Raw genomic sequence first — 83120 nt, forward strand, 5'->3', positions numbered from 1 at the left:
GAGCGGCGCCCTTACAAGGCGTAGGTCGGGGGTTCGAACCCCTCAGCACCCACCAAGCAAGCGCGCGCCGGCCCGATCGGGCAGCCCGGCCGCTTCGCTAGAATCCAGCCGTGCCGTTCCATGCAGAGGGCTGCATGACGGGCGCCGGCTCCGCGCAAGAAGGCGAACCTCGGTTCGCCTTCGTCGCATCTGGCCGGTGCATTCCGCCACCGAGGTCTCCCGATGTTCGAGTTCGTCCGTTCCCACACCCGGCTCTTCCAGTTCATCCTGGTGCTGCTGATCTTCCCGGCCTTCGTGTTCTTCGGCATCGAGGGCTACAGCACGTTCAACGCCGCCAACGTGTCGGTGGCCAAGGTTGCCGGCCGCTCGATCACGCAGGCCGAGTGGGATGCCGCCCACCGCAAGCAGGTCGAGCAGTTGCGCGCGCAGTCGCCCAACCTCGATCTCAAGCTGGTCGACACCCCGGCGATGAAGCAGCAGACGCTGGAGAGCCTGGTCCGGGAGCGCGTGATGCTGGTCGCGGCCGACAAGCTGCACCTCACGGCGAGCGACGAACGCGCTGCGCGCTGGCTGCTCGACGCACCGCAGTTCGAGTCGCTGCGCAATCCGGACGGCAGCCTCAATCGGGCCCTGATCGACCAGCGCCTCGCGGCGCTCGGCATGAGCGGCGCGCAGTTCGACCAGGACCTGCGCCTGGAGCTGGCGCGGCGGCAGGTCGAGACCGGCATCGGTGGCAGCGCGGTGGCGCCGGTGGGGGTGACGGAAGCGGCGCTCGACGCGCTGCTGCAGCGGCGCGAGGTGCGAGTGGCACGCTTCGAGACGAAGAACTTCGTCGACAAGGTCAAGCCGACCGACGCCGACGTCGAGGCCTACTACAACGCCCCCAAGCGCGCCGGCGAGTTCGACACGCCGGAGCGTGCGTCGATCGAGTACCTCGTGCTCGACATGGAAGCGATCAAGGCCGGCATCAGCGTCAGCGACGAGGATCTGCGCAAGTACTACGCCGAGAACGCCAGCCGCTACACCACGCCGGAAGAGCGGCGCGCCAGTCACATCGTCGTGAAGCTGGCGCCGGGTGCGCCGGCGGCCGAGCGCGAGAAGGCGAAGGCCAAGGCCGAAGGCCTGCTGGCCGAGGCCCGGAAGGACCCGAGCCGCTTCGCCGATCTGGCGAAGAAGAACTCGGACGATCCGAGTGCCGCTCAGGGCGGCGACATCGGCGTGTTCTTCGCCCGTGGCGCCATCGACAAGGCGGTCGAGGACGTGGCCTTCTCGCTGAAGGTCGGCGAGGTCGGCGGTGTCGCGCAGAGCGAGTCGGGCTTCCACGTGATCCAGCTGACGGCGGTGCGAGGCGGCGAGAAGAAGCCCTTCGAGGCCGCCAAGGATGAGATCGCCAACGAGATCAAGCAGCAACTCGCGCAGCGCCAGTTCGCCGAGGCGGCCGAAAGCTTCAGCAACCTCGTCTACGAACAGTCCGACAGCCTGAAGCCCGCAGCGGACAAGCTGAAGCTGAGCATCCGCAGCGCGAAGGCCGTCACGCGCACGCCGGCCCAGGATGCCGCCGGCCCGCTGGCCAACGTCAAGTTCCTGAGTGCGCTGTTCGCGGCCGAAGTGCTGCGCGACAAGCGCAACACCGAGACGGTGGATCTCGGCGGCAACCAGCTGGCGGCCGGCCGCATCGTCGAGTACGCCCCGGCACGCAAGCTGCCGCTGGCCGAGGTGAAGGATCTGGTGCGCCAACGCGTCATCGCCGACCAGGCCGCGGCGCTCGCGCGCAAGGAAGGCGAAGCCAGGCTCGCTGCCTGGCGCGGCGGCGCCGCGCCCGAGGGCCTCGAGCCTGCCATGCCGGTGTCGCGCGGGCTGACGCAGACGCTCCCACCGGAGTTGATCGACGCGGTGATGAAGGCGCCGGCGTCGCCGCTGCCGGGCTGGACCGGCGTGGACTTCGGCGTGCAGGGCTTTGCGGTGGTGCGGATCGACAAGCTGCTGCCGCGCGACCCGGCCCTCGGTGACCTGCCGCGCCTTCAATCCCAGTACGCGCAGGTCTGGGGCGCCGCCGAGGCCGAGGCCTACTACGCCGCACTGAAGGAGCGCTACAAGGTCCAGATCACCGGTGTCGCGAAGGAGTCCGACACGTCCGGTGGCGGCACGTCGCGCTGAGTCGGTCCGCTATACTTGCCGCCTTCGGTGGTGGCTGTAGCTCAGTTGGTAGAGTCCAGGATTGTGATTCCTGTTGTCGTGGGTTCGAGTCCCATCAGCCACCCCAAAACGATGATGCGAAGGGCCCCGTTCGGGGCCCTTTTTCTTTGCCGGTGCGACAGCGAAAGTCAGCGCTGCTTGTACTGCTCGCTGCCGAAGAGCATCTTGCGCGCCTGCTCGTCGACCAGCGGCTTGCGGCGATTGGCCAGCACCTCGACGCCGCGCTGCACGGCCGGACGGCCGCCGATCTCGTCGAACCAGCCCTTGAGGTGAGGGTAGTCGTTCCAGTCGATGCCCTGGTTCTTCCAGGAGCGCAACCACGGAAAGATCGCGATGTCCGCGATGCCGTACTCGTCGCCGGCGATGTACTTGTGGCGGGCGAGCTGCTTGTTCATCACGCCGTACAGGCGCTTCGCCTCGTTGGTGTAGCGGTCGATCGCGTAGCCGATCTTCTCGGGCGCGTAGATGCGGAAGTGGTGCGTCTGCCCCAGCATCGGGCCGACGCCGCCCATCTGGAACATCAACCACTCGAGCACGCGATAGCGGTCGCGCAGCTCGGTGGGCAGGAAGCGTCCGGTCTTGGCGGCGAGGTACAGCAGGATCGCGCCCGACTCGAACATCGAGATCGGCTCGCCGTCCGGCCCGTCGGGGTCGACGATGGCGGGGATCTTGTTGTTGGGGCTGATTGCCAGGAACTCCGGCTTGAACTGGTCGCCGGCGCCGATGTCGACCGCGTGGACGCGGTAAGGCAGACCGCACTCTTCGAGCATGATGTGGACCTTGTGGCCGTTGGGCGTGGCCCAGGAATACACTTCGATCATCGTCGGAGCCTCGGTGGATGGGTCGGTCGTCGAGCGGCCGAGCGGCCGAGCGGCCTGCAGCCACTCTATTCCATCGCACAGACCCATGCTCGAGTCATTCAAACGCTGGATCGGTGGCAAGCGGGGCGGGCCCGACGGCCGTGCCCTGCACGCCTGGGCCCGGCAGCGCGGCTGGATGGCCAAGCGCGTGCGTGACGACGAAGGGGTCGTGATCGAAGGCACCATGCACGGCACGGCGTGGCGCATGGAGTGGGGCACGCCGCAGCGCGCCTACCTGCTCGACCGCGAGTTGCGCCTGCGCATGGACCTGGGACTGCCCCAGAGCCTGCAGATGCTGATCACCTCTCGCGGGCTGGCCGAAGAGCTCGAGCAGGCTGCCTACGCGCTGTTCACGCAGGACATGCAGACGCAGATCGACTCCGGCATGCCCGAAGAGATGCGCTGGCTCGCGATGTTCCCGAAGACGCAGCTGTCGGCGCTCAAGCCGCTGCGCTCGCGCTTCTCGGCGACGGCCAGCTCGGCCGAGAACCTGTCCAACTGGCTCGGCGCCGAACTGATCGCCCAGCTCGATGCAGCCACCCGCAGCTGGCTGGCCCAGGACGAGCCGATGGTGCTGATGACCCTGCGCGGCCGCATCTACCTGCGGCTCGAGGCGCTGTCCCCCGATTCGGCCATGCTCGACGGCGTGCTGGCCTTGTTCGAGGCCGCTGCGCGCAGCGCACTCGCGTCGGCCGACGGCGCCTCGGGCCAGCAGCACTGGCCGACGACCGGCTCGACAGCCTGGCAAAGCCACCTGCCGTCGAGCTACCCCGACGACAGCGTCCGCGGCGACGAGCGCTGAGCCCGCGCTCGTCGCGTCAGGCCGGGGCGTACTTGCCGAGTTCCTGCTTGGCGATCGCGTTGCGGTGCACCTCGTCCGGTCCGTCGGCAAAGCGCAGCGTGCGCGCACCGGCATAGGCGTAGGCCAGCGGGAAGTCTTCGCACATGCCGCCGCCGCCGTGCGCCTGCATGGCCCAGTCGATGACCTGGCAGGCCATGCTGGGGGCGACGACCTTGATCATCGCGATCTCCTGCTTGGCCGCCTTGTTGCCGGCCACGTCCATCATCCAGGCGGCCTTCAGGGTCAGCAGGCGCGCCATGTCGATCCGGCAGCGCGCCTCGGCGATGCGCTCGCGCGTCACGCCCTGGTCGGCCACCGGGCGGCCGAAGGCGACGCGCGACGACGCCCGCTTGCACATCAGCTGCAAGGCACGCTCGGCCAGGCCGATCAGGCGCATGCAGTGATGGATGCGGCCCGGGCCCAGGCGGCCCTGGGCGATCTCGAAGCCGCGGCCCTCGCCGAGCAGGATGTTGCTGGCCGGCACGCGCACGTTGTCGAAGCTGATCTCGCAGTGGCCGTGCGGCGCATCGTCGTAGCCGAAGACCTGGAGCGGCCGGTGAATGGTGATGCCCTGGGCGTCGGCCGGCACCAGGATCATCGATTGCTGGCTGTGGCGCGGTGCGTCCGGGTCGGTCTTGCCCATGAAGATGTAGACCGCGCAGCGCGGGTCGCCGGCGCCCGAGATCCACCACTTGCGGCCGTTGATCACGTAGTCGTCGCCTTGCCGCTCGATGCGCGACGCGATGTTGGTCGCGTCGCTCGAGGCCACGGCTGGCTCGGTCATCGCGAAGGCGCTGCGGATCTCGCCGCGCAGCAGCGGCTCGAGCCAGCGCTTCTTGTGGTCGGCCGTGCCGTAGCGGACGATGGTCTCCATGTTGCCGGTGTCCGGCGCCGAGCAGTTGAAGACCTCGCTGGCCCAGGGCACGGCTCCCATGATCTCGGCCAGCGGCGCGTACTCCTGGTTCGTCAGCCCGGCGCCGTAGTCGCCCGACGTGTTGTGGGTTCCGTCGGCGCTCGCCGGCAGGAACAGGTTCCACAGGCCCTCGGCGCGCGCCTTGGCCTTCAGCTCGTCGATCAGTCGCAGGTGCGTCCAGCGCTTGCCGGCCTTCGTGTTGTCGTCGATCTCTTTCCAGTACGCGGCCTCGTTCGGATAGACATGGCGTTCCATGAACGCCGACACGCGTGCCTGCAGGTCCTTGGTGCGCGGCGAGTAGTCGAAGTCCATGCCGTCTCTCCTGTGTGTGTCGGCGATCGCTCAGCGCATCTTCTGCGCGATCGCCCAGCCCATCTCCGCCAGTGGCCTGGCGCCCGCGCCGGCCTGTCGCGCCTGCTCGCTCGCGGCGGTGCCGTCGACGACCCGCTTCGCGATGCCCTGCAGGATGCCGGCCATGCGGAACAGGTTGTAGGCGAGGTAGAAGTTCCAGTCAGTCACCAGCGCGTCAGCGCCTCCTCGTGAGCCCGCACGGCCGGTCCGGTCGCAATAGCGCTGGATGTAGTCGGCCTCGCTCGGGATGCCCAGCGCGGCGAGATCCAGGCCGCCGATCCCGCGGAAGGCGCCAGGCTGGATGTGCCAGCTCATGCAGTGGTAGCTGAAGTCGGCCAGCGGATGCCCCAGCGTCGACAGCTCCCAGTCCAGCACGGCGAGGATGCGCGGCTCGCTCGGGTGGAAGATGAGGTTGTCGAGGCGGTAGTCGCCATGCACGATGCCGACCTGCGACGCGTCCAGCGCGCTGGCCGGGATGTGCGCCGGCAGCCACTCGATCAGCCGGTCCATGGCGGGGATCGGATCGGTGATCGAGGCCTGGTACTGCCGGGTCCAGCGGCCGATCTGACGCTCGAAGTAGTTGCCCGGCTTGCCATAGGCCTCGAGGCCGCACGCCTTGAAGTCGACCTGGTGCAGGGCGGCGATCACGCGGTTCATCTCGTCGTAGATCGCGCCGCGTTCGGGCGGGGTGAGGTCGGGCAGGGCCTGGCTCCACAGCACGCGGCCCTGGACGAACTCCATCACGTAGAAGGCGCGGCCGATGATGGCCTCGTCCTCGCACAGCACGTGCATCTGCGCCACCGGCACCTCGCTGCCGGCCAGCGCGCGCATCACGGCGAACTCGCGCTCGATCGCATGGGCCGACGGCAGCAGCCTGGCGACCGGGCCGGGCTTGGTCCGCATCACGTAGCTGCGGCCGGGGGTCACGAGCTTGAAGGTCGGATTGGACTGGCCGCCCTTGAACTGTTCGACTTCCAGCGGGCCGGCGAAGCCGTCGAGATGGCGTCCCAGGTAGTCCTGGAGGGCGCCCTTGTCGAAGGCATGCTGGGCGGCGACGGGCTTGGTTCCGGTGTAGGCGTCCATCGGGGGCGGGTCTCTCGTCCTATCGTTCTATCGTTCCGCGATCGCGAGCAGCTTCTGGCGCGACAGCACCACCAGCCGCGTCGGCTCGACCCGCACCGCGCCGTCGCGCTCGAAGCCCTTGAGCTCCTGGTTGACCCGCTGGCGCGACGCGCCGAGCAGTTGCGCCAGATCCTCCTGCGCGAGCTGCAGGCCGATGCGGATCTCCTCGCCCTGCGCGATGCCGTAGCTGCGGGCCAGCAGCAGCAACTGCTTGGCGAGCCGGGCCGCGAGCGGGCGGGTGTTGAGGTCCTCGAACACGTCGAACATCAGGCGCAGCCGCCGGCATTGCAGGCGAAGCAGGGCGTCGTACAGCTCGACGTACTGCGCCAGCAGGTCGCGGAAGTCGCCCTTGCGCACCGCCAGCAGCGTGGTCTCGCCGTGGGCGTTGGCGTCGTGTGTGCGCGGCAGGCCGTCGAACAGCGCGATGTCGCCGAACCAGGTGCCGGGTTCGACATAGGTCAGCGTGATCTGCTTGCCCGACAGCGACACCGAGCTCACGCGCACCGCACCCTTGGCGACGCCGACCCATTCGTCGGCAGGGGCGCCCCGCGAACTCAACAGCGCCCCGTCGGGCAGCCGCCGGATCTGCGAGCGCTCGAGGATCGCTGCCCTCAGGGTCGGCGAGAGTTTGCTGAACCAAGGGCCCGAGTCGATGTTCTTCTGTTCGGCGATGGTAAGAGCGGGGGTATTCATCGTTTGTCCCTGACGTGACAGCATGGCGTCCGTCCAGGCGCCTATTGTTGTCCACGCCAAGGAGACCGCCGATGAACGCCCCCGAACCGAAGATTCCGAGCCGCCAGCACGACGTGACGCCCGCCGAATGGCAGGCGCGTGTCGACCTCGCGGCGGCCTACCGGCTGGTCGCGCACTTCCGCTGGGACGACCTGGTCTTCACCCACGTCACGGTGCGCGTGCCGGGGACCGAGGACCAGTTCCTGATCAACCCCTACGGCTTCATGTTCGACGAGATCACGGCGTCCAGCCTGGTCAAGATCGACCTGGCCGGCAACAAGCTGGACGACTCGCCCTACCCGGTCAACCCGGCCGGGTTCACGATCCACAGCGCGATCCATGCGGCCCGCCACGACGCCGCCTGCGTGCTGCACACGCACACGCTCAACGGTGTCGCGGTGTCGGCGCAGAAGGACGGCGTGCTGCCGATCTCGCAGCAGTCGATCTTCGTGCTGGGAAGCCTGGCCTATCACGACTACGAAGGCGTGGCCCTGCGCGACGACGAGAAGCCGCGCCTGGTGGCCGACCTCGGCGACAGGAACTACCTGATGCTGCGCAACCACGGCCTGCTGACCCTGGGCGCGACGGTCGCCGACGCGGTGGTGGCGATGTACCTCTTCGAGGCGGTCTGCACGATCCAGGTCCGGGCCCAGTCCGGTGGCGGACCGCTGACGACGATCGCCCCGGAGATCGTCTCGACCTCGGCGCGCCAGGCGATGCAGGTGACGCGCGGGCAGGGGGCCGGGGCGCTGGCCTGGCCCGGCCTGCTGCGGCGCCTGGACCGGATCGACCCGAGCTACCGCAGCTGAAGCGGCCCGCTCAGGCCGGCTGGCGCAGGTACTGCGCCAGCAGCTTCTCCATCGTCGTGTAGCGCTCGCGCTCGTGCAGCCACTGCGTGGGCGCGAGATTGACGGCGCGCACCACGGCCTCGTCGCCGGCGCCGACGTCGAGCACGTTGATGCAGGCCGGCTGCTGCTCGAGCCGACCGAAGAAGGCGCGCTCGCCGGTCAGTGCGGTGGACAGCAGCGCGCGGTTCACGCCGCCGTGCAGCACCATCAGCAGGCACTGCCAGTCGTCGCGCGCGCGCCAGGCGGCGAAGGCCGGCAGGGCGCGGTCGAGCAGCTCGCCGATCGACTCGCCGCCGAGAAAGCGCTGGGCCTCGATGCCGGAGCCGCCGCGGAAGGCGCCCAGGAAGGCCTGTTCGATCTCGTCGGGCGGGATGTCGGCGAGCCGGCCGCCACGGATCTCCTGCAGCGCCGGCTCGACCAGCGGTTCGAGGGCCTGTTCGGCCGCTGCCAGCACGCGCTGGGCGGTCTGCACGGTGCGCGGCAGGCCGCTGACCACGACACGATCGAAGCGCACGCCGCACTGCGCGAACAGCCGGCCGGCCGCATCGGCCTGGCGCTCGCCTTCGGCGTTGAGCGGCACGCGCTCGGGATGTACCGGGCTGCCGTCCGGCAGGAAGTAGTCGACCGAGCCGTGGCGCATCAGGTAGATGCGCCGGCGCGCTGCCGGCTTCATCGGCACGCCCCGCTACCGGAAGCGCGGCGAGCGCTTGTCGAAGAAGGCCTGCAGGCCTTCGGCACCGTTGTCATGGAAGAGGTTGTCCAGAAAGTGATCGCGTTCGGCATCCAGCTGCTGATCCAGCGAGTTCGAGCCGGCCTCGTTCAGCAGCTCCTTCGCGCTGGCCACCGCATTGGGCGCGCACGCGCCGAGCTGTTGCGCGACGCGCAGAGCTTCGGTCAGCGCCTGGCCGCTGTCTGTCACGCGATTGACAAGGCCACGCGACTGCAGCTCGCGCGCCGTCAGCGCTTCGCCGAGCCACAGCAACTCGAGGGCAAGCGCCCGCGGCAGTGCGCGCGCCAGGTGCCAGCTGCCGCCGCCATCGGGCGACAGGCCGACGCGTCCGTAGGCGAGCGAGAAGCGGGCGTCCTCGGCCGCCACGATCAGGTCGCAGGCCAGGGCCAGTGAAAAGCCGCCGCCGGCGGCTGCTCCTTCGACCGCGGCGATGACCGGCTTCGGGAAGCTGCGCAGCGCGCCGATGAACTGGTGGAACATCCCGATCGCGCGCTGCTGGGCCTCGCGACCTTGCTGCCGGTTGGCGGACAGGCGGCCGAGGTGTCCGCCGGCGCAGAAGTGGGCGCCGTCGCCGCGCAGCACTACCGCGCGAACCGCCGCATCGGCTTCGGCGACGTTGAGCGCTTCGACGCCGGCGGCATAGACCTGCGGCGACAGCGCATTGCGCGCGGAAGGATCGCTGATGGTCAGCAGCAGCGTGGCGTCGCGTCGCTCGGTGCGCAGTTCGGCGGTCATCGTCGGCGGCAGGCCCGGATTCGTCGAGGCGAGAATTGTGTCACGCAGGTTCGCGCCGGGCGTCGCGCGAGCGCCGCATGCCTCCCGCGATCGAGGGCCCGCGAGGCCCGGTGGGAGGCCGGTCGCCGCATGGCAGCATGCTAGAGTCAGTCGCGACAGTCACAACAAGAGACATGCAGCTCGGCGGGCGTCAACTACTGGTAGGTCTGGGTCTTGGGGCGATCGCGCAGGCTGCGCTGGCGGTTGGCTTCGGCCGCCTGCCCTCGACGGCCACGCTGGGTCAACCACTGCAACTCAGCATCCCGCTGCGGCTCGAGCCCGACGAGGAACTGCGGCCCGAATGCCTGTCCGGTTCGGTCTCCTTCGCCGACAACCTGCAGCAACCCGGAACGACCTCGCTGCGCCTGGATCCGGCGCCGCCCGGTGTCACCGATCGCAACCTGCGCCTGGCCACCACGACGCGGGTCGACGAGCCGGTCGTCAACGTCGAGATCAGCATCGGCTGCGGCGCCCGCGTGGTGAGGCGCTTCACCCTGTTTGCCGATCCTCCCCTGGTGCTGGCGACCGAGGCGCCATCGGTCGTCGCCGCGGGCAGCACCGGTGCGTCGGTCGAACCCTCTCCCGCCGCTGCGCCGGTCAACCCGGCCGCGCAGGCCTTGCCGCCGACGTCCGGCGCCATGGCCCAGGCCGTTGCGGCCGAGCCGACGGCCCGTTTGCGTGCGGTGGCGCCGCCGGCGCGCCAGCGCGCGGCGACGGCCTCGGGCGCGACGGCCACGGCGAAGCCACGCGCCGCTGCGCCCCGCCGGCCGGCCGACAACACGGCGCGCCTGCGGCTCACGCCGATCGAGCCGAGCGCCGTGATCGCGGCTGCTGCGACCAGCGCGGCGGCCAGCGCTGCCGAAGCGGCCGCCACGGCAGCATCGGCCGCCGCTGCCGAGGAAGCGGCCAGCGCGGCCAGCGCCGCAGCGGCCGCGCGTCGGCGTGTCGAGGAACTCGAAGCCTCGATGAAGCGACTGCAGGCCGAGACCGCCAGCACCAATCAGCAGCTCGGTACGCTGCAGTCGCGACTGCAGCGCGCCGAGGGTGATCGCTACAACAACCCGCTGGTCTACGCGCTCGTCGCGCTGATCGCCCTGCTGCTCGGCCTGGTGCTGTGGCTGTGGCGGCAGCGTCAGCAGGAAGCCGAGGCCCACGCCTGGCTGGTGCAGGCGGCAGCAGAGCCCAAGCCGCGCGGCCCGGCGACACGGGTCGACTCCGACGACGCCGCCACGGCGGAGGCCATCGCCTTCGCGCCGGTGCCGACGCTCAAGGCCTGGGTCAGCAAGCCGAACGAGATCGACGGTTTCGACGACACGCTGGCAGCGACGCGGGCCGGCCCGGCCTCGATGTCCGGCGCCCTGACGGCGCTGGCGCCGCTGGCGACGCCGCAGAAGCGCGAGGTCTCGGTCGAGGAACTGATCGACCTCGAGCAGCAGGCCGAATTCTTCGTCGTGCTGGGCCAGGACACCGCGGCGGTGGACTTGCTGCTGGGCCATCTGCGCAGCACCGCCGGCAACAGCCCGCTGCCCTACCTGAAGTTGCTCGAGATCTACAAGCGCCGCGGCGACCGCAACGACTACGAGAAGCTGCGCGAGCGCTTCAACAGCCGCTTCAACGCCTACGCCCCGGCCTGGGAGACCGACCTGCAGGGGGGGCGCTCGCTCGACGAGTACCCGACGGTGATCGATCGGCTGCAGAACCTGTGGTCCGAACCCCAGCGCGCGATGGACGTGCTGCAAGCCTCGCTGCTGCGCGCCGAAGGCGGCGAGACCAGCACCGGGAGTGCGAGCGCCGGCAGCTTCGACCTGCCCGCCTACCGCGAGCTGATGCTGCTCTACTCGGTGGCGCGCGACCGGTCGGAAGTCGAGAACGGTGGCGCCGTCGACCTGCTGTTGCCGATCGGCGACGCCGAGCCTGGCGAGATCCACAGCGGCGTGTTCGAGCGCCTGCTCGCGACGACCACGCTGCCGGCCCAGCCCGACGCGCAGAAGCCGCTCGAGATCGACCTGACGCTCGAGGACCTGGAGCCCAAGCCGCCCGAGTCCGGCGGCGAGCGTCACTGACCGCGGGTCGTCCCGGCTAGAGCCGGCTCGCGAGGCGCCGCAGCGCCTCGTCCAGCGTGCCGTCCTGCTTGGCGAAGCAGAAACGCACGACGCGCTGCTCGAAACCTCCGTCATAGAAGGCCGACAGCGGAATGGCCGCGACGCCGGCCTGCATCGTGAGCCAGCGGCAGAAGTCGAGCTCGCTGCGCTCGCGGTGCGCGGGCAGTGCGGAGTAGTCGACGCACTGGAAGTAGCTGCCTTCGCTGGCCAGCAGCGCCAGCCCGCTGTCCGCCAGGCCGGCGCGGAAGCGGTCGCGCTTGGCGGCATAGAACGCGGGCAGGTCCAGGTAGGGCCGGGGATCGGCAAGGTAAGCCGCCAGCGCATGCTGCACCGGCGTGTTGACGGTGAAGACGTTGAACTGGTGCACCTTGCGGAACTCGGCCATCAGCGCGGCCGGTGCGGCCGCGTAGCCGACCTTCCAGCCAGTGACGTGGAAGGTCTTGCCGAAGCTCGAGACCACGACGGCGCGCGCCGCCAGGTCCGGGAAGCGCGACACGCTCTGGTGCGGTGCGCCGTCGAACACCATGTGCTCGTAGACCTCGTCGGCGATCAGCAGCACGTCGGTCGGCTGCAGCAACGCGGCGAGCCGACGCATGTCGGCCGCACTCCAGACGGTCGCGCTGGGGTTGTGCGGCGTGTTGACGATCAGCGCCCGCGTGCGGGGCGTCAGCGCCGCGGCCAGCCGGTCGAAGTCCGGGCGGAAGCTGCCGGGCGTCAACGGGACGCGCACCACGCGCCCGCCGGCCAGCTCGATGTTGGGCGCGTAGCTGTCGTAGCAGGGTTCCAGCACGATCACCTCGTCGCCCGGATGGACGAGTGCCAGGATCGCGGTCAGGATCGCCTGGGTCGCGCCGGCGGTGATGGTGATCTCGCTGCCGGCGTCGTAGCGGTGACCGTACAAGGCCTCGATCTTGGCGGCCACCGCCTCCCGCAGCGCGACCACGCCGGGCATCGGCGGGTACTGGTTGTGTCCGGCCCGCATCGCCTGCGCCACCGCATCGACCAGCCGCGGATCGCAGTCGAAGTCCGGGAAGCCCTGGCCCAGGTTGACGGCGCCGTGCTCCTGGGCCAGCGCCGACATCACGCTGAAGATGGTCGTGCCGACCTGCGGCAAGCGGCTGGCGGGCAAGGGAGTGCGGTGGACGACGGTCATGGACTCAGAGTTCGTAGTTCTCGCCGCCGCCCTGCATCACACGCTGGATCAGCGACCGCGTCAGGCGGTCGGACAGCAGCTCGGCAAAGCTGTAGACGAAGCTGCGCAGGTAGGCGCCGCGCTTGAAGGCGAGGCGAGCGACGTTCTTGCCGAACAGCTGGCCGGCCGGACGCGTGACGAGGTCGCCGCCCGGCGCGCAGGCAGGGTCGTCGCGTACCGCCATCTCGGCCACGATGCCGACGCCCAGGCCCAGCCGCACGTAGGTCTTGATGACGTCGGAATCGATGGCCTCCAGCACCACGTTGGGCTTGAGCCCGCGTGCGGCGAAGGCCTGGTCGATGCGCGTGCGGCCGGTGAACGAGGGGTGGTAGGAGATCAACGGTTCCTGCGCCAGCTGCTCGAGCGTCAGCCGCTCCTGGACCGACAGCGGATGGGTCAGCGGCAGCACGACGACGTGATGCCAGTCGTAGCACGGCAGGGTCACCAGGGCATCGAAGTCGCTGAGCGACTCGGTGGCGAGGCCGACGTCGGCGGTCTCGTCGATCAGCATCTGCGCGACCTGCTCGGGCGTGCCCTGGTGCAGGCTGATCGCGACCTTGGGATGGCGCTTGCGCAAGGCGGCCACCGGCCCCGGCAGCACGTAGCGCGCCTGCGTGTGCGTCGTGGCGATCGACAGCGTCCCGGTGTCCTGCTGGCTGAACTCCTCGCCGATGCGCTTGAGGTTGCCGACCTCGCGCATGATGATCTCGACCGCGGCCAGCACCTGGCGGCCCGGCTCGGTGATGCGCTTCAGGCGCTTGCCATGGCGCGCGAAGATGTCGATGCCGAGCTCGCCCTCGAGCTCGAGGATGGCCTTGGAGATGCCGGGCTGCGAGGTGTGCAGCGCCTTCGCGGTCTCGGTCAGGTTCAGATTGCGGCGCGCGGCTTCCTGGACAAAGCGGAACTGGTGCAGGTTCATCGGCGTGGCGCAGCAGGTGGGCCGCGATTATCGGCGGGGTGGCGTCGGTGCGCCGGCTTGCGCCCAGGCGACGTCGGCCATCGCGCCGATGACATCGGCATGCTCGCCGACGGCCGCCGCGAGCCGCCACTCGACCTGCGGATGAGCGGCGCGCAGCGCATCGACCAGCAGCGGGAGGTCCTTGCGCACGTGTCCGCCGGCCCCGAGGAAGAGCGGCACGATGGTCACGCGCTCGCAGCCTTGAGCGGCCAGCTCGCGGCCGGCATGCGGCAGGTCGGGCGCCATGAACTCCAGGAAGGCCAGGGCCACCGGCGTGGCGGGTGCCTTCTGCCGCAGCCGATCGGCGACGGCCTCGAAGGGCCGGGCCCACAGCGGGTCGCGCGCGCCGTGCGCGAACAGCAGGATGCCGCCGGGCCGAGTCATCGAAAGCGCACCAGCCAGCTGAAGGCGGCCATCGACAGCAGCAGGTAGAACACCCCCGGCGCGGCGGCGGCGATCCAGGGCGTCCAGTCGCGCAGCAGGCCGAGGTGCGTCGAGACGTTGTTCAGCAGCACGAAGCTGATGCCCAGCAGGATGCCGCCGAAGACGCGCACGCTGACACCGCCGGCGCGCGCGTGCAGATAGGCGAAGGGCAGTGCCAGGCCCATCATCACCAGGCAGGCCAGCGGGTAGAAGGCCTTCTTCCAGAACTGGATCTCCTGGCGCTGCGCCGCCTGCTCGTTCTGCGACAGGTGGCTCACGTAGCGGTACAGGTCGATCGTCGACATGCTCTTGAGCGGCGACACCGCGGCGCCGACGACCGACGGCGACAGCTGCGTCGGCCAGCGCATCTCGGCATGCGTCTCCTCGACCGGCAGCCGGCTCCCGTCGCCCTGCCAGCGCGTGATGCGCACGTCCTGCAGCAGCCAGGCGCGGTCCTCCACCTGCGCGCGCGCCGCCGAGACGCGCGCCAGCAGCTGGTTGTCGGCGCTGAACTCGTAGATGCGCACATCGTCCAGCTTGCCGCCCGACCCGACGCGACCGACATTGATGGAGTCGATGCGTTCGCCGGGCGGCGACTCGTCAGCGGTGGCGATGCGGCGGTCACGCAACCACGCGCTCTCGCTGCCTGCCGCGCCGCGCAGACCGGCCCGCAGCGCCTGCGCCTGGGCGTCGAAGTAGGGCGCCACGTAGTCGCCGACGACGAAGGTGACGAGGGCGAAGGCGACACCCAGCTGCGCCAGCAACGACAGCGCCCGGCTCGGGCCCAGGCCGCCGGTGCGCAGGATGGTGAACTCCGAGGACTGCGCCAGCCGCGCCATCGCGTAGATGCCGCCGATCAGCACGGCGATCGGCACCAGTTCGTAGAAGTGCGCCGGCACCTCCAGCAGACAGAAGAGCAGGGCGTGCTGCACACCGTAGGCGCCGCGGGTCACGTCGCCCAGTTCATCGACGAAGTCGATGAAGAAGAACAGCGCCAGGAAAGCGATCGCGACGAAGGCGACGGCGCCCAGCACGTCGGCATACAACAGTCGGCGCACGGTGCGCATGGCGGGCCTCAGGCGACCGCGCGCCGCCGGCGCAGGCTGAACGAGGCGCCGCGCTCGCGCCACCACAGCAGCGTCAGCGCCAGCACGAAGATGCCGCCATGGACCAGGAGCAGCGCGTTGCCCGGCGTGAGCTTGCCGCCAGCCACCCAGGCCTGGCTCAGGTTCAGCAGGTTGTAGTAGACGACGAAGGCGAGCAGCGCGAACAGCAGGTTCCAGCTGCCGGCGCGGCGCGGGTTGCCGGCCGACAGGCCGATCGCCAGCAGCACCAGGTTCACGCCACCGAGCGCCAGGCCGATGCGCCAGATCAGCTCGCCGAGATGTCGATTGCTGGGCTGGGTCAGCAGCTCCCAGGTGCTGCGGGCCTTGGGCGGGAGGCTGTCGTCACCCGAGGCGGCGACGTCGCCGGCCAGCACGCGGTAGGTGTCGAACTGCGCCAACTTGCGCTCGCCGGTGACGAGGTTGATGTCGCTGCGCTGGCCGCGTTCGAGCACGATGAATCGCTGGTCGCCCTCGACCTCGATGCGTCCGCTGCGTGCCGAGGTGACGCTCTCGGAGTCGGCCTTGCGCTCGAGCACGAACACGTTGCGGGCGCCGGCCGCATCGCCGCTCTCGCGCTCGATGAAGAAGACGCGCTGGCCGTCGGCCGAGCGCTGGAACTGCCCCGGCGCGACGCGCGACACGTCGGAGCGGCGTTCGTAGCGGTCCTTCAGCTCGGCGACCTGGCGGTTGCCCCAGGGCCAGACGAAGAGTGCCAGGATCGCCACCAGCAGCAGCAGCGGCCAGGCCAGCCGCAGCACCGGCAGCACGAAGCGCAGCAGGCTCACGCCGCTGGCGAACCAGATGACCATCTCGCTGTCGCGGTACATGCGCGTCAGCGTCGTCACGACCGCGATGAAGAGCGACAGGCTCAGCATCGTCGGCAGGTTCTCCAGCGCGATGTAGCCGAGCAGCAAGGCCACGTCCTGCGCCGCCACCGAGCCGCCGGCCGCCTGGCCGAGCGTGCGGATCAGGAACATCGTGATCACGATCGTCATGATGACGATCAGGGTGGCGCCGAAGCTCCGGCTGAGGTCTCGACGCAGAGTGGAATCGAATAACATCGATTGGTCTTCAAAACGGATCGCATTATGGACTTTCGCTCTCTGATCACGACCACCGACAAGCTCTCGAAGACCGCGGCCGACGCGCTGCTGGTGGTGGTGGCCGGCGATCCGAAGAAGCAGGTCCTCGACGCCCCACTGAAGACGGCCCTGCTGGATGCCATCGCCGCCGGCGACCTGACGCTCAAGCCGGGCCGCACGCTGTACCTGCACCGCCCGGCCGGCATCAAGTCGGCCCGGGTGGTCTTCGCGGCCGCGGCGGACGAGAGCGCCAAGGCCTTCCGGTCGGCGGTCGGCGCCGGGCTGGGCGAGCTCAAGCCCAAGGGCGTCAAGCACGTGGCCGTGATCGCAGCAGGCACCGCCGAGGCAGCGCATGCCGAGGCGCTGGTGGCCGCCGCGACCGACGCGACCTACGTCTACCGGCATACCAAGCCCAGCGCGCCGACGGCCCCGGCCCTGCAGACCGTCACCCTGCTGGCCGGCAAGGCGGCGGGCAAGTCGGTCCAGGCGGGCCTGGCGCGGGGTGAGGCGATCGCCGCCGGCGTGACGCTGGCGCGCGAGTGTGCCAACCGGCCCGGCAACCATTGCACGCCGAGCTTCCTGGCCGCCGAGGCGAAGAAGCTCGCCAGGCTGCCGCGCATCAAGGTCGAGGTGCTGGAGCGCAAGGACTGCGACAAGCTCGGCATGGGCTCCTTCCTGGCCGTGGCGCAGGGCTCGGACGAACCGCCCAAGTTCATCGTGCTGCGCTACGACGGCGACGCCAAGGCCAGCGCGCCGGTCGTGCTGGTCGGCAAGGGCATCACCTTCGACACCGGCGGCATCTCCATCAAGCCGGCCGGCGAGATGGACGAGATGAAGTTCGACATGGGCGGTGCCGCCAGCGTGCTGGGCAGCTTCCAGGCGCTGGCGCGGCTGCAGCCCAGGCTCAACGTCGTCGGCCTGATCCCGACCTGCGAGAACATGCCCAGCGGCCGCGCGGTCAAGCCGGGCGACGTGGTGACGTCGATGTCGGGCCAGACCATCGAGGTGCTCAACACCGACGCCGAGGGCCGGCTGATCCTGTGCGACGCGCTGACCTATGCCGAGCGCTTCAAGCCGTCGGCCGTGGTGGACATCGCCACGCTGACCGGCGCCTGCGTGATCGCGCTGGGCCATCATCGTACCGGCCTGTTCAGTGCCGACGATTCGCTGGCCCAGGGCCTGCTGGCCGCCGGCGACGCCGGGCTGGACCCGGCCTGGCGGATGCCGCTGGACGACGAGTATGAAGAGGCGCTGAAGAGCAACTTCGCCGACATGGGCAACGTCGGCGGCCGTGCGGGGGGTGCCATCACCGCCGCGATGTTCCTGAAGAAGTTCACCGCCAAGTACCGCTGGGCCCATCTCGACATCGCCGGCACCGCCTGGAAGTCGGGTGCCGCCAAGGGATCGACCGGCCGGCCGGTGCCGCTGCTGACGCACTTCCTGCTGTCGCAGGTCCGCTGACGCCCTGTCGGGCGACGCGCCGGGCGCGATGACCGAGGTCAACTTCCATCACGGGGCGGCGGACCCGCTGGGTTACGCCTGCCGCCTGCTGCTGAAGGCCTACCAGCGCGGGGCCCGCGCCGCGGTCACCGGAGCGAGCGGCGTGCTGGCCGAGCTGGACGTGGCGCTCTGGACCTTCGAGCCGCTGGCCTTCGTGCCCCACGTCCGGCTGCGTGCCGGCGAGGCGCCGGCCGCACGCCTGGCCGCCACGCCGGTGTGGCTGCTGGAGCGCGCCGTCGACGCACCGCACCACGAGGTGCTGGTCAACCTGGGGCCGGAGATCGCGCCGGGTTTCGAGAGCTTCGAGCGCCTGTTCGAGATCGTCGGCAGCGACGAGCCGGGTCGCCTGGCGGGACGGCAGCGCTGGCGCCATCTCGAGAGCCGGGGCTACGCGATCCGGCCGCACGAAGTCCGTGGCTGACCGACCGGGCGTGCGGCCGGTCGACCGGCGCGGGGCGTGGTCTGCCCCTTGCTAGCGAGGAAGCCGGGCGGTTGTCGATTCCGTGCGAGGGCGCTGACGGTGTTTTCACTAGGCGCGGCCGGCCGGCCGAAGCCTTGTTTTGGAGTATGGTTTCGGCCGTTGAGAACAACCCGTTTTCCTCAACTCTCTCTTCCAACCCGGAGGTTCTTCATGCAACTCAGACTCAACGCGATCGTCGCTGCGATGACCCTGCTGGCAGCCGCGACGGCGGTCAGCGCTCAAGAGCAGGTGGTCAAGATCGGCCACGTCGGCCCCGTCTCGGGCGCCCAGGCCCACTACGGCAAGGACAACGAGAACGGCGCCCGGATGGCGATCGAGGAGCTGAACTCGCAGGGCATCACGATCGGCGGCAAGAAGATCAAGTTCGAGCTGGTGGCCGAAGACGACGCAGCCGACCCGAAGCAGGGCGCCGCGGCCGCTCAGAAACTGTGCGACGCCAAGGTCAACGGCGTGGTCGGTCACCTGAACTCGGGCACGACCATTCCGGCCTCGAAGATCTACAACGACTGCGGCATCCCGCAGATCACCCCGTCGGCGACCAACCCGAAGTATTCGCAGCAGGGCTACAAGACGGCCTTCCGCCTGCTGGCCAACGACAACGCGCTGGGCGCCGGCCTGGCGCTGCACGCCGCCAACAACCTGAAGCTGAAGAAGGTCGCGATCATCGACGACCGCACCGCCTACGGGCAGGGCGTGGCCGAGGTGTTCAAGAAGACCGCGATGGCGCGTGGCATCCAGATCGTCGACGAGCAGTACACGACCGACAAGGCCACCGACTTCATGGCCATCCTGACCTCGATCAAGTCGAAGGCCCCGGACGGCGTGTTCTACGGTGGCATGGACCCGCAAGCCGGCCCGATGCTGCGCCAGATGGAGCAGCTGGGCCTGGCCAACGCCAAGTTCTTCGGCGGTGACGGCATCTGCACGGCCAAGCTGGCCGAGCTGTCGGCCGGCGCCAAGACGCTGAACAACGTGGTGTGCGCCGAAGGCGGTGCCTCGCTCGACAAGATGCCCGCCGGCAAGGCCTGGAAGGCCAAGTACGACGCCAAGTACCCGGGCCAGTTCCAGGTCTACTCGCCGTACGTCTATGACGCGACGATGGTCCTGGTCGACGCGATGAAGCGCGCCAACTCGGTCGACCCGAAGGTCTACCTGGCCAAGCTGGTCGAGACCAACTACACCGGCGTCACCGCCAAGGTCGGCTTCGAAGCCGACGGCGAGCTGAAGAACCCGGCGATGACCCTCTACGTCTACAAGGACGGCAAGAAGGTCCCGCTGAACTGAGTCGGCATTGCCGATCTGGAGAAGGCGCCCCGCGGGGCGCCTTTTTCATGGCCGGCAGCATGACCCCGAAACGGCGACGCCACCGTTCAGGTGGCGTCTTGATCTGGCGGAGAGAGCGGGATTCGAACCCGCGGAGGGCTGTTAACCCTCACACGCTTTCCAGGCGTGCGACTTAAACCGCTCATCCATCTCTCCGGAGCGCCGCATTGTAGCGACGCACGCTGCCTCAGGCGGCCGGCTTGCCCTTGCCGATCAGCGTCATCGCGGTACCGATCAGCGTCGCGACCTCGCCCATGTGGCCCGGCACGATCATCGTGTTGTTCTTCTGGGCCAGCTGGCCGTAGGCGTCGACGGCGCGCTCGGCGACCTTGAGCTGCACGGCCTGCTCGCCGCCCGGCTCGCGGATCGCCGCGGCGACCTTGCGGATCGCATCGGCCGTCGCTTCGGCGACGGCGACGATCGCCGCCGCTTCGCCCTGGGCGTTGTTGATCTCGGCCTGCTTCTCGCCTTCGGAGCGCGCGATGAAGGCTTCGCGCTCGCCGGTCGCGATGTTGATCTGCTCCTGGCGGCGGCCCTCGGAGGCGGCGATCAGGGCGCGCTTCTCGCGCTCGGCGGTGATCTGCGCCTGCATCGCGTGCAGGATCGCGGCCGGCGGCGTCAGGTCCTTGATCTCGTAGCGCAGCACCTTGACGCCCCAGTTCAGCGCCGCCTCGTCGAGCGCGTTGACGACGGCCGCATTGATGGCGTTGCGCTCCTCGAAGGTCTTGTCGAGTTCCATCTTGCCGATCACGCTGCGCAGCGTGGTCTGCGCCAGCTGCGTGATCGCGACGATGTAGTTCGACGCGCCGTAGCTCGCGCGCATCGGGTCGGTGACCTGGAAGTACAGGATGCCGTCGACGGTGAGCTGGGTGTTGTCCTTGGTGATGCAGACCTGGCTGGGCACGTCGAGCGGGATCTCCTTCAGCGAGTGCCGGTAGGCCAGCCGGTCGACGAAGGGCACCAGGAAGTTGAGCCCCGGCACCAGCGTCGCGTGGTACTTGCCGAGCCGCTCGACCACCCAGGCGCTCTGCTGGGGCACGACCTTGATGGCGCGGGCCACGAAGATGACGGCGATGACGAGGAAGAGGATCGCGACGATTTCCATGGCTCGGGCAGTTGAAGAAGAGAACGGAGGAGGGGCGAGGCTCAGCGGCCGAGCAGCAGCCGGTTGCCGTCGAGGCCGCGGATCACGAACTCGCCGGGCTCGGGCACGCCGTCGCCGGCGAAGCGCGCGGTCCACTGCGCGCCGCGGTAGAGGATGCTGGCCGAGCCATCGGCACGCCACGACTCGACATGGACGCGTTCGCCGATGTCGAGGTTGACGTTGCGGTCGTTGCTCGCGGAGGTCGTCGTCGGATGGCGCTGGCGGCGGAAGTGCCACGCAGCGACGGCGCCGCCCCCCACCAGGGCCGCGGCCATCATCTGGCTGCTGAAGCCCAGGCCGGCGTGCGCGCACAGCGCAGCAGCGGCAGCGCCGAGGGCCAGCATCAACAGGTAGAAGGTGCCGGTGGTCATCTCGGCGGCGATCAGCGCGCCGGTCACGATCCACCACCAGGTGGCGGCAGTCCAGTCCATCGGGTCTCCTCGGCGCCGGTAAGCGCCATCGCGGTAGCGCGGCAGTGTACGCCGCGCCCCTGTCAGCGATCGGTCGTCGAAGCGGCGCGGACGAAGCCCTAAACTGCGCGCTTTCCGGCGCGGCGGCAGCTCGCCGCGCTGTCCAGAAAGGCCCCGAGATGCTGCGTTTCCGCTTCCCCATCGTCATCATCGACGAGGATTTCCGCTCCGAGAACACCTCGGGCCTCGGCATCCGCGCACTGGCCGACGCGATCCAGAAGGAAGGCTTCGAGGTGCTGGGCGTCACCAGCTACGGCGACCTCAGCCAGTTCGCCCAGCAGCAGAGCCGCGCCAGTGCCTTCATCCTGTCGATCGACGACAACGAGTTCACCGGCGGCCCGGAGATCGACCCTGCGGTCGTGAACCTGCGGCTCTTCATCAAGGAGATCCGGCGCAAGAACGCCGAGATCCCGATCTACCTCTACGGCGAGACGCGCACCTCGCAGCACCTGCCCAACGACGTGCTGCGCGAGCTGCACGGCTTCATCCACATGTTCGAGGACACGCCGGAGTTCGTGGCCCGGCACATCATCCGCGAAGCCAAGAGCTATCTCGACGGCCTGGCGCCGCCGTTCTTCAAGGCGCTGATGGGCTATGCGCAGGACGGCTCGTACTCCTGGCACTGTCCGGGCCACTCCGGCGGCGTGGCCTTCCTGAAGAGCCCGGTCGGGCAGATGTTCCACCAGTTCTTCGGCGAGAACATGCTGCGCGCCGACGTCTGCAACTCGGTCGACGAACTCGGCCAGCTGCTCGACCACACCGGGCCGGTGGCCGCCTCGGAGCGCAATGCGGCGCGCATCTTCAACGCCGACCACTGCTACTTCGTCACCAACGGCACCAGCACCAGCAACAAGATGGTGTGGCACCACACCGTCGCGCCCGACGACATCGTCGTGGTCGACCGCAACTGCCACAAGTCCATCCTGCACGCGATCATCATGACCGGCGCGGTGCCGGTGTTCCTGACGCCGACCCGCAACCACCTGGGCATCATCGGCCCGATCCCGCAGAGCGAGTTCGAGCCCGAGGCGATCCGCCGCAAGATCGCCGCGCACCCGCTGCTGCAGGGTGTGGAGTCCGCCAAGGCCAAGCCGCGCATCCTGACGCTGACGCAGAGCACCTACGACGGCGTGCTCTACAACACCGAGACCATCAAGGGCATGCTCGACGGCTGGATCGACAACCTGCACTTCGACGAGGCCTGGTTGCCGCACGCCGCCTTCCATCCGTTCTACGGCGGTTATCACGCGATGGGCAAGTACCGCCCGCGGCCGAAGTCGGCGGTGGTCTATTCGACGCAGTCGACGCACAAGCTGCTGGCGGGCATCAGTCAGGCCTCGCAGGTGCTGGTGCAGGACTCGCAGACGGTCAAGCTCGACCGGCACCTCTTCAACGAGGCCTACCTGATGCACACGTCGACCTCGCCGCAGTACTCGATCATCGCGAGCTGCGACGTGGCCGCCGCGATGATGGAGCCGCCCGGCGGTACCGCGCTGGTCGAAGAGAGCATCCAGGAGGCGCTGGACTTCCGCCGTGCGATGCGCAAGGTCGACAAGGAGTTCGGCAACAAGGACTGGTGGTTCAAGGTCTGGGGCCCGGACAAGCTGTCGGAAGACGGCATCGGCAAGCCCGACGACTGGATGATCAAGGCCGACGCCAAGTGGCACGGCTTCGGCGACCTGGCCCCGGGCTTCAACATGCTCGACCCGATCAAGTGCACGGTGGTGAACCCCGGGCTCGACGTGGCCGGCAAGTTCGCCAGGAGCGGCATCCCCGCGTCCATCGTCACCAAGTTCCTGGCCGAGCACGGCGTGATCGTCGAGAAGACGGGGCTCTACTCGTTCTTCATCATGTTCACGATCGGCATCACCAAGGGCCGCTGGAACACGCTGCTGACCGCGCTGCAGCAGTTCAAGGACGACTACGACAAGAACGCACCGCTGTGGCGCATCCTGCCGGAGTTCTGCGCCCAGCATCCGCGCTATGAACGCATGGGCCTGCGCGACCTGGCACAGAGCATCCACGAGGCCTACGTCAAGGGCGACATCGCCCGGCTGACCACCGAGATGTACCTGTCCGACCTGCAGCCGGCCATGAAGCCGAGCGAGGCCTACGCCTACATCGCGCACCGCAAGACCGAGCGCGTCGAGATCGAGGCGCTGGAAGGGCGCATCACGACCTCGCTGCTGACCCCGTACCCGCCGGGCATCCCGTTGCTGATCCCGGGCGAGCGCTTCAACAAGAAGATCGTCGACTACCTGCGCTTCACGCGGGACTTCAACAAGCGCTTCCCCGGCTTCGACACCGACGTGCACGGCCTGGTCGAGGAAGAGGCCGAAGAGGGCGCCGAGCGCCGCTACTACGTGGACTGCGTGGCGGCCTGAGCCGCCCGGCGTCGCTCAGGCGTCGGCCATGCCGCTGGCCACGCGGCTGAAGCCGCCGTCGACGTAGGTGATCTCGGCCGTCACGCCGGCGGCCAGGTCGCTCAGCAGGAAGGCCGCGACGTTGCCCACATCGTCGACCGTCACGTTGCGGCGCAAGGGGGCGTTGTTCTCGACCACGTCGAGGATCTTGCCGAAGCCCTTGATACCCGAGGCCGCCAGCGTCTTGATCGGCCCGGCCGAGATGCCGTTCACCCGGATGCCCTTGGGGCCCAGGCTGCCGGCCAGGTAGCGCACGCCGGCCTCGAGCGAGGCCTTGGCCAGACCCATGGTGTTGTAGTTGGGCACCACGCGCTCCGAACCCAGGTAGGTCAGCGTCAGCAGCGCCGCCTTCTCGTTGAGGCGCGGCAGCGCCGCCTTGGCCATCGCCGGGAAGCTGTAGGCCGAGATGTCGTGGGCGATCCGGAAGCCCTCGCGCGACAGGCCGTCCAGGAAGTCGCCGGCGATCGCCTCGCGGGGGGCGAAGCCGATCGAGTGCACGAAGCCGTCGAAACGGGGCCAGGTCTGCCCGAGCGCATCGAACATGGCCTGGATCTGGGCGTCGTCGCCGACGTCGCAGTCGAAGATCAGCGTCGAGTCGAACTCCCGGGCGAAGTCGGTGATGCGCTCCTTGAAGCGCTCGCCGACGTAGCTGAAGGCCAGCTCGGCGCCTTCGCGCCGGCAGGCGCGGGCGATGCCATAGGCGATCGAGCGGTTGGACAGCAGCCCGGTGATCAGAAGGCGCTTGCCGGCGAGAAAGCCCATGGTGTCTCCGTCTGCGGGTGGGTTCTGGGGCTGGAAATTCTGGCACGCGGGGCCGCCGCCCCGGGCGCTTGACACCCTGCAGGCTTGCCGGTAAGGGTCAGTCCGGCTACAATGCGCGCTTCGCTAGACCAGAAATTGGGCAGGGGAATCCAGCCCTTTTTTTTTGCTTGAACCTTTCTGCAACCCGGGTCCGGGTCGCACACGGAGCAGCAGGACACCGATCGATGAATTGGCAGGCCGCCGTCGAGAAGACCGTCACCGGTCTCGGCTACGAACTGGTGGAGTGCGAGCGCGGCTCGCAGGGGCTGCTGCGCGTTTTCATCGACCGGCTGCCAGGCAAGACCTACCCGTCCGGCGGCGAGGACTTCGTGACGGTCGAGGATTGCGAGCTCGTCACACGGCAACTGCAGTATGTGCTCGAGGTCGAGGGCTGCGACTACACGCGCCTCGAGGTGTCGTCGCCGGGTCTGGACCGGCCGCTGAAGAAGGACGCCGACTACGGGCGCTTCCAGGGCGAGCGGATCGACCTGGTGCTGAAGCTGCCGTTCCAGGGCCGCAAGAAGTACCAGGGCGTGCTGGCCGGTGCCGGCGAAGGCTGGGAACTGCATTTCCACGATGGCAAGCAGGATCAGGTGCTGGGATTCAAGCTCGATGAGGTCCGCGAGGCTCGGCTGGTGCCCGTGCTGGACTTCAAGGGTCGCAAGGGCAGGGCTCCCGCCCCGGCCGCGCCCCAGGCAATCGGAGGTCAAGAACAATGAACCGTGAACTGTTGATGCTGGTGGATGCGATCGCACGCGAGAAGAGCGTCGAGCGCGAAGTGGTGTTCGAGGCCGTCGAGGCCGCGCTCGCGTCGGCCAGCAAGAAGCTGCACGGCGGCGAGGTCGAGATGCGCGTCTCGATCGATCGCGAGACCGGCAACTACGAGACCTTCCGCCGCTGGCACGTCGTGCCCAACGAGGCCGGCCTGCAACTGCCCGATTCCGAGAAGCTGCTGTTCGAGGCCCAGGAGGAGATCCCGGACATCGAGGTCGACGACTACATCGAAGAGCAGGTCGAGTCGGTGTCTATCGGCCGCATCGGCGCCCAGGCTGCCAAGCAGGTGATCCTGCAGAAGATCCGCGACGCCGAGCGCGAGCAGCTGCTCAACGACTTCCTGTCGCGCGGCGACAAGATCTTCGTCGGTACCGTCAAGCGCCTCGACAAGGGCGACCTGATCGTCGAGAGCGGTCGCGTCGAGGGCCGATTGCGCCGCAGCGAGATGATCGCCAAGGAGAACTTGCGCACCGGCGACCGCGTCCGCGCCTACATCCTGGAGGTCGACACGACCCAGCGCGGTCCGCAGATCATGCTGTCGCGCAGTGCGCCGGGCTTCATGATGGAGCTGTTCCGCCACGAGGTGCCCGAGATCGAGCAAGGCCTGCTCGAGATCAAGAGCTGTGCCCGCGACGCCGGCTCGCGCGCCAAGATCGCCGTGCTGTCCCACGACAAGCGCGTCGACCCGATCGGCACCTGCGTCGGTGTGCGCGGGTCGCGCGTCAACGCGGTCACCAACGAGCTCGCCGGCGAGCGCGTCGACATCGTGCTCTGGTCGGCCGACCCGGCGCAGTTCGTCATCGGCGCCCTCGCGCCGGCCAACGTGCAGTCGATCGTCGTCGACGAGGAGAAGCACGCGATGGACGTCGTGGTCGACGAGGAGAACCTCGCGATCGCGATCGGCCGCGGCGGCCAGAACGTGCGCCTCGCCTCCGAGCTGACCGGCTGGCGCATCAACATCATGAGCGCCGAGGAGTCGCAGGACAAGCAGGCCACCGAGACCGAGTCGATCCGCAAGGTGTTCGTCGAGAAGCTCGACGTCGACGTCGAGGTTGCCGACATCCTGATCGCCGAAGGCTTCACCAGCCTCGAGGAAGTGGCCTACGTGCCGCTGACCGAGATGCTGGAGATCGAGTCCTTCGACGAAGACACCGTCAACGAGCTGCGCACCCGCGCCAAGGACGCGCTGCTGACGATGGAGATCGCCAAGGAAGAGTCGCTCGACGGCGTCTCGCAGAACCTGCGCGACCTCGAAGGGCTGACGCCCGAGCTGATCGCCAAGCTGGCCGAAGGCGGCGTGCAGACCCGCGACGACCTGGCCGACCTGGCCGTCGACGAGCTGACCGAGCTGACCGGCATGGCCGAGGAGCAGGCCAAGGATCTGATCATGAAGGCCCGCGAGCACTGGTTCACCGCCTGAGCCGCCGTTCCTCAGACCCCAGACCGCCCCCTGCCAGGCCCCCGAGACCCACCAAGGACCACCCACAATGGCCGTGACCACCGTCGCACAATTGGCCGCCGAGCTCAACCGGCCGGCCGCGACGCTGCTCGAGCAGCTGCATTCCGCCGGCGTCGCCAAGGCGTCGAGCGACGACGCCCTGACCGAAGGCGACAAGGAGCGCCTGCTCGACTACCTGCGCAGCGCGCACGGCACCAGCGCCGGCGGCGAGCGCAAGAAGATCACGCTCACCAAGAAGTCGACCACCGAGATCAAGCAGGCCGATGCCTCCGGCAAGGCGCGCACGATCCAGGTCGAGGTGCGCAAGAAGCGTGTCTTCGTCAAGCGTGACGACACGCCGGCACCCGAGGAAGCCGCCCCGGCCGCGCCTGTGATCGACGAGGCCGAGCTCCGCAAGCGCGAGGAAGAAGCGAGCCGCCAGGCCGAGCTGCTGCGTCGCCAGGAAGAAGACCTGGCCGAGAAGCGCCGTGCCCGCGAGGCCCAGGAGCAGGCCGAACGCGACGCCGCCGAGCAGCGCCAGCGTGCCGCCGCCGAGCAGGCTGCGGCCGCGCTGGCCGCCGCCGCCGAAGTGCCGACCGGCAAGAAGGACAAGGCGGCCGCCGCGCCGGCTGCAGCCGCGGTGGTTCCGGCCGCTCCGGCAGAGCCGGTCAAGCCGGCGGTGCGCGTCGTCAAGGCCGCTGACATCGAGGCCGAAGAGAAGCTCAAGGCCGCCGAGCTCGCCAAGCGGCGCAAGGCGGCCGAAGACGAGGCCTCGGCGATCCGCGCGATGATGAACGCACCGAAGAAGGTGCTCGTCGCGAAGAAGCCCGAGGAACCGAAGCCGGCCGAAGGCATCAAGGGCACGATCCACAAGCCCACCGCCAAGCCGGGTGCCACGACGGCCCCGGGTGCTGCCAAGCCGGGCGACAAGAAGTCGGTCAAGTCCGAGAAGCTGTCGTCCAGCTGGGCCGATGACGCGGCCAAGAAGCGCGCGGCGCTCAAGGGCCGCCCCGACACCGGCGGCCGTGGCGGCTGGAAGGCGCCGCGCGGCGGTCGCCGCGGCGATCGCGGCGATGGCATGTCGTCCGCGCCGATCCAGGTCGAGGCGCAGGTCCACGAGGTGCACGTGCCCGAGACCATCTCGGTCGCCGACCTCGCGCACAAGATGAGCGTCAAGGCCTCCGAGGTCATCAAGCAGCTGATGAAGCTGGGCCAGATGGTCACGATCAACCAGCAGCTCGACCAGGAGACCGCGATGATCCTGGTCGAGGAGATGGGCCACAAGGCCTTTGCGGCCAAGCTCGACGACCCGGATGCCTTCCTCGAGGAGGAAGCCGCGGTATCCGAGGCCGAGATGCTGCCGCGCGCGCCGGTGGTCACCGTGATGGGCCACGTCGACCACGGCAAGACCTCGCTGCTGGACTACATCCGCACCACGCGCGTGGCGGCGGGCGAGGCCGGCGGAATCACGCAGCACATCGGGGCTTACCACGTGGAAACGCCGCGCGGCATGATCACCTTCCTCGACACGCCGGGCCACGAGGCCTTCACGGCCATGCGTGCCCGCGGCGCCAAGGCGACCGACCTGGTGATCCTGGTCGTGGCCGCCGACGACGGCGTCATGCCGCAGACCAAGGAAGCGATCCACCACGCCAAGGCGGCCGAGGTGCCGCTGGTCGTGGCCATCAACAAGATCGACAAGCCCGGCCACAACATCGAGCGCGTGCGCAGCGAGCTGATCGCCGAGCAGGTCGTGCCCGAGGACTTCGGCGGCGACTCGCCGTTCGTGCAGGTGTCGGCCAAGACCGGCCAGGGCATCGACGACCTGCTGGAGCAGGTCCTGCTGCAGGCCGAGGTGCTGGAGCTCAAGGCGCAGAAGGACGCGCCGGCCAAGGGCCTGGTCATCGAGGCGCAGCTGGACAAGGGCCGCGGCCCGGTGGCCACGGTGCTGGTGCAGAGCGGCACGCTCAAGCGCGGCGACGTGGTGCTGGCCGGCTCGACCTACGGTCGCGTGCGCGCGATGCTCGACGAGAACGGCAAGCCCGCCAACGAGGCCGGGCCTTCCATCCCGGTCGAGATCCAGGGCCTGACCGAGGTGCCGCAGGCCGGCGACGAGTTCATGGTGCTGGCCGACGAGCGGCGTGCGCGTGAGATCGCGACCTTCCGCTCGGGCAAGTACCGCGACGTGAAGCTGTCCAGGCAGCAGGCCGCCAAGCTCGAGAACATGTTCGAGAACATGGGCGAGGGCCAGGCGCAGACGCTGCCGCTCATCATCAAGGCCGACGTGCAGGGCTCGCAGGAGGCGCTGTCGGCGTCGCTGCTCAAGCTCAGCACGGCCGAGGTCAAGGTGCAGGTGGTGCACGCGGCGGTCGGCGGCATCAGCGAGAGCGACGTCAACCTGGCGATCGCGTCCAAGGCCGTCATCATCGGCTTCAACGTGCGTGCCGACGCCGGCGCGCGCAAGCTGGCCGAAGGCAACAGCGTCGACCTGCGCTACTACAACATCATCTACGACGCGGTCGACGAGATCAAGGCGGCGATGAGCGGCATGCTGGCGCCGGAGCAGAAGGAAGAACTGCTCGGCACCGCCGAGATCCGGCTGGTCTTCGTGGCCTCCAAGATCGGCACGGTGGCCGGCTCGATGGTCACCTCGGGCCTGGTGCGTCGCGGTGCGCGCTTCCGCCTGCTGCGCGACAACGTCGTCGTCTACAGCGGCGAGGTCGAGTCGGTGCGGCGCCTCAAGGACGACGTGCGCGAGGTCAAGGAAGGCTTCGAGTGCGGCATCAAGCTGAAGAACTACAACGAGATCAAGGAAGGCGACCAGCTCGAGTTCTTCGAGATCAAGGAAGTCGCCCGAACGCTGTAAGGCGGTCCTTGCTCATCCTCGAACAAGCCCCGCCCTCCGAAAGATGGCGGGGCTTGTCTTTGGAGGCGCCCCACGATGAAACACAAGCGAGTCATTCCCAACCGCAGCTTCCGCGTCGCCGACCAGATCCAGCGCGACGTCGCCGAGCTGATCCGCGAGCTGAAGGATCCGCGCGTCGGCATGGTGACGGTGCAGGCCGTCGAGGTGTCGGCGGACTACGCGCACGCGAAGGTGTTCTTCTCGGTGCTGATGGGCGACCCGGCCGAGTGCGAGACCGCGCTGAACGAGGCCGCCGGCTGGCTGCGCAACAGCCTCTTCAAGCGCCTGCAGATCCACACCGTGCCGACGCTGCATTTCCAGTTCGACCGCACCACCGAGCGGGCGGCCGACCTGAATGCACTCATCCATCAGGCCAACGCGACCCGCGCCAAGGAAGACTGAGCCTGTCATGTCCGCGAGCTCCCGTCCGCCGCGCCAGCCGCGCCGTGCCCTGCACGGCGTGCTGCTGCTCGACAAGCCGCTGGGCTGGTCGAGCAACGATGCGCTGCAGAAGGTCAAGGGAATGCTGCGCGCCGAGAAGGGCGGCCACACCGGGACGCTGGACCCGCTGGCCACCGGCCTGCTGCCGCTGTGCTTCGGCGCGGCGACCAAGTTCTCGCAGGCCAGCCTGGACGCCGACAAGACCTACCGTGCGACGCTGAAGCTCGGCGTCACGCGGGTCGGCGGCGACCTGGAAGGCGAGGTCCTCGAGACCCGGCCGGTCGCCTTCGACGATGCCGCACTGGCCGCTGCCTGCGCCGCGCTGACCGGCAGCATCGAGCAGCTGCCGCCGATGCAGTCGGCGCTCAAGCACGAAGGCCGCGCGCTGTACGAGTACGCCCGCGCCGGCGTCGAGGTCGAGCGCCTGCCGCGCCGCGTCCAGGTTCATCGGCTCGACATCGTCGGCCGGCAGGATGATGAACTGCAGATCGAGGTCTGCGTCAGCAAGGGCACCTACGTGCGCACCCTGGCCGAAGACCTGGGCGCCGCGCTCGGTTGCGGGGCGCACCTGATTGCCTTGCGCCGCACCGCCAGCGGGCCGGTCCGCGTGGACGACGCCATCACGATCGACGCCCTGCAGGCCCTCGAACCCGCCGAACGCGAATCGCGGCTGCTGCCGCCCGACGTGCTGCTGTCCGGCTGGCCTGCGGTCCAGCTGGCGACCGACGAGGCCGCGCGCTTCCTGACGGGCCTGCGCCGCCGCACCGAAGCCCGCGACTGCGCGGCCGTGCGCGTCTACGGCCCCGAGCCGCGCGCCTTCCTGGGCAGCGCCCACGTCAAGGGCGGCGAGCTGATCCCTGGCCGGCTGTTGAGCCCACCCGAGGTGCAGGCGCTGGTCGCCGTTGCACCGCCTCCGAATCCCGCATCCCCGCATCCCGTGAGCACGACATGACCACCGCAGACTCCGCCCGACAGATCCGCAACGTGGCGATCATCGCCCACGTCGACCACGGCAAGACCACCCTCGTCGACCAGCTGCTGCGCCAGAGCGGCACCTTCCGCGAGAACGAGAAGGTCGCCGAGCGCGTGATGGACAGCAACGACATCGAGAAGGAACGCGGCATCACGATCCTCTCGAAGAACTGCGCCGTCGAATGGAAGGGCACCCACGTCAACATCGTCGACACCCCCGGCCACGCCGACTTCGGCGGCGAGGTCGAGCGCGTGCTGTCGATGGTCGACTCGGTGCTGCTGCTGGTCGACGCGGTCGAGGGCCCGATGCCGCAGACGCGCTTCGTCACCAAGAAGGCGCTGGCGCTGGGCCTCAAGCCCATCGTCGTCGTCAACAAGGTCGACCGGCCCGGCGCGCGGCCGGACTACGTCATCAATGCCACCTTCGACCTGTTCGACAAGCTGCACGCGACCGAGCAGCAGCTCGACTTCCCGGTCATTTACGCCTCGGGCCTGAACGGCTGGGCGACGCTGACCCCGGGCGAGGTCGGCACCGACATGTCGCCGCTGTTCGATGCCGTGCTCAAGCACGTGCCGCCGCACGAGGGCGACCCCGAAGGTCCGTTGCAGCTGCAGATCTGCTCGCTCGACTACTCCACCTTCGTCGGGCGCATCGGCATCGGCCGCATCAACCAGGGCACACTCAAGCCGATGCAGGACGTGTCGGTCTTCTCGGGCGAGGACAGCATCCCCTTCAAGGCGCGCGTCAACCAGGTGCTCAAGTTCAACGGCCTCGAGCGCGTGCCGGCCACCGAGGCCGGCCCGGGCGACATCGTGCTGATCAACGGCATCGAGGACATCGGCATCGGCGTCACGCTGACCGACATCGACGATCCGGTGCCGCTGCCGATGCTGGAGGTCGACGAGCCGACGCTGACGATGAACTTCTGCGTCAACACCTCGCCGCTGGCGGGGCGCGAGGGCAAGTTCGTCACCAGCCGCCAGCTCTGGGACCGCCTGCAGAAGGAACTGCAGAGCAACGTCGCGCTGCGCGTGAAGGACACCGACGAGGACGGCATCTTCGAGGTCTCCGGCCGCGGCGAACTGCACCTGACGATCCTCCTGGAGAACATGCGCCGCGAGGGCTACGAGCTGGCCGTGTCGAAGCCGCGCGTGGTGTTCCACGAGGCCGACGGCGAGCGCCAGGAGCCGATGGAACTGGTCACCGCCGACGTCGAGGAAGGCCACCAGGGCGGCGTGATGCAGGCGCTCGGCCTGCGCAAGGCCGAGCTGGTGAACATGGAGCCCGACGGCATGGGCCGCGTGCGCCTCGAGTACCGCATCCCGGCGCGCGGCCTGATCGGCTTCAGCAACGAGTTCATGAACCTGACGCGCGGCACCGGGCTCATCAGCAACATCTTCGACGGCTACGAGGCCTACAAGGGCGAGATCGGCGGCCGCAAGAACGGCGTGCTGATCAGCATGGACGACGGCGAGATCGTGACCTACGCGCTCGGCAAGCTCGACGACCGCGGCCGCATGTTCGTCAAGGCCGGGGACCCGGTCTACGAGGGCATGATCGTCGGCATCCACAGCCGCGACAACGACCTGGTCGTCAACGCGGTGCGCCAGAAGCAGCTGACCAACTTCCGCGTCAGCGGCAAGGAAGACGCCATCAAGATCACGCCGCCGATCGAGCTGTCGCTCGAGTACGCGGTCGAGTTCATCGAGGACGACGAGCTGGTCGAGATCACGCCGAAGTCGATCCGCCTGCGCAAGCGCCACCTGAAGGAACACGACCGCAAGCGGGCGAGCCGCGACGCGGCATGAGCCGGCGCCGGGCCGCTGCATGACGCACGGGCGAGCCGTCGCCTCGATGATCCTGGTGACGCTCCTCTGGAGCATCGCCGGCGTCGTGACGCGGCATCTGGACGCCGCGCGCAGCTTCGAGGTGACGTTCTGGCGCAGTCTCTTCAATGCGCTGGCCCTGGCCGTCGCGCTGACCGCGATGCGCGGGCCGGCGTTGTGGCGCGGCCTGCTGCGGGCGCCGGGGCCGGTGTGGGTCTCGGGCCTGTGCTGGTCGGTGATGTTCACGGCCTTCATGGTCGCCATCACGCTGACGACGGTGGCCAATGTGCTGGTCACGATGGCGATCGGGCCGCTGATCACCGCACTGTTCGCGCGCCTCTTCCTGCACCACCGCCTGCCGGTGCGCACCTGGGTGGCCATCGCGGTCGGTGGCGCCGGCATCGCATGGATGTTCGGTCGCGAGGCCAGCGAAGGCCTGTCGGTCGTCGGCACGCTGGTCGCGCTCGCGGTGCCGCTGGCCGCAGCGACCAACTGGACGCTGCTGCAGCACATCGGCCACGGCTCCGGCGACCCGGACGGCGAGGGCGCCCCGCAGGACATGCTGCCCGCGGTGCTGATCGGTGCCGTGATCTCGGCGGCGACGACCCTGCCGCTGGCCTGGCCCTTCCAGGCCTCGACGCACGACCTGGGCCTGCTGGCGATGCTGGGCGTCGTCCAGCTCGCCATCCCCTGCCTGCTGGTCGTGCGCCTGACGCGCGAGCTGCCGGCGCCCGAGATCGCACTGCTGGGCCTGCTGGAAGTGGTGTTCGGTGTCGCCTGGGCCTGGCTCGGCGCCGGCGAGCATCCGGGCGCCAGCGCGCTGACCGGCGGTGCGCTGGTGCTGGGGGCGCTGGTGGCCAACGAACTGCTGGCGCTGAAGCGCCGACCCGAGGAGAACCTGCGCCCATGAGTCCCCGTCCGCTGCCGCCGCTGGTCGGCGACTCCCAGGTGCTGGCCGAGGTGCGCGGCACGATCGGCCTCGTCACCCTGAACCGCGCGGGTGCGCTGAACGCGCTGTCGCTGGGCATGATCCGCGACCTGACGGCGCTGCTGCGCCACTGGGCCGGCGACGCGGCGGTGCAGGCCGTCGTGGTGCGCGGCGCGGGCCGCGAGGGCAAGGCCCCGGCCTTCTGCGCCGGCGGCGACATCCGCTTCTTCCATCAGGCGGCGCTGGCCGGGGATCCGCGGCTGGAGGACTTCTTCACCGAGGAGTACGCCCTCAACCACCTGATCCACCGCTACCCCAAGCCCTACCTTGCGCTGATGGACGGCATCACGATGGGTGGCGGCATGGGCATCTCGCAGGGCGCGCGGCTGCGCGTCGTGACCGAGCACAGCAAGCTCGCGATGCCCGAGACCCACATCGGCCTCTTCCCCGACGTCGGCGGCGGCTGGTTCCTCGGCCGCTGCCCGGACCATGTGGGCGAGTACCTCGCACTGACCGGTCACGTGCTCGGCGCCGGCGACGCGATCGCGCTCGGTCTGGCCGACGTGATGCTGTCGTCGGGCGGCCTGCCGGCGCTGGTCGAGGCGCTGTGCGACCAGCCGCACGGCAGCGACGAGGCCTTGCTGGCCGCCGTCCGCGCGCGAGCCCAGGCCGCGCCGCCGGCCGCGCTGGACGCACATCGCACGGCCATCGACCGGCACTTCGCGCAGCGTGATGTGGCGGCGATCGCCGCATCGCTCGGGGCCGAAGACAGCGACTGGGCTCGCCACACGCTCGCCGCCCTGCGCCAGCGTTCGCCGCTGATGCTGGCCGTGACGCTGGAGCAGGTCCGCCGTGCGCGCACGATGAGCCTGCCCGAGGACCTGCGCATGGAGCGCGACCTGGTGCGCCACTGCTTTCACCTGCGGCCCGGTGTCGCGAGCGAGACAGTCGAGGGCATCCGTGCGCTGGCCGTCGACAAGGACCACGCGCCGCGCTGGAGTCCGGCGCGCATCGAGGACGTCGGCGCCGATCAGGTCGCGGCCTTCTTCGCGAGTCCCTGGCCGGCCCACGCTCACCCGCTGCGCGACCTGGGCTGACGGTTCCCGCGCGCTAGCGCAAACCCGCTGCATCGCGCCGCGCACCCGCGGCTAGCATGGTCCGGACCCAGGGGCCAGGAGGCGAAGCATGGTGCAGCAACTGAGCGGACTCGACGCGGCATTCCTCTATCTCGAGACGCCACAGATGCCCATGCACGTGGGCGCGCTGCACACCTTCAGCCTGCCGCCGGGCTATGCGGGGGACTTCGTCGCCGACGTGCGCCGTCACCTCCGCGAACGTGCACACCTCGCGCCGCCGCTGGGCCGCAAGCTGCTGCCGCTGCCGATGAACCTGGCGACGCCGGCGTGGACCGACGCCAGCGTCGACTTCGACTGGCACGTGATCGGCCTCAAGCTGCCGCGGCTGGCACGCGGCAGCACCGGCATGGCCGAAGCGCAGGCGCTGGTGTCCAGGCTGCACAGCCACCTGCTCGACCGCGACCGGCCGATGTGGCGATTTCACGTGCTCACCGGCTTCAAGCCGCTGCCCGACGGCTCGCCGGTGTTCGGCCTCTACACGCAGCTGCATCACGCCGCGGTCGACGGCCAGGCGGCGGTGGCGCTGGGGCAGGCCATCCTCGACCTCAGTGCCGACGGCCGCGCGATCAACATGCCGAGCGAGCGGCCGGCCAGCGTCGCCCTCGGCATGGCCGAACGCCTGGGCGGCGCGCTGGCCCACCAGATGAAGCAGATCGCCGACCTGGCGAAGGCGCTGCCGGGGACCGCCACCGCCGTCGGCAAGGCGGCGGGCCAGGTGGCCGCGAGCGGCGCCAAGGACGCGATGCTCGACGCCGCCAGGAAGGCCGCCAGCCGCTGGGTCGAGGTGCAGGACGCGAAGGGCCGCAAGCTGCAGGGCGGCATGCGCAACCTGAAGATCGCGCCGCGCACCGTCTTCAACGTCACCGTCGGCCGGCGCCGCGCGTTCGCCGCGGTCAGCCTGTCGATGGCCGAGCTGAAGGTCCTGCGTACGGCTTTCGAGGCGACGCTCAACGACGTCGTGCTGGCCGTGTGCAGCGGAGCCCTGCGGCGCTACCTGCAGGCGCGCAAGGCGCTGCCTAAGGAGTCGCTGATCGCCGCGGTGCCGATCTCGCTGCGCGCGGCGGGCGACACGTCCGCCAGCAACCAGGCCTCGATGTCGGTCGTGAGCCTGGGCACGCACCTGGCCGCGCCGGCCCGGCGCGTGGCGCACGTCAAGGCCGCGACCGCCGCGATGAAGTCGGCCCTGGTGGACCTGAAGAGCGTGATGCCGACCGACTTTCCGACGCTGGGCGTGCCCTGGCTGCTGACCGGCATGGTCTCGCTGTACGGCCGCACGCGGCTGGCCGACCGCATCCCCCCGATCGCCAACGTGACGATCTCCAACGTGCCGGGGCCGGCCGTGCCGCTCTACCTGGCCGGCGCCAAGATGCTGAGCAACCACCCGACCTCGATCGTCGTGCACGGCGTGGCGCTGAACATCACGGTGCAGAGCTACAACGGCGCGCTCGAGTTCGGCGCGATGGCCTGCGCCAAGGCCATGCCCGACGTCGCGCTGTTCGCGCAGGCACTGCACGAGAGCCATGCCGAGCTGCTGGCGCTGGCGCACAAGACGCTGGCCCGATCGGCGGCGAAGCAGGCCGCCACCAAGGCCACCAAGGCCACCAAGGCACCGGCCGGCAAGGTCGCGAAGAAGGCCGCCGCGAAGACCGTCAGGAAGACGCCAGCGAAGGTCGCTGCCAAGGCGCCGCTGCGCAAGCCGCGCGCCCCGGCAACCGCCTCTAGAACGGCCCGTTAGGATCGGGGCGTTCGTTCCCTTCGACGATTCCATGTCCTTCTTTCCCGGCTCCGACGCCCGTTCCGTCCCGACCGAAGTCAAGGCGCCATCGCCTTTCCTGCTGATGCTCGAGGCGCGTGCGCCCTGGGAGTACGCGGCGCTGTGGCTCAGCAGCCCCTGGCTGCGCGAGCTGCCGCGCGGCGACGGGCATCCGGTGCTGGTGTTCCCGGGCCTCGGCGCCAACGACCTGTCGACCTATCCGCTGCGCAACCTGCTGACGGTGCTGGGCTACACGCCCTATCCCTGGAACTTCGGCTTCAACTTCGGGCCCCGGCCGGGCGTGCTGCGCGGCTGCGCCGAGCTGACGCGCGAGCTCTGCGACAAGCACGGCCAGCCCGTCAGCCTGATCGGCTGGAGCCTGGGTGGCGTCTACGCGCGCGAGGTCGCGAAGCTGGCGCCCGAGGCGACGCGCTGCGTCGTCACGCTGGGCACGCCCTTCGCCGGCCCGCCGAAGGCCAACCACGCATGGCGCGTCTACGAGTTCCTCAGCGGCCAGAAGATCGACGACCCGCACGAGCTGCGCGACCAGATCCACATCGCGCCGCCGGTGCCGACCACGTCGGTCTACTCGCGCAGCGACGGTGTCGTCGCCTGGCCCTGCAGCCTGAACGAGGACGGGCCGCTGACCGAGAACATCGAGGTCTTCGCCAGCCATGTGGGCCTCGGGCTCAACCCGCTGGCGCTGACGGCCGTCGCCGACCGCCTGACGCAGGACCCCAAGCGCTGGCGCAAGTTCGACCGGCCCGGCGCGCTGGCCTGGCTGGTGAAGCACGGCCCGGCACGTCCCGCCTGATGACGACCACCCCCGTTGCGGCTGCGCCGCTCCCCCTCCAGGGGGCGCCGCTAGCGGACCGGCAGAGCCGGATCCACGGCGGCTGCTGGGTTGGCACCGGTGCATGGGTAGTGGTGGGCGTTGGGCGGCAACCGTCTAGCTCAAGATGAAGATCCAGGCCGGCAGCACCACACTCGAAGTCGAAGTCCACGGTCCCGACAGCGGCGAACCGCTGCTGCTGATCATGGGCCTGGGCATGCAGCTGATCGCCTGGCGCGAAGGCCTGGTCGAGCAATTGGTGGCGCGGGGCTTCCGCGTGATCCGCTTCGACAACCGCGACGTCGGCCTGTCGCAGCGCTTCGACCACCTCGGCACGCCCAACCTCATGTGGCAGACGCTGCGCTTCCTGGCGCGGCTGCCGGTGCAGGCGCCGTACACGCTGCGCGAGCTGGCGGCCGACACCGTTGCGCTGCTCGATGCGCTGGGCATCGCGAAGGCGCATGTCTGCGGCGCGTCGATGGGCGGCATGATCGCGCAACGCGTCGCGGCCGATCATCCGTCGCGCGTGAAGAGCCTGACGCTGATGATGACGACATCGGGCGCGCGCCACCTGCCGCAGCCGACGCGCGCCGCGCGTGCCGCCTTGCTGGCGCGCCCGGCATCGCCGACGGCCGACGCCGTGCTGGACCACTACGTGCGCCTGTTCCGCGTGATCGGCAGCCCCGGCTACCCGGCCCCCGAGGAAGAGCTGCGCGCCACGCTGCGCCGCAGCCTGGACCGCGGCGGCCTGAAGAGCGGCCCCGGCGTCGCCCGGCAACTCGTCGCGATCGCTGCCGACGGCGACCGCACGCCGCTGCTGGGCCGCATCGCCGTGCCGACGCAGATCATCCATGGCCAGGCCGACCCGCTGGTGCCGCTGGCCTGCGGCGTGCAGCTCTCGCAGGCGATCAAGGGTGCGCAGTTCGACGCCGTCGAAGGCATGGGCCACGACCTGCCGGCGCCGCTGTGGCCGCTGTTCGCGGACCGCATCGAGCAGGCGGCGCGGCGGGCGTCGCCACCATGAAGCTGTACCTCGCCGTCGCTGCCACCGTCGCGCTGTCCGCCTGTGCGGTCCCGCCGCCGGCCCCGGAGCCGTCGGTGCTGGTCGGTACCTGGCGGGTCGACCTTCGGCCCAGGCCGGACGCTCCGGCGTACTACCAGGAGCTGGTCGTGCGGTCGGTGTCCGGCAAGTCCTTCGAAGGCACGTTCTACGGGGCGCCGGTCAGTCAGGCGCGCATCAATACCGACTGGGGCGCCGTGCGCATCGCCTTCGTCACCGCGGACGTGTCGGGCCCCTACAACCACTCGGCCGTGCTCACCGGCGGCAAGCTCGAAGGCCTGACCAACGCCACCGGTCGCGACTTCCTGTCCTACTGGTCGGCGGTCAAGCAGTAGGCTCACGCCCGCTGCGGCGTCGGATCGTCGCGAACCACTCGGATCGATGAGTCACCACCCGCAAGCCCAGCCCGCACGAATCGCCTCGCCGTGGCGACTCAGCGTCGCGCCGATGATGGACTGGACCGACCGCCATTGCCGCGTCTTCCATCGCCTGCTGACGCGCCGCACGCGCCTGTACACCGAGATGGTGACGACCGGGGCGCTGCTGCACGGCGACGTGCCGCGGCACCTGGACTTCGATGCGCGCGAGCATCCGGTCGCGCTGCAGATCGGCGGCAGCGAGCCCGACGACCTGGCCGCCTGCGCGAAGCTGGGGCAGCGCTGGGGCTACGACGAGATCAACCTCAACTGCGGCTGCCCGAGCGAGCGGGTGCAGCGCGGGGCCTTCGGCGCCTGCCTGATGGCCGAGCCGGCGCTGGTGCGCGACGGCGTGAAGGCCATGCTCGACGCGGTGAGCATTCCCGTGACTGTCAAGCACCGCATCGGCATCGACAAGGGGGAGGACTACGACTTCGTGCGCGACTTCGTCGGCACCGTGGCCGAGGCGGGCTGCAGCGTGTTCATCGTGCACGCACGCAATGCCTGGTTGAAGGGCCTGTCGCCGAAGGAGAACCGCGAGGTCCCGCCGCTGCGCTACGAGACGGTGCACCGGCTCAAGCGGGACTTTCCGGGACTCACGCTCGTGCTCAACGGCGGCGTGAACAGCGATGCGGTGATCACCGACCAGCTGCAGCAGCTCGACGGCGTGATGATCGGCCGGCATGCCTACCACGAGCCCTGGGCGATGGCGGCCTGGGACCGCAGCTTCTTCGGCGAGGAACCGCCATCGACCGCGGCCTCGCGCAGCGCCGCCGAGTCGGCCTGGGTCGACTACCTCGAGACGCTGCACGCCGCCGGCCAGCCGTGGATGAGCGCGATGCGTCACGCGATGGGCCTGTGGAATGGCGTGCCGGGCGCGCGTCGCTGGCGCCAGGTGTGGAGCGACCATCGCCTGCGCGGCGAATCGCCGCGCGCGGTGCAGGCTAGCGCCGCCGAGGCGCTGGCGCAGGTGCTGGCCGAGACCTCGACGGGCTGACTCTGAGGTTCAGGCGCGCGCCGGCCGAGTCGCCAGCACGACCCCGGCCATCGCCAGCGCAAAGGCCGCCGCTTGCGCCAGGCTGAAGCGCTCGCCGAGCAGCAGCACACCGACTGCCGCCGCGCTGACCGGCAGCATCACCGTGAAGACGCCGGCCGACGCGGCAGGCACGTGCTTCAGGCCGGTCATCCACAGCCACACCGCGACCATGCTGGCCGCAAGCGAATAGAAGACCAGCAGTGCCCAGCTGCCCGCGGCGACGCCGCCGAAGTCGAAGCCGAAGGCCTGCCACAGGCCGAAGGGCGTCACCAGCGCGAGGCCCCACAGATTGACCAGCGCGCTTATGCGCTTGGCCGACACCTTGCCGGTCAGGCGCTTGCCGATGACGACGTAGCTCGCCTCGCAGCAGACGGCACCGACCAGCAGCAGGTTGCCGATCAGGCTGCTGTCGGCAGCGCCGGCGGCCGGCTTGCTGGCCGACACCAGCGCGATGCCGGCCACGGCGCAGGCGATGCCGGCGAGCACCGGCGCGGTGATGCGCTCGCGCAGGAAGGCCCAGGACATCAGCGCCACCACGGCCGGCAGCGCGGCCATGATCACGCCGGCTGCCAGCGCCGAGCTGCGGGCGATGCCGAACAGCATGCAGATCGAGAACAGGAAGTTGCCCAGGAAGCTTTCCCAGAACAGCAGCCGGCGGTCGTGCGCGTTCAGCGGGGCCTCGTCGCCGCCGCGCCGCACCCAGTGCGCCATCGCCACCGCCGCGATGCCGAAGCGCAGCCAGGCCAGCAGGAAGATCGGGAACACCAGCACCAGCAGCTTGGACAGGCCGACGTAGCTGCCGACCAGGGCCATGCTGGCGGCCAGGCTGGCGTAGGCCGTCCACGGAGTGCGCAAGCGGGGTCCTCGGGCGATGTGGGGTGATGACGACGGCGGCATCAGGGGTGTGCGGCCACGGTGCATTGTGCCGGCGCATCATGGGCATGCGGCTTGCGTCGCAGCCGTCGTGCCCGGCGTCCGACATCACATCACCGTCAAGGAGGAAGCATGAACCCCATCCGTCGCCATCTGACGATCGCGCTCGCCGCGAGCTTGCTGCTGCCGCTTGCGCTGCAGCCCGCGCAGGCGCAGTCCCCGGCCTCGACCGCGCCCAAGCCCCAGGTCGTGATCCTCGCGACCGGCGGCACCATCGCCGGCGCCGGCGCGTCGGCGACCAACAGCGCGTCCTACCAGGCCGCCAAGGTGCCGGTCGACAAGCTCATCGCCGGCATCCCCGAACTGGCCGACGTGGCCCAGGTGCGCGGCGAGCAGGTGTTCCAGATCGCCTCCGAGAGCTTCACCAACGACAAGCTGGTGCAGCTGGGCAAGCGCGTGTCGCAGCTGCTGCGCGACCCGGCCATCGCCGGCGTCGTCGTGACCCACGGCACCGACACGCTGGAAGAGACCGCCTTCTTCCTGAACCTGGTAATCCGCAGCGACAAGCCGGTGGTCGTCGTCGGTTCGATGCGGCCGGGCACCGCGATGTCGGCCGACGGCATGCTCAACCTCTACAACGCGGTGGTCGTCGCCGCCGATCCCAGGTCGCGCGGGCAGGGCACGCTGGTCGTGATGAGCGACGAGATCCACGCCGGCCGCGACGTCGCCAAGCGCATCAACATCAAGACCAGCGCCTTCGGCAGCCAGTGGGGGCCGCTGGGCATGGCGGTCGAGGGCAGGACCTACTGGTTCCGCGCGCTCGCCAAGCGCCATACGGTGAAGAGCGAGTTCGACATCGACGCGATCGACAAGCTGCCCGAGGTCTTCATCGTCTACGGCTCGGGCAACATGAGCCTCGAGGCCTACGAGGCGGCCAGGCGCTCGGGCGCCAAGGCGGTGGTGCACGCCGGCACCGGCAACGGCTCGGTGGCCAACTACGCGGTCGACGCGCTGCGCAGCCTGCGCACGCAGGGGGCCCAGGTGATCCGCTCCTCGCGCGTGGCCGACGGCTTCGTGATCCGCAACGCCGAGCAGCCGGACGACAAGTACGACTGGGTCGTCGCGCATGACCTCAATCCGCAGAAGGCGAAGATCCTGGCCGCTGTCGCGCTGACGAAGACCAACGACCCGAAGGAACTCCAGAGAATCTTCTGGGAGTACTGAGCGCGCGCTCAGAACGCGGCGCCGTAGCGCGCGTGCTCCCAGTCGCTGACGTGGCGTGCGTACTCGATCCACTCGGCGCGCTTGAGGCGCACGAACTCGAGGTGCAGCGTCTCGCCGAGGGTCGTGCGCATCAGCGCGCTGGCCTCCAGCGCGTCGGCGGCCTCGCCCAGGCTCTGGGGCAGCAGGCCGATGCCGCGGCGGCGGATCTCGGCCAGGCCCAGCTCGAACAGGTCGTCGGTGCAGGCCGGGCCCGGGTCGAGCTGGCGGTCGATGCCGTCCAGGCCGGCGGCGATCAGGCCCGCGGTCGCCAGGTAGGGATTGGCCGAGGCATCGGGCACGCGCCACTCGAAGCGGCCGGGCAGGGTGCGCACCAGTGCGGTCCGGTTGTTGGGACCGTGCGCCACGTAGGCCGGCGCCCAGCTGGTGCCCGACAGCGATTCGCCGACCACCAGGCGCTTGTAGCTGTTGACCGTGGGGGCGGCCAGCGCGCACAGGGCGGCGCTGTGGACCAGCACGCCGCCGATGAAGTGGCGCATCTGCGGCTCGTCGTCGAACAGGCAACGCTCGCCGTTCCACAGCGAGACATGGAAGTGCAGCCCGCTGCCAGGCTGGTTGGCAAAGGGCTTGGGCATCATCGAGAACACCGCACCGTCCTGCTCGGCCAGGTGGTGGGCCGCCAGCTTGAAGAGCATCAGGTGGTCGGCGCTGCGCAGGGCCTCGTCGTGCAGGAAGTTCAGCTCGTACTGGCCGTGCGCGTCTTCGTGGTCGATCTGCAGCACCTGCAGGCCGGCGGCCTCGAGCGCCTCGCGCAGCGCGTGCAGGAAGCCGGCCTGGCGCGGCAGGCTCTTCAGGTCGTAGCTGGGCTTGTCGAGGCGGTCGGCATCGTCGACCGGCAGGTAGCGCGCGCTGTCTCGCTGGCGCTTCATCAGGAAGAACTCGGGCTCGATGCCGGTCTGCAGCGTCCAGCCGCGCTCGGCCAGCCGCGCGACCTGGCGCTTCAAGACCTGCCGCGGGCAGGCGTCGAAGGCCTGGCCCGCCACGAAACCGTCGCCGACGATGCGTGCCACGCCGGGCATCCACGGCAGGGCCTGCAGGGTGCCGGCGTCGCCGCGCGCGTAGTACTCGGCGCGCGGGCCGGTCCGCGGCAGCGCCGTGCCCCAGATCGACGGGCCGGCGAAGCCTGCGCCGTCGCGCAGCACCGCGTCCAGCTGGTCCAGCGGCACGAGCTTGCCCTTGGCCACGCCGTGCACGTCGGTGAACTGCACCAGCAGCGTGTGCACGCCCTGGGCAGCGAGCGACTCGCGCGCCGGGGCGGTGAAGGCGGCAGGTTCGATCTTCACGCGCCGACTCAGGAGTTGATGCGCAGCCAGGTCGTCTTCAATTCGGTGTACTTGTCGAAGGCGTGCAGCGACTTGTCGCGGCCGTTGCCGCTCTGCTTGTAGCCGCCGAAGGGCACGGTGATGTCGTCGTCGTCGTACTGGTTGACGTGCACCGTGCCGGCGCGCAGCGCGCGGGCCACGCGGTGGGCGCGGTCGACGTTGGAGCTCCAGACGCTGGCCTGCAGGCCGTAGGCGGAGTCGTTGGCCAGGCGCACGGCCTCGGCCTCGTCCTTGAAGCGGATGATCGAAAGCACCGGGCCGAAGATCTCCTCCCGCGCGATCCTCATGTCGTTGCGCACGCCGTCGAAGACCGTCGGCTCGACGTAGTAGCCGCCGGTCTCGGCGCGCGCCTGCGCGCCGCCGGCCAGCAGCCGCGCGCCCTCGGTCTGACCGGCGTCGATGTAGCTCATCACGGTGCGCAGCTGCCCGTCGTCGACCAGCGCGCCCATCACGGTCTTGGGATCCAGCGGGTCGGCGGGGCGGTATTTCGGCGCCTCGGCGGCGACGCGCTTCGCGAAGTCGTCGGCGATGGACTCGTGGACCATCAAGCGCGAGGGCGCGTTGCAGCTCTCGCCCTGGTTGAAGAAGATGCTGCCGGCCAGCGTCTTGGCGCAGCGGTCCAGGTCGTCGAAGTCGGGGAAGACGAGGAAGGCGCTCTTGCCGCCCAGCTCGTTGTAGACGCGCTTGAGGTTGCTGCGGCCCGCGTACTCCAGCATCTTGCGGCCCACGCGCGTCGAGCCGGTGAAGCCGATCGCGTCGACATCGGGGTGCAGCGCCAGCGCCTCGCCGGCCTCGTGGCCGTAGCCGGGAACGACGTTGAAGACGCCCGGCGGCAGGCCGGCGGCCAGCGCCAGCTCGGCCAGCTTCAGTGCGGTCAGCGGGCTTTTCTCGCTGGGCTTCAGGACCACAGAATTGCCGGCCGCGAGCGCGGGACCGAGCTTCCAGGCGGCCATGATCATCGGGTAGTTCCAGGGCACGATCACGCCGATCACGCCCATGGCTTCGCGCTGGATCAGCGCCAGCGCGTTGTGACCCGTCGGTGCGATCTCGTCGTAGATCTTGTCGACGGCCTCGGCGTACCAGGCGATCGTGCGCGCCGTGGAGGGCACGTCGACCGACAGCGAGTACTGGATGGGCTTGCCCATGTCCAGCGTCTCGAGCAGCGCGAGTTCCTCCTTGGCGGCGAGGATCCTGTCGGCGAAGACCTGCAGCGTGCGCTTGCGCTGCGCCGGCGAGCGGCGCGCCCAGCGGCCGTCCTCGAAGGCGGCGCGTGCCGCCTTGACCGCGAGGTCGATGTCGGCCGCCTGGCCGCGCACGACGCGGCCCAGCACGCGGCCGTCGATCGGCGAGATGCAGTCGAAGCGTTCGCCACCGACGGCGTCGTGCAGGTCGCCGTCGATGAAGCTGCGGCCGTCGACGACGGTCTTGGCGGCGCGTTCGCGCCAGTCGATCACGGGGTTTGCCATGGCAGGACTCGATGGAGAGCGCGGGAAAGCGATTCGGACTTGTAGCGCAAAAGCGCATGACGCTGCCTGGGCAGCGTCATGCACGGACCAGGGGCACTCCCCGGTCAGAAGCTCACGACCACCGCCGCGCCGAACAGGTGGTTGGTCTTCTTGTAGCTGCCGTCCTTGACGTCGATGAAGACCGCCTGGTTGGCGCGGTCGAGGCGGTACTCGGCCTTGAAGGTCGTGTTGAGGTTGAACAGATAGCTCAGGCCGAAGGAGACCGCCGTGCGCGTCGCGCCCTTCTCGGTGTCGGACTGGATCCAGGAGCCGGTGCCTTCGTCGAACACGTAGCCGGGGCCGATGCCGTTGCGGTAGTCGGCGAAGCCGTAGCCGAGCAGGCCGCCGCCGTTCTTGTCGTTCTTGATGTAGTCGGCCCGGACGATGCCTTCCAGGCGCGGCGTGAACTTGTAGGCCGCCAGGCCCGACAGGCCGTACCAGCGCGCGTCGCGCAGTTCGCCGGTGACCGGGTCGGCGGTGACGGCGGCGTTCTTCTGCTGGCCGTAGCTGACCTGGCCCTGCACCGTCCAGTCGCCGCGGATGAAGTAGGCGTCGAACTCGAACAAGTTGAGTGATGTCTTCCTGGCGTCGTACGGCGAGCCGCTGATTGGGTTCACGTCGTCGCTCCTGAGATTGGCGGACTTCCCATGGACGCCGGCGAAGCCGAAACCCTGGAACTCGCCTCGCGAGTAGTCCACTCGATACACAAGTGCCGCCCCCTTTTCGCCGGCCTCATTCTTCGTCGCGTTGACCTGTGCGAGCATGCTCTTTACGATCCACTTGCCGCGAGTGATCTCCACGCCGGCGCCGGTGTATCCGTAAGGCAGCGTCGTGTCGAACAAGAGGTTGTGCGTGATGAGCTTGGTCAAGGTCGGCTGCACATACTCGTAGCCCGACCAATCAGGCACTTGGCCTGCGATGAAGCGCGTCTGCAAGTCGCCCAGTGGCAGCGACACGGACGCTTCGTGAACGATGCTCTTGCCGTCGATGAACGCGCCGATACCGCGCTGCGGGGTCAACGTCAGACGCCAGCGAGCACCGCTGTCGGTCTCTTTCAGGAAGTCGACGGAGACTGCGCCGAAGTAGGAGTTGTCATAGCTGTAGGGGTCGTCGATCGCCGAGTTCAAGAACTGGAAGCCGCTGCGGCCCTGGTTCTTGTTGTAGATGTAGGTCGGGTCCATGTAGCCGCTGATCTTCAGGCCCTTCAGGCCCGAGGCGTCGCGCGCGTCCTCCAGCGCCTCGGTCTTGACCGCGATGCGGTTGAACTCGGCCGCCTGCTCGGGCGTCATGCCCCACTGCGCAGAACCTGCCGGCACCGCGGGCTTGGCGCCCTGGGCGGCCTTGAGCTTGGCTTCGAGCTCGGCCACGCGGTCCTTCAGCGCCTGCAACTCCTTCAGCACCTCGGCATTGCTCTGGGCCATCGCGGCCGGGAAGGCGCTGGCCAGTGCGAGGGCGAGAGCGGTTTGTTTCCAGGTTCTCATGTCGTGGGCTCCTCTCTTGAAGGTCGTTCGGGTTCGTGGATGCGGTGAGGCGTATCAGCCGCCGGCGCGTTGCGCGGCGGCCATGGCCAGGGCGCGCTGGCGCTCGGCGCGGGCGATCAGGTAGCTGGCGGTCAGCACGCCGATGGCGACGACGGCGATGATCACGGTCGCCATCGCGTTGACGCTCGGGTTCACGCCCAGTCGGGCGCGCGAGAAGATCACCAGCGGCATCGTGGTCGAGCCGGGCCCGGACAGGAAGGCCGACAGCACGACGTCGTCGAGCGAGATCGTGAAGGTCAGCAGCCAGGCCGAGAACAGCGACTGCGCGATCATCGGCAGCGTGACCAGGTAGAACACCTGGTGCGGTCGGGCGCCGAGGTCCATCGCGGCTTCCTCGAGCTGCGGGTTCAGGTCCTGCAGGCGGGCCTGGATCACGACGGTCGCGTAGGCCATGCCCAGCAGCAGGTGGCCGAGCCAGATGGTCAGCATCCCGCGCTCGGGGAAGCCCAGCGCGCGCTGCACCGACACCAGCATCAGCAGCAGCGACAGGCCGACGATGACCTCGGGCATCACGAGCGGCGCGTTGACCATGCCCGAGAACAGCGTGCGCCCGGTGAAGCGCCGGTACTTGACCAGCGCGAAGGCCGCCAGCGTGCCCAGCACCACCGAGCCGCAGGCGGTGAAGAAGGCGATCTTCAGGCTGAGCCACAGGCCGCCGATCATCTCGCGGTCGGCCGGCAGGGCCGCGTACCACTTCAGCGTGAAGCCGGTCCAGACGCTGGGGATCGGCGAGTCGTTGAACGAGTAGATGACGAGCGCGAGGATCGGCAGGTAGAGGAACAGATAGCCCGCGCCGAGCCAGCCGAAGCCGAAGCGGCGCGCGAAGGTTGCGCCGAAGAAGGTGCGGCGCGCCGTCATGGCCGCTTCTCCTGGGCCTGCGCCTGGTAGCGGTTGAACAGCGCCAGCGGCACGATGATCAGCAGCACCATCACGACGGCGACCGTCGATGCCATCGGCCAGTCGTTGTTGCTGAAGAACTCGTCCCACAGCACGCGCCCGATCATCAGGGTCTGCGGCCCGCCGAGCAGCTCGGGGATGACGAACTCGCCGACGCAGGGGATGAAGACCAGCATCGAGCCGGCGATGATCCCGGCCTTGGAGAGCGGTACCGTGATCTTCCAGAACGCGGTCGCTGGCGTCGCGCCCAGGTCCTGCGCCGCCTCGAGCAGCCGCAGGTCCATCTTGGACAGGTTGGCGTACAGCGGCAGGATCATGAACGGCAGGTAGGTGTAGACCATGCCCACGACCAGCGAGAAGGGCGTGTTCATGAACTTGCCCTCGGCGGCGATCAGGCCGGCGGCCAGCAGCACGTGGTCCAGCCTCAGCGCGATCAGCAACTCGGAGACCCAGCCGTTCTCGCCCAGCAGACCCTTCCAGGCATAGACGCGCAGCAGGAAGGAGGTCCAGAACGGCAGCATCACCAGCATCAGGAGGGCCGGCTGCAGCGTGGCCTTGGCTCGCGCCATGAAGTAGGCGAAGGGGTAGCCGATGGCCAGGCACAGCACGGTGGTGATGGCCGCGTACTTGACGCTCGACACGTAAGTCGCGAAGTAGAGGTCGTCCTCGGTGATGAAGACGTAGTTCGACAACTTCAGCGACAGCGCCAGCACGCCGTCCTTCAGCACCAGCAGATCCTTGAAGCGGACGTTCTCCATCTCGGAGACGCTGATCTTCAGGACGATCAGGAAGGGCGCCAGGAAGAAGGCGAGCAGCCACAGGTAGGGCAGCCCGATCACGGCCGTGCGGCCGCGCTTCAGCCAGGTCCACAGGGCGGTCAGGCGGCGCATGCGGGCCTCACTGCGTCAGCACCACTTGCGCGGACGGAGTCCACGAGGCCCAGGCGGCGTCGCCCCAGGTCAGCTCGTTGTCGCGGTGGCGGTCGACGTTGCTCTGGCTGATCTTGAGCGTGCGGCCGCTCTGCAGCTTGAGGTGGTAGACCGTGAAGCTGCCGAAGTAGGACAGGTCCTGGACCGTGCCCTGCACGCGGTTGTGCGGGCCGGCGGGTTCGTCGCGCGCGAGCCGGATCTTCTCGGGCCGCACCGCGACGCTGACCGCCATGCCTTCGGTGCCGGTGATGCCGTGGCCGACGAGGTGGCTGCAGTCCTCGCAGTCGATGACGACGCGGTCCGGGTGGTCCTCGGTCAGCCGGCCGTCCATCAGGTTGACGTTGCCGATGAAGTCGGCGACGAAACGCGTGGCCGGCGTCTCGTAGATCTCGCTCGGCGCGCCGACCTGCAGCACGCGGCCCTCGCTCATCACGGCGATGCGCGAGGCCATGGTCATCGCCTCTTCCTGGTCGTGGGTGACCATCACGCAGGTGACGCCGACCTCCTCGATGATGTTGACCAGTTCGATCTGCGTTTCCTCGCGCAGCTTCTTGTCGAGCGCGCCCAGCGGCTCGTCGAGCAGCAGCAGCTGCGGCCGCTTGGCCAGGCTGCGTGCCAGCGCCACGCGCTGCTGCTGGCCGCCCGACAGCTGGTGCGGCTTGCGCTGCGCGTACTTGCCCAGCTGCACCAGCTTGAGCATGGTCTCGACGCGCTCGACCATCTTGTCCTTGGCCATGCCCTCGCGTCGCAGGCCGAAGGCGATGTTCTCCCACACCGTGAGGTGCGGGAAGAGCGCGTAGCTCTGGAACATCATGTTGATCGGGCACTCGTAGGGCGGCATCTTCGCGAGGTCCTGCCCGTTGAGGAGGATGCGCCCCGAGGTCGGCGTCTCGAAGCCGGCCAGCATGCGCAGCAGCGTCGTCTTGCCGCAGCCGGACGAACCGAGCAGCGCGAAGATCTCGCCCTTGGCGATCTCCAGGCTGACGTGGTTGACCGCGACGGCACCGCCGCCGAAGTCCTTGACCACGTCCTGGATCTGCAGGAAGGCCTGCGGTATGGCGCTCATGCTCCCTCTCCCGGCGCCGAGGGTCAAAGACCGGTCTTGAAGCTCGTGTACAGCCGCGTCATCGTCCGCCGGATGTCGTTGGACAGGGCGTCCGGTGCCTGCATCTTCTTCATCTCGGCGTCCGGCAGGAAGACCGTCGGGTTGCCGGCGACCTCGGGCTTGATGAACTTCTTCGATTCCTTGTTGGGATTGGCGTAGAAGACCTTGTTGGTCAGGCTCGCGCTGACCTCGGGGCGCAGCATGTAGTCGATGAACTTGTGGGCGTTGCCGGGGTGGGGCGCGTCGACCGGGATCACCATCACGTCGAAGAACAGGATGCCGCCGGTCTTGGGCACCAGGGCCTCGATCTTCTGGCCGGTCTTGCCGTCGATGGCGCGCTGCTTGGCGATGTTGATGTCGCCCGACCAGCCGAGGGCCAGGCAGATCGAGCCGTTGGCCATATCGTTGATGTAGCCCGACGAGCTGAACAGCGTCACGTACGGCCGCACGCTCTTGAGCAGCGGCGCCACGCCGGCGTAGTCGGCCTGGCTCTTGGAATAGGCCGGCTTGCCCAGGTAGTGCAGCGCGGCCGGGATGATCTCGGTGGCCGAATCGAGGAAGCTGACGCCGCAGCTCTTGAGCTTGGAGATGTACTCGGGCTTGAACACCAGGTCCCAGACGTTGTCCGGCATCGGCGTGCTGCCGAGCGCGGCCTTGACCTTGTCGACGTTGACGCCGATGGTGGTGAAGCCCCACAGCCAGTTGACCTGGTACTGGTTGCCCGGATCGAGCTTGGCCAGCTGCTCCTGCAGCGCGGGGTCGAGGTTCTTGTAGTTCGGGATCTTGCCCTTGTCGAGCTTGGCGAGCAGGCCGCCGTCGGCCTGGATCTTGGCCCAGTACGAGGACGGCACGACGATGTCGTAGCCGGTCTTGCCGGCCACCAGCTTGGCGTGGACGATCTCGTTGTTGTCGAAATTGTCGTAGCGGACCTTGATGCCGGTTTCCTTCTCGAAGTTCTTGAGCGTGTCCTCGGCGATGTAGTCGGACCAGTTGTAGACGTTGAGGACCTTCTCCTCTTCCTGGGCCCGCGCGCCGGCCGACGCGAGCGCAAGGACGGTGAAGGCAAGAACACTCAAGGCACCGACGGGCAACAGCTTCATGATGGGCAGTCCTCCAGGTTGAAACCGATCAGGGATGTCAGGAAAATCCGTTAACGCAAAGCTTGTCCGAGACGCCGACCGCTGGCCATGCGGTCAGACCCAGCCCCGGGCCTGCGCGTCGGCCCAGGTCAGGTCCAGGCAGCGGCGGATCAGGCTCATCATCTCGTCGATCTGCTCGCGCGTGATCACCAGCGGCGGGGCGATGATCATGCGGTCGCCGACGGCCCGCATGATCAGGCCGTTGCCGAAGCAGTGGCCGCGGCAGACCATGCCGACCTCGAGCTCGCTTGCAAACGGCGTGCCTCGGTCCTTTTCCTTGACCAGCGTGATGGCGCCCATCAGGCCGCAGGTCTCGGCGTTGCCGACCAGCGGGTGCTCGTCCAGCGTGGCGAACTGCTGCGCCAGGTAGGGGCCGGTCTCGGTGCGGACCTTTTCGACCAGGCGCTCGCGCTGGATCAGGCGGATGTTGGCCAGCGCCACCGCGCAGGCCACCGGGTGGCCGCTGTAGGTGTAGCCGTGGTTGAACTCGCCGCCCTGCTCGATCAGCACCTTGGCGACCCGCTCGCCGACCATCACGCCACCCAGCGGGATGTAGCCCGAGGTCACGCCCTTGGCGAAGGTCATCAGGTCGGGCTTCGAGCCCAGGGTCTCGCAGCCCCACCAGTTGCCGGTGCGGCCGAAGCCGCAGATGACCTCGTCGGACACCAGCAGGATGCCGTACTTGTCGCAGATCGCCTGCACGGCGGGCCAGTAGGTCTCGGGCGGGATGATCACGCCGCCGGCGCCCTGGATGGGCTCGCCGATGAAGGCCGCGACGCGCTCGGGGCCGACCTCGAGGATCTTCTTCTCGAGCCATGACGCCGCCAGGCGGCCGAACTCGGCGCGCGACAGGCCCTGCGGGCGGCCGAGTTCGTACCAGTGCGGCTGCTCGATGTGCGTGATGTCGGGGATCGGCAGGCCGCCCTGGGCGTGCATGCCGCTCATGCCGCCCAGCGAGGCGCCGGCCATCGTCGAGCCGTGGTAGGCGTTGTTGCGGCTGATGATGACCTTGCGCTCGGGCTGGCCCAGCACGTCCCAGTAGCGGCGCACCATGCGCACGACGGTGTCGTTGCCCTCCGAGCCCGAGCCCGAGAAGAACACGTGCTGGAACTGCGGCGGCGTGACCTCGGCCAGCAGTTCGGCCAGCTCGATGGCCGGCGGCGTCGCCGTCTGGAAGAAGGCGTTGTAGAAGGGCAGCTGCTTCAGTTGCGCGGTGGCGGCGTCGATCAGCTCGGCCCGGCCATAGCCGACGTTGACGCACCACAGGCCGCTCATCGCGTCGAGGATGCGCTGGCCTTCGCTGTCGCGCAGGTAGATGTTGTCGGCCTGCGTGATGATGCGAGAGCCCTTCTTCGCCAGGGCATGGAAGTCGGTGAAGGGATGCAGGAAGTGGGCGGCGTCGGCGGCCTGCCAGGCCTGGGTGTCGCGCGCCTGGCGCGGGTGGAGGACGGCGTTCATGGCGGATTCCTTGGGTGCGTCGGTCGGCGGGTCAGACGTGCAGCAGCAGGTGCTCGCGCTCCCAGGGCGAGATCACCTTCATGAACTCGGCGTACTCGATCTCCTTGACCTCGGTGTAGACGGTGACGAAGGGAGTGCCCAGCACCTCGGCCAGGTCCTTCTCGGCGCGCAGCAGTTCCAGCGCCTCGCCCAGGCTGCGCGGCAGCTGGAAGTCGCCGAGGTAGGCGTCGCCCTTGCACTCGGGCGTCGGTTCGATGCGGTGCTTGATGCCGAGGTAGCCGCAGGCCAGCGTGGCGGCCAGGGCGGCGTAGGGGTTGGCGTCGGCGCCGATCACGCGGTTCTCGATGCGCCGCGCCATCGCGGTGGCCACCGGCGAGCGGATGCCCACCGTGCGGTTGTCGGTGCCCCACTGGATGTTGATCGGCGCGGCGTTGCTGCGCACCAGCCGTCGGTAGCTGTTGACGTAGGGCGCGAACAGCGCCATCGCCGCCGGCACGTACTTCTGCAGGCCGCCGATGTACCAGTAGAACTCCTGGCTCGGCGAGCCGTCCTCGTTGCTGAACAGGTTGCGGCCGGTCTGCTTGCTGACGATGCTCTGGTGCACGTGCATCGCGCTGCCCGGCTCGCCGGCGATCGGCTTGGCCATGAAGGTGGCGAACATGTCGTGGCGCATCGCCGCCTCGCGCAGCGTGCGCTTGAAGAAGAACACCTCGTCGGCCAGGCCCAGCGGGTGGGCGTGGAAGAAGTTGATCTCCATCTGGCCGGCACCGATCTCGTGGATCAGCGTGTCGACGTTGAGCTCCATCTTCTCGCAGTAGTCGTACACGTCCTCGAACAGCGGGTCGAACTCGTTGACCGCATCGATCGAGTAGGCCTGGCGCGAGGTCTCGGCGCGGCCGCTGCGACCGATCGGTGCCTTCAGCGGCACGTCTGGGTCGGTGTTGCGGGCCACGAGGTAGAACTCCAGCTCGGGCGCGACGACCGGGTCCCAGCCCTCGGCGTCGTAGAGCTCGCAGACGCGGCGCAGCACCGAGCGCGGCGCGAACGGCACCAGCTTGCCGTCGCGGTCGAAGCAGTCGTGGATCACCTGCGCGGTCGGGTCGGTCGCCCAGGGGACGATGCGCACCGTGCTGGGATCGGGACGCAGGTGCATGTCCTGATCGGTCGGGCTGATGACGTCGTAGTACGGCCCTTCCTCGGGGAACTCGCCGGTCACGCCCATGGCGACGACCGCCTCGGGCAGCCGCATGCCGCGGTCCTCGGTGAACTTCTGGCGCGGCAGGATCTTGCCGCGGGCCACGCCGGTGAGGTCGGGCACCAGGCACTCGATCTCGGTCACGCGCCGTTCATTGAGCCACTGCTCGAGTTCGCTGAAAGTGAAATTGTCTCGGACCACCATATGTCACCTGTTCGGTTGCTGCGCGCTGTGCAGGGAAGGGGAGGCGGCGCGCCATCGCATCGCACCCCGGCCGGGCCGGGGCCGCCAGGGACCTAGGGCACGCGGGGACGCTCGCGCACCGACTCTCGGTTCAGCTCCCGGAAACTGCGGCAGGCATCCCCGAAGGCGCGCAGCAGCGTCATCGAGACGGGGTTGTCGCGCGCCTGCCATTCGGGATGCCATTGCACCCCGAGGTTGAAGCCCGGCGCCGACGGGCGCGAGAAGGCCTCGACCACGCCGTCCGGCGCCAGGGCCTCGACGCGCAGGCCGTCGGCCAGGCGCTTGACGCCCTGGCCATGCAGGCTGTTGACCTTGAACTCCGTCTCGCCCAGCAGCGTGGCCAGCAGGCCGCCCGGCTGCACGTGCACGGGATGGGCCGGGCCGTACTGCACCTCGACCGGATCATCGTGACGATCGCGGTGGTCCATCAGCCCCGGCTGCTCCTGCACCGCCTGGTGCAGGCTGCCACCGAGCGCCACGTTGGTCTCCTGGAAGCCGCGGCAGACGGCGAACAGCGGGATGCCGCGTTCCAGCGTCCGCGGGATCAGCGGCAGGGTCCAGTCGTCGCGCGCGGGGTCCAGCGGCAGCGAGGGGTCGTGGACAGCCTCGCCGAAGTGACGCGGATGCACGTTGCTCGGCGAGCCGGTGAGGAAGACGCCATCGGCCAGGTCCAGCAGTTCGTCGATCTCCTGCAACTGCGCCGACGGCACGACCAGCGGCAGGCAGCCGGCCAGCCGCACCGCGTCGACGTACTTCTGGCCGGCGATGTGGAAGGGGTGGTGGCCGATCCGGCGGTTGCAGGCCGGGACCAGCACGACCGGGCGAGCGGAGGAGCCCATGGCCGGGCCTCGTGCAAGCGGCATGCCACGCAGGGCTTCGGGCTTGTTCACAGCGCGTCCTTCAGCCGGTAGTAGGCCATGCCCAGCACCAGCGCGGGCGTGCGCAGCAGGCGCCCGCCGGGAAAGCGACGGTGCTTCAGGCGCGCGAAGGTGTCGAAGCGCGAGGCGTCGCCGGCCATCGCCTCGGCCACCAGCTTGCCAGCCAGGCCGGTGAGGGCCAGGCCGTGGCCCGAGAAGCCCTGCAGGTAGTAGACGTTGGCGGCCTGGCCCGGCAGCCGGCCGAAGTCCGGCGCCCGGTTCATCGAGATGTCGACGAAGCCGCCCCAGGCGTAGTCGACGCGCGTGCCCTGCAGCTGCGGGAAGGTGGTCGCCATGCGCTGCTGCATCCCGTCGGCCAGGTGCATGGGCGTGACGGTGCTGTAGCTGACCCGTCCGCCGTAGAGCAGGCGGTGGTCGGCGGTCGGGCGGAAGTAGTCGAGCACGAAGTTGGTGTCGCAGACGGCCGAACGCGACGGGATCAGCGACGCGCACAGCGCCGGGTCCAGCGGTTCGGAGCAGACGATGTAGGTGCCGACCGGCATGATGCGCGCACCGAGCTGCGGCGCGATCTGCGGTGCCAGCTCCTGCAGGTAGACGTTGCCGGCGAGCAGCACCTGCCGCGCCCGCACGCTGCCCTGCGCCGTGCGCACGAGGTTGGACGTGCCGGGCGCGATCGCCGGCTCGAGCGCCGTCACGGCCGACTGCTCGAAGATCCTCACACCCAGCGATCGCGCCGCATTCGCCAGCCCCAGGCTGTACTTCAGCGGATGCAGGTGGCCGGAGCGCGGGTCGTGAAGGCCGCTGTGGAAACGCGGGCTCGCGATCCACTGCGGCAGTTCGTCGGGGCCGATCCAGCGCAGCGGGTAGTCGTAGACCGAGACGGTGCGCGCATGCCAGCGCTGCAGCTCGGCGGCCTTGCGGGCGCCGACCGCCACACCGAGGTAGCCGTCCTGCCAGTCGCAGTCGATCGCGAAGCGGCGGCAGCGCTCGCGGATCAGGTCCAGCGCCTCGATCGACATCGACCAGACGCGCCGGGCTTCGTCGAGGCCCAGCTGCGACTCGATCTCGTCCTGGTCGCAGGCCAGGCCGTGGATGGCCTGCCCGCCGTTGCGGCCCGACGCGCCCCAGCCGATCTGCCGCGCCTCGAGCAGCGCGACGCTGAAGCCGCGGTCGGCCAGCTCGATGGCGGCCGACAGGCCGGCCAGGCCGCCACCGACGATGGCCACGTCGGCGGTGATGCCGCCTTCGAGCGCCGGAAAGTCCGTCTCGCGCGGCGCGGTGGCCACGTAGTAAGAGTCTCGCGTGAGGTCCTGGTCGGCGCGAAGGAGGCTCATACGGTATGCGCTAGGCAGTGCCCTCGTGTGCGTGTCGTCGTGGCGGCCGGCGGACGCGGGCTCAGGCCGCGCGCTTCAACGCGTCGGCCAGGCTGCCGATCAGCTGGTCGACCTGCTGGCGGTTGATGATCAGCGGCGGCGACATCGCGACCGTGTCGCCGGTGGTACGGATCAGCACGCCCTTCTCCCAGCAGGCGAGGAAGATGTCGAAGGCGCGCTTGCCGGGGCTGCCCTCGATCGGCTGCAGTTCGACGCCGCCCACCAGGCCGATGTTGCGGATGTCGATCACGTGCGGCAGCCCCTTCAACGCATGCAGCGACTCGGCGAAGTAGGCCTCCATCTCGCTGGCGCGCGTCAGCAGGCCCTCGTCGGCGTAGGTGTCCAGCGTGCCGATGGCCGCGGCGCAGGCCAGCGGGTGGCCCGAGTAGGTGTAGCCGTGGAAGAACTCGATGATGTGCTCGGGGCCGTTCATGAAGGTGTCGTGGATGGCCTGCTTGGCAAACACGGCGCCCATCGGCACGCAGCCGTTCGTCAGGCCCTTGGCGACCGTCATCAGGTCCGGCGTCACGCCGAAGCGCTGCGCCGCGAAAGGCGCGCCGGTGCGCCCGAAGCCGGTGATGACCTCGTCGAAGATCAGCAGGATGCCGTGCTTGTCGCAGATCGCACGCAGGCGCTCGAGGTAGCCCTGCGGCGGCAGCAGCACGCCGGTGGAGCCGGCGACCGGCTCGACGATGACGGCCGCGATGGTGCTGGCGTCGTGCAGTGCGACCAGGCGCTCCAGGTCGTCGGCGAGTTCGACGCCGTGCGCCGGCTGGCCGACCGAGAACAGGTTGCGCGCATCGTGCGTATGGCGGATGTGGTCGACGCCGCCCAGCATCGTGCCGAACATCTTGCGGTTGGCGACCATGCCCCCCACCGAGATGCCGCCGAAGTTGACGCCGTGGTAGCCGCGCTCGCGGCCGATCAGCCGGGTGCGCTGGCCCTCGCCGCGGGCGCGGTGGTAGGCGATCGCCATCTTCAGCGCGGTGTCGACCGACTCGGAGCCCGAGTTGGTATAGAAGACCTTGTTCATGCCGGCCGGCGCGATCTGCACCAGACGCTCGGCCAGCTCGAAGGCCTTGGGGTGGGCCATGTTGAAGGGCGGCGCGAAGTCGAGCTCGCCGGCCTGCTTGCGGATCGCCTCGATGATCTTCGGGCGCGCATGGCCGGCATTGACGCACCACAGGCCGGCGATGCCGTCCAGCACCTGGCGGCCTTCGGGCGTCCAGAAGTGCATGCCTTCCGCGCGCGACAGCAGACGCGGCGCCTTCTTGAATTGCCGGTTCGCCGTGAAGGGCATCCAGTAGGCGTCGAGATCGGTCGTCATCGGGTCTTCCTCGTGAAGCAGGTCACGTCACTGCTGCAGGCTGTGACAGTGCATGCAATCCAGTCTAGTCGGGCCCGCACGCAATGTGATTGCGCAATGACCGGGTAGAAGCCCCCGAAGGCGGCATAAGATTGCGCTGTCTAGTCGTCAGCTCGAAACAATATGCCACCCAAGACAGTTCGCGCGCAATCCGATGCGTCCCTGGACGCCATCGATCGAGCCATCCTGGGCGAATTGCAGGTCGACGGGCGCGTCTCCAACCTGGAGCTGGCGCAGCGCGTGCACCTGTCGCCCTCGGCCTGCCTGCGGCGCGTCAAGCAGCTGGAGGAGGGCGGCGTCATCGCCAGCTACGTGGCCCTGGTGAACCCCCGCGCCGTCGGCCAGCCGGGCACGAGCTACACGATCGTCAACCTCGAGCGGCTGACCAGCATCGCGATCGAGGCCTTCGAGGGCGCGGTGCGGGGCGTGCCCGAGATCCTGGACTGCTTCTATGTCGCCGGGACCAACGACTACCTGATCCGCTTCACCTACCGGGACGCCGATGACCTGGAGCGCTTTCACAGCCAGGTGCTGATGCGGTTGCCGGGCGTGCTGCGCTCGAACTCGATGCTGGTGCTGCGGACCATCAAGAAGACCACGGCGCTGCTGGTCTGAGGCGTGCCGTTCCGGGACGCTCCCGGGGAAAGCCCGCAGCTTGTGTCGGGCCGCCGGCTTTGCGATGCTCGACCGACACGGCTTCGACGGTCGTGCAAGGAAACGCATGGATTCGAATGACGGCCTGCTGGCCGACTGGCGCGGCCGGGCACTGGAACTCGAGGCGCTGGCGGGTCGCGCCGTGATCGGGCAGGCGCGCGCACTGCGACTGATCACCACCGCCGTGTTCGCGCGGGGGCATGTGCTGCTGCAGGGCGACGTCGGCGTCGGCAAGACGACCTTGCTGCGCAGCGTGGCACGCCTGATCGGCGGCGCCTTCGGCCGCACCGAGGGCACCGTCGACCTGATGCCGGCCGATCTGGTCTATCACACGCACATCAACACCGACGGGCGGCCGCAGGTGGATCCGGGTCCGCTGACCGAGCACGGCGACGACCTGGCGATCTTCTTCTTCAACGAGATCAACCGTGCCCGGCCGCAGGTGCACGCACTGCTGCTGCGCGTGATGGCCGAACGCAGCCTGACGGCCTTTAACCGCGAGTTCCGCTTTCCGCACCTGCTGGTGTTCGCCGACCGCAACCGGGTCGAGCGCGAGGAGACGTTCGACATCTCGGCCGCGGCGCGCGACCGCTTCATGATGGAGATCGCGATCGACGCGCCGGCGAGCGACGCCGACCGCCGCGCGCTGATGTTCGATCCGCGCTATCACGACACCGATGCGCTGGTCGGCGAGCTGCCCTTCGGCATGCTGCCCTACCGCGAGCTGGGCACGGTGGCGGCGGCGGTGCAGCACGGCATCCAGGCGTCCGACGCGCTGCGCGACTACGCGCTCCACCTGTGGCGCGCCACCGGCGCGCCGGCCGACTACGGCGTGGCGCTGGAGCAGGCCGACACACGCGACCTGATGCTGGCCGGCGCCAGCCCGCGTGGCATGAGCCTGATGCTGCGGGCCGCCCGCACTGCGGCCTGGCTCGACGGCCGCAGCTACGCGACGCCCGAGGACCTGCGTGCCGTCTTCTACGAGACCATCGCGCACCGGCTGTGCCTGCAGCCGGTGTACGAGCTGCGGCGCACCGAGATCATCGACGCGCTGATGGACGGCATCGTGTCGCGCGTCGCCGCGCCCTGAGCCGATGGCCGTCTCCGAGTTCCACTACCGCGTGCGGGGCCGCGCGAGCGGCCACGGGCCGGGGGCACATCGCAGCCGCCGCGGCGAGTCGGGCCTGGAGTTCCGCGGCCATGTGCCGCTGCTGGATGCCGCCGACGTGCGCCGCATCGACGTGCATGCCAGCCTGCGCGACGCCTTCGGGCAGTGGCAGCTCAAGGTGTTCAGCGAACCGATGGCGGTCCCGGTGATCGTCGTCGCCGATCTGTCGGCCTCGATGGCCTATCGCGGCGAACGCGCCAAGCTGGACGTGCTGGCGGACTTCACCGAAGCGGCGGCGCAGTCGGCCTGGCGCCATGGCGATCCCTTCGGCTTCGTGGGCTGCGACGACGCGGTGCGCCGCGACTGGCTGACGCCGCCGACGCGGCGCCGCGGGCAGGGCGGGCTGCTCGCGCAGCGGCTGCGCGCCCTGCAGCCGCACGGCTCGGCGCGCGGTCTCGCACTGGCCGCGCGCGCCCTGCCGCAGCGGCGCAGCCTGGTATTCGTGGTCTCGGACTTCCACCTGCCGGTGCCCGAGCTGGACAGCGTGCTGGCCGCCCTGGCGCATCACGAGGTCGTGCCGGTGCTGCTGTGGGATCGGCACGAGTTCGAGCCGCCCCGCAACGGCATCCTGCAGCTGAGCGACCCCGAGACCGGCCAGCAGCGGCTGGTCTGGATGCGTACGGCCTTGCGCGAGCGCTGGGTCGCCGCGCAGGCCGCGCGTCGCGCGGCCCTGCAGGCGCTGTTCCATCTCCATCGCCTCGACCCGCTGGTGCTGGACGACGGCTACCGCGCCGACGCGGTGAGCGCGCATTTCGTGCGGGCCTGAGATGACGACGTCGCGTTGGCGTGGCCTGCTGCTCGGCCTGGCTTGCGGGCTCGCGGTGGTCGGCGCGCTCGCCGCCGAGCCCGATGCGATCGGCGTGCAGATCACGGAGCCGCGCGCCTTCGGGCACATGGTCGGCGATGTCGTGACGCGCCGCATCGTGCTGGACGTGCCGGCGCGGCTGAAGCTCGTCGAGGGATCGCTGCCGGCGCCCGGCCGCGTCGGCCAGAGCTTCGAACTGCGGCGCGTGCAGCACGAGCGCGACACCACGATCGGCGGCGTGCGGCACCTGCTGCAGCTCGACTACCAGGTGTTCCGCGCACCCGGCGAGCCGCGCGTGCTGGACCTGCCGAGCTTCGTGCTGCGCTTCGAGGGCCAGCCGCGCGGCGAGGAGCTGCGCGTCGACTACGCACCGGTCGGCGTGGTGCCGCTCGCGCCGGCCGAGCCGGTGCTGCGCGCCGGCTTCGGCGCGCTGCGGCCCGATCGCCTGCCGCGGCCCGTCGACACGCGGCCGGAACGCGTGCGGCTGCTGCTGTATGCGGTGCTGGCCCTCGGCCCGCTCGCCTACCTGGCCTATGTCCACGTCGGCTGGCCGTGGTGGCGCCGTCGGCAGCAGCCCTTCGCGGTCGCTCAACGGCAGCTGGCCAGCTTGCCGCTCGACGCGCCGGCCGAGCGCTGGCTCGGCGCCTGGCGGGCGCTGCACGCCGCGCTGGATGCCAGTGCCGGTCGCGTCGTGCAGGCCGACGGGATCGAACGCTTCGTCGGCGAGCGGCCGCGCTTCGCCGCACTGCGCGACGACCTCGGCCGCTTCTTCGATCGATCGCAGGCCTTGTTCTTTCGCGAAAGCGCGCTGATCGATGCCGACCGGCAGTGGCTGCGGGACTTCTGCCGGCGTTGCTTCGATGTCGAGCGGGGGGCAGCATGAGCGTGGCCGGGCTGTGGCTGTCGATCGGCTGGGCGCATCCGGCCTGGCTGCTGCTGCTGCCCCTGCTGCTGCTGCCGCTGTGGCGCGACGGCCGCGCCGAGCGCGCCCATTCCTGGCTCGGACTGCTGCCGGCCGACCGGGCGTCGGACGTGCTGCACTGGCTGCTGCGCGTCGTGGGCGCGCTGGCCGTGGCCGCCCTGGTCATCGGCCTTGCCGGCGTCTACCGCGCGGAGTACGAGGTCGAGCGCGTCGGTCAGGGCGCCGAGATCGTGGTGCTGCTCGACCGCAGCCGCAGCATGGACGAGCGCTTTGTCAGCAGCGCGCCGCGGGGCCGCGCCCCCGCGCCCGGCACGGCGGCCTGGTATGCCTACAACCAGCCCGACGACAGCGAGCGGGTCACCAAGGGCCAGGCGGCCCGGCGCATGCTGTCGGAGTTCGCGGCGGGCCGTACGGAAGACCGTTTCGCCATGGCGATCTTCAGCACGCTGCCGATGCGCGTGCTCGACTTCACCCAGAAGCCCGAGATGGTCCAGGCCGCGATCGCGGCCGGCGAGATCGGCCGCGGCCTGGGCGAGACCGACATCGCGACCGCGCTGCTGCACGGCCTGAGCTTCTTCGACGACCGTCCCTACACCGGCTCGCGCATCGTCCTGCTGGTCTCCGACGGCGGCGACCACATCGACCCCGGCGTGCGCCAGGCCCTCACGGACCGCCTGCGCGAGCAGCGCGTGTCGCTGTACTGGATCTACATCCGCTCGGCCCGCAGCCCGGGCCTCAAGGCCGCGGCCGGGGACACACCGGGCAAGGCCGACACCGTGCCCGAGGTCTTCCTCGACCGCTTCTTCGCGTCGGCCGGCACGCCCTACCGCGCCTACGAGGCCGAGAACCCCGAGGCCCTCCAGCGCGCCATCGCCGACGTGGGCCGGCTCGAGAACCTGCCGATCACCTATCGCGACGTGGTGCCGCGGCGCGACCTCTCGTCGATGGCCTATGCGGTCGCCCTGGCGGCGGTGCTGCTGCTGCTGGCCAGCCGCTGGATGGAGCATCGGGCATGGCGCTGATGACGCCGCGACAACGACTCGCCTCGGCCTGGCTGCTGCTGGGCCTGCTGGCCGCGGCCGCGGCGCTGGACGGCTGGCGCTGGCGCGACAAGGCGGCCGACAACGCGCACATCGCGGCGGGCGTGCCGGCGCGCCCGCCGCTGTCGGCGCGCGAGGAAGTCCGTTTCGCGCACGCCAGCGAACTGGCGACGCGCAAGTCGCACGAGGCGGCCGTCGACGCCTACCGCCTGCTGCAGGGCGACGACGAGTTGGGACAGGCCGCGCGCTACAACGCCGCCAACCAGCTGTTCCTGCAGGCGCTGGTCCTGCGCGAGTCGCCGCTGCCCGGCCAGGCGCTGCCCCTGATCGAGCTGGCGAAGTCCGGCTACCGGGAGGTGCTGCGCGTCGATCCGCAGCACTGGGATGCCCGCTACAACCTCGAGCGCGCGCAGCGTCTCCAGCCCGATCCCGACGACGCGCCGGTCGACGCGGGCGGACCGCCCGAGAACGCGGAGCGCGCCGCGACGACGATGCGCGGCGTGTCGCGCGGACTGCCATGAAGTCGCCGCTGCCCGGCTGGCGGGCGACCGCCACGAGCCTGCGGCGCAGCGGGGCGCGCGGGCTGTTGCTCGTCGCCGCGCTGGCGCTGCTGGCGGCCCTCGGGCGGCCGGCCCTCCACTGGCCGCAGCAGCAACACGATCTGCTCATCGTGCTCGACGTCACGCAGAGCATGGAGGTGGCCGACCTGCTGCGCGACGGTGAACCGGTGACGCGGCTCGAGCAGGCGCGCTGGGCACTGGCGCAATCGCTGCGGCGTCTGCCCTGCGGCAGCCGGGTCGGCTGGGGCTTGTTCACCGAGTACCGGTCCTTCCTGCTGCTCGAGCCGGTCGAGGTCTGCGAGCATCAGCGCGAACTGCTGGCGATGCTGGGCCACATCGACGCCCGCATGGCCTGGACCGGCAACAGCGAGGTCGCCAAGGGCCTGTACAGCGGGCTGAAGATCGCCAAGGCGCTGTCGTCGAAGCCGGCACTGGTGTTCGTCACCGATGGCCACGAGGCGCCGCCGGTCCATCCGCAGTACCGGCCCAGCGACGAGGGCGCGGTGCGGGTCGTGCCGGGTCTCGTCGTCGGCGTCGGTGGCGACCGACCCGCGCCGATCCCGAAGCTCGACCCCGAAGGCCGCACCTATGGCTACTGGGCCGCCGACGAGGTCATGCAGCGCGACCCGCGCAGCTTCGGGCGCGGCGGCAGCGTCGCCGGCGAGCAGATGGTGGACGATGGGCCGGGGGGGGCGCCGGCCCTGGTGGGCGCAACGCCCGGCACCGAGCATCTGTCCTCGCTCAGGGAACCCTATCTGCGCCTGCTGGCCGAGGAGACGGGCCTCGTCTATCACCGGCTGAATGATCCCGAAGCGCTGTACCGCGCGCTCACGGACCGCCGCCTGGCCCATCCGATCGTCTCCCGGATGGATGTCGGCTGGATGCTCGCCCTCGTCGCACTGGCCGCCGTGCTGGCGGTCTACCTGCCGTGGCCGGCGCTGAGGGACCGGATCAGCGCGCTGAGCGCTGGCGGTCGCGAGCGGCACGACCGCTCAGGTAGGTCCACACGAAGTTCGCTGCCGCGTAGCTCGTGAGCTCGGCGTGGTCGTAGGGCGGGGCGACCTCGACGCAATCCATGCCGATGAAATCGAGGTCGGCGAGTTCCTCCAGCAGTGTGAGCACCTGGTTGGTGTTGAGCCCGCCCGGCTCGGGCGTGCCGGTCCCGGGGGCGAATGCCGGGTCCAGGCAGTCGATGTCCAGGCTCAGGTAGACCGGTGGATGGCCGTGCGCGGCGAGGCGCTCGCGCACCGCCTGCAGCGCCGGCGCGAGCTGGGCCGGACTCTCGAGACCGCGGAGGTCGCGCGCCGTGAAGATCTGCCCGCCCTGGTCGCGGACGTACTCGCGTGCCTCGCGTGCCCCGGGCGAGCGGATGCCGATCTGCGTGAAGCAGGGCGCGACCACCAGGCCTTCGCTGATCGCCTCGTAGACCCAGGTGCCGTGGCCGCTCGGCTCGCCGAAGTGATCCTCCCAGGTGTCGCAGTGCGCATCGAAGTGGATGACGGCCACCGGCCGGCCGAGCCATTCGACATAGGCCCGCAGCAGCGGCAGGGTGATCGAGTGGTCGCCGCCGAGCCAGGCGAGATGATGCTCGCGCAGCAGGGGGGCCACCACCGGCAGCATCGCACCACGCATGCGCTCGAGGCTGGTGTTCGGCAGGGGCAGGTCGCCCAGGTCCGTGAGCACGGCTTGGGGACTGACGTCGAAGTGGGGATGCGTGCCGTCGCAGAGCATGTGGCTCGCCTCGCGGATCGATCGGGGCCCGAAGCGCGCCCCCGGGCGATTCGTCACCGATCCGTCCCAGGCGACGCCGGCGACGGCGTAGCGGCGGCTCGGATCGCTCGGCGGCGACTTCAAGAAGGTGGTGTTGGAGAGGTAGGCGAAGCTGCTCATGTCCACATCATGCAATGGCGCCGGGACAGCGTCTGCCCGATCGAACGCGCGATCGCAGCGAAGACGCAGCCATCACATTCTCCGCATTGCGGAATCGCCTTTTCGTATCGAGAAATTTTATGTTGTTGCGTCACCGCAAAATTTTTCATTGCGGTAGATGGGATTTCGCATACGGAAATTCTGTTCCTAAATCATTGTTTTTCAACAAGATAATTTCAACTCTTCTATAAGACATAAGTCTTGCCGTACGGCACACGTGCGCTTAGGCTACAGAGCATCCGCTTCCTCATCACTTTTCATCCAACCGGAGTCCGACATGAGCCAACCGACCCGTGAACAGCAAGCCGCCGCCCTCGAGAAGGATTGGGCCGAGAACCCGCGCTGGAAGGGCATCAAGCGTGGCTACAGCGCCGCCGATGTGGTCCGACTCCGCGGCTCGCTGCCGATCGAGCACACGCTGGCCAAGCGCGGCGCCGAGAAGCTGTGGAACCTGATCAACACCGAGCCCTTCGTCAACTCGCTCGGCGCATTGACCGGCAACCAGGCGATGCAGCAGGTCAAGGCCGGCCTGAAGGCGATCTACCTGTCGGGTTGGCAGGTCGCTGGCGACGCCAACAGCAACGGCGAGATGTATCCCGACCAGTCGCTGTACGCGGTGGACTCGGTGCCCAAGGTCGTCAAGCGCATCAACGCGACCTTCCAGCGCGCCGACCAGATCCAGTGGAGCGAGGGCAAGAACGACACCGATTTCTTCGCGCCCATCGTGGCCGATGCAGAAGCCGGCTTCGGCGGTGTGCTCAACGCCTTCGAGCTGATGAAGTCGATGATCGATGCCGGCGCGGCCGGCGTGCACTTCGAGGACCAGCTGGCCTCGGTCAAGAAGTGCGGTCACATGGGTGGCAAGGTGCTGGTGCCGACGCGCGAAGCTGTCGCCAAGCTCGTTGCGGCCCGCCTGGCCGCCGACGTGATGGGCACGCCCACCATCCTGCTGGCGCGCACCGACGCGGAAGCCGCTGACCTGGTGACCAGCGACGTCGACGAGAACGACAAGCCCTTCCTGACCGGCGAGCGCACCGTCGAGGGCTTCTTCAAGTCGAAGAACGGCCTCGAGCAGTCGATCAGCCGTGGCCTGGCCTACGCGCCCTACGCCGACCTGATCTGGTGCGAGACCGGCAAACCCGACCTGGCCTTCGCCAAGGCCTTCGCCGACGCGATCCACGCCAAGTTCCCGGGCAAGCTGCTGGCCTACAACTGCTCGCCGTCGTTCAACTGGAAGAAGAACCTCGACGACGCGACGATCGCCAAGTTCCAGCGCGAGCTGGGCGCGATGGGCTACAAGTTCCAGTTCATCACGCTGGCCGGCTTCCACAGCCTGAACTACTCGATGTTCGACCTGGCCTACGGCTATGCGCGCAACAACATGAGCGCCTTCGTCGAGCTGCAGGAGAAGGAGTTCGCCGCCGCCGAGCGGGGTTTCACCGCGGTGAAGCACCAGCGCGAGGTCGGCACGGGCTACTTCGATGCTGTCACGACGACGATCGAGGCGCTGTCTTCGACCGCCGCGCTGAAGGGCTCGACCGAGGACGAGCAGTTCTTCGACGGCACGCACCACTGAAGCAGGTGCCGGCGGCTAGAATCAAGCCTCAACGGCAAGAACGGGAAAGGCACGACGGGTTATGACACCGCGAACTACGACGACCTTCGACAGGGTTTGTCCGACCGCGGCCTGAGCACGTCTGTTTTTCTCGTCTCGAAGCGCGGTCTCCACCGCGCTTTTTTGTTTGTCCCAGAGGTTCACGATGGTTTCGATCCAACTCCCAGACGGCTCCCGACGCGAGTTCCCCGGGCCGGTGACGGTCGCCGAAGTCGCCGCATCCATCGGCGCCGGCCTCGCCAAGGCTGCGCTCGGTGGCCGGATCGGGCAGGGTGCCGATGCCCGGCTGGTCGACACGAGTCATCGCATCGACCACGACGCGGTGCTTTCGATCGTGACAGAGAAGGACCCGGACGGGCTCGATCTGATCCGCCACTCGACGGCGCACCTGCTGGCGTACGCCGTGAAGGAGCTGTTCCCGGAAGCCCAGGTCACGATCGGCCCGGTGATCGAGAACGGCTTCTACTACGACTTCTCCTACAAGCGGCCTTTCACGCCCGAGGATCTGGCGTCGATCGAGGCACGCATGGCCGAACTCGCGAAGAAGGACGAGAAGGTCGAGCGCCGTGTGCTGCCGCGCGATGAGGCGGTGGCGCATTTCAAGGCGCAGGGCGAACACTACAAGGCCGAGATCATCGGCAGCATCCCGGCGGGCGAACAGGTTTCGCTGTACCGCGAGGGCGCGTTCGAGGACCTGTGCCGTGGCCCGCACGTGCCCTCCACGGGCAAGCTCAAGCACTTCAAGCTGATGAAGGTGGCGGGAGCCTACTGGCGCGGCGACCATCGCAACGAGATGCTGCAGCGCATCTACGGCACGGCCTGGGCGACGAAGGACGACCTGCAGGCCTACCTGACACGGCTCGAGGAGGCCGAGAAGCGCGACCACCGCAAGCTCGGGCGCGAACTCGACCTGTTCCACCTCGACGAGCACGTGCCAGGCCTGGTGTTCTGGCATCCGAAGGGCTGGACCGTCTGGCAGCAGGTCGAGCAGTACATGCGGCAGGTGTACCGCGACAACGGCTACCTGGAGGTCAAGGGCCCGCAGATCCTGGACAAGGGGCTGTGGGAGAAGACCGGCCACTGGGACAAGTACCGCGAGAACATGTTCGTCACGGAGTCCGAGAAGCGCGACTACGCACTCAAGCCGATGAACTGCCCGGGGCACATCCTCATCTACAAGCAGGGCATCAAGAGCTACCGCGACTTGCCGCTGCGCTACGGCGAGTTCGGTCAGTGCCACCGGAACGAGCCGACGGGTGGCCTGCACGGGATCATGCGGGTGCGCGGGTTCACGCAGGACGACGGCCACATCTTCTGCACGGAAGAGCACATCCTGCCGGAGTGCGTCGCCTACACGGCGCTGCTGCAGAAGGTCTATGCCGACTTCGGCTTCAAGGACATCGTCTACAAGGTCGCGACGCGGCCTGCCGCCCGGATCGGGTCGGACGCGAGCTGGGACAAGGCCGAGGCGGCCCTGATGGAGAGCCTGCGCGCGTCAGGATGCCAGTTCACGATCTCTCCTGGAGACGGAGCCTTCTACGGGCCGAAGATCGAGTACACGCTCAAGGATGCCCTGGGCCGCGAGTGGCAGTGCGGCACGATGCAGGTCGACTTCTCGCTGCCGGAACGTCTGGATGCCGAGTACGTGGCCGAGGACGGCTCGCGCCAGCGGCCGGTCATGCTGCATCGGGCGATCGTCGGCAGCCTCGAGCGCTTCATCGGGATCCTCATCGAGCAGCACGCAGGCGCGCTGCCGGCCTGGCTGGCTCCGACGCAGTTGGCGGTGCTCAACATCACCGACGGACAGGCTTCCTACGCCGCAGAGATTGCGAAAACGCTGCAAAAACAAGGAGTTAGAGTCGCCGTTGATTTGCGCAACGAGAAAATCACGTATAAAATCCGCGAGCATTCCATGCAAAAGCTCCCCTACATCCTTGTCGTCGGCGACAAGGAGAAGGTAGCGGGAGCTGTTGCGGTGCGCGCCCGAGGCAATCAGGACCTCGGCGTGATGCCCCTAGAAGCCTTCTCCCAGAGGATCGCTAGTGACATCACCCGGAAGGTGTGATGCGGCTTGATGTTTGCCGCTCTCCATCGTCCGCGGGTGCGTGTGTGTTGAACGTGAGAGGTCGCAAGACCCGGAAGGATTCGAACCATCGCTAATTTCTTTGATCGTCGAACCCGGAACGACGAACGCAAGCACCGGCTGAACCGGGAGATCATGGCCCCGGAAGTGCGCCTCAACGGCCCCGAGAACGAACCCCTCGGCATCGTGAGCATCCAGGAAGCCCTGCGCATGGCTGGTGAGCTTGACGTCGATCTGGTCGAGATCGCTGCGACGGCCGACCCCCCGGTCTGCCGGCTGATGGACTACGGCAAGTTCAAGTACTCGGAGCAGAAGAAGGCCGCCGAGGCCAAGGCCAAGCAGCATGTCATCGACATCAAGGAAGTGAAGTTCCGGCCCGGCACGGACGAAGGCGACTACGTGATCAAGATGCGCAACCTGCGTCGCTTCCTCGAGGAAGGCGACAAGGGCAAGGTGACCTTGCGGTTCCGGGGCCGCGAGATCACGCACCAGGACATCGGCATGCGGCTGCTGGAGCGGATCCGTGACGAGTTGGCCGACGTCTCGGTGGTCGAGAACATGCCGAAGCTCGAAGGCCGCCAGATGATCATGGTCCTGGGGCCGAAGAGGAAGAAGTGATTCGAGTTTCCGGCGTTGCGGTCTGGTCACCGCAGCGCCGGCAAGTGCCCGGAGGCCTGAGCCAAGTCCGCGATCGGTTCGCGGCGCCTCACGGGAACAACGAAGAAGGAGCAGTCATGCCCAAGATGAAGACCAAGAAGAGCGCGGCCAAGCGGTTCCGCGTGCGTCCGGGTGGCACCGTCAAGCGGGGCCAGGCGTTCAAGCGCCACATCCTCACCAAGAAGAGCACGAAGAACAAGCGCCACCTGCGTGGTGCGACCAACGTGCACGAGACCAACATGGGCCACATGGCCCAGATGCTGCCGTTCGCGGGCCTCTGAGCCATTGCGTCCGTCAGGTCTCCGAACATCTTGAAGAAGGAGTAAGACATGCCTCGCGTCAAACGTGGTGTCACCGCCCGCGCTCGTCACAAGAAGGTCCTGGAGCTCGCCAAGGGCTTCCGCGGCCGCCGCAAGAACGTCTACCGCATCGCCAAGCAGGCGGTGATGAAGGCCGGCCAGTACGCCTACCGCGACCGCCGCAACCGCAAGCGCGTGTTCCGTCGCCTGTGGATCGCTCGCATCAATGCCGCGGCCCGCAGCTTCGGCGTGACGTACAGCCGCTTCATGGCCGGCCTGAAGAAGGCCTCGATCGAGATCGATCGCAAGGTGCTGGCCGACATGGCGGTCAACGATCCGGCTGCCTTCGGCAGCATCGTCGAGAAGGCGAAGGCCCAGCTCGCTTGATCGTGTCTCGGGCCCACTGGGCCCGGCACGTGGCAAGGGCCGAGGCGCGAGCGTCGGCCCTTTGCTTTTTCCAGTATCCGATCACAGCACGAGACGGTTCCGATGGAAGCATTCAGCCAGCTGGTCCAGCGAGCCGAACAGGCCTTCGGGCAGGCCCGCACGCCCGCTGAACTCGAGGATGCCAAGGCACGCTTCCTGGGCAAGGCCGGCGAGCTGACGGCCCGGATGAAGGAGCTGTCCAGCCTGTCCGTCGACGAGAAGAAGGCGCGGGGCGCGGAGATCAACGCCGCCAAGCAGGAAGTCGAGGGCCTGCTGGCCGCGCGCCGCCAGGCGCTGGCCGACGCCGAACTGACCCGGCAGCTTCAGGCCGAGTCGCTCGACGTCAGCCTGCCCGGCCGCCGTCGCGGCAGCGGCGGCTTGCACCCGATCACGCGGGCGATGGAGCGCATCGAATCCATCTTCGGCTCGATGGGCTTCGACGTGGCCGACGGTCCCGAGATCGAGACCGACTGGTACAGCTTCACGGCGCTGAACAACCCCGAGAACCACCCGGCCCGGTCGATGCAGGACACGTTCTACGTCGACCTGAACGACGCAGAGGGCCGGCCGCTGAACCTGCGTCCGCACACGTCGCCGATGCAGATCCGCTATGCGCAGGCGCATGCGCGCAGGTACGCCGGCGCGGCGACGATGCCCGAGATTCGAGTGATCGCGCCGGGCCGCACCTACCGCGTCGACAGCGATGCGACGCACTCGCCGATGTTCCATCAGGTCGAAGGCCTCTGGGTCGGCGAGAGCATCAGCTTCAAGGACCTGAAGGCGGTCTACCTGCGCTTCATCCGCGCCTTCTTCGAGACCGACGACCTGCAGATCCGCTTCCGGCCGAGCTATTTCCCGTTCACCGAACCCAGCGCCGAGATCGACATGATGTTCGGCAGCGGTCCGCTGAAGGGGCGTTGGCTCGAGGTGTCGGGCTCCGGCCAGGTGCATCCGCAGGTGATCCGCAACATGGGCCTGGACCCGGAGCGGTACATCGGATTTGCATTCGGTTCGGGGATCGATCGCCTCGCGATGCTCCGCTACGGTGTCGGCGACCTGCGGCTGTTCTTCGATGGCGACCTGCGTTTCCTGACCCAGTTCAAGTAAGCCCCGGACTCGACGATGCAGTTTCCTGAATCCTGGTTGCGCGAGTTCTGCAACCCGCCGATCTCCACCGCCGAACTGGCGGACACGCTGACGATGGCCGGCCTCGAGGTCGAGGACCTGCGTCCGGTCGCGCCTGCATTCACGCACGTCGTCGTCGGCCACGTGCTGGCCGTCGACCGGCATCCCAATGCCGACCGGCTCAACGTCTGCCGCGTCGACGCAGGCACCGGCGAAGCGCTCGCGATCGTCTGCGGGGCACCGAACGTCCGGCCGGGGATCAAGGTGCCTTGCGCCCTGGTCGGGGCCGAACTGCCGCCGGCCGAGGAGGGCGGCGCGCCGTTTGCGATCAAGCTGGGCAAGCTGCGCGGCGTCGAGAGCCAGGGCATGCTGTGCTCGGCACGCGAGCTCAAGCTGTCCGAGGATCACGGTGGCCTGCTCGTCCTCGACGACGCCGCACCGGTCGGGCTCGATCTGCGCGAGCACCTGCAGCTCGACGACACGCTGTTCACGCTGAAGCTCACCCCCAACCTGGCGCATGCGCTCAGCGTCTACGGCATCGCACGCGAGGTCAGCGCGCTGACCGGTGCACCGCTGCGCACCCCCGACTTCCCGCCGGTCGGCGCAACGCACGATGCGCGTCTGCCGGTCCGCATCGAGGCGCCGGACCTGTGCGGGCGCTTCTCCGGCCGCATCGTCCGCGGCGTGAATCCGAAGGCGCAAACGCCGTCCTGGATGGTGGAGCGCCTGGCGCGCTGCGGCCAGCGCCCGGTGAGTCCGCTCGTGGACATCTCCAACTACGTGATGTTCGAGTTCGGCCGGCCTTCGCACATCTTCGATCTGGACAAGATCCATGGTGGCCTGGTGGTCCGCTGGGGACGCCAGGGCGAATCGCTCGAGCTGCTGAACGGCAACACCATCACGGTCGATGCGGCGGTCGGCGTGATTGCCGACGACCGGCAGGTCGAATCGCTGGCCGGCATCATGGGGGGGCAGGCGACCGCCGTGTCCGACGACACGCGCAACGTCTACGTCGAGGCCGCGTTCTGGTGGCCCGAGGCCGTGGCAGGCCGGTCGCGCCGCTACAACTTCAGCACCGATGCCGGCCATCGCTTCGAGCGGGGCGTCGACCCGGCCGGGACCGTGCCGCACATCGAGCGCATCACGCGCCTCATCCAGGACATCTGCGGCGGCGAGGCAGGCCCGATGGACGACCAGACCGCGCGACTGCCCGAGCGGCCGCCGGTCACGTTGCGCGTCGCTCGCGCGGCCAAGATCATCGGCCTGCCGATCACCCAGGCGCAGTGCGTCGACGTGTTCCGGCGGCTAGATCTGCCCTTCGTCGAAGGGCCAGGCACGGTCACCGTCACGCCGCCGAGCTGGCGCTTCGACCTGACGATCGAGGAAGACCTGATCGAGGAGGTGATCCGCGTGGTCGGCTACGGCGCGTTGCCGGACGATCCGCCGGTGGCGCCGGTGGTGCCGCGAGTCCGGTCGGAGACGCGCCGCGGTCCCCACGCGCTGCGCCGCGCGGTCGCGGCCCTGGACTACCAGGAGACCGTCAACTTCAGCTTCGTCGAGGCGCGCTGGGAGCACGATCTCGCCGGCAACGCCAATCCGATCCGGCTGCTCAACCCGATCGCCGCACCGCTGGCGGTGATGCGCAGCAGCCTGATCGGCAGTCTGGTCGACGTGCTGCGCCGCAACCTGGCCCGCAAGGCGGCGCGCGTGCGCGTGTTCGAGCTGGGCCGCGTGTTCCTGCGCACGGCGGACGCCCTCGATGGCGACGGCAGCGTCGCCGGTCTGCGCCAACCGCTGCGGCTGGCCGGCCTGGCCTACGGTGCCGCCGACGACCTGCAATGGGCCGCCACCGACCGCCCGGTCGACCTTTTCGACATCAAGGGCGACGTCGAGACCCTGCTCGTGCCGCGGCAGGCGCGTTTCGTGCCCGCCGAACATCCGGCTCTGCACCCGGGCCGGAGCGCCCGGATCGAGCTCGATGGCCAATCCATCGGCTGGGTCGGCGAGCTCCACCCGCGCTGGCGCCAGGCCTACGAGCTGCCGCAGGCGCCGGTCGTCTTCGAGCTCGATGCCGCAGCCTTGTTCGACGGCACGCTGCCGATCTACGCACCGATCGCCAAGCAGCAGGCCGTGGTGCGCGATCTGGCGGTCGTCGTCGGCGAGCCGGTGACCCATGACGCGCTGATGCGCGCCATCGCCGAGGCTCCGGCCGGCGGCATCGTCCGCGCCGCGCGGCTGTTCGACGTCTACCGGCCGAAGGCGGCCACGCCTGAACTTGGCCCCCAGGAGCGCAGCCTCGCCGTGCGCCTGGAACTTCTGGACGACGACACACCGCTCACCGAAGAACGCATCGACGGCGCCGTGCGGGCCGTCATCGACACGCTGTCGACCCGCCTCGGCGCCCGGCTGCGCGGCTGACCCTTCCCATCGAGGACATAGCCATGGACCGCGCGATCCTTCCCAGCCTGGAAACGCCGACCCTGACCAAGGCCGAGCTGGCCGACCTGCTGTTCGAGCGCCTGGGCCTGAACAAGCGCGAGTCCAAGGACATGGTCGAGGCCTTCTTCGAGCTGATTCACGGTCAGCTGGTGGAGGGCCACGACGTCAAGCTGTCGGGCTTCGGCAATTTCCAGATCCGGCGAAAGGCGCCCCGCCCGGGGCGCAACCCCCGGACCGGCGAGGCGATCCCGATCAAGGCCCGCAACGTGGTGACGTTTCATGCGAGCCACAAACTCAAGGGCATCGTGCAAGGCGACATACCTGCTGGGGAGGACTTCGAGTAAAGTCTGAGGTAATACGTCATAGGGCCTTGATTTCCAATGGAAAAAGCGCTCCCGCCGATCCCAGCCAAGCGCTACTTCACGATCGGCGAGGTCAGTGAGCTCTGTGGGGTCAAGCCCTACGTGCTGCGCTATTGGGAGCAGGAGTTCACCCAGCTCAAGCCCATGAAGCGCCGAGGCAACCGGCGCTACTACCAGCATCACGAGGTGCTGCTGATCCGGCGGATCCGCGAACTGCTCTACGAGCAGGGCTTCACCATCAGCGGCGCGCGCAACCGCTTGTCCGAAGCGGGTGTGCGCGCAGCCCTGGCCGCCGAAGCGGCCCAGCAGGTCGGAGACGATGGCCTGCCGGTCGACGCCACCGAGGAAGCGATGGAGGCCGCCGCCGCCGTGCCGAATGCCGCGGCCGTGGCGCTCGTGAGGGTCAGCGTGCCGCCGACCCTGGCGGCGATGCGCGACGAGCTCGTGTCGATCCGCCAGTTGCTCACGCCCTGACGCGCCGCAGGTCGCCGACGCTCAAAGCAGAAGGCCCGACCGCGTGAGCGGTCGGGCCTTCGTTCATCGATGGTCGGGACGGCGGGATTCGAACTCGCGACCCCTTGCACCCCATGCAAGTGCGCTACCAGGCTGCGCTACGCCCCGACAAGCCGCGCAGTATATCGCAGCGACCTCTCGCGACGGCCCCGCTCCTCAGCGCGAGGGCGTCGCCGGCGGGGTCGGCGCGGCCTGCGCGCGGCTGGCCGACAAGGCCTTGGCGCGTGCATCCAGCTCGTTCATCGGCGTGGAGGTCGGCACCACGTCGGCGACCGGGCAGCGAGCCGCCGCGTCCTCGCCGGCCTGGAAATCGGCCTCGATCGACGCGGCACCGGTCTCGATGCGAGACAGACCCAGCGCCGCCGTCAGCCGGCTGGTGGCCGCATGGGTGCGCACGTAGGCGATGCGCAGGTCGTGCTCGGCATTCGCATAGGCACGGCGTGAGGTGTAGACCTCGTTCTCGGCGTTCAGCAGGTCGAGCAGGCTGCGCTGGCCGATGTCGAACTGCTGGCGGTAGGCGTCGCGTGCCCGCTCGATGGCGCCCACGTTGCGCTGCAGGTAGCCGAGCTGGTCGGCCAGCTTGCCGGTGTCGTTGTAGGCGATCGACGCGGTCTGGCGCGCATCGCGGCAGGCACGGTCCCGCTGGTCGGCGGCCTGGGTCACGAGATCGGCGAACTGGCGAACCCGCGCCCGGTCCGAGCCGCCGCGAAAGAGGTTCCAGCTGAGCACGATCTCGGCCGCCGTGTCACGCGACTGGTCGAACTGGCCGTTGAGGTTGCGGCCGTCGCTGGTCCGGGCGCGCGCCTCGACGCGCGGCTGGAAGGCGCTGCGCTGCACATCCGCCTGCGAGCGGACCGCACGCAGGTTCTCGATCGCCGCGGTGATGGCCGCGTTGCGCACCGTCGCCTGACGCTGGGCATCGGCGGCGCTGGGGGGCAGCCCGTCCTTCAGGCCGGCGTCGATCCGCGCCTGGACCGGCGGAGCCTCGCCGATGACCCGCTGGTAGCGCGCAGTGACGTCGTGCAGGTTGGCGATCTCGGTGGCGAGGTTGGACTCGGCCAGGGCCAGTCGCGCGCCGGCCTGCTCGGTGTCGACGCCGCGTCCGACGCCGGCCTTGAAGCGGCTCTGGATCTGGTCGAACGAGGCCTTGTGCTGAACGTAGTTGTCCTCGGCCAGCTGCACCAGCCGGCGATAGCGCAGCACGTCGTAGTAGGCGCGCGCAGCCTCGAGGGCGGTCTGCTCCGTTGCCTCGACGAACTCGAAGTAGCGGCTGCTGCGGGCGTGGTCGAGCCGGCTCACGTCGTTGCGGGTCGCCCAGCCGTCCCACAGCAGCTGGGTCACGCTGACACCGACGCCGTGCCGCGACAGGCTCTGGTCGGGCGGCACGCGCGAGTCGAACCGGTCGCGCGAGCGGCCCACATCGGCATTCAGGTCGACGCGCGGGTAGTACGCACCGCGCGCCACGTCGATCTCGTTCTCGGAGGCACGGAACGAGTTGAACCGTGCGGTCACCTCGGGGTTGGTCTGGATCGCCTTCTGCACGGCCGCCTTCAGCGGGTCGGCGGGCTGGGCCTGGGCGCTGGCGGCGGCGAGGGCTGCGATCACGACCATCGTCAGCGAGAGGATCTTCTTCATCTCAGGATGCTTGAAGTGGACACGGGACAGCGCGCATTGTCGTTGGCAAGCGACCGGCCATGCTGCGTACAAACCGATACCTGCCCCTCGACCACGGTGGGGCGATCGCCATTGGGGGCCACGTACCGGCCTTTCGCGTGACTTCTGCAACGACCGGCCGACGCAGGCCAGTGGCGATGCGCCAACGCTCGCGTCGCGTTGAAGCGCCGGGCCGATCGTGCCGATAAGGCTCCGATGGTACCGAGCGTGGCCACCGCCCCCCCTTTGCCGCTGACGTGGCCGGCCGCCGTGCCGGCCAGCGGCGTGGCCCGGCGCCTGGCCCCGTTCCTGGCCGTGTGGCTGCTGCTTCAGATGGCCTTGCCGTGGTCGTGGGACCGCGACCGCATGCTGGCCGCCGGCCAGCGGCTGGGCGGGCAGGGACCGGCCGGCGTGGCGGCGCTGCAGGCGACGATCGCCTCGGCGCAGGGCCGCCCCGAGGCCGCGCGCCTGCAGGCGATCAACCGGCTCTTCAACGAGCGCATCGTATTCGCCGAGGACATCGACACCGCCGGCCAGGTCGACCACTGGAGCAGCCCGATCGAGCTGCTGGCGCGCGGTGCCGGCGATTGCGAGGACTACGCCATCGCCAAGTACTTCTCGTTGATCGCCGCCGGCGTGCCCTCGGCCCGGCTGCGCATGGTCTACGTCAAGGCCGACCTCGGCGGCAGCGTGCGGGCCCACATGGTGCTGGCCTACTACCCGCGGCCCGACGCCGAGCCGCTGATCCTCGACAACCTCGATCCCGAGATCAAGCCGGCCTCGGCGCGCCGCGACCTGAGCCCGGTCTTCAGCTTCAACGCCGAGGGCCTGTGGCAGGGCACCGGCGCCCAGGCCGCCGGCGATCCGGTGGCGCGACTGTCCCGCTGGCGCGACGTGCTCGCCAAGGCGCGGGCCGAAGGATTCGTATGAGCCGTTACCCTGTGAACGGACGGTGCAAGGAGTGCCCATGTCCCTGATCCGACAACTCTGGCTCCTGCTGCTGGCGACCGTGGTCGTCGGCGTGCTGGGCAGCGCATTGGTCACGGTGGGGGCCGCCCGCGGCTACATCGAGACCGAGCTGCGCCTGAAGAACAGCGACAACGCCCAGGCGCTGGCGTTGACGATCTCGCAGCAGGGCGGCGACCTCGCGCTGGCCGAACTGGCCATCGCGGCCCAGTTCGACACCGGCTACTACGAGCGCATCCGCCTGGTCTCGCCGGACGGCAAGGCACTGGTCGAGCGCCAGGCCGAGCCCCAGCCCCACAGCGCGCCGGCCTGGTTCGTGCGCCTGACGCCGATCGCCTCTCAGCCTGGCGTGGCGCAGGTCTCGAGCGGCTGGCGCACGCTGGGCACGCTCGAGGTCGTCAGCGCCTCGAGCTTCGCCTATGCCGACCTGTGGCGCGGCAGCCTGCGCTCGGCCGGCTGGCTGGCGCTGGTGGGTGCGGTGGCCGCAGCGATCGCGACCCTGGTGCTGCGCCGCATCCGCACGCCGCTCGACGCCACGGTCGAGCAGGCCCAGGCGCTGGTCGATCGCCGCTTCGTCATCGTCGACGAGCCCCGCGTGCCCGAGCTGCGCCAGCTCAGCCGCGCGATGAACACCATGGTGCAGCGCCTGCGCGCGGTGTTCGCGGAGCAGGGCGCCCAGCTGGAGTCGCTGCGCCGCCAGGCCCAGACCGATCCGCTGACCGGGATGAGCCACCGGGCGCACTTCATGGCCCAGCTGGGCTCGCTGCAGGACCGCGAGGACGCGCCGGCCGCTGCGAGCCTGCTGCTGCTGCGCGCCCAGCCGCTCGCGGCGCTGAACCTTCGACAGGGCCACGCCGCGACCGACGCGATGCTGCGCCGCCTCGCCGATACGCTCGGTGCCCAGGCGGCGCGCCACGGCATCGGCCTGGGCGGCCGGCTCAACGGCGCCGACTTCGCGCTGCTGCTCTCCGATGCCGATGGGCCGTCCTGTGCGCACGACGTCCAGGCGGCGCTGCGCGAGGCGCTCGCACCCTGGCCCGAGGCCAGCGTCGCGATCGGCGCGGTGCCCTGGCGGGCCGGCACGCCGCCGGGCGCCTTGATGCAGGCCGCCGACGCCGCGCTGGCCCGCGCCGAGGCGCAGGGCGGCTTCGGCCTGGCCGTCGACGCCGCCGGCCCGGCCGAAGCGGCACCAGCGCCGTCGATGGGCGAGGCCGCGTGGCGACGCGTGCTGCAGTCGTCGCTGGACAGCGGCGCGGCCGAGCTCGGAGCCTTTCCGGTGCTCGATCGCGACGGCCGCCTGATCCACCTCGAGTGCCCGCTGCGGCTGCGCCTGCACTCCGGCGGCCCGCTGGAGCCGGCCGCCCGCTGGCTGCCCTGGGCGCTGCGCGGTCAGCTCAGCGCCCAGGCCGATCTGGTCGCCGTCGGCCTGGCGCTGGACCAGATCGACGCCGACGGCCGGCCGCGCGGCGTCAACCTCGCCGTCCATTCGCTGGGCAACAGCGCCTTCGTCGTCGCTTTGCTGACGCTGCTGGGCGGGCAGGCCGACGCAGCGCGCCGGCTGTGGCTCGAGGTGGGCGAGCGTGCGGCCGTCGAGCAGCTCGACGTGCTGCGGGCGCTGGCCCAGCAACTGCGCCCGCAGGGCGTGAAGCTGGGCCTCGAGCATGCCGGCGAGCGCCTCGCGCGCATCGACCGCCTCTACGAGGCCGGGCTCGACTACATCAAGCTCGATGCATCGCTGGCCACAGGACTGGGCGACGACGCCAACCGCGGCGAGTTCGTCCGCGGTCTGGTCTGGACCTTGCACGGCCTGGGCATGCAGGTCTATGCCGAGGGCGTGCGCAGCGCCGCCGATGCCGAGGCCCTGTGGGCCTGCGGTGTGGACGGCGTGACCGGTCCCTGGGTCGGCGGCAGCCCTGCGAAGGCGCCGCTCGACTGATATCGCTCCGGCCGCAGCGGCCAGAGCCGGGGATCAGCTCCCGTCGGTGATCAGCTTGCCGCGCGCCAGCAGGTCGTTGATGATCTGCGTGTCGTTGCTGAAGCCGGCCACCAGGTTCACGTTGCTCAGCTGGATGATCTGGTCCGTGCTCCCATTGCCGGCGCTGCTGACCGTGATGGTCGTGTTGGTGCCGTCGGTCGTGAAGTGCAGGTAGTTGCTGAGGTTGGCAGCGTTCTCGCCGACCAGCAGGTCGCGCAGATCCAGCACGTCCCCGCCGGCGGCGTTGTTGAAGTCTGCGATCGTGTCCGTCGCCGGCGTACCGGCGCTGCCCTGGTCGCCAAATGTCCAGGCGAACACGTCGGCCCCGGTGCCACCAGTCAGCGCATCGTTGCCGGCGCCACCGTACAGCACGTCGTTGCCCCCGCCGCCGTTCAAGGAGTCGTTGCCGGCTCCGCCATCGAGGTAGTCGGCGCCACCGGCGGCGGAGAGGGTGTCGTTGCCCGCCCGGCCGATGAGGTAATCGGCGCCGCCCGTGCCATTCAGCGTGTCGGTGCCTGTCGTGCCGATGATGTTGTTCAGGCCGTCGCCGCCGATGTCGGCGGCAGTAAAGACGGGCAGGACGTCGAGCTCGAGCGAACCGCTGTTCGTCGCAGTCGCGCCGTTGGCGGTTTCGGTGGCCGTCGCGGTGACGCCCAGGCTCAGGTGCCCGGTGATCGACGAGCTGAACTGCAGCTGTGCCGACGCGAGTTCGGCGCCCGAGATCGTGATCGAGCCGCCGCTTGCGGCATAGCCGCCGGGGTTGGCGCTGGTCACGATCACCGCTCCCGCGGGCACACCCGAGAAGATCAGGGACAGTGACTCGCTGCCGTCGCCGTCCACGAGCGGTGCCGTCACGAAAGTCGCCAGCGCGACCGAGGTCAGCGTGCCTGAACCTGCATTGCCGGCCACGACACCCTGGGTGCCCTCGAGCCGCACGTCGTCGATGAACGCGCCGCGGCCGGCGGTGTTGAACTGGCTCGCGTCCGTCCGGATCGTCAGGACGTGATCGGCGCCGTCACCGACGAAGGCGAACGACAGGCTCTTCCAGTCGATATAGGTCTGCGGGCTGGTCGCTGAGTACTGCTGAATCAGCACGCCGTCCAGGTAGACGCCGATGCGCGTGAAGTCCGTCCCGAAGCCCGGCCGGCCGGCGTAGTCGAGCGACAGGTCGTAGACCATGCCGACCTGCGTCGACACCGTCCGCGACAGACCGAGCGTCTGCACCAGCGTCGCGGCGTTGTTCAGTTCGATGAAGTTGTCGCCGTTGCCGGCCGACGCGACGATGGTGTTGCTGTTGCCGTCCTGGCGCTGCTGCGTGTCGCCGGTCGTCCACACCTCGATCGCGTTGGTGCCGCCGGCATAGGCGTCGGGGCCGTCGACGCGCGTCCAGCCTTCGAAGGGGTTGGTCAGGATCGACTCGCTGGTGGTGCTGGTGTTCGGTGCAGTCTCGCCGCTGCTCGCGAACGAAGTCGTGGCACTCCGCGTGGACAGTACGAGCGTCGGCACGTCGGCCACCGGGGTGACCGTGATCGCCACGCTGTCCGTGTCGGTAAGGCTGCCGTCGTTCGTCGTGACGGTCAGGCTGGTCGTGCCGCTGTAGTTCGCCGTCGGCTGGAAGGTAGTGCCGTTCAGCGCCGCATTGATCGCGGCCGGACTGCCGGTGACCGTGACCGTGCCGCTGCCGTTGCCGCTGACGGTCACACCGCTGGTCGAGCCGAGCGTCAGCGTGCCGTTGGCGACCGTGAGCGTGGTCGTCACCGAGGCGCTGTCCACGTCGGCCACCGTGATGGCATTGCCGTTGGCGGTCGAGAAGACGCGGTTGGTATCCTCCAGCGTCGACTGCGCGGCGGGCACCGTGTTGACCGGCGCATCGTTGACCGGACTGACCGTGAGGCTCAGTGTGGCGGTGGCCGTGGCCGCACCGTCGCTGACCGTATAGGTCGCGACCGGCACGCTGCCGTTGTAGTTGGCCACGGGGGTGAAGGTGTAGGCGCCGCTGGCGGCGATCAGCAGCGTGCCGACGCCGGCGATCACTGCCGTCGAGCCGGCAGCGAAAGTACCGCTGACGCCGGCGACGGTGAACTGCGTGACCGCCAGCGTGGCGCCGAGGTCGACGTCGCTGTCGTTCGTCAGCACATTGCCGGTCGCGGCGTTGTCCTCGTTGACGGTCAGGGAGTCGGCCGTCGCCACCGGGGCGTCATTCGTGCCGTTGACGGTGACGACGACGGTGCGCGTCGTGCCATCGGCGGTCGTCACGGTGAAGCTGTCGCTGACCGAGGTGCCGCCGGCCAGCGTCTGCACGTTGGCGGCCGCGTTGTTGAGCGTGTAGGTCCAGGCGCCGCCGGTCGTGATCGAGAAGCTGCCGTAGGTGCCGGTGCTGCCGGTCTGCGCCACGAAGCTCGACTGGCCGGCATCCGGATCCACGACCGTCAGCGTGCCGCTCGAGCTGAGGGTCGTGTCTTCGGTCACGCTGCCGGTCGAGGTGCCGGTGATGGTCGGTGCATCGTTGGCACCCGTGACCGTGAACGTGAGGGTCGCGGTCGAGGTTGCTCCGGCCGTGTCGCGCACGGTGTAGCTGAACTGTTCGGTGACGACCTGACCGGCCACCAGCGCCTCGGCCGCCGGGCGGCTGGCCGAGTAGCTGTAGCTGCCGTCGGCGTTGAGCGTGAGCGTGCCGTAGGTGCCGTTCAGTGCCGTGCCGACCGTGCCGCCCGTGACGCCGAAGCTCACCGCCGAGACGCTGCGGGTATCGCTGCTGTCCACGTCGGTGTCGTTGGCCAGCACGCCGGTCGCGGCGGTGGTCGCCAGCGTCGCGTTCTCCAGCAGCGAGCCGGTGTCGGCGGTGGCGACCGGCGCGTCGTTGCTGCCCTGGATCGTGACCGTCAGCGTCGTGCTGCTGGTGGCTCCGGCGGCATCGCGGACCGTGTAGGTGAAGACCTCGGTCAGCGTGTTGGCGGCCGTGCGCAGGGCCTGGACCGCGGCGTTGGCGTTGTTGACGACGTAGCTGTAGCTGCCGTCGGCATTGAGCGTCAGCGTGCCGTAGGCGCCGGCCAGGCCGGTACCGACGGTGCCGCTCGTGGCACCGAAGCTGAATGCCGACACCGAGCGCGTGTCGCCGGCATCGACATCGGTGTCGTTGGTCAGCACGTTGCCGGCGGGGTTGGTGCCGGCGATGGCGTTGCCCACGCCGCCCGCTTCGACGGCGGTGGCGGTATCCGCCACGGTGACGGGCGCGTCGTTGACCGGGCTGACCGTGAGGGTGAGGGTACCGGTGGCGGTGGCGGTGCCGTCGCTGACGGTGTAGGAGGCGACGGGGACGCTGCCGTTGTAGTTGGCCGCCGGGGTGAAGGTGTAGGCGCCGCTGGCGGCGATCGTCAGCGTGCCGACGCCGGCGATGGTGGCGGTGGAGCCGGCGGTGAAGGTTCCGGCGACGCCGGCCACGGTGAACTGGGTGACGGCCAGCGTGGCGCCGGCATCGACATCGGTGTCGTTGCCGAGCACGTTGCCGGACACCGGGGTGTCCTCGGGCGTCGTGCCGACGTCGGCCACCGCCACCGGCGCATCGTTGGTGCCGGTGATGGTGAAGGTCAGCGTGGTGGTGCTGGTGGCGCCGGCGGCGTCGCGGGCGGTGTAGCTGAAGACCTCGGTGGCGGTCTGGCCGGCCGCCAGCGCCTGGCTGGCCGGGCGGGTGGCGACGTAGCTATAGCTGCCGTCGGCGTTGAGGGTGAGCGTGCCGTAGGTGGCGACGAGCGCCGAGCCGACGGTGCCGGGGGTGGCGCCGAAGCTGAACGCCGAGACGCTGCGGGTGTCGCCAGCGTCCACGTCGGTGTCGTTGGCGAGCACGCCGGTGGCGGCCGTCGCGGTGACGGTCGCATCCTCGGCGACCGCACGCGTGTCGGCCACGGCCACCGGGGCGTCGTTGACCGGCGTCACGGTGACGTTGACCGTCGCGGTCTCGGTGACCCCGCCCGAGCTGACGGTGTAGGTGAAGCTGGCCGCGCCGTTGTAGTTGGCGGCCGGCGTGAAGATCAGCTGGCCGCTGGCGTTGAGGGCCACGCTGCCGTTGGTGACCGAGACCGACGCGCCGCCGGCCGTGATCGCCGTGCCGTTGACCGCGCTGATGCTGCGGCCAGCGTTCTCGAAGCTGTCGTTGGCCAGCACGCTGATCGTGATCGGCGTGTCCTCGCTGGTCGTGACGCTGTCCGCCGCGATGTCCACGACCGGGCTGACCGTGATCGCCACCGTGTCGGTGTCGCTCAGCGAGCCGTCGCTGGTGGTCAGCGTCAGTGTGGCGCCGCCGTTGTAGTCGGCCGTGTTGACGTAGCTGCTGCCGGCCAGCGCGGCATTGATCGCCGCGGCGCTGCCGACCAGCTGCACGCTGCCGCTGCCGTTGCCGGTCACGGTGACGCCGGCGGTCGAGCCGAGCGTGAAGCTGCCGTTGGTGACGGCGACGGTGACGGTCAGGCTCCCGCCGTCGACGTCGGCCACGCTCAGCGCGTTGCCGTTGGCGCTGGAGAAGACCAGCGCCGAGTCCTCGGCGGTCGTCTGCGCCGCCGGCACGGTGTTGACCGGTGCGTCGTTGACCGCGACGACGGTGACGTTGACGGTCGCCGTCGAGGTGCCGCCCTGGCCGTCGCTGACGGTGTAGGTGAAGGACGCCGGGCCGTTGTAGTTGGCCGCCGGCGTGAAGACCACGTTGCCGCCGACGAGGGCGACCGTGCCGTTGACGGCGCCCTGGACCGACTGGATCGTCAACGGGTTGCCGTCGACGTCGGTGTCGTTGGCCAGCAGCGTGGCCGGGGCGATGGTGAGTGCCGTGTCCTCGTTGGTCGTCGCCGTGTCGGCGACGGCCACCGGCGCGTCGTTGACCGGGCTGACGGTGAGGGTGAGGGTACCGGTGGCGGTGGCGGTGCCGTCGCTGACGGTGTAGGAGG

The 83120-nt window shown here is 69.3% G+C and carries 71 protein-coding genes and 3 tRNA genes; 41 read left to right on the forward strand and 33 right to left on the reverse strand.

Features of this window, described 5'->3' with window-relative positions:
- Positions 1–222: 222 nt before the first annotated feature.
- On the forward strand, positions 223–2157 hold the full coding sequence (locus QZV97_RS07790; RefSeq protein WP_295640867.1) for a SurA N-terminal domain-containing protein: 1935 nt from the start codon (positions 223–225) through the stop codon (positions 2155–2157).
- Positions 2158–2187: 30 nt separating this feature from the next.
- Positions 2188–2263, forward strand: a tRNA-His gene (locus QZV97_RS07795).
- 61 nt (positions 2264–2324) lie between these two features.
- Here QZV97_RS07795 and QZV97_RS07800 read toward each other — a convergent pair.
- Entirely contained in the window at positions 2325–3017 is a 693-nt protein-coding gene (locus QZV97_RS07800; RefSeq protein WP_295640869.1) for a glutathione S-transferase N-terminal domain-containing protein, read from the reverse strand.
- An 85-nt stretch (positions 3018–3102) separates the two neighbouring features.
- On the opposite strand from QZV97_RS07800, the gene QZV97_RS07805 reads away from it, so the two are divergent.
- Positions 3103–3858, forward strand: coding sequence for a hypothetical protein (locus QZV97_RS07805; RefSeq protein WP_295640871.1), 756 nt, complete (start codon positions 3103–3105; stop codon positions 3856–3858).
- Between the two features lie 16 nt (positions 3859–3874).
- On the opposite strand, the gene QZV97_RS07810 is transcribed toward QZV97_RS07805, so the two are convergent.
- The 3 genes from QZV97_RS07810 to QZV97_RS07820 are packed head-to-tail and all read right to left on the reverse strand — an operon-like array spanning position 3875 to position 6976.
- Positions 3875–5122: an acyl-CoA dehydrogenase family protein gene (locus QZV97_RS07810; protein WP_295640873.1), complete on the reverse strand. Its 1248-nt coding sequence runs from the start codon at positions 5120–5122 to the stop codon at positions 3875–3877.
- Positions 5123–5152: 30 nt separating this feature from the next.
- Positions 5153–6244, reverse strand: a complete 1092-nt coding sequence (locus QZV97_RS07815; RefSeq protein WP_295640875.1) for a phosphotransferase — start codon at positions 6242–6244, stop codon at positions 5153–5155.
- A 27-nt stretch (positions 6245–6271) separates the two neighbouring features.
- Complete coding sequence (locus tag QZV97_RS07820) at positions 6272–6976, reverse strand: Crp/Fnr family transcriptional regulator (RefSeq protein WP_295640878.1); 705 nt, start codon at positions 6974–6976, stop codon at positions 6272–6274.
- A 71-nt stretch (positions 6977–7047) separates the two neighbouring features.
- Here QZV97_RS07820 and QZV97_RS07825 point away from each other — a divergent pair, with 71 nt between their 5' ends.
- Entirely contained in the window at positions 7048–7824 is a 777-nt protein-coding gene (locus tag QZV97_RS07825) for a class II aldolase/adducin family protein (protein ID WP_295640880.1), read from the forward strand.
- 10 nt (positions 7825–7834) lie between these two features.
- Here QZV97_RS07825 and QZV97_RS07830 read toward each other — a convergent pair whose 3' ends face one another.
- A complete protein-coding gene (locus QZV97_RS07830) occupies positions 7835–8536 on the reverse strand; it encodes a histidine phosphatase family protein (RefSeq protein WP_295640882.1) in 702 nt (233 codons plus the stop codon).
- Between the two features lie 12 nt (positions 8537–8548).
- Entirely contained in the window at positions 8549–9328 is a 780-nt protein-coding gene (locus QZV97_RS07835; RefSeq protein ID WP_295640884.1) for an oxepin-CoA hydrolase, alternative type, read from the reverse strand.
- Positions 9329–9501: 173 nt separating this feature from the next.
- Here QZV97_RS07835 and QZV97_RS07840 point away from each other — a divergent pair, with 173 nt between their 5' ends.
- Positions 9502–11430, forward strand: coding sequence for a hypothetical protein (locus QZV97_RS07840; protein WP_295640886.1), 1929 nt, complete (start codon positions 9502–9504; stop codon positions 11428–11430).
- A gap of 16 nt (positions 11431–11446) precedes the next feature.
- On the opposite strand, the gene QZV97_RS07845 is transcribed toward QZV97_RS07840, so the two are convergent.
- From QZV97_RS07845 to lptF, 5 genes are read right to left on the reverse strand one after another with little or no spacing between them, the layout of a single operon-like run.
- Positions 11447–12622, reverse strand: a complete 1176-nt coding sequence (locus QZV97_RS07845; protein ID WP_295640888.1) for a pyridoxal phosphate-dependent aminotransferase — start codon at positions 12620–12622, stop codon at positions 11447–11449.
- A gap of 4 nt (positions 12623–12626) precedes the next feature.
- Complete coding sequence (locus QZV97_RS07850) at positions 12627–13580, reverse strand: CysB family HTH-type transcriptional regulator (RefSeq protein WP_295640890.1); 954 nt, start codon at positions 13578–13580, stop codon at positions 12627–12629.
- Between the two features lie 27 nt (positions 13581–13607).
- Complete coding sequence (locus QZV97_RS07855) at positions 13608–14003, reverse strand: CbiX/SirB N-terminal domain-containing protein (RefSeq protein WP_295640892.1); 396 nt, start codon at positions 14001–14003, stop codon at positions 13608–13610.
- Entirely contained in the window at positions 14000–15109 is a 1110-nt protein-coding gene (gene lptG, locus QZV97_RS07860; protein ID WP_295640894.1) for an LPS export ABC transporter permease LptG, read from the reverse strand. The genes QZV97_RS07855 and lptG overlap by 4 nt, the downstream gene beginning before the upstream one ends.
- A gap of 8 nt (positions 15110–15117) precedes the next feature.
- On the reverse strand, positions 15118–16209 hold the full coding sequence (gene lptF, locus QZV97_RS07865; protein WP_295640896.1) for an LPS export ABC transporter permease LptF: 1092 nt from the start codon (positions 16207–16209) through the stop codon (positions 15118–15120).
- 27 nt (positions 16210–16236) lie between these two features.
- Between lptF and QZV97_RS07870 the strand changes: the two genes are divergently transcribed.
- The 3 genes from QZV97_RS07870 to QZV97_RS07880 all read left to right on the forward strand — a co-directional run bounded on the left by QZV97_RS07870 (position 16237) and on the right by QZV97_RS07880 (position 19495).
- Positions 16237–17691: a leucyl aminopeptidase gene (locus QZV97_RS07870; RefSeq protein ID WP_295640898.1), complete on the forward strand. Its 1455-nt coding sequence runs from the start codon at positions 16237–16239 to the stop codon at positions 17689–17691.
- Positions 17692–17719: 28 nt separating this feature from the next.
- Entirely contained in the window at positions 17720–18151 is a 432-nt protein-coding gene (locus tag QZV97_RS07875) for a DNA polymerase III subunit chi (protein ID WP_295640900.1), read from the forward strand.
- Between the two features lie 210 nt (positions 18152–18361).
- Entirely contained in the window at positions 18362–19495 is a 1134-nt protein-coding gene (locus QZV97_RS07880; protein ID WP_295640902.1) for a branched-chain amino acid ABC transporter substrate-binding protein, read from the forward strand.
- 104 nt (positions 19496–19599) lie between these two features.
- On the opposite strand, the gene QZV97_RS07885 is transcribed toward QZV97_RS07880, so the two are convergent.
- From QZV97_RS07885 to QZV97_RS07895, 3 genes are all read right to left on the reverse strand, one after another.
- Positions 19600–19690, reverse strand: a tRNA-Ser gene (locus QZV97_RS07885).
- A gap of 31 nt (positions 19691–19721) precedes the next feature.
- Positions 19722–20639, reverse strand: coding sequence for a stomatin-like protein (locus tag QZV97_RS07890; protein ID WP_295640904.1), 918 nt, complete (start codon positions 20637–20639; stop codon positions 19722–19724).
- A gap of 41 nt (positions 20640–20680) precedes the next feature.
- The gene (locus QZV97_RS07895; protein ID WP_295640906.1) at positions 20681–21109 is read right to left on the reverse strand and encodes an NfeD family protein; all 429 of its coding nucleotides are present in this window, start codon (positions 21107–21109) and stop codon (positions 20681–20683) included.
- A 158-nt stretch (positions 21110–21267) separates the two neighbouring features.
- Here QZV97_RS07895 and QZV97_RS07900 point away from each other — a divergent pair, with 158 nt between their 5' ends.
- Entirely contained in the window at positions 21268–23532 is a 2265-nt protein-coding gene (locus tag QZV97_RS07900; RefSeq protein ID WP_295640908.1) for an arginine/lysine/ornithine decarboxylase, read from the forward strand.
- Positions 23533–23547: 15 nt separating this feature from the next.
- Here the strand turns inward: QZV97_RS07900 and fabI are convergent, their stop codons facing one another.
- The gene (gene fabI, locus QZV97_RS07905; protein WP_295640911.1) at positions 23548–24333 is read right to left on the reverse strand and encodes an enoyl-ACP reductase FabI; all 786 of its coding nucleotides are present in this window, start codon (positions 24331–24333) and stop codon (positions 23548–23550) included.
- A 224-nt stretch (positions 24334–24557) separates the two neighbouring features.
- On the opposite strand from fabI, the gene rimP reads away from it, so the two are divergent.
- From rimP to dusA, 13 genes are all read left to right on the forward strand, one after another.
- Positions 24558–25091 carry a ribosome maturation factor RimP gene (gene rimP, locus QZV97_RS07910; protein ID WP_295640913.1) on the forward strand — a complete coding sequence of 178 codons (534 nt, stop codon included), beginning with the start codon at positions 24558–24560 and terminating at the stop codon, positions 25089–25091.
- The gene (gene nusA / locus QZV97_RS07915; RefSeq protein WP_295640915.1) at positions 25088–26566 is read left to right on the forward strand and encodes a transcription termination factor NusA; all 1479 of its coding nucleotides are present in this window, start codon (positions 25088–25090) and stop codon (positions 26564–26566) included. Before rimP ends, nusA begins: the two co-directional genes overlap by 4 nt.
- 67 nt (positions 26567–26633) lie before the next feature.
- Positions 26634–29450, forward strand: coding sequence for a translation initiation factor IF-2 (infB, locus tag QZV97_RS07920; RefSeq protein ID WP_295640917.1), 2817 nt, complete (start codon positions 26634–26636; stop codon positions 29448–29450).
- Between the two features lie 75 nt (positions 29451–29525).
- Positions 29526–29891 (forward strand): 30S ribosome-binding factor RbfA, encoded by a 366-nt coding sequence (rbfA, locus tag QZV97_RS07925; RefSeq protein WP_295640919.1) that lies wholly within the window; start codon positions 29526–29528, stop codon positions 29889–29891.
- A 7-nt stretch (positions 29892–29898) separates the two neighbouring features.
- Entirely contained in the window at positions 29899–30882 is a 984-nt protein-coding gene (gene truB / locus QZV97_RS07930) for a tRNA pseudouridine(55) synthase TruB (RefSeq protein ID WP_295640921.1), read from the forward strand.
- A complete protein-coding gene (typA, locus tag QZV97_RS07935) occupies positions 30879–32711 on the forward strand; it encodes a translational GTPase TypA (protein WP_295640923.1) in 1833 nt (610 codons plus the stop codon). Before truB ends, typA begins: the two co-directional genes overlap by 4 nt.
- A 19-nt stretch (positions 32712–32730) precedes the next feature.
- The gene (locus tag QZV97_RS07940) at positions 32731–33639 is read left to right on the forward strand and encodes an EamA family transporter (protein ID WP_295640925.1); all 909 of its coding nucleotides are present in this window, start codon (positions 32731–32733) and stop codon (positions 33637–33639) included.
- The gene (locus tag QZV97_RS07945; protein ID WP_295640927.1) at positions 33636–34754 is read left to right on the forward strand and encodes an enoyl-CoA hydratase/isomerase family protein; all 1119 of its coding nucleotides are present in this window, start codon (positions 33636–33638) and stop codon (positions 34752–34754) included. The genes QZV97_RS07940 and QZV97_RS07945 overlap by 4 nt, the downstream gene beginning before the upstream one ends.
- A gap of 88 nt (positions 34755–34842) precedes the next feature.
- Positions 34843–36528 (forward strand): wax ester/triacylglycerol synthase family O-acyltransferase, encoded by a 1686-nt coding sequence (locus QZV97_RS07950; protein ID WP_295640930.1) that lies wholly within the window; start codon positions 34843–34845, stop codon positions 36526–36528.
- A gap of 31 nt (positions 36529–36559) precedes the next feature.
- Entirely contained in the window at positions 36560–37360 is an 801-nt protein-coding gene (locus QZV97_RS07955) for an alpha/beta hydrolase (RefSeq protein WP_295640932.1), read from the forward strand.
- Positions 37361–37505: 145 nt separating this feature from the next.
- On the forward strand, positions 37506–38402 hold the full coding sequence (locus QZV97_RS07960) for an alpha/beta fold hydrolase (protein WP_295640934.1): 897 nt from the start codon (positions 37506–37508) through the stop codon (positions 38400–38402).
- A complete protein-coding gene (locus QZV97_RS07965; protein ID WP_295640936.1) occupies positions 38399–38773 on the forward strand; it encodes a hypothetical protein in 375 nt (124 codons plus the stop codon). The genes QZV97_RS07960 and QZV97_RS07965 overlap by 4 nt, the downstream gene beginning before the upstream one ends.
- A 46-nt stretch (positions 38774–38819) precedes the next feature.
- Entirely contained in the window at positions 38820–39851 is a 1032-nt protein-coding gene (gene dusA / locus QZV97_RS07970) for a tRNA dihydrouridine(20/20a) synthase DusA (protein ID WP_295640938.1), read from the forward strand.
- A 9-nt stretch (positions 39852–39860) separates the two neighbouring features.
- Here the strand turns inward: dusA and QZV97_RS07975 are convergent, their stop codons facing one another.
- Positions 39861–40787 (reverse strand): DMT family transporter, encoded by a 927-nt coding sequence (locus QZV97_RS07975; RefSeq protein WP_295640940.1) that lies wholly within the window; start codon positions 40785–40787, stop codon positions 39861–39863.
- Between the two features lie 108 nt (positions 40788–40895).
- On the opposite strand from QZV97_RS07975, the gene QZV97_RS07980 reads away from it, so the two are divergent.
- A complete protein-coding gene (locus QZV97_RS07980) occupies positions 40896–41987 on the forward strand; it encodes a type II asparaginase (RefSeq protein ID WP_295640942.1) in 1092 nt (363 codons plus the stop codon).
- Between the two features lie 8 nt (positions 41988–41995).
- Here the strand turns inward: QZV97_RS07980 and glnT are convergent, their stop codons facing one another.
- The 12 genes from glnT to QZV97_RS08040 all read right to left on the reverse strand — a co-directional run bounded on the left by glnT (position 41996) and on the right by QZV97_RS08040 (position 56956).
- A complete protein-coding gene (gene glnT, locus QZV97_RS07985; RefSeq protein WP_295640944.1) occupies positions 41996–43327 on the reverse strand; it encodes a type III glutamate--ammonia ligase in 1332 nt (443 codons plus the stop codon).
- An 8-nt stretch (positions 43328–43335) separates the two neighbouring features.
- Positions 43336–44832 (reverse strand): aldehyde dehydrogenase, encoded by a 1497-nt coding sequence (locus QZV97_RS07990; RefSeq protein WP_295640946.1) that lies wholly within the window; start codon positions 44830–44832, stop codon positions 43336–43338.
- 104 nt (positions 44833–44936) lie between these two features.
- Positions 44937–46352: a DUF3138 family protein gene (locus tag QZV97_RS07995; protein ID WP_295640948.1), complete on the reverse strand. Its 1416-nt coding sequence runs from the start codon at positions 46350–46352 to the stop codon at positions 44937–44939.
- Between the two features lie 54 nt (positions 46353–46406).
- On the reverse strand, positions 46407–47270 hold the full coding sequence (locus QZV97_RS08000) for an ABC transporter permease subunit (protein WP_295640951.1): 864 nt from the start codon (positions 47268–47270) through the stop codon (positions 46407–46409).
- Positions 47267–48199 carry an ABC transporter permease subunit gene (locus tag QZV97_RS08005; protein WP_295640953.1) on the reverse strand — a complete coding sequence of 311 codons (933 nt, stop codon included), beginning with the start codon at positions 48197–48199 and terminating at the stop codon, positions 47267–47269. The genes QZV97_RS08000 and QZV97_RS08005 overlap by 4 nt, the downstream gene beginning before the upstream one ends.
- 7 nt (positions 48200–48206) lie before the next feature.
- Positions 48207–49304 carry a polyamine ABC transporter ATP-binding protein gene (gene potA / locus QZV97_RS08010; RefSeq protein WP_295640955.1) on the reverse strand — a complete coding sequence of 366 codons (1098 nt, stop codon included), beginning with the start codon at positions 49302–49304 and terminating at the stop codon, positions 48207–48209.
- A 23-nt stretch (positions 49305–49327) separates the two neighbouring features.
- A complete protein-coding gene (locus tag QZV97_RS08015; protein WP_295640957.1) occupies positions 49328–50443 on the reverse strand; it encodes a polyamine ABC transporter substrate-binding protein in 1116 nt (371 codons plus the stop codon).
- Between the two features lie 93 nt (positions 50444–50536).
- Positions 50537–51940: an aspartate aminotransferase family protein gene (locus QZV97_RS08020; protein ID WP_295640959.1), complete on the reverse strand. Its 1404-nt coding sequence runs from the start codon at positions 51938–51940 to the stop codon at positions 50537–50539.
- A 31-nt stretch (positions 51941–51971) separates the two neighbouring features.
- Positions 51972–53339 (reverse strand): glutamine synthetase family protein, encoded by a 1368-nt coding sequence (locus QZV97_RS08025; RefSeq protein ID WP_295640961.1) that lies wholly within the window; start codon positions 53337–53339, stop codon positions 51972–51974.
- A gap of 92 nt (positions 53340–53431) precedes the next feature.
- Positions 53432–54217 (reverse strand): gamma-glutamyl-gamma-aminobutyrate hydrolase family protein, encoded by a 786-nt coding sequence (locus QZV97_RS08030; RefSeq protein WP_295640963.1) that lies wholly within the window; start codon positions 54215–54217, stop codon positions 53432–53434.
- A gap of 47 nt (positions 54218–54264) precedes the next feature.
- On the reverse strand, positions 54265–55590 hold the full coding sequence (locus QZV97_RS08035) for an FAD-binding oxidoreductase (protein ID WP_295640965.1): 1326 nt from the start codon (positions 55588–55590) through the stop codon (positions 54265–54267).
- A 61-nt stretch (positions 55591–55651) separates the two neighbouring features.
- Complete coding sequence (locus QZV97_RS08040) at positions 55652–56956, reverse strand: aspartate aminotransferase family protein (protein ID WP_295640967.1); 1305 nt, start codon at positions 56954–56956, stop codon at positions 55652–55654.
- Positions 56957–57118: 162 nt separating this feature from the next.
- On the opposite strand from QZV97_RS08040, the gene QZV97_RS08045 reads away from it, so the two are divergent.
- The 7 genes from QZV97_RS08045 (at position 57119) to QZV97_RS08075 (ending at position 63178) form a co-directional block, all read left to right on the forward strand.
- Positions 57119–57610: an Lrp/AsnC family transcriptional regulator gene (locus QZV97_RS08045; RefSeq protein WP_295640969.1), complete on the forward strand. Its 492-nt coding sequence runs from the start codon at positions 57119–57121 to the stop codon at positions 57608–57610.
- A gap of 106 nt (positions 57611–57716) precedes the next feature.
- A complete protein-coding gene (locus tag QZV97_RS08050) occupies positions 57717–58739 on the forward strand; it encodes a MoxR family ATPase (RefSeq protein ID WP_295640971.1) in 1023 nt (340 codons plus the stop codon).
- 4 nt (positions 58740–58743) lie between these two features.
- Positions 58744–59583 (forward strand): DUF58 domain-containing protein, encoded by an 840-nt coding sequence (locus QZV97_RS08055; protein WP_295640973.1) that lies wholly within the window; start codon positions 58744–58746, stop codon positions 59581–59583.
- 1 nt (position 59584) lies between these two features.
- Positions 59585–60505 (forward strand): hypothetical protein, encoded by a 921-nt coding sequence (locus tag QZV97_RS08060; protein WP_295640975.1) that lies wholly within the window; start codon positions 59585–59587, stop codon positions 60503–60505.
- Positions 60502–61566, forward strand: a complete 1065-nt coding sequence (locus QZV97_RS08065) for a vWA domain-containing protein (protein ID WP_295640977.1) — start codon at positions 60502–60504, stop codon at positions 61564–61566. Before QZV97_RS08060 ends, QZV97_RS08065 begins: the two co-directional genes overlap by 4 nt.
- Entirely contained in the window at positions 61557–62105 is a 549-nt protein-coding gene (locus QZV97_RS08070; RefSeq protein ID WP_295640979.1) for an MxaK protein, read from the forward strand. Before QZV97_RS08065 ends, QZV97_RS08070 begins: the two co-directional genes overlap by 10 nt.
- Positions 62102–63178, forward strand: coding sequence for a vWA domain-containing protein (locus tag QZV97_RS08075; RefSeq protein ID WP_295640981.1), 1077 nt, complete (start codon positions 62102–62104; stop codon positions 63176–63178). Before QZV97_RS08070 ends, QZV97_RS08075 begins: the two co-directional genes overlap by 4 nt.
- On the opposite strand, the gene speB is transcribed toward QZV97_RS08075, so the two are convergent.
- The gene (gene speB / locus QZV97_RS08080; protein WP_295640983.1) at positions 63096–64034 is read right to left on the reverse strand and encodes an agmatinase; all 939 of its coding nucleotides are present in this window, start codon (positions 64032–64034) and stop codon (positions 63096–63098) included. The two genes, QZV97_RS08075 and speB, sit on opposite strands and share 83 nt — an antisense overlap.
- Before the next feature lie 316 nt (positions 64035–64350).
- On the opposite strand from speB, the gene aceA reads away from it, so the two are divergent.
- Complete coding sequence (gene aceA, locus QZV97_RS08085; RefSeq protein ID WP_295640985.1) at positions 64351–65649, forward strand: isocitrate lyase; 1299 nt, start codon at positions 64351–64353, stop codon at positions 65647–65649.
- A gap of 21 nt (positions 65650–65670) precedes the next feature.
- Here aceA and QZV97_RS08090 read toward each other — a convergent pair whose 3' ends face one another.
- On the reverse strand, positions 65671–65832 hold the full coding sequence (locus QZV97_RS08090; protein WP_295640987.1) for a hypothetical protein: 162 nt from the start codon (positions 65830–65832) through the stop codon (positions 65671–65673).
- A gap of 1 nt (position 65833) precedes the next feature.
- Between QZV97_RS08090 and thrS the strand changes: the two genes are divergently transcribed.
- From thrS to QZV97_RS08130, 8 genes are all read left to right on the forward strand, one after another.
- Positions 65834–67753, forward strand: a complete 1920-nt coding sequence (gene thrS, locus QZV97_RS08095; RefSeq protein ID WP_295640989.1) for a threonine--tRNA ligase — start codon at positions 65834–65836, stop codon at positions 67751–67753.
- Between the two features lie 78 nt (positions 67754–67831).
- Entirely contained in the window at positions 67832–68389 is a 558-nt protein-coding gene (infC, locus tag QZV97_RS08100; protein WP_295641011.1) for a translation initiation factor IF-3, read from the forward strand.
- A gap of 116 nt (positions 68390–68505) precedes the next feature.
- Positions 68506–68709 carry a 50S ribosomal protein L35 gene (gene rpmI, locus QZV97_RS08105; protein ID WP_295640991.1) on the forward strand — a complete coding sequence of 68 codons (204 nt, stop codon included), beginning with the start codon at positions 68506–68508 and terminating at the stop codon, positions 68707–68709.
- A 48-nt stretch (positions 68710–68757) separates the two neighbouring features.
- Positions 68758–69114, forward strand: coding sequence for a 50S ribosomal protein L20 (gene rplT / locus QZV97_RS08110; RefSeq protein WP_295640993.1), 357 nt, complete (start codon positions 68758–68760; stop codon positions 69112–69114).
- 102 nt (positions 69115–69216) lie between these two features.
- On the forward strand, positions 69217–70260 hold the full coding sequence (gene pheS / locus QZV97_RS08115) for a phenylalanine--tRNA ligase subunit alpha (protein WP_295640995.1): 1044 nt from the start codon (positions 69217–69219) through the stop codon (positions 70258–70260).
- Between the two features lie 15 nt (positions 70261–70275).
- The gene (gene pheT, locus QZV97_RS08120; protein WP_295640997.1) at positions 70276–72696 is read left to right on the forward strand and encodes a phenylalanine--tRNA ligase subunit beta; all 2421 of its coding nucleotides are present in this window, start codon (positions 70276–70278) and stop codon (positions 72694–72696) included.
- A 23-nt stretch (positions 72697–72719) separates the two neighbouring features.
- Positions 72720–73061: an integration host factor subunit alpha gene (locus QZV97_RS08125; RefSeq protein ID WP_295640999.1), complete on the forward strand. Its 342-nt coding sequence runs from the start codon at positions 72720–72722 to the stop codon at positions 73059–73061.
- Between the two features lie 36 nt (positions 73062–73097).
- On the forward strand, positions 73098–73553 hold the full coding sequence (locus QZV97_RS08130; RefSeq protein WP_295641001.1) for a MerR family transcriptional regulator: 456 nt from the start codon (positions 73098–73100) through the stop codon (positions 73551–73553).
- Between the two features lie 70 nt (positions 73554–73623).
- Here the strand turns inward: QZV97_RS08130 and QZV97_RS08135 are convergent.
- Positions 73624–73700 (reverse strand) — tRNA-Pro (locus tag QZV97_RS08135).
- Positions 73701–73748: 48 nt separating this feature from the next.
- Entirely contained in the window at positions 73749–75227 is a 1479-nt protein-coding gene (locus QZV97_RS08140) for a TolC family outer membrane protein (protein ID WP_295641003.1), read from the reverse strand.
- Between the two features lie 246 nt (positions 75228–75473).
- Here QZV97_RS08140 and QZV97_RS08145 point away from each other — a divergent pair, with 246 nt between their 5' ends.
- Both QZV97_RS08145 and QZV97_RS08150 read left to right on the forward strand, forming a co-directional pair.
- The gene (locus tag QZV97_RS08145) at positions 75474–76175 is read left to right on the forward strand and encodes a transglutaminase-like cysteine peptidase (protein ID WP_295641005.1); all 702 of its coding nucleotides are present in this window, start codon (positions 75474–75476) and stop codon (positions 76173–76175) included.
- A gap of 37 nt (positions 76176–76212) precedes the next feature.
- Complete coding sequence (locus QZV97_RS08150; RefSeq protein ID WP_295641007.1) at positions 76213–78147, forward strand: LapD/MoxY N-terminal periplasmic domain-containing protein; 1935 nt, start codon at positions 76213–76215, stop codon at positions 78145–78147.
- Positions 78148–78180: 33 nt separating this feature from the next.
- Here the strand turns inward: QZV97_RS08150 and QZV97_RS08155 are convergent.
- Positions 78181–83120: Ig-like domain-containing protein (locus QZV97_RS08155; RefSeq protein ID WP_295641009.1), on the reverse strand; the 4940-nt coding region annotated here is incomplete at its 5' end.

It is taken from the genome of uncultured Methylibium sp. (assembly GCF_902826655.1).
Classification (GTDB): domain Bacteria; phylum Pseudomonadota; class Gammaproteobacteria; order Burkholderiales; family Burkholderiaceae_C; genus Methylibium.

Coding starts and splice junctions, on each gene's coding strand:
- fabI (WP_295640911.1), bottom strand. CDS start 24,333: ATGGGCTTTCTCGCCGGCAAGCGCCTTCTGATCACCGGGCTGCTGTCC.
- rpmI (WP_295640991.1), top strand. CDS start 68,506: ATGCCCAAGATGAAGACCAAGAAGAGCGCGGCCAAGCGGTTCCGCGTG.
- QZV97_RS07895 (WP_295640906.1), bottom strand. CDS start 21,109: ATGGACTGGACTGCCGCCACCTGGTGGTGGATCGTGACCGGCGCGCTG.
- QZV97_RS07875 (WP_295640900.1), top strand. CDS start 17,720: ATGACCGAGGTCAACTTCCATCACGGGGCGGCGGACCCGCTGGGTTAC.
- QZV97_RS07965 (WP_295640936.1), top strand. CDS start 38,399: ATGAAGCTGTACCTCGCCGTCGCTGCCACCGTCGCGCTGTCCGCCTGT.
- QZV97_RS07825 (WP_295640880.1), top strand. CDS start 7,048: ATGAACGCCCCCGAACCGAAGATTCCGAGCCGCCAGCACGACGTGACG.
- QZV97_RS07815 (WP_295640875.1), bottom strand. CDS start 6,244: ATGGACGCCTACACCGGAACCAAGCCCGTCGCCGCCCAGCATGCCTTC.
- potA (WP_295640955.1), bottom strand. CDS start 49,304: ATGAGCGCCATACCGCAGGCCTTCCTGCAGATCCAGGACGTGGTCAAG.
- QZV97_RS07890 (WP_295640904.1), bottom strand. CDS start 20,639: ATGGAAATCGTCGCGATCCTCTTCCTCGTCATCGCCGTCATCTTCGTG.
- infB (WP_295640917.1), top strand. CDS start 26,634: ATGGCCGTGACCACCGTCGCACAATTGGCCGCCGAGCTCAACCGGCCG.
- QZV97_RS07845 (WP_295640888.1), bottom strand. CDS start 12,622: ATGACCGTCGTCCACCGCACTCCCTTGCCCGCCAGCCGCTTGCCGCAG.
- QZV97_RS08045 (WP_295640969.1), top strand. CDS start 57,119: ATGCCACCCAAGACAGTTCGCGCGCAATCCGATGCGTCCCTGGACGCC.
- typA (WP_295640923.1), top strand. CDS start 30,879: ATGACCACCGCAGACTCCGCCCGACAGATCCGCAACGTGGCGATCATC.
- QZV97_RS08005 (WP_295640953.1), bottom strand. CDS start 48,199: ATGCGCCGCCTGACCGCCCTGTGGACCTGGCTGAAGCGCGGCCGCACG.
- QZV97_RS08075 (WP_295640981.1), top strand. CDS start 62,102: ATGAAGTCGCCGCTGCCCGGCTGGCGGGCGACCGCCACGAGCCTGCGG.
- QZV97_RS07790 (WP_295640867.1), top strand. CDS start 223: ATGTTCGAGTTCGTCCGTTCCCACACCCGGCTCTTCCAGTTCATCCTG.
- pheS (WP_295640995.1), top strand. CDS start 69,217: ATGGAAGCATTCAGCCAGCTGGTCCAGCGAGCCGAACAGGCCTTCGGG.
- QZV97_RS07820 (WP_295640878.1), bottom strand. CDS start 6,976: ATGAATACCCCCGCTCTTACCATCGCCGAACAGAAGAACATCGACTCG.
- QZV97_RS08125 (WP_295640999.1), top strand. CDS start 72,720: ATGGACCGCGCGATCCTTCCCAGCCTGGAAACGCCGACCCTGACCAAG.
- rbfA (WP_295640919.1), top strand. CDS start 29,526: ATGAAACACAAGCGAGTCATTCCCAACCGCAGCTTCCGCGTCGCCGAC.
- QZV97_RS07940 (WP_295640925.1), top strand. CDS start 32,731: ATGACGCACGGGCGAGCCGTCGCCTCGATGATCCTGGTGACGCTCCTC.
- QZV97_RS08140 (WP_295641003.1), bottom strand. CDS start 75,227: ATGAAGAAGATCCTCTCGCTGACGATGGTCGTGATCGCAGCCCTCGCC.
- QZV97_RS07945 (WP_295640927.1), top strand. CDS start 33,636: ATGAGTCCCCGTCCGCTGCCGCCGCTGGTCGGCGACTCCCAGGTGCTG.
- nusA (WP_295640915.1), top strand. CDS start 25,088: ATGAACCGTGAACTGTTGATGCTGGTGGATGCGATCGCACGCGAGAAG.
- QZV97_RS08130 (WP_295641001.1), top strand. CDS start 73,098: ATGGAAAAAGCGCTCCCGCCGATCCCAGCCAAGCGCTACTTCACGATC.
- QZV97_RS07900 (WP_295640908.1), top strand. CDS start 21,268: ATGCTGCGTTTCCGCTTCCCCATCGTCATCATCGACGAGGATTTCCGC.
- QZV97_RS08060 (WP_295640975.1), top strand. CDS start 59,585: ATGACGACGTCGCGTTGGCGTGGCCTGCTGCTCGGCCTGGCTTGCGGG.
- speB (WP_295640983.1), bottom strand. CDS start 64,034: ATGAGCAGCTTCGCCTACCTCTCCAACACCACCTTCTTGAAGTCGCCG.
- QZV97_RS07990 (WP_295640946.1), bottom strand. CDS start 44,832: ATGGCAAACCCCGTGATCGACTGGCGCGAACGCGCCGCCAAGACCGTC.
- QZV97_RS08055 (WP_295640973.1), top strand. CDS start 58,744: ATGGCCGTCTCCGAGTTCCACTACCGCGTGCGGGGCCGCGCGAGCGGC.
- QZV97_RS08040 (WP_295640967.1), bottom strand. CDS start 56,956: ATGACGACCGATCTCGACGCCTACTGGATGCCCTTCACGGCGAACCGG.
- QZV97_RS07950 (WP_295640930.1), top strand. CDS start 34,843: ATGGTGCAGCAACTGAGCGGACTCGACGCGGCATTCCTCTATCTCGAG.
- rimP (WP_295640913.1), top strand. CDS start 24,558: ATGAATTGGCAGGCCGCCGTCGAGAAGACCGTCACCGGTCTCGGCTAC.
- QZV97_RS07840 (WP_295640886.1), top strand. CDS start 9,502: ATGCAGCTCGGCGGGCGTCAACTACTGGTAGGTCTGGGTCTTGGGGCG.
- QZV97_RS07805 (WP_295640871.1), top strand. CDS start 3,103: ATGCTCGAGTCATTCAAACGCTGGATCGGTGGCAAGCGGGGCGGGCCC.
- QZV97_RS07855 (WP_295640892.1), bottom strand. CDS start 14,003: ATGACTCGGCCCGGCGGCATCCTGCTGTTCGCGCACGGCGCGCGCGAC.
- QZV97_RS07975 (WP_295640940.1), bottom strand. CDS start 40,787: ATGCCGCCGTCGTCATCACCCCACATCGCCCGAGGACCCCGCTTGCGC.
- QZV97_RS08070 (WP_295640979.1), top strand. CDS start 61,557: ATGGCGCTGATGACGCCGCGACAACGACTCGCCTCGGCCTGGCTGCTG.
- rplT (WP_295640993.1), top strand. CDS start 68,758: ATGCCTCGCGTCAAACGTGGTGTCACCGCCCGCGCTCGTCACAAGAAG.
- QZV97_RS07810 (WP_295640873.1), bottom strand. CDS start 5,122: ATGGACTTCGACTACTCGCCGCGCACCAAGGACCTGCAGGCACGCGTG.
- QZV97_RS08035 (WP_295640965.1), bottom strand. CDS start 55,590: ATGAGCCTCCTTCGCGCCGACCAGGACCTCACGCGAGACTCTTACTAC.
- QZV97_RS08150 (WP_295641007.1), top strand. CDS start 76,213: ATGTCCCTGATCCGACAACTCTGGCTCCTGCTGCTGGCGACCGTGGTC.
- QZV97_RS07995 (WP_295640948.1), bottom strand. CDS start 46,352: ATGAGAACCTGGAAACAAACCGCTCTCGCCCTCGCACTGGCCAGCGCC.
- QZV97_RS07955 (WP_295640932.1), top strand. CDS start 36,560: ATGTCCTTCTTTCCCGGCTCCGACGCCCGTTCCGTCCCGACCGAAGTC.
- QZV97_RS07835 (WP_295640884.1), bottom strand. CDS start 9,328: ATGACCGCCGAACTGCGCACCGAGCGACGCGACGCCACGCTGCTGCTG.
- QZV97_RS08050 (WP_295640971.1), top strand. CDS start 57,717: ATGGATTCGAATGACGGCCTGCTGGCCGACTGGCGCGGCCGGGCACTG.
- QZV97_RS08025 (WP_295640961.1), bottom strand. CDS start 53,339: ATGGTGGTCCGAGACAATTTCACTTTCAGCGAACTCGAGCAGTGGCTC.
- aceA (WP_295640985.1), top strand. CDS start 64,351: ATGAGCCAACCGACCCGTGAACAGCAAGCCGCCGCCCTCGAGAAGGAT.
- pheT (WP_295640997.1), top strand. CDS start 70,276: ATGCAGTTTCCTGAATCCTGGTTGCGCGAGTTCTGCAACCCGCCGATC.
- QZV97_RS07870 (WP_295640898.1), top strand. CDS start 16,237: ATGGACTTTCGCTCTCTGATCACGACCACCGACAAGCTCTCGAAGACC.
- QZV97_RS08000 (WP_295640951.1), bottom strand. CDS start 47,270: ATGACGGCGCGCCGCACCTTCTTCGGCGCAACCTTCGCGCGCCGCTTC.
- QZV97_RS07960 (WP_295640934.1), top strand. CDS start 37,506: ATGAAGATCCAGGCCGGCAGCACCACACTCGAAGTCGAAGTCCACGGT.
- lptG (WP_295640894.1), bottom strand. CDS start 15,109: ATGCGCACCGTGCGCCGACTGTTGTATGCCGACGTGCTGGGCGCCGTC.
- QZV97_RS07850 (WP_295640890.1), bottom strand. CDS start 13,580: ATGAACCTGCACCAGTTCCGCTTTGTCCAGGAAGCCGCGCGCCGCAAT.
- QZV97_RS07880 (WP_295640902.1), top strand. CDS start 18,362: ATGCAACTCAGACTCAACGCGATCGTCGCTGCGATGACCCTGCTGGCA.
- lptF (WP_295640896.1), bottom strand. CDS start 16,209: ATGTTATTCGATTCCACTCTGCGTCGAGACCTCAGCCGGAGCTTCGGC.
- QZV97_RS07830 (WP_295640882.1), bottom strand. CDS start 8,536: ATGAAGCCGGCAGCGCGCCGGCGCATCTACCTGATGCGCCACGGCTCG.
- QZV97_RS07980 (WP_295640942.1), top strand. CDS start 40,896: ATGAACCCCATCCGTCGCCATCTGACGATCGCGCTCGCCGCGAGCTTG.
- QZV97_RS08020 (WP_295640959.1), bottom strand. CDS start 51,940: ATGAACGCCGTCCTCCACCCGCGCCAGGCGCGCGACACCCAGGCCTGG.
- dusA (WP_295640938.1), top strand. CDS start 38,820: ATGAGTCACCACCCGCAAGCCCAGCCCGCACGAATCGCCTCGCCGTGG.
- QZV97_RS08065 (WP_295640977.1), top strand. CDS start 60,502: ATGAGCGTGGCCGGGCTGTGGCTGTCGATCGGCTGGGCGCATCCGGCC.
- QZV97_RS07800 (WP_295640869.1), bottom strand. CDS start 3,017: ATGATCGAAGTGTATTCCTGGGCCACGCCCAACGGCCACAAGGTCCAC.
- truB (WP_295640921.1), top strand. CDS start 29,899: ATGTCCGCGAGCTCCCGTCCGCCGCGCCAGCCGCGCCGTGCCCTGCAC.
- QZV97_RS08015 (WP_295640957.1), bottom strand. CDS start 50,443: ATGAAGCTGTTGCCCGTCGGTGCCTTGAGTGTTCTTGCCTTCACCGTC.
- thrS (WP_295640989.1), top strand. CDS start 65,834: ATGGTTTCGATCCAACTCCCAGACGGCTCCCGACGCGAGTTCCCCGGG.
- QZV97_RS08030 (WP_295640963.1), bottom strand. CDS start 54,217: ATGGGCTCCTCCGCTCGCCCGGTCGTGCTGGTCCCGGCCTGCAACCGC.